Here is a 113,019-nt window from a genome sequence, read left to right as displayed (position 1 = left end):
GACGACGTATCTGGCCAAGGACCCGAACGTCAAAAAGGTCTACCTGATCAACCAGAACTACTCGTTTGGCCACCAGGTGGCGCGCGCGGCAAAGGAATACCTGAAGCGCAAGCGTCCTGACATCCAGATCGTCGGCGAGGATCTGCACCCGCTGGCGCAGGTCAAGGACTTCGCGCCGTATGCGGCCAAGATCAAAGCGTCCGGCGCCGATACGGTGATCACCGGCAACTGGGGTAGCGACCTTGCGCTGCTGATCAAGGCGGGCAAGGATGCCGGCCTGCCGGTCAACTACTACACGTACTACGCGGCCACCACCGGGGTGCCGACGGCGATGGGTGCCTCCGGCGCCGAGCACGTGAAGTACGTCGGCTACTACAACCCGAACAATCCCACCTTCAAGGGTGGCGACATCGTCGAAGGCTTCAAGAAGAAGTACAACGACGACTTCTATGTGATGGCGGCCTACTCGGGCGTTGCCTTCCTTGCCAAGGCCATGAAGGACACTGGTTCCACGGACCCGGTCAAGGTGGCCAAGGCGATGGAGGGCATGAAGGTCGAGAGCATGAACGGGACGGTGGAAATGCGTAACACCGACCACCAGGCCCAGCAACCGCTGGTGGTGGCCACCTGGACCAAGGTCAACGGCAAGGACATCAAGTTTGACCAGGAAAACACCGGCTATGGCTGGAAGACCAACGCGCAGCTCGACCAGTTCGTGGCCGCGCAGCCGACTTCCTGTCAGATGAAACGGCCGAACTAAGTCGGGAAGACAAAGAGAAGGAAGGGCAGATCAGGGTTCCCGTTCGCGCGGGAACCCTGGACAATGCGGATTTTGTCGGGCCATGCTCCGGTGCCGAGGAGTTGCCGTGGAATTTTTTGTCATCTCGCTGTTGAACGGTGTCAGCTACGGGCTGTTGCTGTTCATGCTGTCATCGGGGCTGACGCTGATCTTCAGCATGATGGGTGTGCTGAACTTTGCGCACGCCAGTTTCTACATGCTGGGCGCGTACTTCGCCTACACCATTGCCACCAAGGTTGGCTTCTGGCCCGCGCTGATCTTTGCGCCGTTGCTGGTGGCTGGCGCTGGGGCACTGGTGGAGCGCTTCGGCCTGCGTACCGTCCATAAGTTCGGTCACGTCGCTGAACTATTGTTCACCTTCGGGCTGGCCTATCTGATCGAGGAAGGGGTCAAGCTTGTCTGGGGCCTGGCCGCTGTGCCGTACCGGATTCCCGAGGTACTGGATGGCCCGCTCTTCACCGTCTTCACTTCGTCGTTCCCGAAGTACCGTGCGTTCATGATGCTCGTGTCACTGGGGATGCTGGTGGCGATCTACCTGGTGCTCACACGTACCCGCATCGGCCTGGTGATCCAGGCGGCGCTGACCCATCCCGAGATGGTCGAGGCCCTTGGTCACAACGTGCCGCGTGTCTTCATGATGGTCTTCGGCGGCGGTGCCGCGCTGGCCGGCCTGGCTGGGGTCATCGGCGGCAATGCGTTCGTGACCGAGCCGTCGATGGCGGCCGCGGTCGGGTCGATCGTGTTTGTCGTGGCCGTGGTTGGCGGCATGGGGTCACTCGTAGGGGCGTTCATCGCTTCGATCCTGATCGGGGTGCTGCAGACTTTCGCCGTGACGATCGACGCCTCGATGGCGGGGCTGCTCGGCAGCCTTGGCATGACAGTCACCGATGCCACGCCGCTCAGTTCGCTCTGGAAACTCACAGTCGCCCAGGTGGCGCCGGTGCTGCCTTACGTGTTGATGGTGGTGATGCTGATCTTCCGCCCGCGCGGGCTGATGGGTACCCGGGAGAGCTGAGCGATGGAGTCGACGACGATGCAACAATCCTCCGATCCGGTGGTCACGGGGCGGACCATGCGCTACCGCCCGATGAACCTGTTGCGCTGGCTGATTTGGAGCGTGACCGTGGTGCTGATGCTGGTGATGCCATTGATCTTCAGCGGTGGCTTCGCGGTGACGCTGCTGTCGCAGATGGGCATCATGATCATCTTCGCGCTTTCGTACAACATGCTGCTTGGGCAGACGGGCATGTTGTCGTTCGGGCACGCCGTGTATTCCGGGCTTGGCGCGTTTATCGCGGTGCACGTGCTGAACATGATCGGCGCGGGCAAGGTCTGGCTGCCGGTGTCGATGCTGCCGCTGGTGGGCGGGCTGGCCGGCGCGTTCTTCGGCGTGATCTTCGGCTACGTGACCACGAAGAAGTCGGGTACCACATTCGCCATGATCACGATGGGGATTGGCGAGATGGTCTTTGCCAGTTCGCTGATGTTCCCGGACTTCTTCGGTGGCGAGGGCGGTATCTCGACCAACCGGGTGGTCGGCGAGCCGTTCCTCGGCATCACATATGGCCACGGCCGTCAGGTGTATTACCTGATCGCCGCATGGTGCCTGCTGTCGATGGTGGCGATGTATGCGTGGACCCATACGCCGCTGGGCCGTATCGCCAACGCCGTGCGCGATAACCCCGAGCGCGTGGAGTTCATCGGTTACAACACGCAGCGGGTGCGCTATCTGGTGCTGATCCTGTCGGCGTTCTTCGCCGGCATCGCCGGCGCGCTGTCAGCGATCAACTTCGAGATTGTCTCGGCGGAGAACGTCAGCGCCGTGCGCTCGGGCGGCGTGTTGCTTGCGGCGTTCATCGGCGGGGCGGGGGTGTTCTTCGGCCCGGTGATTGGCGCCATCGTGTTCACGCTGTTCGCCGTCGCACTGTCCGATCTGACCAAGGCATGGCTGCTCTACCTGGGCCTGTTCTTTGTGATGATGGTGATGTTCGTGCCGGGCGGCATTGCCAGCCTGCTAATGATGCAGATGCCACTGGTGGCAAAGAAGCAGTTCGGCCGGATGCTGCCGTACTACGGGCGGGCTGCAGTGGCCGGCGCGGTGCTGCTGGCCGCGCTGATCCTGACGGTCGAGATGGTGTACAAAGTGCAGGTCGATAGCGCCAATGGCACGGAAATGTCGCTGGTGGGCATCGGCTTCGATGCCGGCACGTTCGCGCCATGGATTGTTGCTGCGGCGCTGTGGGCATTGGGGTATGCGGCGTGGCGCTGGGCGGCGGGGCAGGTTCGCGCACAGCTCGATGCGATCCAGACGCAAACCGGAGGACACGCATGACGACGCCCGCACTTGAACTTTCCGACGTCCGCAAGCGATTCGGCCAGACCGAGATTATCCGGGGCGTCACCCTTTCCATTGGCAAAGGTGAGCGCCACGCGCTGATCGGGCCGAACGGGGCGGGCAAGTCCACCACGTTCAACCTGATCTCCGGCCGTTTCGCGCCGACCTCGGGAAGCGTGAAGCTGAACGGGCAGAGCATTGCCGGACTGCGGCCGTTCGAAATCAACCGGATGGGGCTCTCGCGCAGCTTCCAGATCACGAACATCTTTCATCGGCTGTCCGTGTTCGAGAACCTGCGTTGTGCGGTGCTCTGGTCGCTCGGCTATAAGTACTCGTTCTGGCATCGCCTGTCCGAATTGCGCGACGCGCGCGAGCGTGCAGAGGAAGTGCTCGAACTGATCGGCATGGAGCATCGGCGCAATACGCAGGCCGGCTTGTTGACCTATGCGGAGCAGCGCGCGCTGGAAATCGGCATCACGATTGCCGGCGGGGCCGAGGTCATCTTGCTCGATGAGCCGACGGCTGGTATGAGCCGTTCCGAGTCTGACCATGCCGTGGAACTGATCCGGAAGGTCACCGTCGGCAAGACGCTGGTGATGGTGGAGCACGACATGAGCGTCGTGTTTGGCCTGGCGGACAGGATCTCCGTGCTGGTCTACGGCGAGGTCATCGCCACCGATACACCCGAGGCGATTCGGAACAATCGCAAGGTCAAGGAGGCTTATCTGGGTACCACGCTGGATGAGGCGGCCACCGAGGGAGCGCACGGATGAGCACGCGGATGCTGGAAGTCACCGGGCTGCACGCCTACTACGGCAAGAGCCATATCCTCCACGGCGTGGATGCGCATGTGGATCAGGGCGAAATCGTCGCACTGCTCGGCCGCAACGGTGTGGGGCGGTCGACCATGGCCAAGGCGATACTTGGCATGGTGAAGGCGGAGGGTTCGGTCAAGTTCCGGGGCGAGGAAATGCTCGGGCGCCGCACGTTCGAGATCGCACATGCGGGGATCGGCTACGTACCGGAGAATCGCGACATCTTCCCGACGCTGACCGTGCGGCAGAACCTGACCCTCGGCGAGAAGCGCAATCCGCGACAGGCCAAGCCACGCTGGTCTGTCGCGGATATGTATCAGATGTTCCCAAGGCTCAAGGAGCGTGAGAATACGCCGGCCGGCGTGCTGTCTGGCGGCGAGCAGCAGATGCTGACGCTATGCCGCACGCTGATGGGCGACCCGGATCTGGTCCTGATCGACGAGCCCACCGAGGGCCTCGCGCCAATGATCGTCACGCTGGTGGGAGATTTTCTGAAGACGCTCAAGGAACGCGGCATCTCGGTGCTGCTGATCGAGCAGAAGCTGGCGATCGCGCTCGACATTTCGCAGCGCGTCTATGTGATGGGCCACGGCCATATCGTCTTCGAGGGGACCCCCGTTGAACTGAAGGCGAATGCGCAGATACGGAAGGAGTGGCTGGAGGTGTAGGTGCTGAGCCGGGATTCAGATCCCAGACCAGATACATATCGGCGTCGCGCCTCGATGGCCGGCCCGGCTGTTGTTCAATCCACTGCTGTAGATTCAAAGCGTCTTTCTCACGCAGGTGAGCAAGGCGCTTTGCCATGCGCGTCAGACTGCGCTGGCGTTCTTGTCCCCCCGAGCTGCTCTGACGCCGCGCGATTGACCCTGCGCAATCGCAATCCACCCCGCCATCATTTTGAGACTCTGGCACTTGGCCCTCGTTGCCACGATGCCTAGGATTGCCCGTGTCGTCGACGCGCGTCGGCGTACGGGTTGCGTGCCTGGCACGCCATTCTCACACTTCAAGGTTCATATGAACGGGGTCATCGAGCTATTCGGCTGGTTTGTGTTCAACGTCGCGTTGCCGTTGGGCGCACCGTTAGCACTGCTGCCTTTGGCTCGCGTCCCGAGTTTCTTTCGCGCGCATCGCCGGGGCATCGTCTGGCACGCCATCAAAGGTGGTCAATTGCTTTGGGCCGTGATTCCGATGAGCGCCAGCGCCTGCCACCTGCTGGCCACCGCGCTCGAGGTACCCGGAGTGTCTGATGCTCTTCGGCCTTACATCTGGTTTGTCATGGCGATCCACGTAGTGGTGATCGTTGCGGCATCCGTGCTTGTGCTGTTTGCCACCATGGATGCGCATCAGCGTGACGTTCTGGCGCATTCGCAAGCGCAAAGGATCCCACGTTCCTGGGTCTGGCTCACCTGTATGAGCGGGGGTGTCCATTTTGTGGGCTACGTGGCTCTAGTCAGGCCGAACTTGCCCTTGTAGTTTCCAACTCGACAGGAGTAACTATGATTAGATTTCTCAGCAGGATGCATGAAGACAAGGTGTTCTTCACGAAGGTCATGGATCGCTTTCTCACCGTCCTGACACTGGTATCCGTAGGAACCATGGGTGGAGCGATGTATGAGCTGCTGAAGCGAAGCCAGTGAGTGATCTCGTTCCCCAGGCAAAAGCGCCCGCAATGCGGGCGCTAGCGCTTTTGGTGCCGTGACGCCAGCAAGCGTCGGCGATCAGTCCTTCTTTACCAGTTCAAACGGCATGTCTTCGTAGTCGATCATGCGCGTGCCGCGTACGATGCGGTAGCCGAGCCATAGCGCCAGGAAGACTGGCACGCCAATGTAGGTCGAGACGATCTCTTGCCAACGGCCGGGGATGTCAGTGAATGCCTGATAGTTCTGGCCGCCCACGATGACGAGACACAGCACGCCAGCGAAGATCGGGCCGAACGGATAGAGCGGAGAGCGGTAGGCAAGATCGCTGACCTTGTAGCCCTGGTACAGCAGACCCTTGCGGAAACGATAGTGGCTGACGGCGATACCGAGCCACGCGAAGAAGCCGGTCATTGCCGATGTGTTGAGCAGCCACAGGTACACGGCCTTGTCGCCGAACAGCGAACTGAAGAAGCACAGCGCGCCGATGCCCGTGGTCACCAGCAGCGCGTTGAATGGCACGCCGTTCGGGGTGAGCTTGGCTAGAGCCCTTGGGGCGCGCTGGCTGACCGCCAAGCCATAGAGAATCCGAGTCGAAACATACATGCTCGATGTCCCCGCCGAGAGCAGCGCGGTCAGCACCACGGCGTTCATCAGCGCCGCGGCAAAAGCCAGGCCAGCGTGCTGGAATACCAGTGCAAACGGGCTGACGCCAACGTCGGTCACGTCATTGCGAAGCAGGTTCGGGTCGGTATACGGAATGAGCACGCCAATGATCAGGATGGCAACGACATAGAACAGCAGGATGCGCCAGAACGTCTGTCGGATCGCGCGCGGAATCGTGCGTCCGGGGTCCGCGGCTTCACCAGCCGCCACGCCGACCGTCTCGGTTCCTTGAAATGAGAAGCCGGCAATCATCGCCACCGCGAACAGCCCGGGGAGGCCACCGACGAATGGGGCTTCGCCGGTCGTGAAGTTGTGCCAGCCCGATTGTGGCCCACCCTTGAGGATGCCGAGGATCATCAGCACGCCCACGCACAGGAAAACGACGACGGTTACAACCTTGATCATGGCGAACCAGTACTCGGCCTCGCCGAAGCCCTTCACCGAGAACGCATTGAGCGCGAACATCAGTGCCAGAAAGCCCGCGCTCCAGTAGATGCCCGGTACCTCCGGGAACCAATACTGCATGACCAACTGGGCTGCGGTCAGTTCGACGGCAATTGTCACGGCCAGGCTGAACCAGTAGTTCCAGCCAAGTGCGAAGCCAAAGCCCTCGTCGACGTAGAGGGCGCTGTAGGTTACGAATGATCCTGCCACGGGCATGTGCACCGCGAGCTCGCCAAGGCTGGTCATCAGGCAGTACACCATCAGGCCGATCAGGCAGTAGGCCAGCAGGGCGCCGCCGGGGCCGGACTGTGCGATGGATGCGCCCGAGGCGACAAACAGTCCGGTGCCGATGGCACCACCCAGGGCGATCATCGTCAGGTGGCGGGCCTTGAGCTTGCGGTGCAGGTCGTCGTGCTCGACGACCGGGTGTTGATGGGGGTGTGGATGGGACATCAGGGTCGCTGGATCGTCGGAGGGGTGTGGTTGGACTAGGTCTTGTGGACCGGCCGGATCACCCCGGAAAAACGAAAGGCGCGAGTCTACCGTGCCTTATTCGATGGATTCGAGGCGTGTATCAAATAAAGTAGTGCAGGGTGTCGAATTCGTCTCGGAAGTGGCGTGGCAGGCATAGGGATGGGGCGTTTCTACGGGTTCCCCCTGAGGGATTTGGGCCGCGCGCAGGATCACCATGAACGCCGGATAAAGCCGGCATGAAGGCCGCGCATAACGCGGTTTGCGCGGTCGAAAAATGAAATTGAACGACCGTGCTATTTTGTGTATGCTTGATCCGCTTTCGAGCCAGATGGCTTGTGTGGCAAGGGATTGCGGGGCATAACACGATCAACCCGCGGTCCTGGCAGTACCCCTTCATTCGAGAATTCGAATCCCGAGACAATATCCAGACACCAAAGGAACGCGTATGACAGCGCAGTATCAGGTTCAGGACGGCGTAGCCGTCATCACACTCGACAATCCCCCCGTCAACGGCCTCGGTCACAGCACCCGCCTTGGCATCGTCGAAGGCTTGACCCGTGCGCTGGATGACGCGGCCGTCAAGGCAGTGGTCATTACCGGCGCCGGCAAGGCTTTCTCGGGCGGCGCCGACATCCGCGAATTCAACACGCCCAAGGCCACGCAGGAGCCGACGCTGCACTCGGTGATCCGCGCCCTGGAAGCCTCCACCAAGCCGATCGTGGCGGCAATTCACTCGGTCGCCATGGGTGGCGGCCTGGAACTGGCGCTGGGCTGTAACTATCGCGTGGCCGCCAAGGGCGCCCAGATCGCGCTGCCGGAAGTCAAGCTCGGCCTGCTGCCGGGCGCTGGTGGCACGCAACGCCTGCCGCGTCTGATCGGCCTGGAGCACGCGCTGAACATGATCGTGTCCGGCACCGCGATTCCGTCGGAGAAGTTCGCCGGTTCGAAGCTGTTCGACGAGATCGTCGATGGCGACGTGCTGCCTGCCGCCGTCAAGTTCGCCCAGAGCGTGGCTGCCGCGCCGGGACCGTACCCGAAGGTGCGCGACCTGAAGGTGCGCCACGAGAACGCCGAAGGCTTCCTGGCCTTCGCCCGCAATACCGTGGCTGCCGTGGCCAAGAATTTCCCGGCCCCGCTGAAGTGCGTGGATGCCGTGGCGGCTTCGCTGAAGCCGTTCGAGGCTGGCCTGAAGGACGAGCGTGATGGCTTCATGTACCTCGTCGGCACGCCGGAATCGCGCGCGCTGCGTCACGCCTTCTTTGGCGAGCGCGCCGCCAGCAAGATCCCCGATGTGCCCGAAGGCACCCCGGTGCGCAAGATCGAACGCGTTGCAGTGATCGGCGCCGGCACGATGGGTGGCGGCATCACGATGAACTTCCTGAACGCCGGCATCCCCGTGACGATGCTGGAAATGAAGCAGGAAGCGCTGGAACGCGGCGTGGCCACGATCCGCCGCAACTACGAGAACAGCGCCAAGAAGGGCAAGCTGACGCAGGAGAAGGTCGAGCAGCGCATGGGCCTGCTGACCACCACGATGTCCTATGACGACATCAAGAACGCCGACCTCGTGATCGAGGCCGTGTTCGAAGAAATGGGCGTCAAGGAAACCGTCTTCAAGAAGCTGGACGAAGTGATGAAGGACGGCGCGATCCTGGCCTCCAATACCTCCACGCTGGACGTCAACAAGATTGCCTCGTTCACGCGTCGTCCGCAGGACGTGGTCGGCATGCACTTCTTCAGCCCGGCCAACGTGATGAAGTTGCTGGAAGTCGTGCGCGGCGAGAAGACCGGCAAGGACGTGCTGGCCACCGTCATGCAGATCGGCAAGAAGATCAAGAAGACGGCCGTGGTGTCGGGCGTTTGCGACGGCTTCATCGGCAACCGCATGATCGAGCAGTACAGCCGCCAGGCCGGCTACCTGCTGGACGAAGGCGCGCTGCCCGAGCAGGTGGACAAGGCCATCGAGAAGTTCGGTTTCGCGATGGGCCCGTTCCGTATGGGCGATCTGGCTGGCAACGACATCGGCTGGGCGATCCGCAAGCGCCGCGCCGTGGACAAGCCGGACATCCAGTACTCGAAGACGGCGGACAAGCTCTGCGAGATGGGCCGCTTCGGTCAGAAGACCGGCGCAGGCTGGTACGACTACAAGGCTGGTGATCGCAAGCCGTACCCGAACAAGCAGGTCAACGACATGATCGTCGAGCACTCGAAGGAGCTCGGCATCACGCGCCGCAAGATCTCGGATGAGGAAATCGTCGAACGTCTGGTGTTTGCACTGGTGAACGAAGGCGCCAAGATCCTGGAGGAGGGCATTGCCTCGAAGGCGTCGGACATCGACATGGTCTACCTGACCGGCTACGGCTTCCCGCTGTTCCGTGGTGGCCCGATGCTGTACGCGGACCAGGTCGGCTTGTACAACGTGGCCCAGTCCATGAAGCGCTATGCCAAGGGTTACCACGGCGAAGCGTGGGTGGTGGCGCCGCTGCTGCAGAAGCTGGCAGACGAGGGCAAGGGCTTCAACGGCTGATCGCGACCGCGTGAACGCAAAGGGATAACGCGAATCATGGCTTATGGCGCGCAGGATTGCCTGCTGGTGATCGATGTGCAGAACGACTTCATGCCGGGGGGCGCGCTGGCCGTGCCGCGCGGCGATGAAGTCGTGCCGATCATCAACCGGTTGGCGCCGGCATTCGAGCACGTGGTGCTGACGCAGGACTGGCATCCCGCCGGTCATGTGTCCTTCGCAACGAGCCATGTCGGTACCGCGCCGTTCCAGACCATGATGTTGCTGTATGGCGAGCAAGTGCTGTGGCCCGATCACTGCGTGCAGGGCACGCTCGGCGCCGCGCTGCATGCAGACCTGCGCATCCCGCACGCGCGGATGGTGATCCGCAAGGGTCACCACGCCAACGTGGACAGCTACAGCGCGTTCATGGAGGCGGACCGCGCGACGAAGACCGGACTGGCTGGCTACCTGCGCGAGCAGGGCGTTCGCCGGGTGGTCTGCGTCGGGTTGGCAACGGATTACTGCGTGGCCTGGACCGCGCTCGATGCGCGCGCAGCGGGCTTCGAGGCGGTGGTCGTGGAAGATGCCTGCCGCGCGATCGATCTGAACGGATCGCTCGACCGGGCATGGCGAGAACTGGCTGCGGCCGGTGTTCGTCGCACGACTGCCGACGCACTGCGGTCTGGTGCCGGTACGCACAATCCCTGGCTCCCTGAGTCCTGAAGCGTCACGCAACGAAAGCCGAATACACCGAATATTTCTCGCAAGTTTGCAAGAGACACCAAGATACCGAGGAGCAACACATGAACGAGGCAGTCATCGTATCCACCGCCCGCACCGGGCTGGCCAAGAGCTGGAAGGGCGCTTTCAACATGACCCACGGCGCGACCCTGGGCGGTCATGCCGTACAGCACGCCATCGCCCGCGCGAAGATCGAAGCCGGTGAAGTGGAAGACGTGCTGATGGGTTGTGCCAACCCCGAGGGCGCCACCGGCGCCAACATCGCGCGCCAGATCGCCCTGCGAGCTGGTTGCCCGGTGACCGTGCCAGGCGCCACCGTGAACCGTTTCTGCTCGTCCGGCCTGCAGACCATTGCCATGGCCGCGCAGCGCGTGATCGCAGATGAGGGCGACATCTTCGTCGCTGGCGGCGTGGAGTCGATCTCGTGCGTTCAGCAGGACATGAACCGCCACATGATTCAGGAAAGCTGGCTGAACAAGAACAAGCCGGAAATCTACTGGAGCATGCTGCAGACCGCCGAGAACGTGGCCAAGCGCTACAACATCGGTAAGGATCGCCAGGACGAGTACGGCGTGCAGAGCCAACTGCGTGCCGCCGCTGCCCTGGAAGCCGGCAAGTTCAAGGACGAAATCGTGCCGATGACGGTGCTGGCAGGTGTGGCCGACAAGGCCACCGGCCAGCTGATGACGAAGGAAGTCACGATCGACGCCGACGAAGGTATCCGTGCCGACACCACGCTGGAAGCCGTGTCGAAGATCCGCACGGCCATGCCGGGTGGCGTGATCACCGCTGGCAATGCCTCGCAGTTCTCGGATGGCGCCTCGGCAGCCGTCGTGATGAACGCACGCGTGGCCGCCGCCAAGGGCCTGCAGCCGTTGGGCGTCTTCCGTGGTTTTGCCGTGGCGGGTTGCGAGCCTGACGAAATGGGTATCGGCCCGGTGTTTGCGGTGCCGAAGCTGCTGAAGAAGGCTGGCCTGAAGGTTGACGACATCGGTCTGTGGGAACTGAACGAAGCGTTCGCCGTGCAGGTGCTGTACTGCGCCGACAAGCTGGGCATCCCGATGGATCGCCTGAACGTCAACGGCGGCGCGATCGCCGTGGGTCACCCGTACGGTGTGTCGGGCGCGCGTCTGGTCGGCCATGCGCTGATCGAAGGCAAGCGCCGTGGCGTCAAGTACGTCGTGGTGACGATGTGCATCGGCGGTGGTCAGGGTGCCGCCGGCCTGTTCGAAGTGCTGTAAGGCATCTCGGGCACACACTGTGTTCCCCCTCTCTCATGCAATGGGAGAGGGGCGGGGGAGCGAGCTTTCCGGTTCAGGCGGCGATCTGTCGCAAGCCGCGCCGCAGCGCATGCTCCCCCAACCCCTCTGCCGCTTGGCGGGAGAGGGGCGCTTTTCCCCCACCGCATACTGAAGGCCAAGCCGCCTTTCGTTTCAGCCCGGAGCTTCCTATTCCATGTCGCTGATTCTTTCCCGTCGTGACCTCAACTTCGTTCTGTACGAATGGCTGAAGGCCGAGGAACTGACACAGATTCCCCGATTTTCCGATCACTCGCGCGAGACGTTCGACGCCGCGCTGGATACGTGCGAGAAAATCGCCACTGATCTGTTCGCCCCGCACAACAAGAAAAGCGATGCCCAGGAGCCGCATTTCGATGGCGAGACGGTCACGATCATCCCCGAAGTCAAGACCGCGCTGAAGGCCTTCTGCGATGCGGGCCTGATGGCCGCCGGCCAGGACTATGAGTACGGTGGCATGCAGTTGCCCGTCACGCTGGAGAAGGCCGCGTTCGCCTACTTCAAGGCCGCCAACGTTGGCACGAGTTCGTACCCGTTCCTGACGATCGGTAACTCGAACCTGCTGCTCACGCACGGCACCCCGGCACAGATCGATACGTTCGTGCGTCCCGAACTGGAAGGTCGCTTCTTTGGCACGATGTGCCTGTCGGAACCGCAGGCGGGTTCGTCGCTATCGGACATCACCACCCGCGCCGACTACGAAGGCGAGTCGCCGTTGGGCCAGCAGTATCGGCTGCGCGGCAACAAGATGTGGATCTCGGCGGGCGAGCACGAGCTCTCGGACAATATCGTCCACCTCGTGCTGGCCAAGATCCCGGGCCCGGATGGCAAGCTGATCCCGGGTGTGAAGGGTATCTCGCTGTTCATCGTGCCGAAGTACCTCGTCAACGAGGATGGCTCGCTGGGCGAGCATAACGACGTCGTGCTGGCGGGCCTGAACCACAAGATGGGCTATCGAGGCACCACCAACTGCCTGCTGAACTTCGGCGAAGGCATGAAGTACCGCCCGAATGGCAAGGCGGGTGCGATCGGTTATCTGGTCGGCGAGCCGCACAAGGGCTTGGCCTGCATGTTCCACATGATGAACGAGGCGCGCATTGGCGTTGGCCTCGGCGCCGTGGCACTTGGCTATACCGGTTACCTCCACGCGCTGGACTACGCGCGCAATCGTCCGCAGGGCCGCCCGGTGGGGCCGCAGGGCAAGGATCCGGCGAGCCCGCAGGTCAAGCTGGTCGAACATGCCGACGTCCGTCGGATGCTGCTGGCGCAAAAGAGCTACGTCGAAGGCGGTCTGGCGTTGAACCTGTACTGCGCGCGGCTGGTCGACGACGAGCACGCGGCCAAGGCGGCCGGCGAGGCCGAGCGGCAATGCGAACTGTCGCTGCTGTTGGATATCCTCACGCCGATCGCCAAGAGCTGGCCGTCGCAGTGGTGCCTGGAAGCCAATAGCCTGGCCATCCAGGTGCATGGTGGCTACGGCTACACGCGCGAGTACAACGTCGAGCAGTTCTATCGCGACAACCGCCTCAATCCGATCCACGAAGGCACGCACGGTATTCAGGGGCTGGACCTGCTGGGCCGCAAGGTGGTGATGCAGGACGGCGCCGCATTCCAGTTGCTCGGCAAGCGCGTGCAGGACACTTGCCAGCGGGCGCAGGCCACGGGTGACAAGACGCTGGGCGAGCAGGCCCGCGCGCTTGGCGCTGCGACCGCGCGCCTGGCCGAGGTCACGCGCACGCTGTGGGCGGCCGGAGATTCGAATGTCACGCTGGCCAACGCGTCGGTATATCTGGAGGCATTCGGCCATGTCGTCATGGCGTGGATCTGGCTTGAGCAGGTGCTGGTAGCGCAGGCCGCGCTGTCGAACGCCAAGGGCGAGGATGCCGATTTCTATCGCGGCAAGCTGGCTGCGGCGGCGTTCTTCTTCAACTTCGAGTTGCCGAAGGTGTACCCGCAACTCGAGCTGCTTGCATCGCTCGATCGTACGACGCTTGACATGCAGGACGCCTGGTTCTGAACGCAAGCCGCCAAGAGGCAATTCTGGCGTCTAGCCAGAGCCGCTTCGCTTCATTTGTGTAGCGGCGAAGAAGGATAAAACGGGAGACAACATGAGGACCATCCAGCAATTGTTCGACCTCAAGGGCCGTACAGCGCTGATTACTGGCGGATCGCGCGGCCTGGGGCTGCAGATTGCCGAAGCACTTGGTGAACAGGGCGCCCGCGTGGTGCTGTCGGCCCGCAAGGCCGATGAGCTCCAGACCGCGCAGGAACACCTGAAGTCGCGTGGCATTGCGGCGGAGTGGATCGCCGCGGATGGTTCGCGCGATGCCGAAATCGCCCGGCTGGCCGATGAGGCGCTGGCGAAGCTCGGACACGTCGATATCCTCGTCAACAACGCCGGGGCCACCTGGGGCGCGCCGGCCGAGGATCATCCGGTCGAGGCCTGGGACAAGGTGATGAACCTGAACATCCGTGGCCTGTTCCTGCTGACGCAGCGGATTGGCAAGCTGTCGATGATTCCGCGTCGCAGTGGCCGGGTTATCAACGTCGCGTCGATCGCGGGCCTGGCCGGGAACCCGCCGGGTTCGATGGAGACCATTGCCTACAACACTTCGAAGGGCGCCGTGGTCAACTTCACGCGCACGCTGGCGGGCGAGTGGGGCGAGCACAACATCACCGTCAACGCGCTGGCTCCGGGCTTCTTCCCGTCGAAGATGACGCAGGGGTCGCTGGACCGCATGGGCGTGGACAAAATGTGCGAAGGGGTTCCGCTGCATCGCCTGGGTGATGACGACGATCTGAAGGGCGCGGCACTGTTGTTTGCCTCGGATGCCGGCAAGCACATCACCGGCCAGATCCTGGCGGTAGATGGGGGCGTCAGCGCAGTCTGATCACGCGCGGCTGCTTCCCTTTCCCGCATGCGGGAAAGGGAAGGAGACAAAGAGCATAATTGCGCAATCTGTTTTTCACTGCCCCCAAGGATATGACGCAACGCCAACTCACCATCCCATTCCTCGCTGATCTCGGCGTACTCTGCAATTTTATGGAGAACGGCCGCAGCGAGATCGAACTCGACCTGCAGAAACGCCACCAGAACAGCTGGGACATGGCCCACGGTGGTGTGACCATGACCCTGCTCGACGTGGCGATGGCCATCGCCGGACGTTCGTTGGATGCCGAAGGCCGTGGCGTGGTCACGATCGAAATGAAGACGAGCTTCATGGCTCCCGGGCGCGGCAAGGTGTTCGCGCGCGGCCTGGCCGTGCATCGCACCTCGACCATGGTGTTCTGCGAGGGCGAGATTGTCGACGCGGAAGGCAAGATCGTCGCCAAGGCATCAGGGACGTTCAAGTACATCAAGCGCGTGCCACCCAAGCGGGAATCTGGCGCGGCCGATTCGGGCGCGGACGGCTGATCCCGTCGCGCCAGCGCAATACCTCTCTAACCTCAAACGAGCGAAGGAACCGATCATGTCGAAGCAAACGTACAAGCGCATCGTCCTGGCTTCGCGCCCGGAAGCAGCGGTCACCCCCGACAATTTCCGTATCGAGGAACTGCCGGTCCCCGAACTGGCCGACGGCCAGGTGCTGGTGCGCAATCATTTCCTGTCGCTCGACCCGTACATGCGCGGGCGCATGAGCGATAGCAAGTCGTATGCGGATCCGCAGCCGCTCAATGAAGTGATGATCGGCGGTACCGTCGGCGAGGTTATCGCCAGCAAGAATCCCAAGTGGAACGTCGGTGACAAGGTCATCGGCATGTTCGGCTGGCAGGAGCTTGGCGTGAGCGACGGCGGCATGATGCAGAAGGTCGACACCACGCACATTCCGTTGTCCGCCTATCTGGGTTCGGTGGGGATGCCCGGCGTGACGGCCTGGTATGGCCTGAACAAGATCATCGCGCCGAAGGCCGGCGAGACGGTTGTCGTCAGCGCGGCGTCCGGCGCGGTGGGTAGCGTGGTGGGGCAGCTTGCCAAGCTGGCCGGCTGCTACGTGGTGGGCGTGGCCGGCGGCAAGGAAAAGTGCGACTACGTGGTCAACGAGCTTGGCTTCGATGCCTGCGTGGACTACAAGGCGGCCAAGGACGCGAAGGAACTGTACGCGATGGTCAAGGCGGTCACGCCGAAGGGCATCGATGGCTACTTCGAGAACGTTGGTGGAGACATCCTCGACGTCGTGCTGTCCCGCCTGAACCCGTTCGCGCGCATCGCGGTTTGCGGTCTGATCGCTGGCTACGACGGCCAGGACATGCCGATTCGCAATCCGCGCGCGATTCTGGTGGCGCGAGCGAAGATCGAGGGCTTTATCGTGTCCGAGCATATGGAACTCTGGCCGCAGGCACTGCGGGAACTGGGTACTTACGTCGCGCAGGGCAAGATCAAGTTCCGCGAGAGCATTGCCGAAGGTCTGGCCAGCGCACCCGAGGCATTCATCGGGCTGCTCAAGGGCAAGAACTTCGGCAAGCAGCTCGTGAAGCTGGCATAAAGCCGCCTTCGACGCAGTACACCCCCGCAAATAGACAAATAGACAAAGAAAGCACAGGAGACAACCATGAATGCCCCGCAAGCCAAGGATGAGATCGGCGCCGGTCTCTCGGAAGAGGTCAAGGCCCGCTATCGCAACCTGCCGCGCCCGCCCCAGTTCGCCACGCCGGCCGAGGAGCGCCTGCATCGCAAGCAGCGGCTGGCGGCAGCATTCCGGTTGTTCTCCAAGTTCGGTTTCGACGAAGGCGTGGCCGGCCATATCACCGCGCGCGATCCCGAGTTTGGCGATACCTTCTGGGTCAATCCGTTCGGCGTGCATTTCAGCCAGGTCAAGGTGTCGAACCTGATCCGCTGCGACCACCACGGTAACGTGGTGGAGGGCGACTATCCGGTCAACGCCGCCGCATTCGCGATCCACTCGCGCGTGCACCAGACCCGCTCGGATGCCGTGGCCGCCGCGCACTCGCACAGTACCTTTGGCCGTGCGTGGTCGACGCTCGGGCGCAAGCTCGATCCGCTGACGCAGGACGTCTGCGCCTTCTACAACGACCACGCGCTGTATGACGATTTCGGTGGCGTGGTGGTGGAGCTCGACGAAGGTCAGCGTATTGCCAACGCGCTAGGCGACAACAAGGCAGCGATCCTCCAGAACCACGGCCTCCTGACCGTCGGCAAGACCGTCGACGAAGCCGCGTGGTGGTTCATTACGATGGAGCGGTCGTGCCAGGTGCAGTTGCTGGCGGAGGCCGCGGCTGCGCGTACCGGTGACGTGCCGAAGGCGATCAGCGACGCCGCCGCACGTCAGGCGTACTCGATCGTAGGCACGTCGCAGGCGGGGTGGTTCCAGTTCCAGCCGCTCTATGCGCGCATCGTGAAGGAGCAGCCGGACCTGCTCGACTGATTCCAACGGGAGGCGCGGATGCCCGACATCATTCTTCATCAGTACGCCACGTCGCCTTTCTCGGAAAAGATCCGCCTGCTGCTCGGCGCGAAGGATCTGTCCTGGTGCGCAGTGGAGATTCCCCCGATCCTGCCAAAACCAGATCTGGTTGCGCTGACCGGCGGGTACCGGCGCACGCCGGTCATGCAGATCGGCGCCGACGTCTATTGCGATACGGCGCTGATCTGCGAGGTACTGGACCGGATGGCGTCGCTGCCGCCGCTGTATCCGCCCGACCAGGCGGCGGCGTCCCGCGTCATGGCTGCCTGGTTCGACAGCGTGTTGTTTACGGCATCGGTCACCTACACCATGCAGCCTGCTGGCGTGCAGGCCATGCTCGCGCATCTGACGCAGGACCAGATCCAGGCCTTCGTCGCCGATCGAAAGGCCATGCGTGGCGATACCAATGCGCTACGTATGCCACTGCCTGAAGCCGACGCGATGCTGCACGAGACCTTCGCGCGGCTGCAGGAACAGTTCGCGGCCGGCGTGCTCCATGTGGCTGGCCCGATGCTGTCAGTGGCAGATTTCTCGCTGTACCACAACATCTGGTTCATCCGCCGCGCCACGGCACTGGCCGCGATCCTCGATGCCTATCCGCTGGTCAAGGAGTGGTATGCGCGCATGCAGGCCTACGGACACGGCAAGGTGCGCGTGATACCGGCTGAGGATGCGCTGGCCGAGGCACTTCACAATGATCCGTTGGCGCATGACACGACGATCCAGCCGGATAGCGGATTCGCCGCCGGTGATGCGGTGACCGTTACGCCAACTGACTACGCGAAGGACCCGGTGGCCGGGGTGCTCATGACGCTTACCGCCGATGTGGTCACGATCCGCAGGCAAGACCCGCGCGCGGGTGCCGTCAACGTGCATTTCCCGAGGCAGCATTACCAGGTGCAAGCGGCATAGGCATAGGCATAGCCCATCCAGACAAGAACTACGAACACTACGTTCACTACGAACGACAAGTAGAGGGAGACGTTTCATGAAGCAGTTCGAGAGCAAGGTGGCAGTGATTACCGGCGGTGCTTCAGGATTCGGCAAGGAATTCGCGCGAATCGGTGCGTCGCTGGGCATGAAGCTGGTGCTGGCGGACGTCCAGGAGGACTCGCTGGACAGCACCGTGGCCGAATTCAAATCGCAGGGCGCCCAGGTGATCGGGTTGCGCACGGACGTGTCGAAGGCCGAGGAAGTCCAGGTGCTGGCCGATGCCGCGATGACGGCGTTCGGCGAGGTCAACCTGCTGTTCAACAACGCGGGTGTGGGCGCGGGCGGCCTGATCTGGGAAAACACGCAGAAAGACTGGGACTGGGTGCTCGGCGTGAACCTCTACGGCGTGGTCAATGGCGTGCGGATCTTCACGCCGCTGATGCTGGAGGCGGCCCGCAAGGACCCGGGCTATCAGGGGCATATCGTCAATACCGCGTCGATGGCGGGCCTGCTGAATCCGCCGGCCATGGGCGTGTACAACGTTTCCAAACATGCGGTGGTCGCGTTGTCCGAGACGCTCTACCAGGATCTGAGCCTGGTCACGGACCAGGTGCATTGCTCGGTGCTGTGCCCGTTCTACGTGCCCACCGGCATCAGCCAGTCGCAGCGTAACCGGCCGGCCAATATGGCCAACGATCAACCACCCACGCGCTCGCAGATGGTGTCGCAGGCGCTGTCCGACAAGGCGGTCAACTCGGGCAAGGTTAGCGCGGCCGACGTGGCGCAGATGACGTTCGATGCGATCCGCGAGGACGGTTTCTATATCTACTCCCACCCGCAATCGCTGGATTCCGTCCAGCGGCGCATGGAGGAGATCGTCAACCAGCGCAATCCGGGCGATCCGTTCGGTGACAAGAGCGAAGTGCGGGCGGGCCTGATCGCCGCGCTGCGCGGCTAAGCTGGCCAGGAACTTGCGTACACGAACACGAACAGGACGAACCGGACAACCGATATGGCCGAGACCGCCAGGGAGACCATGATGACCGCACCCGCCGTGATCCACCACAGGCAGTTTGCGAACCTGCCCAACGGCACGCGCTTGCATTACGCGAGTGCGGGCGAGCAGGGCAGGCCGCTGATCCTGTTCGTGCACGGCTTTCCGGAGTTCTGGTACGAGTGGGAAAACCAGCTCGCAGAGTTCGGCCAGACGCATTTTGCGGTCGCGCCGGACCTGCGCGGGTTCAATCTGTCCAGCAAGCCGGCCGATGTGGCAGCGTACAAGCCCAAGCATCTGGTCGAGGATCTGGTGCAGTTCATCCGCGTGCTGGGCTATGAGCGGTGCGTCATCGTCGCGCATGACTGGGGCGGCGCGCTCTGCTGGAACCTGGCGGCGCAGTTCCCGGAAGCGGTCGAGCGGCTCGTGATCATCAACTCGCCGCATCCCTATGTGTTCGCGCGGGCGTTGGCGAGTGACCCGGCACAGCAGCAGGCCTCGGCCTATATGAACTGGCTGCGCAAGCCGGGTTCAGAACAGGCCATGGCCGCCAACGACTTCGCATTGCTGGAAAAGATGCTGACCGGCGATGCCTCCACGGTGCCGGCGTGGTTCGTGGGTGAGACTCGCGCGAAGTATCACGCGGCGTGGTCACAACCGGGCGATGGCGGCTCGCATTCGCTGACGGGCGGTGTCAATTACTACCGGGCATCGCCGATGCACCCGCCCTTGCCGGGAGAACCGGCGCCCGACATCTCGCGCCTCGATCCATCCGCGTACATCGTGCGGGTGCCCACGCTGGTTATCTGGGGCGAGAGCGACCGGGCGCTGCCGAAATCGCTAGTCGACGGGCTGGAGGAATTCGTGCCAGACATGCGGCTCGAGCGCATTCCGGAGGGCACGCACTGGATCATCCACGAACAGCCGGAGCGCGTGAACCTGCTGATCCGCAGTGCGTTGCCCTAGTCCCGTAGCTTCCCGGTCCTGTCGCCGGGCTTAGCTCAAGCGCTCCCGATAGAGCCGATAGTTCTCGTCATCGAAGCATACGAAGGTGACCTGCTCGATGGACGGGGACTTCGGCAGTGCCTCGCGCACCGCGGCAATGGCGATGTCCACGGCCCGCTCACGCGGGAAGCCGTAAATGCCGGTACTGATGTTCGGAAATGCCACCGTGCGCAGATTGTGCTCGCCCGCCAGACGGATGCTGTTGCGGTAGGCGCTCGCCAGCTGCGTCTCCTCTTCCTTGCTGCCACCATGCCAGACCGGCCCCACGGCGTGGATGACATAGGGTGCTGGCAGCAGGCCTCCGGTGGTGATCACGGCTTCCCCGGTCGGGCAGCCCCCTTGCGCATCACGGATCGCGCGGCATGCGTCCATGATGGCCGGGCCGCCCGCGCCATGAATCGCGCCATCGACGCCACCACCGCCCAGCAGGCCGCTATTGGCCGCGTTGACGATGGCATCCACTTCCATCCGGGTAATATCGCCGTGCACGACCTGCAAGTGTTCCCCTGTCATGGTGTCTCCTGGTCTCCGGGTTAGGGCGGCCATGACATGGCGCCCGTTCTCAAGCATACGCCGCGAAACGGCGTTTCGCTGTGTGGCCGATCATCGCGCAAAAGGTGTGTCTGTGCGAGGATAAACGCTTGAATACGTAATGCTGCTCTACGGAATCACTGGCATGATATGGAAATCGAACGACCGTTCAGAAATAGAACACCAGTACATGCCCGCGCAGCCGTTGGACTCTCAGGTCGCCCAGTTGCTCGACCTGATCGCGCGAGCAAAGCGGCCGGCCATCCATACGATGGACCCGGTTGACGCCAAGATCGCGTACGAGAAGAGCGCGCCGATTCTGGACCTGTCGCCCGCGCCAGTGCACGGTGTGGAGGATTTTCAGGTGACCGCGCGCGACGGCCATGCCATTCCGGTGCGGCTTTACTCACCGCGCGAGGCAAGCTGGGCCGATCCGCTGCCGCTTCTGGTGTACTTCCATGGCGGTGGTTTCACGGTGGGCAGCGTCAACTCCCATGATTCGCTGTGCCGGGTGTTCTGCAATGGCGCGGAGTGCCTGGTGCTGTCAGTCGATTACCGGCTGGGCCCGGAGTGGAAATTTCCGGTGGCGGCCAACGATGCCTTCGATGTCCTGCATTGGGTGTTCGAGGAAGCCGCGCGCATTGGCGCCGACGCCACGCGCATCGCGCTGGGCGGCGATAGTGCTGGCGGAACGCTGGCGGCGGCTTGCGCGGTAGAAGCCAGGGACCACGGATTGGCGCCGGTGCTGCAGATGCTGATCTATCCGGGCACCTGCGCGCGGCAGGATACGCCATCGCATCGTGCGCTGGCCGAGGGTTATCTGCTGACCGCCGAGATGATCCAGTGGTTCTTTTCGCAGTACCTGGATGTCGACGCCAGCCGTGACGACTGGCGGTTTGCTCCGCTGGACGGGGGCGGCGAAGGTGCCGACGTGCGGGGCTGCTGCCCGGCCTGGATTGCGGTGGCCGGGTACGATCCGCTCCATGACGAGGGCGTGGCTTATGCCGCGAAGCTGGAAGCGGCGGGGGTGGTGGCCAGCCTGACCGACTACCCCACCATGATTCACGATTTTTTCAAGCTCGGACGTTTTATCGGCGCGGTGGCAGGCGCCCATGCGGATGCCACGGCCGCCCTGCGAAGGGCGTTCGGGATATAGGGCCCCGGCCTCGCGCCATTGGGCTCTTTCGAGTATCTGACCCGTTCATAGAAAAGCGGGCGGGAAGCCCCGATTCACGATTCAAACCAAGTCGCAATCGCGCATTCTTGTAGCAGAAGGAGACTCAACACATGCAACGCCGCCAATTTATCGCTCGCGCCAGCCTGCTCGCCGCCACTCTCGCGGCCGGCTTTGCCGCCATGCCGGCTCACGCCCAGGCGGACAAGTTCCCGCAACGTCCGATCCGCCTGGTCGTTGGCTATACCGCCGGCGGCTCGACGGACATCCCGTTCCGTGTGCTGGCCGAAAATGCATCGAAGATCCTGGGCCAGCCCGTGATCGTCGAGAACAAGCCCGGCGCCGGCGGCGTGCTGCCCGCGCAGATGATGCAGTCGACCCAGCCCGATGGCTACACGCTGGCCCAGGTGTCCATGCCGGTGTTCCGTCTGCCGTACACCACCAAGATCAACTGGGATCCGGTCAAGGACCTGACCTATGTGATCAACCTGGCGGGCTACTCGTTTGGCCTGGTCGTGCCGGCCGATTCGCCGATCAAGACGATGCAGGACTACATCGCCTACGCCAAGGCCAATCCGGGCAAGCTGACCTACGGTTCGCCGGGCACGATGACCACGCTCCACCTGACGATGGAAGACCTGGCCATGCGCCAGGGCGTGCAGTTCTCGCATATCCCGTACAAGGGCAACTCGGAATCGATGCAGGCGCTGCTGGGTGGCCACGTGATGTCGGTGGCGGATACCCCGGCATGGGCCCAGTACGTGGAATCCGGCAAGCTGCGCCTGCTGTCCACCTGGGGCGAGAAGCGCTCGCCGCGCTTCCCGAACGTGCCGACGCTGAAGGAACTGGGTATGGGCATCGTCCAGGCTTCGCCGTTCGGTCTGGTCGTCCCCAAGGGCACGGACCCGGCGATCGTGAAGAAGCTGCATGACGCGTTCAAGAAGGCCATGGAGATGCCGAACTACCGCGAATCGCTGGCCAAGTTCGACATGGAGCCGAACTACATGAGCAGCAGCCAGTATCAGGCGTTTGCCGCCGATACGGTCAAGCGCGAACGCGCGATCATCGAGAAACTGGGCCTGGGCAAGGGTCAGTAAGGTACGTAGAACACGGGCGTCCCACGGGGCGCCCGTTTTTTCATTGGAGCTTCGCCCCCCATGGCCAAAGAGGATTTTCATCTCAGCATGCCGCTGCGCGTGCGCTGGGCCGAGGTCGATCCGCAATCGATCGTCTTCAATGCCCACTATCTGACTTACTGCGATATCTGCTCGACCGAGTACTGGCGCGCGATTGGCGTGCGCTATCCGGAGGACTTGCTGCGCGCCCATGGCGTGGACATCTTCGTGATCAAGTCCACGCTGGAGTACCACGCATCGGCACGGTTTGACGAGATGCTCGATATTCGCGGCCGCATGGCGCGGCTGGGCCGGTCGAGCATGGTGTTCCGCGTGGAAATGTATCGCGGCGACGAGCACCTGATCACCGGGGAGGTGGTCTATGTCTGCGCCGATCCGAAGACGCAGAAATCGGCGCCGATCCCGGCATCGGTGCGGGAGCGGATCGAAGCGTGGGAGATTGTGAAGCCTGCTGCGTGAGTTGGGATGATGTTTGATGTGCTTGCCCTCTCCCGCGAGCGGCAGAGGGCAAGCCTGTCAATCCTGTCAACCGCGACCTCACCGGATCAGAGCTTGACCGCCGCATCCTCCGCATAAGCCCGAATCACGTCGTCAAAGCTCGCGTCGCTCTCGAAACCCAGTTCGCGCGCGCGCGACACATCCCACGCCGCTGGCCACGTGCCGACGATCCTCTCGATGCGCTCTTCGCGTTCCCACGTCACGCGATCGGCCACCGCGTCACCGGCCACGCGCCGAAGTGCTTCCACCATCTGTGCCGCTGTGACCGACAGTCCCGGCAGATTCACCACCCGACGATTGCCGATGCGCGCGCCATCGAGTTCGATGCCGTTGACCAGCGCCTGGATCGCGCCGCGCGGCGAGAGCAGCCACAGCGGCGTTTCCGGTGCTACAGGGCAATTTGCCGCCACGCCCGACAACGGTTCGCGGATGATGCCGCTGGCGAACGACGACGCCGCGGCGTTCGGCTTACCGGGTCGCACGCTGATCGTCGGCAGCCGCAGCACGCGGCCATCGACAAAACCGCGTCGGCTGTAGTCGGACAGCAGCAATTCGCCGATGGCCTTCTGCACGCCGTACGAGGATTGCGGATTCAGCGCGGTGTCGTCCTGCACCACCGGGGGCAGCTTGCCGCCATAGACCGCGACCGAGCTGGTGAACACCACACGCGGCGCATGCGCCAACTGGCGGCACGTCTCTAGCAGCGCGCGCGAGGCGTCAAGGTTCACGCGCATTCCCAGATCGAAATCGGCCTCGGCCTGACCGCTGACTACGGCGGCCAGATGGAAGATTGCGCCGGTATCGCGGTCGATGGCCTGCGCCAGCACGGCGGGATCGGACAGGTCGCCCGTTACCGCGCGCACGCGGGCATCGTCAATCTGCGGCGCCACCACGTCGAGCAGCGTGAGCCGGTCGATCGTGACAGCCTTGCCATCCAGGTTCAGCGTGCCGCGTTTGAGCAGCAGACGGGCCAGTTGCAGGCCCAGGAAGCCGGCGCCGCCGGTAATCAGTACGTTCATGGTTGCGGAGTGTTCATCATTGGCGTGGTCGGTACGGAGCGGAAACGGCCGTGACAGGCCCGGATCAGCGCTTCAGCCAGGGCTTGATCCAGCCCAGACCTTCCGACGTGCCGCCACGCGGGCGGTATTCGCAGCCGATCCAGCCCGTGTATCCGAGCCGGTCGATGACGTCGAAGAGGTACGGGTAGTTCAGTTCGCCGATATCGGGTTCGTGGCGTTCGGGCACGCCGGCGATCTGGATATGGCCAATCCCAGCGAAGTCGCGTTCGAGTTTCTTCGCGATATCACCCTCGACGATCTGGCAGTGATAGCAATCGAACTGGACCTTGAGATTGGCCGCGCCCACCTGGCGGCAAATGGTCTGGCCTTCGTCCTGGCGGTTCAGGAAATAGCCCGGCATGTCGCGGGTGTTGATCGGCTCGATCAGCACCGTGATGCCATGCGACGCGGCCGAGGCAGAGGCATAGGCCAGGTTCTCGAGATAGATGGAGCGGCAGCGGGCGTGGTCGGCGTCGGCCGGCACGATGCCTGCCATCACGTGCACGCGGTCGTTGCCGAGCACGGCAGCGTATTCGAGGGCCTTCGCGAACTCAGTGCGGAACTCGGTCTCGCGGCCGGGCAGGGCGGCGATGCCACGCTCGCCCGCGCCCCAGTCACCGGGCGGCGCGTTGAACAGGGCCTGGGTCAGGCCGTTGTCGTCGAGCCGCTTGCGGATCTCGGCGGCCGGATGGTCGTACGGGAACAGGTACTCCACGGCCTGGAACCCGTCCTTTGCGGCGGCGGCAAAGCGGTCCAGAAAGTCGTGCTCCGTGTACATCATTGAAAGGTTCGCGGCGAAGCGCGGCATGTCAGGTCTCCTTGAGCCTCAGATTCGATATCAGCGATTGACGAGCTTCGCCGGGGTCAGCCAGACCAGCAGGGCGCCCACGACCAGGATCGCCGACAGCACGTACATCGGCAATTGCGTGCTTTGCGTCATGTCCTTGAGCGCGCCGACCATATACGGCGACACGAAGCCTGCCAGATTGCCGACAGAGTTCACCACGGCGATACCCGAGGCGGCGGCGATGCCGCTCAGGAATGCGGTCGGCAATGACCAGAACAGCGGGGCGCAGGTCAGCACGCCAGCGGCGGCCAGCGACAGCGCTGCGATGGCCACGGTCGTATTGTGGGTGAACGACGCCGCAATCGCAAAGCCCGTGGCACCCATCAGTGCCGGCACGATCAGGTGCCAGCGGCGCTCGCGGCGCGCGTCGGCGCTGTGGCCCAGGATGTTCATGACGACGATGGCGCAGAGGAACGGGATGGCGGACAGCAGGCCGATGTTGAAGTTGCCCGTCACCCCGCTGGCCTTGACCAGCGTCGGCATCCAGAACGTCAGCGCGTACTGGCCGGTCACGAAGCAGAAGTAGATCAGGCACATCCACCACACACGGCTGTCGCGGAACACGGCGCCCAGCGAATGCACGTGGCGTTGGCCGCCCGTGGTGGCCGCAGCCGACGCGGCGCGTTCGTCGTCCTCGATATTGCGCTTGAGCACGTGCTTTTCATCGGGGCTGAGCCACGGAGCGCGGTCGATGCCATCGCGCAGCACGAAGATCGTAGCGATGCCGATCGCGAAGGCGGGCAGGGCCTCGATGAGGAACATCCATTGCCAGCCGGTCCAGCCATGGGTGTTGTGGAACGCGTCCATGATCCAGCCTGACAGCGGATTGCCGAACATGCCGGCCACTGGAATGCCCGACATGAACAGCGCGATCATCTTGGCGCGGCGGTGCGACGGATACCAGTACGTCAGGTACAGGATCACGCCCGGATAGAAGCCCGCTTCGGCCAGGCCCAGCAGGAAGCGCATGACGTAGAACTGCGTTGGCGTCTGCACGAACACGAAGGCGGCCGAGATGATGCCCCAGGTGATCATGATCCGCGCGATCCAAATGCGCGCGCCGATGCGGTGCATCAGCAGGTTGCTGGGCACCTCGAACAGGAAGTAGCCGATGAAGAACAGGCCAGCGCCAAGGCCGAACACGGTTTCCGAGAACTGCAGGTCCTGCGCCATCTGCAACTTGGCAAAGCCGACGTTGACGCGGTCGAGATACGCGATCACGTAGCAGAGCATCAGGAACGGCATGATGCGCCAGAACACCTTGTTGTAGGCGCGTTTCTCGATGGTGCCGTCGGCGTCCAGCCGGGTGTCGGCAACAGGGGTCCCCACCGCGGGGTTGGAAGCGGTCATTGGAAGTCTCCACGTGTATTGAAAATGCAGCCGGTTTACTCCCTCTCTCGCATGGCGGGAGAGGGTTTGGGAGAGGGCAGGGGCTTTGTTTTGCGGAGTTGCCCTGGGGGTGCGCTGTCTCTCTCCCCGGCCCCTCGCCCACTGTGCGGGAAAGGGGAAAAACAAATCAGTCGTGTGTCACCACCTCGACTTGAACGTATCGCGCAGTTCCGTCAGCGCGGCCTCGTCCAGCGGGGCAGGTTTTTCGCCGAGCATCATCCAAAGCTTCGCCGTTTCTTCGAGCTCTTCGAGCGCATAGGCAGCGCGTGACACACTGTCTTCCCACACCACCGGCCCTAGCCGTGCCAGCAGCACACCGCGCACCTCATTGGCCAGTTGGGCCACGCGCGCGGCTACCGCCGGGTCGCCGGGGCGGTGATACGGAATCAGCGGGATATGGCCGACCTTCATCACGTAGTACGGCGTGATCGGGGGCAGTACGTCGTCCGGATGCCAGACACCGGCCAGCGTCAGGGCCACCAGATGCGTGGAATGCGTATGCACCACGCCGTGCGCGTTCGGGTTGTTGTCGTAGACGCAACGGTGCAGCGTCAACGTCTTCGACGGCTTGTCGCCCGACACCCAGCCGCCATCGGGCGACACCTTGGCGACCCTGGCCGGATCGAGCGTGCCCAGGCAGGCGTCAGTGGGCGTAATCAGCCAGCCGTCGTCGAGCCGTGCGCTGATATTGCCCGCCGTGCCCACCGTGTAGCCACGCTGGAACAGGCTGGCGCCGACGCGGCAGATCTCTTCGCGCAATGCGCTCTCGTTGCTCATTGCGGTGCTCCCAGCGCTTGCAGCGCTTCATCGAAGAAGTTCTCGCCGCCGAAGTTGCCGGATTTCAGTGCCAGTCCCAGCGGCGCATCGTCCAGCGTGACCGTCGCCGGCACGCCTGGCGCGATCTGCGGACCGATACGCAACGACTGCACGCCCAGCGCCTGCACCACGGCACCGGAGGTTTCGCCGCCGGCCACCACGAAGCGCCGCGTGCCGCGTGCCTTGAGGCTGGCGGCGATGCTCGCCAGCGCGTGCTCGACCAACTCGCCCGCGCGTGCGACGCCGAGTTCGGCCTGCACGGCCTTGACTTCATCGGGTTGGGCGGTGGCATAGATCAGCACCGGCTCGTCGTGATTGCCCGCGAAGGCCAGTGCGTTCTCCACGACCGTGTCTCCACGCGCCAGACGCAGAGGATCGATCCGCAGGGCGGGGCGCTTCTGCGCGATCCAGTGCGCCACCTGGCCGTTCGTGGCACGCGATGCGCTGCCCGCCAGCACCACGCCATGACCATGCACGGGCGGGACTTCTGCGGCGTCGGTGCGCGCAGGTAGCAGTCCGGCGCGACGGAAGTTCTCGGGCAGGCCCAGCGCGATGCCCGAGCCGCCCGTGATCAGCGGCAGCGCGGCGCAACCTTCGCCCAGCGCGAACAGGTCGGTATCGGAAATGGCATCGGCGATCGCCAGCTTCACGCCCTCGCCACGCAACGCGTCAATGCGCGCGCGCACGGCATTTGCGCCCTGCGCGACGGTGTCGTAGCGCAACAGACCGACCTTGGCCTGGCTCTGGCCCTGCAACACCCGCACGAGGTTGGCGTCGGTCATCGGCGTAAGCGGATGGTGCTCCATGCCCGATTCGTTGAGCAGCGCGTCCGCCACAAACAGATGGCCGCGGAAGATCGTGCGGCCGTTCTCCGGAAAGGCCGGACAGGCAATCGTAAAGTCGCTGCCGAGCGCGTCGAGCAGGGCTTCGGCCACGGGGCCGATATTGCCGGCGTCGGTGGAGTCGAACGTCGAGCAGTACTTGAACACGAACTGGCGGCAGCCTTGTTCGCGCAGCCAGCGCAGTGCGGCGAGCGACTGCGCCACCGCGTTGCTGGCCGGGATCGTGCGCGATTTCAGTGCCACGACGATGGCATCGGCTTCCACGGCGGACGCCGGCACGCCGATCGTCTGCACGGTCCGCATGCCATTGCGGACTAGCGTGTTGGCCAGATCCGTGGCGCCGGTGAAATCGTCGGCGATACAGCCGAGCAGAGGACGATTCATCGTCTGACTCCTTTGCCTTGGGTTACCTGGCCTTCGGGCCGGGCAGGTCGATGCCCGGGAAGATCTTGATCACGGCCGAATCGTCTTCGCCGCCGTGCCCGGCGGTGGACGCCATCATGAACATCTGGTGCGCGGCGGCCGAGAGCGGCAGCGGGAATTTGCTGGTGCGCGCGGTATCAAGCACCATGCCGAGGTCCTTGACGAAGATGTCGACTGCGGACAGCGGGGTGTAGTCGCCTTCCAGGATGTGTGGCACCCGGTTCTCGAACATCCACGAGTTGCCGGCGCTATGCGTGATCACGTCGTAGAGCGCGTCGGGGTTCACGCCTTCGCGCAGGCCCAGGGCCATCGCTTCGGCTGCGGCGGCGATATGCACGCCCGCCAGCAACTGGTTGATGATCTTGACCTTCGAGCCCGCGCCATGCGCGTCGCCCAGGCGATAGACCTTGCCGGCCATCGCGGCCAGCACGTCCTCGGCCATGGCGTAGGCCTCGGCGGGACCGGAGGTCATCATCGTCATCTCGCCGCTGGCCGCGCGCGCCGCGCCACCCGACACGGGGGCATCGAGCATCAGCAGGCCACGTTCGCCCAGGCGCTTGCCGAGCGCTTCGGCAAATCCGGGCGGCACGGTGGCGCTGGCAATGACGAGCTTGCCTGCCGCCATTTTCGACGCGGCGCCTTGGTCGCCGAACAGCACGGTTTCCGTCTGCGCGGCGTTGACGACGAGCGTGATCACCACGTCGCAACGCTCGCCGAGTTCGGCCGGGCTCCCGCAGGGCGTGCCACCGGCTTCCGCGAAGCGGCGCAGCACCTCGTCACGCAAATCAAATGCATGAACGTTGAAGCCGGCGCGCAGCAGCGACTGCGCCACGCCGTAGCCCATCGCGCCCAAGCCGATGACGCCAATATTCCTGGACATGGATAACTCCTGAATGCGTGTTTGGTGCGTTTTGGTGCGTATTGCTGCGTATTGCTGCGTTAGTGCGACGGGCCTGCCGGCTGGTGGCCAGCGGCGGAATCGTCCTCGCCCAGTTGGGAGAGCCGGCGCGCCGCGTTGTACATGTGGTTCTGGGCCGCGTTGCGCGCGGCATCGGGGTCGCCGGCGCGGATGGCGGCGACAATGGCCTGGTGCTCCTCCCGAACCTGGCGCGAAAAATCCTCGCGCCGCGCTTCGTTGGTTCGCGTGACGCGGGTGGCCGTTTCCAGGTACTGGCTCAGGAATGCCAGTGTCTTGAGGAAATACGGATTGCCGGTGGCTTCGGCGATGGCGCGATGAAAGCCGACGTCGGCATCGACGCCATCGCCGCCAGCGGCCACTTCGGCGTCGATGCGTGCCAGCGCGGCATCGATATTGGCCATGGTCGCGTCGGTACGGCGCCGGGCGGCCTGCGCGGCCACTTCGGCTTCGATCGAGCGTCGCAGTTCGACGATCTGCAGCACCGATTCGAGCGTGCCCACGTCGGTGTAGTCGATGCGCAGCGGGCGGATGCCGGCCTGCTCGGTCACGAACACGCCGCTACCCTGGCGCGATTCCACGAGGCCTTCGTACTTGAGTCGCGCGATGGCCTCGCGGATCACGGTACGGCTCACGCCGAACTCCTCGGAGAGCACGGCCTCGGTGGGCAGCTTGGCGCCGCGCGGAAACATGCCGTCCTCGATCTTCTCGAGCAGTTGTTCGGCAACGCTGTCGGTCAGCGCACGGGCAGGAATCTTTTGGAACATCGTCATCACGTCATCGGGTAGTCAGGTCATCATACAAATTTCACGGAAGGATGGCAGGAGGGTAATCCCTATGGTGGTGCGTCACATGGCCGGTAATCGCACAACGTAGCTCGGCGCCTTGATGCCACCGGGCGTATCATTGCGCCTCATTTCAGGCTCTTCGAACCGCTCATCACCATGTCCGCATTCACGCCAACCGCCGCCCCCGTATTGGTCTGCCTCTGGGAAGAAGCCCGCGAGCGCGCCCGAGCAATCCGATACGCCGTTTTCGTCGAGGAACAGGGTGTGCCGGTAGAACTGGAGTGGGATGAGATGGATGCGCCGAGCTGGCACGCGCTGGCGTTCGCCGTGGATGGCGTGCCGGTGGCCACTGGCCGCCTGCTGCCGGATGGCCACATTGGCCGCATGGCGGTACTCAAGTCCGCGCGCGGTACCGGCGTGGGCGCGAAGGTGCTCGACGCGCTGATGGCCAAGGCCACCGAACTGGGCTATCCCGAACTGATCCTCAACGCCCAGACTCATGCAGCGCCGTTCTACACGAGGGTAGGTTTCGAGCAGGTGGGTGACGAGTTCGAGGAAGCCGGCATTCCGCACATCGAGATGCGCAAGCGGATCCGCTGATCTGCTGATCCGCCTGAAGACAGTCAGCGCGGCGCGGGTACTGTGCCGGTGTCGCGTGCCAGATTGAGTCGTCCGCGATAGGAGACCTCACCGGTCTGGCCATCGGCATCGAAGCTGCGTTCGACGAAGTCGAAGCGGCCGTCATGCATGACGCGCAGCACGGTGCTGGCACGCGTGCCGTAGTTCGGCGAACGGATGAATGCCGACGACAGCAGCTTTTCCCATTCGGGTGCGACGCCCGTGCTCGGCAGTTCCCAGTCGGGCGCCTGCCGATCGTCCGCAAGCAACTGCAGATACGACTCCACGTTCGATCCGATCTGGCCGCGATCGGCTGCCAGGACTTCGCACATCGCGCCCACGCGGCTGCGCACCTTGGGCCAGGGCGTGTCGAGGAGCGCATTTGACAAGCCATACAGGCCCGGCGTGAGCCGCTGCGGCACGCGGGACTTCGAACGGTTGCTGTACCACCAGAGGTCATGCAGATCGCTGGTCAGCAGGTTGAAGCCGTTGTAGGCGCCGTGGTCCCCGGCCAGGTCGTGCAGATAGTCGGCCGGCGTCTGATCGCCGCGCAGGAAATGCGCCACCAGCTCGCCGCGCGAGCGGGCATCGGTACGTTTTTCCGAAGGCGCGCGATAGTTGGTCAGCGCGGCGAACCGCGCGCCGACAGGGCTGTCCTGTCCGTGCTGGGCGCCGGCAATACCCATCCACGTGCCGGCGTCACCGATGACCTCAGCGAGGTCACGGCCACCCAGCACTCCGGGGGCATCCCGCCACCAGTCCGCGGGCGCGGCGGGGCGGGCATAGAATTCGTCGCGGTTGGCGGCAACCACCAGGGGGTAGTCCGGGTGAGATTGCCAGGCAACCAGAATGAGACACATATTCCTTCCTTTACAGCTGGTTCGGCATCGCGCGAATCACGTAAGCCGTGTGACTCGCGCGGCGGCGCGGACGCGAAATCAGAGTACGTCGAGATCGACGAACCGCTCGCTCATCCGCTCGCCGCTAACCCACTGCGTCAGCCCGCTTTGCCGCCAGAGCCCATCGAGCGCGGCGTCGAATGCAGGGGGGACGTCGGCGTAACACTCCATCCATGTCTGCAGGCCGGCGCGAGTTTCCGGCCTGCGCATCAGCGTACCACCAACTCCGGTCGCCTCGGCGACCGTTTCCATCCAGCGATGCCAGTGCGGCAGAGCCTCTGCGGCCCGGTCGTCCGGCACCTTGAAGTAGACGTAGAGATGATCGCTCATGACGATGCTCCCGTGGCGGTCACCCGGCCGCTTCCGCCTCGTTTGGCAGTGGCACTTCGTACGGCAGCGCACCCGTGGACACGGCCGGTCCGCTTGCGGCACCTAGATGCAGCGCACCATTGGCGGCGTCGATCTTCAATTCGGCCAGTCCTTCCCAACCGCCCTGGGGCGCCGGCGCGGCGTTGACCAGCATACCGCACGGCTGCTCCGGATCCTCGGGACGGAAAATCTCCGCCGCCGCCGCCGGGACATCGCCCGTGCCACGCACGCGCCACATGCGGCGCTTGAGCGTGCCACGATACTGGCTACGAGCGACGACTTCCTGGCCCGGATAGCAGCCCTTGCGGAAATTCACGCCGCCAATCAGTTCGAAGTTGATCATCTGCGGCACGAACTGCTCCTGCGTGGCCGCGGCGATGCGGGGGATGCCCGAGGCGACATCGAGCCAGTCCCAGAAAGCGGGCGAGGCGATGGCCAGCGTAGCACCGAGCGATTGCTGCAGGGCTTCGATGCGCGCGGCCGGTGCGACGACCTGCCAGCGCGGCTCGCCGTCGGCATCGGCCAGCCGAATCACGGTCACGTTGTCGTCGGATGCAGTGGCCAGCGGTGCCTGGGGAGTGGGCAGGCCGGCCTGTTGTAGCGCGGCTTCCGCGCCAGCCCCGGCGATGCCGAGGATGCCGTGCGTGGCGGACAGGTCCGACAGCTTCGCCTTGGCCCGCAGCACGAACATGGTCAGGCGCTTCTGGATTGGCGGCTGGATGTCGGCGGAGAGTTGCAGCACGATGCCATCGGCGTCGCGCCACATCAGGAAGCTGGCCATCAGCCGGCCCTTGGGCGAGCAGTAGCCGGCCAGGCGCGCCGTGCTCGCGGTCAGGTCTTCAACGGCGTTGGTGAGCTGGCTGTGCAGGAAAGTGGCGGCATCGTCGCCAGCCACGCGGATCAGGCCAAGTCCGCCCGGCGCGGTGACGATACCAGCGGCGCGCAGGGATTTCAGGCTTTGGTCGAGGGACGGAAATTCGGTGGAGGACATGCAGACGGTCCTGGATGGCGTATGAATTAGGGGCGGCGCCGTGCGCGGCGCGTTCTCGTAACTTGCGGTGACACATCGGCCACAAGGCTCCCGGTATTATATGGGCCTGTCGCCATTCCGGCCGGCTGCCACCATGATCCCGACCCGCCGGCGGGGACATCGCGGCCGGTCTTTGCTTGCTACTACATGAAACGTCTGTTCCTGCGCCTGGTCGGGGTTCTGGTGGTCTTCGCCATGGCCGCCGCCGGTGGCTTTGCCTGGTGGGCCCACCAGCCACTCGGCCTGACCACATCCCCCATCGAAGTCGTCATCAAGCCGAATTCCGGCGTTCTCAGCGTGGGTCGGCAGATCCAGCGCGGTGGCGTGGCCATGGATCCGCGCCTGTTCCAGATCCTGGTCCGCATCACCGGCCACGGCCCGGACCTCAAGGCCGGGGGCTACCAGTTCGAGACGGGCGCCACGCCGCTGGACGTGATCGGCAAACTGGCCCGGGGCGAGGTCACGCACTACGTCGTGACCGTCATCGAGGGTTGGGAATTCCGCAAGATGCGCGCGGTCGTGGATGCCAACCCTGCGCTGAAGCACGACACGGTGGGCATGTCCGACGCCGATTTGATGCACGCGATCGGCGCGGCCGAATCCGCGCCGGAAGGGCTGTTCTTTCCCGATACCTATCTGTTCGCGCGCGGCAGCAGCGATATCGAACTCTACAAGCACGCCTATCGCGCCATGCAGCGGCGGCTGAACGAGGCCTGGAACGCACGCGCGCCCGACCTGCCGTACAAGACGCCGTATGAGGCGCTGGTGATGGCATCCATCGTTGAGAAGGAGACGGGGCAGGCGGCGGAGCGCCCGATGATCGCGGCCGTGTTCGTCAACCGTCTGCGCAAGAACATGATGCTGCAGACCGATCCGACCGTGATCTACGGCCTGGGTGAGCAATTCGACGGCAACCTGCGCAAGAGGGATTTGCTGACGGACACCCCGTACAATACGTACACCCGTACGGGCCTGCCGCCGACGCCGATTGCCTTGCCGAGTCTGGCGTCGCTGGCCGCAGCCACGACGCCGGCGCCATCGGACGCCTTGTATTTCGTGGCACGCGGCGACGGCAGCAGCCATTTCTCCAATTCACTACCCGAACACAATCGCGCGGTCGACAAGTACCAGCGCGGCAAACCATAAGGTCATGCGCGGAAAATTCATCACCTTCGAGGGCATCGATGGCGCGGGCAAGAGCACCCATATCGAGTGGGTGGCGGAGCACCTGCGCGCGCGCGCAAATGTCGTCACTACCCGGGAGCCGGGCGGCACGCCGCTGGGCGAAGACCTGCGCCAGTTGCTGCTGCACCGGAAGATGCATCTTGAAACCGAGGCGCTGCTGATGTTCGCGGCGCGCCGCGAGCACATCGCCGAAGTCATCGAGCCCGCGCTGGCGCGCGGCGACTGGGTCATCTCGGATCGTTTCACCGATGCCACGTTTGCCTATCAGGGCGGTGGCCGCGGGCTGGCGCTCGATCGGCTGGCCACGCTCGAGCAGTGGGTGCAGAGCGGTCTTCAGCCCGACCTGACGCTGCTGTTTGACGTTCCGCTGGAAACCGCGAGCGCACGTCTGGCCGGGGCCCGTGAGCCCGACAAGTTTGAGGCCGAGTCCCGCGCCTTCTTCGAACGCACCCGCACTGAGTATCTGCGCCGTGCGGCGGAAGCGCCACAGCGCTTTCGGGTCATCGACGCAACGCGCTCGATCGACGAGATTCGTGTGGCGCTTGAAGAAATTATTGCAACGCTTTGATTTTTAATGGCTATATCCATGTGGTGATGTCGATGTCATTGACTCCGACAATACATGAGATGGCTGCGCTAACTGATTGAACCTGAATGCTTTATCCCTGGCAACGAGATGACTGGCATCGGCTGACCGCGCTACGCGACCGGCTGCCGCACGCGCTGCTGCTTCACGGCCAGCAAGGCATCGGCAAGCGCGATCTGGCGTTGCACTTCGCGCAGGGCCTGCTTTGCGAAAGCGCGCTGCCCGATGGCCAGCCCTGCAATACCTGCAGCGCCTGCCACTGGTTTGGTCAGGGCAACCATCCCGATTTCACGGTGGTTCGGCCCGAGGCACTGGAAGCCGGCGCTGGAGAGGCCGAAGGCGACGGCGAGAGCGGCAGCAAGAAGAAGGCGCCGAGCAAGATCATCCGCATGGAGCAGGTGCGGGCGCTGATCGAAGCGGTGGGTGTTGGCACGCACCGCGCGGGTTTGCGCGTGGTGGTGGTCTATCCGCTCGACGCGCTGCAGACTGAAGGCGCCAACGCGCTGCTCAAGACGCTCGAGGAGCCGCCGCCGTCCACGGTGTTCCTGCTGGTCACGGATCGTATCGACCGTGTGTTACCGACGATCCTGTCCCGCTGCCGCCAATTCTCGATGACGCGGCCGACCAGCGCGGATGCGCTCGATTGGCTGCGCGGACAGGGGGTGGCCGATGTGGAGGCGCAACTGGCGCTGGCTTGGGGGGCGCCACTGACGGCGCTGCACGCGGCCGAGGCCGAGGAACAGCCCTTGCAGCGCTGGCTGGTCGGCCAGCTCGGTAGCGCGGCTGCGCTGGATGCCCTGGCCGCCGCGGAGCAATTGCAGAAGCTGCCGGTTCCCGCCGTGCTCGGCACCCTGCAACGCTGGACGTACGATCTGCTGGCGCTCTGCCTGGGTACGGGTGCCGCACGTTACTTCCCGAAGGAGCAGACGGCACTGGCCCGCTGCGCCAGCGCAACCGACGCGCATCGGCTGCAGGCGTTCGCCGCGCGGCTGGTCGGACATCGTCGCAATGAGAACCATCCGTTGGCCGCGCGCCTCGTGATGGAGTCGGTGTTGCTCGATTACCGACAATTGTTCCGTTAGCGTGCGTCTCGCGGTAGGAATCGTGCCGCACACGTGGTACAAGTCGAACAAAGCGAATTTCAAATAGCCCGCACAAAGCGGGCAACGCTGCAACAAGGGGTCAAGATGAACACACCAGCCATAGCGGCGCCGACACGACCAGCGGTCGGTCCCGCCACGATTCCCAATCCTGCGACGACCGGCCGCCCGAACGTGTTGTCACTGTCGATCAAGGACCAGGCAGGGCTGTATGCGGCCTATATGCCGTTCCTGGCGCGCGGCGGGATCTTCGTGCCTTCGAACCGGCCGTTCAGGCTTGGGGAGCAGGTATTCCTGGTGCTGTCGCTGCTGGATCGCCCGCAGAAGTATCAGGTGCAAGGTACTGTCGCGTGGATCACGCCGGTCGGCACGCCGATGAAGACGCCCGGCGTGGGGGTGCATCTCCCGGACGACGATATTGGCCGTTCGCTGAAGCGCGCGGTGGAAGAGATTCTTGGCAAGACGATTGAATCCGGGCGACCGACCCAGACCCTGTAGTCCATCTGGAGTTGCTGTCTTGCGCGAAGTATTAGTCGCAACTTGTTGTAATTTATGAATGTTTTTGGTTTTGCCGCGGGTATCGTCGTTCGATGCCGGGCCGGTGACCGTGGCGTCGAGCGAGACCTGATGATCGCCCGACGTCGGCTCGATTGAGATATCCCCATGTTTGTTGATTCCCACTGCCATATCGATTTTCCAGAGCTGGCCGAAAGGCTGCCGCAGTTGCTCGAGAACATGCGGACCAATCAGGTGTCGCACGCCCTCTGCATCTCGGTGACGCTCGAGGACTTTCCGCGCGTGCTGGCGCTGGCCGAACAGCATCCGAACCTGTATGCCTCAGTCGGCGTGCATCCTGACTACGAGGAAGGCGCCGAAGAACCGACACTCGAGCGGCTGGTCACGCTGTCGGCGCATCCGCGAGTGGTTGGTACCGGCGAGACCGGGCTGGACTACTACCGTCTCAATGGTCGCAGCATCGCGGAGATGGAGTGGCAGCGTGAGCGGTTCCGCACCCATATCCGCGCGGCCCGCCAGACTGGCAAGCCGCTGATCATCCATACGCGATCCTCGGCGGACGACACGCTGCGGCTGATGCGCGAGGAAAACGCAGGTGAGGTTGGCGGCGTCATGCACTGCTTCACGGAGACCTGGGACATCGCCCGGCAGGCGCTGGACGAAGGCTTCCATATTTCGTTCTCGGGTATCGTCACGTTCAAGAGCGCGGCTGACCTGCAAGAAACCGCGAAGAAGGTCCCGCTCGACCGCATGCTGATCGAAACCGATTCGCCTTATCTTGCCCCGGTGCCGTACCGCGGCAAGACGAACGAGCCGGCCTGGGTGCGTTACGTGGGCGAGTTCATCGCCAAGCTGCGCGATGTTCCCGTGGAGACGATCGCAGAACAAACTACAGATAATTTTTTCCGCTTATTCAAGCACATAGACAGGAATTCTCATGCTTGACTTTAAGATCAGACGCGGGGTCGCCGCAATGGCCCTGATCTGCGCGGCTTGTGCGAGTGTGGCCGCTCCGGCCGACGATATGCGCAAGGCCGTCGAGTTCGATGACGCCAACACCGTGCAGAAGCTGTTGGCGCGTGGCGTGGATCCGAATCTGGTCGACAACCGGGGCGATCCGATGCTGGTGGTGGCGCTGCGCGAGAAATCGACCAAGGCGGCAACGGCGCTGATCAAGGCCAAGAACATTGACTTTGACAAGACCAATCCGGCGGGTGAGAACCCGCTGATGATGGCCAGCCTTCAGGGCGAACTGGACATGGTCAAGCTGATGGTCGACGGCATGGAGGCCGAGGTTAACAAGAAGGGCTGGGCGCCGCTGCACTACGCGGCGACGAATGGGCACAACGATGTCGTCAAGTATCTGGTCGATCATGCGGCCTACATCGATGCGGAAAGCCCGAACGGCACCACGCCGCTGATGATGGCTGCGCGCGGCGGGCATATCGATACCGTCAAGCTGCTGCTCGACGAAGGCGCGGACATGCGCCTGAAGAACCAGCAGAACATGACCGTGATCGACTTTGCCGAGCAGTACAACCAGAAAGAGATTGCCGACGGCCTCAAGTCGCGCTGGCAGAAGCTGTATGGCGCGGTGCCGCCGCCGGCACCGAAGCCGAAGCCCTGGACGCCGCCTGCTGGTCAGGCGAAGTAGTCAGGCTGTCAGGTACGCAGTCGTTTCCAGACGCCGCCCATCTGGGCGGCGTTTGCATTACGGGAATTCGCGCTCGGTGATCGTGACCGACCGCGACTTTCCGGGGGCCGCATACAGCGTCAGCACGTTGCGCCCAGCGCTGGTGCTGCCTGCCTCCCGCATTTCCTCGAACACGAAGCGCTCCGACCGGTAGATCTCCCCGGTGTCCAGGCTCTGGTAGCGCACGTCATAGCTGCCCTGCGTGATCGCGTCCATCGTGAACGAAGACCCGACAGGGATGAAAGTCGTCCGTACCGGCACCGGGATGCCGCCGTTGACGGCCACGAGCTTGAGCAGCACGTCGGACGGACCGCGTGAGTTGTCGACGGTCAGCGTCGACAGGCCGCTTGTATTCAGCACCGGATAGCCGGGCAGGTAGCCCGAATTGGTTGGCCAGGGCAGGCCGCGCGGAGTCAGGCTCGGACGCAAATATTGGGCCTCGCGCGGCAGGTCAGCCGGGACGGGGGTGACGATTGACGCCGCCGCGGCCGGCTGGACGAGCGCCGCGCCTGGCTTGTCGACGGCCGGCTGAGTTGGCGTGGCCCAGTCTCCCAGCAGCACGACAATGGCGGCCCCGATGCCCGCATAGAGCAGGAGCGACCATTTCCTGGCCAGCGGCTCGCCCGGGCGCTGGCCGTCCTGTCGGGGTTTGCGTCGCTTCTTCTGGGCGGAGTCGGCAGCGGATTGGCCGGGTGCGGCGGCTCCGGTGGCCCGTGCCGATGCCTGCGCCGACTGTGCCGGACGCGCGGGGCGCCCCTGTGGGCGTGGGGCCTGCGCGGTGGCACGGGATGCTGCCGCCTGTTGGGCCTGGCGCTGCCTGCGTTCGGCGTCCAGCTTTTCCTGCGATGCTATCCACTGGTCGTGCTCGGCGCGCTTGGCCGGGTCGCTCAGCACGTCGTACGCGGCGTTCAGCAGCCGCATGATGCGATTGGCCTGTTCGCTATCGGCGTGCCTGTCCGGGTGGTACTTTTGGCTAAGCGATTTATATGCGGCCCGAATGACTTCTGCGGGCGCATCGCGGGAGACCTTGAGGTTGTCGTAATGGGTATGCATCAGGCGAAGAAGGACGCAATATCGGTGTTCGACGACAAATAACGGCAGGGCGCCGCGATTCTCAAGTATTCACGCAAATTGGCGGGCGGGTATGCGGGCTAGCCAACAAATACAGACATGTCCGCGATGATCCGTTCCGCATTGTCGCTGTTCTTTGACGTGGCCACCAGATGGATGCCTCCAATCGCCGGGCTAAAGTTCCGCCGCAATCTGCCGATATAGGCGGCAAATGACGAGGGCCTGACAAGAGCCCAAAGTTCCGGGATGGCGGGGCATCTGCTCCGCCGCAGTTCATGGGGGGCAAGGACATGCTGAGAAGAATCAAGGCGGAACAGCTTCAGGTGGGCATGTTTGTGTCCAGGCTGGGCGGGCCATGGATCAACCATCCATTCTGGCGCTCGCGCTTTCTGGTCAGTAGCGACGAACAGATCGAGCAGATCCTGGCGGCCAATGTGCAGGACGTCTGGATCGACATCCTGAAGGGGCGCAACCTGCCGATGCAGAGCACGCCGGAAGTTGCCGATTCGGAGGTGGATGCACAGCCCGAGTCGGGTTTCGAGGACGAACTCGAACATGCGCGCGAGCTGATCAAGTCGGGCCGGGCGGTGATCGGGTCGATTTTCAACGACGTGCGGATGGGACACGCGCTCGAGACCAACGGCGCGCTGCTGCTGGTGGATTCGGCATCGACATCGCTTTCGCGCCATTCGCAGGCGTTGCTGGCCATGGCGCGGCTCAAGGCCAAGGACGACTACACGTACCTGCATTCGTACTCGGTCTGTGCGCTGATGATCGCCGTGGGCCGTACGCTGAAACTGCCCGACGGTGAAGTGCGCGAGCTTGGCCTGGCCGGGCTGGTCCACGATATCGGCAAGCTGACGCTGCCCGAGTCACTGCTGATGAAGGCGGGGGATCTGTCGCCGGCCGAGTACGAGCAGATGCGGCGGCACCCATCGGCCGGGTACCGTATCCTGAACGAGGCGCGGCTGTATACGAACATTCCGCTCGACGTGTGCGTGCATCACCACGAACGGGTGGATGGCAAGGGCTATCCCTTCGGTCTGTTCGAGAATGAAATCAGCGTGCACGCCAAGATCGCGGCGATCTGTGATACCTACGACTCGCTGACATCGCCGCGGCCCAACCACCTGGCCTGGTCGCCGGCGCGTGCGATGGAGTACATCGCCGTGCGCGTCGACACGCTGTTCGATCGCCGCGTGTTCAAGGCGTTTACACGGACGGTCGGTATCTACCCGCTGGGCACCGTGCTGCGGCTGCGCTCGGGACGCCTGGCGGTGGTCTGCGGGCAGAACGCGAACGAACCGCTGCGGCCCCGCGTGATGACGTTCTATTCGGTGTCACAGTCGGCGCCGCTGCCGCATGAGGTTCTCGACCTGACTCAGAGCGAGGATTCCGTCATTGCCTTCGAGGATGCCCGGCAGTGGGGCTTCACCGACGAGCAACTGATGGCAATGTACGCGCCACACGTGAAATAGACAGAACGCGCGTGCGTCGAACGCGGCGGACGTCGAACGCCAAATGTGGGCGGGGCGGGCAGAAATAGTAGACTTGGCGCTTGTCAGCCCGTATTTATCAGCCCGTACCGCTTCACTGCACATGACCTTCGACGCCCTGCTTGAACTGTTCGAGCAACGCATCCCGGCCCACCCGTGGGCTCAGATCACCTTGTACGTCCTGGCGCTGGTCCTGCTGGCCGGCATCGCGCAATGGCTCGTGGCGCGCGTGGTCGGCCGGGTGGTCTATCGCGTATTGAGTCTTTCCGGCCACGGCAACTGGGCCGGGGCGCTGCTGCGCCACCGGACCTATCGCCGGCTGGGCTACGCGGTGTTCCTGGCCGTGGTCACGGTCGGCATCAGCCAGGTGCCGAACCTGGGCAAGTTCTCGGCGGCCATCGAGCGGCTGGCTCATGCGGGCACCTGGATCAGCGTGTTCCTGATGCTGTCTGGCGTGCTCGATGCGTGGCAGACCGTGTTTTCCGGCAGCCGCAGCGCGCAGACGCATTCGATCAAGGGCTACATCCAGGTGGCCCAGCTCGCGCTGTGGCTGGTCTGCGGTGTGCTGGTGCTGTCGATCCTGATCGACCGCTCGCCGCTCTGGATGCTGTCCGGTATCGGCGCGCTATCGGCGGTGCTGCTGCTCGTGTTCAAGGACACGCTGCTGTCCCTGGTAGCCAGCACTCAACTCACCTCGAACGACATGCTGCGCATTGGCGACTGGATCGAAATGCCCCAGTCCAATGCCGATGGTTTCGTCATGGACGTGGCGCTGCATACGGTCAAGGTCAAGAATTGGGACAACACCGTGACGACGGTGCCAACCTACAAGCTGTTCTCGGAGAGCTACCGCAACTACCGGCACATGTTCGAGTCCGGCGCGCGCCGCATCAAACGGACGCTCCGGATCGATGCCACCAGCGTGCGGTTCCTGGACGAGGAGGAGGTCAGGGCGCTGATGCGGTTCAAGCTGCTGCATGACTATCTCGAGGTCAAGCAGGAGGAGGTCGATCGGGCCAACCGGGAGATCCTGCGTGCCGACACAGATCCGGTCAACCGCCGTCGGCTGACCAACCTGGGCACGTTCCGCGCCTATGGCATCGCCTTCCTGCGCGCGCATCCGGAAATTCATCACGATCTGCTGCTGAACCTGCGGATGATGGAATCGGACTCGCAGGGCATTCCGATCGAGATTTACTGCTTTACCACGCTCACGAACTGGACGGACTACGAACGTATCCAGGGCGATATCTTCGACCACCTGTTCGCGATTCTGCCGGAGCTGGGTTTGCGGGTGTATCAGGCGCCATCAGGCGCGGATCTGAGCGGGCTGCGCAGCGGTGCGACGATGGCCGACCAGCACGCCGCACTGGCCGTGGCCGCCGCGGACTCGGGGATGCGCCAGCCGCCATCGGCCCCGACGGATCGGGCCGACAGGGTGGCGTAGGGGGGATTTCTCCCTGTCCCTTCTCCCTTCTCCCGTCGTCGGGAGAGGGGAGTCAGCAAAGCGCAGCGCTTACGCCTTCCGCGGCTTGACCTTGCCCGCCGCTTCCTTGGCGCGCTCGCGTGCCGTATCCACGTCTTCGGCGTAGGCCAGCGCCACGCCCATGCGGCGCTTCGTGAACGACTCCGGCTTGCCGAACAGGCGCAGTTCCGTCTGCGGCACGCGCAGCGCCTCGTCCACGCCATCGAAAACAATGCCTTCAGCTTCAACGCCGCCGTAGATCACGGCGCTCGCGCCGGGCGCGCGCAGCGCGGTGCTGACGGGCAGGCCGAGGATGGCGCGGGCGTGGAGTTCGAACTCGTTCTGCCACTGCGTAATCATCGTCACCATGCCGGTGTCGTGCGGACGCGGGCTGACTTCGCTGAACCAGACCTGCTCGCCCTTGACGAACAGTTCCACGCCGAACAGGCCCTGGCCGCCCAGATCGGCGGTCACGGCACGCGCGATATGCTGCGAGGTTTCCAGTGCCTTCGGGTGCATCGGGTGCGGTTGCCAGCTTTCCACGTAGTCACCCGCGACCTGCACGTGGCCGATCGGCTCGCAGAAATGCGTTTCCACTTCGCCATTGGCGCCCACGGCGCGCACGGTCAGCAGCGTGATTTCGTAGTCGAAGTCGATAAAGCCTTCGACGATCACGCGGCCGTGGCTGACGCGGCCGCCGGCCATGGCATAGTCCCACGCGGCCTTGACGTCCGCGGGACCGTCGATCTTGCTCTGGCCCTTGCCGGAACTGCTCATCACGGGCTTGACCACGCACGGGTAGCCAATGCCGCCGTCGATCGCGGCTTGCAGTTCCTCGAGCGAATCGCAGAATTTGTACGGGCTGGTGGGCAGGCCCAGGGTCTCGGCGGCCAGGCGGCGGATACCTTCGCGGTCCATCGTCAGGCGGGCGGCGCGAGCCGTGGGGATCACGCGAACCACGCCGGCCGCTTCCAGGGCTTCGAGCATTGGCGTGGCGATGGCTTCGATCTCTGGCACCACCAGATCCGGCCGCTCGGCTTCGATCAGTGCCTTGAGCTGTTCGCCGTCGCTCATCGTGATCGTGCGCGCATGGTGGGCCACCTGCTGGCCCGGCGCGTTCTCGTAGCGGTCGACGGCGATCGTCTCCACGCCCAGGCGCTGCAGCGCGATCAGCACTTCCTTGCCCAGCTCACCTGAGCCTAGCAGCATGACTTTGGTGGCGGACGGGGAGAGGGGCGTTCCAAGGGTGGTCATGGGGCGGCTCGATCAAGTCAGAAAAACCGGGATTGTATACGCGGGCGATGCCCGGCGCGACATCCCGGTTCCCTGACGTCGCGTATGCCCCTCAGTACGAGATCTTTGCGCTGACGCTGATCGCACGCGGATCGCCCGGCTGGATGTACTCCGCGTACTGGAAGCCCCAGTAGCGCTTGTTGGTCAGGTTGGTCAGCGCTGCCCGCAGCGTCAGTTCTTTGCCCGCCACGCGCGTGCTGTAGGTCGCGCCAAGGTTGAAGATCGTGTAACCACCCAGCGTGAGGTCGCCGGCCGGGCGCAGCTTGGTTGTGCCCGTGTACTTGCCGTCGATGCCCACCTTCAGGCCCGGCACGTACGGAATGCGATACGCCAGCCGGCCGGTCAGGATGAAGCTGGGCGCGCCGGCCACGCGGTTGCCGTTGTAGGTCTGGCCCTTGTCGTAGTAGCTGTCCAGATACATCGCGCTGCCGCCCACTTCCCATTGGGAGCCGATGCGCGCGGCTCCAGCCAGCTCTGCGCCCTGGTAGATCGACAGGCCATCCTGCACCAGCACGTTCTGCGAGTTGGTGTACTCGGCACCGCGCTCGATGCGGAACAGCGCCGCCGTGCCGGTCCAGAGACCCTGATCCGTCTTCGCGCCGATTTCGTATTGCTTGCTCTTGACCGGATTCAGTTGCGCGCCCGCGTTCGCGAACGTCGTGCCGACCGTGGTGCCGCCGTCGAACGCTTCCACGTAGCTGGCGTACAGCGTGGTGCTCGGCATCGGCTTGAACATCAGCGCGACGGTCGGCGTCAGCAGGCCGGTCTTGTCATAGTGGGTGGTGCGCGTGCCGTCGGTCCCGTAGCTGTTCTGCTCGTAGTTGGTGAAGCGCAGCCCGCCCAGCACCGACCAGCGCTCGGTCAACTGGATCGTGTCGCTCATGAACAGCGCCTTTTGCGTGATGTCGCTGGCACGGTACTTGTTGAACGCAACCTGGCTGTAGTAAACGCCGGTGTACGGCTGCGACAGGTTGCCTGGGTCCAGACTCAGCGACACCGGGTTGCTGCTGTAGCGGTTGACCTGGTTCTGCCACGTCACGCCGCCGACGAACTGGTGCGAGAACGGGCCGGTACGAAAGCGGCCTTCGACCATGGTCGTCCACTGGTTGAACTGGTGTCCCTCTGCGCCGTCGTAGCGCAGGTCGGTGTAGTCGCCGTTGCTGTCGATCAGGCTCAGGCTCGACTCGTTGCGGCTGCGCGACTGCTTGCTGAAGCTGTAGATCGTGCTGACCGTCCAGTCGGTGTTGAGGTTGTAACGCAGGCCCGTGGAGTAGAACTGCAGGTTGGAGTAGAAGTGCTGGTCCGGGCCTGCGAACAGGCCACCCCGGCCGCTGACCACGCCTGGCAACTGGCTTCCGGGGGCAAGGCTGTATGTGGTGAAGGTGGGCGTCTGGCCGAAGGTGCTGCGGTCCTGGTAGATGCCGTCGAAGGTCCAGGTCAGGTCTCGCGTGATGCGGGCGTCCAGGCCAAGCGATATGGAGTTGCGGTTCAGCCCGACGGCGTTCGACGGCTTGCCTTCCTCGTGCGTCAGGTTCAGTCGGTAGCCGAACATGTTGTCCGGGCCGGCCCGGCCACCGACGTCGACATGCTCGCTCCACAGGTGGGACGAGCGATAGCCCAGTTCCGCGCTGGCCGTGAAGACGTCGGTCGGCTTCTTCGTAATGTAGTTGACCGTGCCGCCCGGGTTACCGAAGCCGTACATGAAGCCCGATGCGCCCTTGAGCAGTTCCACCTGTTCGAGCTGTTCGTAGGGCAGCGTGATGCCGTAGCTCACGAACGGCATGCCGTTGATCTTGAATCCGTTCTGCCAGTCGAGCTGCAGCCCGCGCACGGTCAGGTAGGACGCCCATGCATTGTTCGCGTTGCTGTTGTCGGAGACCGATGCATCGGTGAAGAACACGTCGCCGAGCTTGGTGACCTGGCGTTCGGCCAGGTCGTCGCCGGTGATGACCGTGGTCGAAAACGGTGTGTCGAGCTGTTTCCGGGAACCGAGCGCGCCACTGGTCATGGGCTTGTCCAGGTGCGGTCCGACGTCGATTTCCTGCGCGGCGCTCACCGTTACAGTCGGCAGCGCCTGTTCCGGGGCGGCTTGTGCCGTTTGTGCGGTTTGCGTGGTCTGGGCGGTCTGGCCGGTCTGGGCGAACGCGCCAAGCGGCAGGCCCGCGATGACCGCCACGCGGGCGATGAAGACTGTGGCGCGCAGGCGCGACGGGACAGGCTGCCGGTGGACGGGGCGGGCGGCCGGGAACTGGCGGGATGACATTGGAGCTGGCTCGTTCGGTTCTTGTTGATAGTGTAAATACGAACAATTCGTATTTACACTATGGGAGGCCGAATCATGCCCAGTGATCCATTGAGTCGTCAAGCAAGCCCTTGTTGCCAAAGCGGCATTTGCCGCCCAGGTCGCTTTGGCCGCTTTGGCCGCTTTGGCCGTCTCGTCTGTTGTATTTTCCCGTCCCGGCGGGGTGCCGGAACGGGAATCAGCGTAGCCCCAGCTGCACTTCGAGGTTGTGGGCCAGCGTCACCAGCCGGGGGCCGACAAACTGCTCGACCGCATGGAATCTGCCCGGCTGCGCCCGGATGCCGCTGTTGATCACGAACCACTGCGAGTCAACGGGCTTGCACAGAGGAACGGCAAAGCCGAACACGTCATGGCGCCACTCGGCGCGGTTCGTACAGTAGCCCAGCCGCTCGAGGTCCTTGCGTGCCTGGGACAGTCCCGGCGCACCACGTGCGAAAGCGTCTGGGTCCTGCAGGCGCAGGCGGTTCAGCACCGGGTCGCGCAGTTCTGCCGGCGCGCGGCAAAGCCAGGCCTTGCCGATGGCCGTCGTCAGCATTGGCAGTGCCGCGCCGATATCGGGCGGCACCACGAGGTTGTCCGTCGAGCGCGCGGTCTCGACGTAGATCATCTGCGTCCGGTCGCGGATGCCGAGCGAGACCGCGCCGCCCACTTCGTCGGCCAGCGCCTTCATCAGCGGCCGCGCAATCTGGCGAATCGGCATGCTGGCCAGCAGCGGGTAGCCCGGCGCCAGCACGGGTGCACCCAGCCGGTATTTGCCAAGCGCGGTGTCATGACGCAGATAGCCGAGCGCGCTGAGCGTGTGGGTGAGACGTGCCACGGTCGACTTCGACAGCCCGGTGCGCTGCACAAAGTCCTTGTTGCCCAGCAGCGATTCGCCTGCCCGATAGGCCAGCAGGATGTCCAGTCCGTTGGCCAGCGTGGTGGCGAACTGGCGGTCGCGGGCGTCGTCCGGAGGGATGTCGGTGGCGCTCATCGTCACTCCCAGGCCACCAGTGTTTCCACCTGCGCCACCAGCTTCAGCAGGCGCGGCCCCATCTCCCGTTCGAGCTTCCGGGGCGTCATGCGCACCGCGGGCACGCCGCAGTTGAAGACCAGGATCTCGCCGTCGATGGGAGTCCGCATCGGCACGGCCACGGCGTGAACGTCGCGCTGCCAGTCGCCACGTGACCGCGTAAAGCCGAGCGTCGCCAACTCCTCGATGGCCGTATCCACGGCACCCGCCAGCCGTTCGTAGTCGTCCGGCTCGGCCTCTCGCAGCGCGTCGAGCAGGCGGTGGCGCACGTCTTCCGGTGCCCGTGCCAGCCATGCCCGGCCCATCGCCGTGGCCAGCATCGGCAGGGATGCGCCGATGTCCGGACGAAATGCGATCGCGTCGTGACCTCGGCTGGTTTCGACGTAGACCATGCGCAGCCGGTCGCGCAGCCCCAGCGATACGGAGCCGCCAACCTGATCGGCCAGCGCTTTCATGAGCGGCCGGGCCAGCTGCCGCACGCGCAGGCTGGCCAGCAGTGGATACCCAAGCGAGAGCGCGGTCGAGCCCAGCCGGTAGCGGCGCAAATGGGTGTCGTAGAGCAGCAATCCGCGCGCCGCCAGCGTGTAGGTCAGCCGGCTGATGGTCGCTTTCGACAGACCGGTGCGATCGGCCAGTTCCTTATTGCCGAGCACGGTCTCGCCCACGCGAAAGCACTGCAGCAACGCCAGGCCGTGGGCCAGCGTGGTGGCAAAGGCGGGATCGGGGTGATGGGGGCGCGTTGGCATCTGGCGTTTGGTTTGGCGTTCATCTTACCGAAGCGATGTGCCGATTGCGCAATGGTTGTTCAAGATAGCGAAACAACGGTGCCGACATTCGGGAGGCGCGCGTACGCTCCTCGACATCAAAAATCATGGTGGAGCGAGACGATGATCCGGGACCCCGAAGCTTTCGATGCCTTTCTGCAGACCCTGCGGCGCTTCGTGCGCGAGAAGCTCGTGCCGCGCGAGGCCGAGGTGGCCGAACATGACGAGGTGGCGCAGGATCTGGTCGACGCCATGGCCGCGCAGGGCATGTTCGGCTACTCGATTCCCGAGCAGTACGGCGGCGCCGGCATGACCACCGAGGAACTGGTTCTGGCGGCGATGGAGTTGTCGCAGTGCTCGGTGGCGTTTCGGGCGCGGGTCGGCACCAATACCGGCATTGGCTCCGAAGCGCTGGTGGCTGATGGCACGCCCGCGCAGAAGCAGCACTATCTGCCGCTGCTGGCCAGCGGGCAGCTCACCGGATCGTTTGCGCTGACCGAGCCCGAGGCCGGCTCCGACGCCACGGCGCTGCAGACCACGGCCGTGCGCGACGGCGATGCCTACATCCTCAACGGCACCAAGTGCTTCATTACCAATGCGCCGATTGCTGGCCTGTTCACGGTCATGGCACGTACCGATCCCGCCAATCTGGGCGCAGGCGGGATCTCGGCCTTCATCGTGCCGCGCGAGACACCGGGGCTAAGCACGGGCCGGCCGTACCAGAAGATGGGCCAGGCCGGATCGCCGGTGTCCGAGGTGCATTTCGACAACTGCCGCGTGCCGGCGGTCAACCTGATCGGCGGCGAGGAAGGCAAGGGCTTCCGCACCGCGATGAAGGTGCTCAACAAGCAGCGTATCCATCTGGCGGCGCTGTGCACCGGGCCCGCGATCCGGATGCTCGAAGACGCGGTGCGCTTCGTCACCGAGCGCAAGCAGTTCGGGCAGGTGCTGGCCGATTTCCAGTTGGTGCAGGCCATGATCGCCGACTGCCAGACCGATATCCACGCGGCGCGGGCGCTGATTCTGGAAACGGCACGCAAGCGAGATCTGGGTGAGGACGTGACGATGCAGGCGTCGATCTGCAAGTACTTCGCGTCCGAGATGTGCGGCCGCGTGGCCGACCGCTGTGTGCAGTTGTTTGGCGGCTACGGCTACATCGCCGACTACGGCATCGAGCGCTTCTATCGCGATGTGCGCCTGTTCCGCCTGTACGAAGGCACCAGCCAGATTCACCAGATCAACATCGCCAAGCGGACCTTTGCCCAGGCCGGCGGCCAGCGCTGAGCGGGCTATCCAGGCCCCAGACCCCAGACCCCAAAACCCAGATTCACGGAGACAATCATGATCAAGCCCTTGATCGCGGCGGCCGGCATGTCGTTCGGCCTGTTTTTCGGCATGGCCCCGGCGCACGCCGAGACCCCTTATCCGAACAAGGTGATCAGGCTGGTGGTGCCGTTCGCGCCGGGCGGGTCCACCGATGTCGTCGCCCGGCTGATTTCCGAGCCGCTGCGCGACGAACTGGGCCAGACGGTAATCGTCGACAACCGGCCGGGCGCGGGTGGCAATATCGGCGGCGACATCGTCGCCAAGGCGGCGCCGGACGGCTACACGCTGCTGCTGGCCGCCGCCGGGCCGACCGTCATCAATCCGAGCCTCTACCCGAAGATGTCCTACGATCCGGTGCGCGATCTGGCGCCGGTGACGATGATCGAGCGCGAGCACAACGTGATGGCGGTCAATGCGTCGCTGCCGGTCAAGAACGTGCAGGAGTTCATTGCCTACGCCAAGTCGCACCCGAACCAGCTTTCGTTCGGATCGCCGGGCAACGGCAGCCCCGCGCAACTGGCCGGGGAACTGTTGAACCAGACCGCGGGCATCAAGCTCCAGCACGTGCCATACAAGGGTAGCGGCCCGGCCGTGGCAGACCTGATCGCTGGCCATATCACACTGCTGATCGACAATATGCCGGCGCTCTGGCCGCACGTTCAGTCGGGCAAGCTGCGCGCGCTGGCTGTGACCAGCGAAAAACGCGCTACGGCGGCGCCGGGCCTGCCGACGGCACAGGAAGCCGGGCTCAAGGGCTATGTCGTGACCGCTTGGAAAGGCCTGATGGTGCCTGCGCATACCCCGCGTCCGGTCGTCGACAAGCTTAACCAGGCGATGGTGAAGATTCTGGCGCGGCCCGAACTGCGCAAGAAGCTGGTGGAACTGGGCGCGGAGCCGGTGGGCGATACGCCCGAGCAGTTCGGACAACAGATTCGTACCGATGCGGCGTGGTGGGCCGCACTGGTCAAGTCCACCGGCACCACGCTGGAATGATGGCCATGGGAACCAATGTTGCGGAGCTGCGCGGCAAGGTGCGGCGGTTCGTCGAACAGCACGCGATCCCGAGCGAAGACCCTGCACTGGCGCACGACGTGCAGCGCCTTGACGTCGTGGTCCGGCGGCTGCAGGGTCTGGCCCGGGAGGCGGGCATCTACGCCCCCCATCTGCCGCCCGAGCACGGCGGGCTCGGGCTCGACTGGCAGGCGCGTGCCGAGATTCTGGAGGAAGCCGGCCGCAGCTTCCTTGGCGCTCCGGCGCTGAATTGCGCGCCGCCCGACCAGCCGAACATGATCAACCTGATGCGCCACGGCAACGCCGCGCAGCAGGCGCGCTACCTGCAGCCGCTGGTGCGGGGCCGGATCCGTTCGTGCTTCGCCATGACCGAACCGGCGCCCGGCGCGGGCTCCGATCCGTCGATGCTGCGTACCACCGCCACGCGTCAGGACGGCAAATGGGTCATCAACGGCCATAAGTGGTTCATCAGCGGGGCCGTGGATGCGGCGTTCGCGATCGTGCTGGCGCGCACCGATGAGGCGGCCGGTACCGGCGCCACGATGTTCATCGTCGATACCGACAACCCTGGCTACCGCCTCGTGCGGAACATCGCGGGGATGGACGGCTATCAGGTGGGCGGCCACGGCGAGATCGTATTCGAGCAATGCGTGGTCGATGACGACGCGGTGCTTGGCCAGGTCGGGCAGGGCTTTGCCTATGCCCAGGCGCGGCTGGAGCCCGCCCGGCTGTCGCACTGCATGCGTTTCATCGGCCGCGCGTCGCGTGCGATGGAGATCGCGCAGCAGTACGCCGCGCAGCGCGAGTCATTCGGGCAACGGCTGGCCGATCTGCAGCAGGTGCAGGCGATGGTGGCCGATTCGCATATCGACCTGCATGCCAGCCGGCTGATGGTGCGCGATTGCGCGCGCAAGATGGACGCCGGGGAATCGGTCAAGCACGACTCCGCGATGACCAAGATCTTCGTGTCCGAAGCGGTCTGGCGCGTGGCTGACCGCGCGGTGCAGATCATGGGCGCGCTCGGCATTTCCGATGACACCCCGGTCTCGATGATCCAGCGCGAACTACGCCCGTTCCGGATCTACGACGGTGCGTCCGAACTGCATCGTGCCACGCTGGCACGTCGCATCTTCCAGCACGGGCTGCGCCCGTGAATCCGCAGTCAACCGCAAGCAATCGCATGAATCCCGAAGCAGAACAACCCGGTGGCCCGCTGGCCGGGGTACGCATCCTCGACATGGCCACCGTCATCGCCGCGCCGTTTTCCAGCACGCTGTGCGCGGACATGGGCGCAGACGTCGTCAAACTCGAACTGCCCGATGGGAGCGACCCGCTGCGCGGGCTGGCTCCGGTCAAGGGCGATCTGGCGCTGTACTGGAAGGTGACCAATCGCGGCAAGCGCGGTATCACGCTGGACGTGCGCAAGCCGGCCGGGCGCGCATTGTTCCTGCGGATGCTGCCGGACTTCGACGTGCTCGTGGAGAACTTCCGGACCGGTACGCTTGATCGCTGGGGGCTCGATATCGACACGCTGCGGCGTGCCAATCCGCGTCTGGTCGTGCTGCGCCTGACCGGCTTCGGGCAGACCGGCCCCTACGCACAGCGCGCCGGGTTTGCGCGGATCTTCGAGGCGATGAGCGGCTTCACGAACCTGACCGGCGAGACGGGCGGGGCGCCGCTGCATATGAACTACCCGATGGGTGACATGGTGGCCGGCCTGTTCGGCGCGTTCGCGATTGCCAGCGCCATCGCCGAACGTCGCCGGCCTGGCAACGAGGCCATGCCGGGCCAGGAAATCGACCTGGCCGCCACCGAGGCGCTGTTCCGGTTGCTGGAGCCGCTGGCGGTCGAGTACGAGCAGCTTGGCCAGGTCCGCCAGCGCGCGGGCAATCGCGCCACGTATACCGCGCCGTCGAACATGTATGCCACGGCCGATGGCCAGTGGGTATCGCTGGTGGCATCGTCGGGCCCGATCTTCCGGCGCCTGTGTCAGGCGATCGGGCAGCCGGGCATGGCCGACGACCCGCGCTTCGCCACCAACCCGTCGCGGGTGCGCCATCTGGACGCGCTCGATGAAGTCGTCGCCAGGTGGTTCGGCAGCCATGCCTATGCGGATGTGGCAAGCACCCTCGAGGCGCACGAGATTCCGTTCAGCAAGATTTTCTCGATCGCCGATATCGTCGACGATCCGCACTTTCAGGAACGGCAGGCGATCGTCAGGCTGCCCGATCCGGACCTGGGCTCGATCCCGGCACCCTGCGTGGTGCCAAGGTTCGCCGGACACACCCCACCGCCAGCCAGGAGCGGGCCGGGGGTCGGCGAGCACAATGCGGAAGTCTACGGCGCGTTGGGACTGACGGCCGCCGACCTGACCGGGCTGCGCGAGGGCGGGGTGATCTAGGCGGGCTGTGGTCAACGGCTTGCATCGACAACATACATACCCTCCGCGGCGTGGTTGTTGCGTTGCGGCACTTGGACGGCCGGTCAGAGAAATGCCGACAGACTGGTGGTGTCGCAATCGGGTAGACTCGGCGAGTTCGATACCCGAATCCCGGTGGCTCGGGTTCCAGGACGCAAGGAGATGCCACGCATGTACGCAGCAGAGTCCGCGCTTGACCACCGTACCGCCGATCCCGCGCCTTCGGGCGCGCCGGCCGCCGCGCCAGCGGAAACCCGGACGGAGGCCGCCACACGGGACCTTCGCCGCGTGCCGATTCACCCCGATCACTGGTATCCACTGGCCTGGTCCCGCGAAGTCAAGGCCGGCCAGGCACATGGCGTCCAGTTCGCCGGCGACCCGATCGTGCTCGTGCGCACCGCAACCGGAAAGATTTTCGCGCTGGAGGATCGCTGCGCCCATCGACAGGTGCCGCTCCACGCGGGCGTGGTGGATGGCGAGTCGATTCGTTGCTGCTATCACGGCTGGACATACGATTGTTCGGGACGCTGCATCGACGTGCCTTACCTGGGCAAGGAGCGCCTGCCGAACGGCGTGCGCGCCTATCCGTGCGAAGAGCGCGCGGGCCTGATTTTTGTCTTTCCGGGCAATCCGGCGCTGGCCGGACAGCAGCCGCTGCCCGAATTCGCCTCGGTGGCGGACAAACACTACAAGACACGACGCTTTGGCCGGGAGGTCAAGTGTCACTATTCCTTCATGCACGAAAACCTGATGGACATGAACCATCAGTTCCTGCATCGGCGGCAGATGGGCATGATGCGCGCGCGGTCGCTAGGCCGCCGCCGTGGCGCCGACTTCGTGGAGGTGGACTACACCTTCTCGCGCGAAGGCGGCAAGCAGCCGATGGGTGAGGCGCTTGTCTTCAGCAAGGAAGGCGGCGAAGGCAATAAGGACGTGATGACCGTCCGCACCGGCTACCCGTACCAGACGCTGAAAATCCGCTCTGGCAGTGGCACGCTCGTGATGGATCTCTGGATCGCCTATGTGCCGCTGGACGCGGCGCAACGCACCAACCGCACGTTCGGTATGCTGTCGATCCGCCGCCCTGGCATTCCTTTCGCGCTGGACCTGGCCTGGCCGCTACTGGTCTGGTTCACCGAGCGGATCTTCAAGGAAGACCGCTGGATCGTCGAGCGCGAGCAGGAGGCCCATGACCGCCAGGGTGAGGACTGGAATCACGAGGTATTCCCGGTCATCCGCGATCTGCGCGATCTGCTGCGCGAGTGCGGTGGCCGCACGGTCATTCCGATCCAGCGGCTGGAGACCCAGGTTTGAGGCGGTCGACAGGCAAGGTACGCGTAACGCGGCGCGACATATTCACAACATTTACGGGTGAGAGGGGCGAATGGGAGACACGCGTCGATTGGCGGGTCTGTTTGGTCGTTTCCTGGTTGTCATGATCGCGGCGTTCCTGACGGCCTGCGCGGGCTTGCCGCAGCGGCCGGAACTGCAGCCCGAAGTGGCGCTGCGCGATACCAGCGATACGGCGATAGCCAGAGAACTGGCGCCACAACTGGCCGCCCATCCGGGCGAGTCCGTGTTCTATCCGCTGGCCGCAGGTACGGATGCGTTTGCCATGCGTATCGCACTGGCTCGCGTGGCGCAGCGCTCGCTCGATATCCAGTACTACATTTACGAAACGGACGATACCGGCTTGACGCTGCTGGCCGCCATCATGGCCGCGGCAGATCGTGGCGTGCGGGTGCGGCTGCTGCTTGATGACATTCATCTGGCCGGGCAGGACAAGATGCTGCAGGTGATCGACGCGCATCCGAACATCGAGGTGCGGGTGTTCAATCCGTTCGCCAGCCGAAATGTGCGCCTGCTCGAGTACGTCACCGCTTTCAGCCGGATCAACCGGCGGATGCACAACAAGTCGATGACTGCCGACAACCAGCTCACCATCGTCGGCGGACGCAACGTCGGCGACGAGTACTACGGCGCGGCGCAAACCGATTTCAGCGACCTGGATCTTCTGGCGGCCGGTCCGGTGGTGCCAGAGGTGTCGGCCGTGTTCGACGATTACTGGAACAACGAAGCCGCTTATCCGATCTCGACCCTGGACAAGCCGCTCACGGGCAAGGAGGCCGCCGAGCAGCAGGAGAAACTGCGCAACGCCGTCGACGATCGCGCTATCGCCGTGAGTGCGACGCCGTATGGCAAATCCGTGCTGGAGTCCGGGGTCGTGCATGCGCTTCACCAGGGCACGCTGCCGTCCTTCTGGGGCCGAGCGACGGTTATCGCCGACAAGGCGGCCAAGATCCAGTTGCCGCCCGACGACGATTCCACGCACGCCATCCCGCAGCTAGGCAAGATTCTCGACAGCGCCAAGCATGACCTGACGCTGATATCCCCGTACTTCGTGCCGCCCGACGACGCCATGGACTGGCTGACCGGGATGCAGAAGCGGGGTGTCCAGGTTCGTATCCTGACCAATTCGTATGGCGCGACGGACGTGACGGCGGTGCACGCGGGCTACGCGCCGAGGCGCGAGGCCCTGCTGAGGGCAGGGGTGATCCTGTACGAACTGAAGCCATCGGCCTACGCCGAACTGGCCAAGGAAAGAAAGTCCCACCGCAGCGGCCCGGGCGGCAGCAGCCGCGCCAGCCTGCACGCCAAGACCTACATGGTGGATCGACACCAGTTGTTTATCGGATCCCTGAACCTGGATCCGCGTTCGGCACGGCTCAATACCGAAATGGGTATCGTGGTCGACAGCGCGCCGCTATGCGAGATGTTCGGCAAAGTGATCGACGCCGCGTTGCTCGACGTCGCCTACCAGGTCGTGCTCGAGACCGATCCCGCGACCGGCAAGGAGCAGATGGTGTGGGTGACCCAGGAGGACGGCATCCTGCGCACGTATCGCAGCGAGCCCGACATGAACGCCTGGGACCATATCAAGCAGGGCGTGTTGCGGATGCTGCCGGTGGAATCGCAGTTGTAGCGAACGACTCCGCGTGTTGTTTTCCCCCTCTCCCGCACGGCGGGGAGAGGGGAGAAGAACCACCTTGGGCTCAGCGCTGCACCAGCGCCTTGAAACCCTCGATCAGCCTGTCGATATCGGCTGCCGTGATCGCGCCCATCGTCGAGATGCGGAACAGTTGCGAAGACAGGCCGCCCTGGCCAGCGTAGATCACGAATCCACGGGCCTTTAGGCCGTCGTGAAGCTGCTCGTACGTGACGCCGTTGGGCAGGCGGTAGGCGCGCAGCACCACCGACGACTGCTCGGCGGGCCAGAGTGCCTCGATGCCCAGCGCGGCCAGACCGGCGCGCGCCTGTTCGGCCAGCGCCGCATAGCGCTGGTGACGACCTTTCCAGCCGCCTTCTTCCTGATGCTCGCGCAGCGCTTCCACCAGCGCGTAGTACGCATGGACGGACGGCGTGAACGGCGTGTTGCGCTGGTCCTGCAGCTTTGCCAGGCGAACGAGATCCAGGTAGTACGTACGGGTTGCCGCATGGGTCAGCGCGGCGCGGCGCGCAATCACAAAAGCCGCACCCGGCACGCCGTGCAGGCACTTGTTCGCCGTGGAGCACACCGCGTCGATATTGCCGCTGAAGTCGATCGCTTCCGCGCCGAAGCTGCTCACCGTGTCCACCAGCAGACGCACGCCACGTGCCTGGCACAGACGGTCGATCGCCGACAGGTCATTCAGCCGACCAGTCGTGGTTTCGTGATGGATCACGGCCACGTGGGTGATGGCGGGATCTTCGGCCAGCGCCGCGTCGATGCGGGCCAGGTCGGGCGCTTCCATCCAATCGTGCTTCACCAGCGCATGCGCGATCTGGTACTGCGCGGCGATCTGCGCGATGCGCTCGCCGTACACGCCGTTCTGCACGATCAGCAGCTTGCCGTTGGCGGGCACCATCGCCGCGATCATGCTTTCCAGCGCAGCCGTGCCGGAGCCGGTCATCAGTACCGCCGTCCATGCCGCGGGGTCGAGCGCGTAGATGTTGAGCAGCCGATCGCGCGCTTCGTCCTGCAGGTCGAAAAACTCGCTTTCGCGATGGCACAGGTCGGTTTGCAGCAGGCTCCGGCGCACGCGTTCCGAAAGCGTGACGGGGCCCGGGTTAAGCAGCAGCATGCTTCTCTCCGGCATGGCCCTGGTCGGCGCCGATCTGGCGGCCAAGGCGCGTCTTGACTTCCACCGGCGTCACCGACGGACGCGGCAGCCCGTCAGGCGTGCCGGCGCGGGTCTGCAGGCAGACGAAATTCGGGCCCGATGTCGCCGTGGCGGCGCTGGCCAGCACGCGGTCGAGCATGTCGAGATCGTCGCCCTCGATCGCCGAGGCATAGCCGCACGCCGCGGCAACACCTGCGAACGAGACGTTGTGCGATACCGTGGCCTGACCGCCGGTCGAATCATGTGCGTTGTTATCCAGCAGCACGTGCGTCAGGTTGGCCGGGCCATACGCGCCGAGCGTGGCGAACACGCCCATGCGCATCAGCGCCGCGCCGTCGCCGTCGACGGCCACGACCTTCAGGTCCGGACGCGCCATGGCCAGCCCCAGCGCGAACGGCGTCAGGCAGCCCATCGAGCCAACCATGTAAAGCTGGTTGGGACGATCGTCGAGCGCGTACAGTTCACGACCGCAGAAGCCGGTGGAGGCCAGTACGACGGTGGAATCCGCCGGCGTGTGGGCGATCACGCGTTGCAGCGCTTCCTGGCGGCTTGGCAGCGGCGTGGCGCCGGAACGCGACACTTGCGGCGTTGCCTTCGCGCGCGCCACGGGTGGCGTCTGCGTCTTGAGCGGGTAGGGCGCCACGCTGCCCTTCTGCATGATCAGCGCGTACGGCCGGCCGGTGGCATCCATATGGGCGATGGCGCGGTCCAGCGCCGGGCCCACGGCATCAGGCTCGGTCGGGAACAGCTCCCACGGGATCTCCATCGTGTCGAGCATGGCAGGCGTGACCGGGCCCATCAGCGCGTGCTGAGGCTCGTCCGACGCGCCGCCGGGTTGTCCGCGCCACGTGACGATCAGCAACTGCGGCAGGCGGAACGTCCACGTCAGCGAGGTGAGCGGGCTCACCGCGTTGCCAAGGCCCGAGTTCTGCATCATCGTGATGCCGCGCACGCCATTGCGCGCGCCCTGCGTCACGCCAGCGATAAAGGCCACGGCATCGCCTTCATTGGCGGCCGACACGTAATGCAGGGAAGGGTCCTGCACCACGTAGTTGATGAACGGCGTCAGGTACGAGCACGGTACGCCCGCGTACCACTCGAAACCGCGCTCGCGCGCGGCTTCCACGAACTGGACGGCCTCGATCATCGGGCAGTCTCTCCGTCGTTGTTGCCCAGCGCGTACGGCGTTTGCGTGTGCGCGAAGTCTCCGGCCCGGCGGAAGTCCTCCAGGTCGTTTACGCCGCGCCAGTGGCCATGTACGTAACGGACCTCGACCTTCTCGCCGGCTTCGACCAGCGCGTTGATCAGGTCGGGCATGTCGAGCGAGTCGAAGTCGGGCCGCTGACGCAGTTCGGCCAGCAGCTTCTGCAGGCGCGCGCGGCCTTCGCCCCGCACGTTGAGCAGACCGATCCAGCGGCCATGCGGCTCTCCGTCGGTAGCGGCCGGCGTGTCGGAGATCTTGCGCAGCAGCACCTTCTGGCCGAACAGGTCGCGGTCGTCGGCGGCCGAGCACCACGCGAAATCGCGCACGCTCTGGTTCGACGGGGCGGACTCGGATGAGTCGACCACCACGCTGAACGGCGCATCGGTTTCCAGCAGGTCGCGCAGGATGTAGCTGCGGAACATCAGGTCGCCATAGGAGACGACGGTGTCGGTCTCGAGCGAATCGGCGGCGCACGCCAGCGAAGCCAGCTCGCCGGTGGCGGCGTGGCGCTCGTTGCGCACCAGCTTGATGCCGGCCGCGTCGATCGCCTCGGCCTTGTAGCCGCCCACCACGGTGATGTCGTTGATGCCCTGGTTCTTGAAGCCGTCGACCAGCCAGCGCAGCAGCGGCTTGCCGGCTACCGGCAGCATGATCTTGGGCTTGTCTTCGGTCAGGGCCTCCAGGCCCTTGCCGCGTCCGGCCGCAAGCACCACAGCGGAGCTGGGCGCCTGGCCACCGGTCAGGTAGATCTTCTCGGCGGCCGAGTATTCGTCGGCATCCTGCAGGCGGAAAATTTCGTTGACGGTGGCGATGCGGTCTTCCACGTTGACCAGCGTCTGGCTGTCGTGGATTTCCCGGGCCACAGCCTGCATCGACGATGCGGCCACGCGGATCAGGTGGTTGGCCCAGATCACGAGGCTGATGCCGGCCTTGCGGAACACGTCGGTCGGCGTGCTGTAGTACTTGGTGGGAACGATCACCAGCGGCGCGCGCCCGGCCCATTCGCGCGCGAAGGTCACGATCTCGTCGGCCTTCGACAGCTTGCTGTGGATCAGGATGGCGTCGGCGCCGGCCTGACGGTACGCCTCGGCGCGGCGCAGGGCTTCTTCCATGCCCCAGCCGGCGATCAGCGCTTCGACACGCGCGACGATCGAGAAGTCGTCGTCGGCCTGCGAATCCTTACCGGCCTTGATCTTGCCGCAGAACTCGTCGATATCGGCCAGCGGCTGCTGCTCGCCGCCGATGAAGCTGTTGGTCTTCGGGAAGATCTTGTCTTCGATGCAGACGCCGGCGATGCCGCGCTGCTCGAGCTTGCGCACCAGGCGGCGCACGTTGTTGAAGTTGCCGTAGCCGGTGTCGCCGTCCAGCAGGATCGGCAGGTCGCTGGCATCGGCCATGAATTCGAGGTTGTCGACCACCTGGGTCCAGCTAGCCTCGTTGTTGTCGCGCACGCCGAACTGGGCGGAGATGGCCAGGCCCGAGGCCCAGATGCCCTTGAAGCCGGCCTCGCGCACGATGCGTGCGGACAGGCCGTTATGGGCTTCCATGATGAATTCGAGTTCGTTCGAGCGCAGCATCTGGCGCAGGCGGGCGCTGCGCGAGGTGGCGAGGAGGTTCGGGTCGTGGGCGTTCATTGGGCGATTCCTACGGGCTGCAGTTGGGGCAGGACTTCTTCGGCGGCACGGGCCACATCGCCCGGGAAATCGATCTCGATCCAGGGCGCGCCGGTGACGTCAGCGGTATCGAATGTGTGGGAGCGTTCCAGCAGCAGGTCGCGTACCGCTTCTTCGTGCGGCATGTTGGCGCGGCCGCCATCGACATAGCCCTTGACGATTTCGGCCAGACGTTGGGCGCAGTCCTGCTTGAAACGGAAGAAGCCGACCGATTCGCCGATCGCGTCATACGAGAGATCGGCCATGAGCTGCTTGCGCAGTTCCACGGGCACGCCATCCTTCAGACACAGCTTGACGGGCTCGTCGCCAGCCTCGAAATCGCGGTCGATCAGCAGGCGGTTGACGGTCTCGCCGGCCACGAGCTTGCTCATGATGCGCTCGTCATAGAGCACGTCGGCGTCCATCAGCAGCACGTCGCCACCGCGCGTCATGGCATCCGCCACGGTGTGCACGGTCAGCACGCTGCCCAGGTCGTAGCGGGGATTGATCACGATTTCGGCCGAGCGGTTCAGGCGGGCCAGCTCGGCCTGCACCTGTTCCGGCTCGAAGCCGAGCGCGAGCACGACTTCGGTCACGCCGGCGGCATCGAGCATACGCAGATGACGCTCGAGCAGCGTGACGCCGTCAAAACGCAACAGGCACTTCGGGAACTGCTTGCCCGGCTGTTGCTGAAGTCGCAGGCCAAGGCCCGCGGCAAGAATGATTGCTCGCATTGACTTGTTCTCACATGCAAAGAAACTGCTGGGGGCTTAAAAGCCGTTTCAAAAAGATTCTGGCGTCGTTGCGGGGCCCTGCCGTACGACTTGTACTGTCTGCGGCCCCCCGCCTAGCCAGAACCGCTTCGCTTCATTTTGAAACAGCTTCTTAGTCGGTGCCTTGGAGCGCCGCCCTGGCGCGGCGGCGCTGGAATTTGCGTTCGCTGAAATGCAGATAAATCAACCCCGGGATGCCAAGCACCAGCTCGCGCACACGCTTGGCCAGGGACAGCGCCAGCGCGGCATCGGGCGGCAGGCCCACCAGTGGCGCCAGCAGCAGATAGCCGCCTTCCTGTGCGCCGAGCGAGCCGGGGATGGCAAATGCCGCGCCCCGGATTGCCTGGCCCACGCTTTCCAGCAGAAGGGCTTCATGCCAGCCCACTGGGTGCCCCAGGAAGTACAGGATCAGCCAGACCTCGCCGGTACCGGCGATCCAGCCCGCCAGGTTCAGCAGGAAGCTGACTGCGACCTTGCGACGGTCGCGATACATCTCGCGGATCGCCTGATCCACGGCGTCGGCGCGCAGGGCCAGGCCATCCCAGTTCTGCTTGCCGAAGACCTTGGCCGCCATGCGCAGCACGCGGCCAAACATGCCACGCCGCTGCAGCACGCAGAACACCAGCACGCAGGCGGCCAGGATGACGGTGACGACGATGATCGGGGTGCGCTGGTCCGACAGGTTGCCCTGCGCGCCGAACAACAGAATGCCGAGCAACGCGAAGATCATCTGGGAAAGCGCCTGGGTGGTGGTGCTGACGGTGATGGCGGCCGCCGCGTCGCGCATCCGCGCACCGCGATGGGACAGGTAGCGCACCATCAGTACCGGCCCGCCGATCTGGCCCGCTGGCAGCAGGCTGTTGACCGACTCGCCGGTCCAGCGGGCGCGCAGCGCGCTGCAGAACGTGCCATGACGGGTCTTGCGGTCCAGCAGCACGGCGATGGCGCCGGCATCGAGCAACAGCGGGAGCAGATGGAACGCGGCCACCACGGCCAGGCCCCACCCGGCGGACATCAACGTGGTCGTGACCGCGTCAAAGCCTTGCCAGGCAAGCAGACCGACGAACAGTGCCGCGCCGATCGAGAACAGGAGGAATGCTGCACGACTCACGCGAATTACTTTCCACTGGAGTTCGCGCCGCCAAGCAGACGCCGGAAGACCTGCCGGAAGCCGAAGTACGCCACGGCGTCCTTCATGTTCGAGATGAAGCGCAGCCACGGGCGCATGCCGGGATCGGTCACGTATTCAAACGTCAGCGAGACGCGGGTTTCATTCGGGCCGGCCGGCGTGACGCGGTGGCGCAGCTTGTCGCCGTCGAACAGCACGATGCCGCCCGGCGGAATCTGCACCGCGCCGGGCTCGTCGGGAATCTCCGGGGTGCGCGTATGCAGTTCGTACTCGAGCAGGCACGACGAATCGTCCAGCACGCCGATCAGCAGTGTGTAGCGGCGACCGTCGTAATAGGAGGTGTCGTAGTGCCAGCCGATATGGTCGCCCTGGCGCGTGTAGTAATAGAGTGCGTAGGCGTGCGGATCAGTGTCGGGGTAGACCTGGAGCTTGTCGCCGGTAATCTTTTCGAGCCAGCCGATCAGGGCCTTCGAACGATACAGGTCGGCGATGAACGGCGCCTGCTCGTCGATGGTGTGGCGGCTGACGCTGCCGCCCTGCTTGTGGCCGGGCAGGTAGTTGCGGTTCAGGCCGGGCTGCATGGCGCGAGTCAGCGCCACGAGCTGGGCGCATTCGTCCGGCGCGAGAAACTTGTCCAGGTACAGGAACGCGCCCTGGCGTTCGAAGTCGGCGCGCAGGGCCGGGGTGTCGAGTTGCTCGATCGCGTGCGCGACGGCGGCGTCGGGCTGGCTGGTGGCCGGTCTGGCTGGCGGCGGGGCGAGGGCAATGTCGCTGGAGGCGTGCTCACTCATGGGCGTGCTCGTTATTCCGTGGTTGTCGCGACTGGCTGGGGGCGCCGCATGACTCGCCAGTAATCGATGATGACAAGGACGGCAAACAGTGGAGCGCCAATCGAGGCCGCGGTCAGGAACGGTTCAATGCCGTCCGCGAGTGTGACCAGAGGCAGCAGGTACAGCACATCCTCGGTCTCGAAACCGCCGGCCGATGCCTGCTTCGTTCCACTTTTGCCAACCCGCGATTCTATACGCATCCGCAGGAAGAAGATCAGCGCCACCGCAAGGCCTGCCACGGTACCGCGCCAGACCGAACCGAGCCCGTCGCCCGCGCCTTGCGCGGCCACTGCCATGCCGAAGCTGACGAACAGCAGCACGGTGATCAGCGCATCGCTCGCCAGATCGTAAAAGTGTCCGATCTTGCTCGATTTGCCGCTAATTCTGGCCAGTTCGCCGTCCGTATGGTCGACGAAGTTCGAAATCACGACCAGCAGCGCGCCGAAGTTGGTCCAGGCGTAGCTGCCCTGGGCGATGCAGGCGATACCTGCCAGGCCGATGATCAGGCGCAACGTGGTCAGGTGATTCGGGGTAACGCGGGTGTCTTTAAGAGGCCGCACCAGATGGCGGGCAAGGCGCGCGTCCCAGGTGGACGGCAGCGGTGGTTCATCCGGGAATTTATGGGTCTTCTGGTTCATCCGTCAACAATCAGATGGGGCGGGGGCGCCACAATTTGGCGCGCGAGGATGCGCAACACTACGCCTGCCACGCGCGAATGACAAGTTTGCCAGAATACGCTGATTTGCAAGCCGATGCACGGCGCGGGGTCATTTCCTGACCCGCGCCGTGTGGCCGATTCACCATACGCCGAAGAACACGCCAGCCTGTTTGTAGACGTTGGTCTTGGCCGCCACTTCCTCGTTGGTGACGGTCACGCGGGGCTTCAGCGTGCAAAACCAGTCGAGCAGGTTGCCGCGCATCTGAGCCCGGACCGATTCGTGCCCGGGGTCCTCGCCGAGGTCGTGAATTTCGTTCGGATCGTTCAGCAGATCGAACAATTGGGGGCGGAATCCCTGCCAGTGGACGTACTTCCAGCGCGTATCGCGCACCATCCAGGCGCGGCACTCGCCGGGATGCCGGCCCAGCGCCACGCGCGCGCCGCGATAGCCGTAGTCGAGTTCGGAAACCACGAAGCCACGCCAGACATCGGTGCGCGCGCGCGTGAGGTCCAGCAGCGATCGGCCTTCCACGCGGTGATCGAAGGCCGGCATGCCGAGGCTGTCGAGCACGGTCGGCACCACGTCCACGGCGGACACCATGCGGGCGTCGGCCGTGCCCCGGGTGGCATCGGCCTGGGCTGACGGGTCGTAGACAATCAGCGGGACGTTCTGCACGGTGTCGTAGAACTGCTCCTTCTCGCCCAGCCAGTGATCGCCGAGGAAATCCCCGTGATCGGCGGTGAAGACGATCAGCGTGTCCTGCCAGCGGCCGGTGCGTTCGAGCAGTTCCCAGAGTTGGCCAAGGCGGTCGTCGATCTGCTGGATCAGGCCCTGGTAGGCCGGCCGAACCGTATCCGACACCTCCTTGCGCATGAAGTTGGCGCATTCCTCCTGGGTCCGGTACGCGTCGAGCACCGGATGGGGATGCTCGAGTTCGACATCGTCCCGGTTGAGCGGGAGGCAGTCATCGAGCGAGTAGGCCGCGTGGTAAGGGGCCGGGGCGATGTACGGCCAATGCGGCTTGACCAGCGACAGGTGCAGCACCCACGGGTCATCGCCCCGCGCGCCGATGTAGTCCATCGCGCGATCGACGGTATAGGCCGTTTCGGAATGGGGCTCGGCCACGCGGGCGGGCAACCCTGCGTTGCGCATGTGCCAGCCCGATACCACCTCGCCATCCGGCGTCTGGGCGCTGATGACATAGTCGGTCCACGGATCGGCGCTGTCGTAGCCTTGCGCGCGCAGCCAGTCCGCGTAGGGGCTGCGCGGTTCGGCGTGGTGGCCGTCGTGCCGGTCCACTTCGACGAAGTGCCCGCTGCGCAGCAGCGTTTCCAGTTCCGCGCCGCCATCCAGATGCAGGCGCTTCAGGTTGGCGCTGTCTGGCATCACGTGGGTCTTTCCCGCCAGGGCCAGCGCCAGACCGCCATCCTTCAGGTACTCGCCCAGTGTGATTTCGCCGATCGAGAGCGGCACGCGGTTCCAGGTGGCCCCGTGGCTGCTGACGTAGCGCCCGGTATAGAAGCTCATGCGGCTGGGGCCGCAGACGCCGGACGTGACAAAGGCGTTGTCGAAACGCACGCCGCGCGCGGCCAGTGCGTCGATATTGCGTGTGCGCAGCGTGGGATGACCGTAGCAGCCGAGATGGTCGCGGCGTAGCTGGTCGCACATGATGAACAGGACGTTACGGACTGACATGTTTGTTGCTCTGATACGGATTGGGTTCGCCGTCGCCGGTCGTCTTCAGTCGCCGACGTAGCCCGACGCTTTGACCACCGGACCCCAGCGAGTGGCGTCGCCGGCCAGCACGGCAGCGAAGGCGTCGGCGCTGCCGCTCTGCGGTTCGAGCCCGAGCTTGAGGAATTTCTGCTGGAGGTCGGGCGACGCAATGGCGTGCGCGACGGCGGCATTGAGCCGGTCGATCGTGGCGCGCGAGGTGCCCGCCGGGGCGATGAAGCCGTAGCGGCCCACGCCTTCGATGTCCTTGTAGCCGAGCTCGGTAAACGTCGGCACGTCGGGCAGGGCGGCCGAGCGGCGCGTGCCCGAGGTGGCCAGTACGTGGATCTTGCCGGCGCGATGCATTTCGGTCAGATCGGCCAGCGTATCCACCGATGCCGGCACCTGACCGCCGATCAGCGCGGTCATCAGCGGCGCGGAACCGTTGAACGGCACGTGCAGCATCGACACGCCAACCTGCTTGCCGATCATCAGTCCGAAGAAGTGGGGAATGCTGCCGAGTGCGGGCGAGGCGTAGGCTGCATGGGTCGAATCGACCGAATTGGTCTTGAGCCAGGCCACATAATCCTTGAAGGATTTAGCCGGCGTGCCCGGTCCGGTTGCCAGCGCAAGCTGGAAATTGGCGACCTGCGCCACTGGCGTGAAATCGCGCGCGATGTCGTAGTTGAGCTTGCGGTAGACGAGCGGCGCGATGGTCATCACCGCCGAGTTGGCCAGTACGATGGTGTTGCCGTCGCCGGCCTGCGATTTCGCATAGTCCATAACCAGCCGGCCACCCGCGCCGGGCTTGTTCTCGATGACCACGGTCTGCTTTAGCTCCTCGCGCAGCTTGTCGCCGACCAGCCGTGCCGCCAGATCGGCCGTGCCACCCGCCGGGTATCCCACCAGGATGCGGATCGGTTTGTCGCTTTGGGCATGGGCGGCGGGCAGGGTCAGGGTGCAAACGGCAGTCACGGCAGTCACGACGGTGGCGGCGCCGATCGTCGCGCACAGGCGGCGCAGCAGGGCCGGCAGATGCAGGGGCTGGGACAGGCTCACTTGTGTCTCCTCAGGGGAAGTGGTGATTGTTCTCGGTATGCCCCGAAAGCTAGCATCGAGGGTATTAGTTAACAAAATCAACTATCTCGGAAATCTCGACAATTCATGGCGCAGGAAACTTCAGGCACCTTGCAGGCGCCGGGCCGGCTGGTCGACTTCATCAATTACCGTCTCTATCACCTGAGCCGCGTGGCGATGGCCGCGAGCGGCTTGCATCTGCGGGCCGCAGCGGGCGTCAGTCGCCGCGAGTGGCGGATGCTGGCATTCCTCGGTGAACAGCCAGGCACCCGGCTGACCGAACTGGCAGCCAGCGCGGGGCTCGACAAGGTGCTGGCCAGCCGCGCGGTGCATGGCCTGATTGACAAGGGATTGGTACGCCGGGATTCGCGCGAGGGCGACCGGCGCGCGGCAGCCTTCAGGCTGACTGAAGCGGGCGAGTCGGTGTACGCGGCGGCCTTCGCGCGGGCGCGCGATTTCAATCGGGAATTGGCGGGCTGCCTGAATGAGGATGAAGCAGAGATGTTCTCGGGCTGCCTGGACAAACTCCATGCGCAGGCCATGACGATGCTGCTGGCGGCGAAACCCCTGGCGGACAGGTCCGATGCAGCCGATGCGCCGGCGTTCGAAGATCCGCTGAACGTGTGGCGGAAGCGCTAAGGCCAAAGCAAGACGGTAATCAAACGGGCCGGACAAATGGCCCGGATAAATGGGGCCGGACGTGTTCAGTTGGTCAGTCATCAAGGCGGGATACGGCGTCCCGCCTTTTTTGCCGCTCAATCACTAAAGTCCTTGCTTAACTATCGTGGCTCTCTATACTAAAGCTCATGCTTAACTATTCCGATCCCCACGTCGCCCTGGACGCCACATTCCAGGCGCTGGCCGATACCACGCGGCGCACCATGCTCGCGCAGCTTGCACGCGGGCCGCTTTCGGTGACGGAACTGGCGCGGCCCCTGGCGATGTCGCTGCCGGCGGTGATGCAGCACCTGTCCGTGCTTGAACAGGCCGGTCTGGTCCGGACCGAGAAGGTCGGGCGAGTACGCACCTGCACCATGGCGCCGAAAGCGCTCAGTGAGGCAGAGCAGTGGATCAACGCGCGTCGCGCTGAATGGGAAGGGCATTTCGACCGGTTGGGCGAGTACCTCGAAACCATGAAAAAGGAGGCAGCATCCGATGGCAACGGCAACTGAAACATCCAAGGCAACTACGAAGACCCAGGCATCTGCCGCGGCGGATCGCGAATCGCTGACCGTCTCGCGGGCATTCAACGCGCCGCGCGACCTCGTCTTCCAGGCATGGAGCGCCGCCGAGCACCTGAAGCACTGGTTCTGTCCGCAGGGCTTCACGATTCCCGAGTGCGAAGTCGAATTCCGGCCGGGCGGCAAGTTCGATCTCTGGATGCGATCGCTCGATGGCAACTATTCGCACTGGATTCGCGGCCACTACGTCGAGATCATTCCTCATTCGCGTCTGGTGCTGGACATGACCGTGGTAACCGAAGCGGGTGTGGCGCTGTTCAATGCCAATACCTCGGTCACGTTCGAGACCGTGTGCGGTGGCACGGAGATGTCGGTGACCCAGCGCTACACGGCGCTGGACCCGTCAGCCGGCAATTTCACGCGCGGCGCGGAGGAAGGCTGGGCGCAGACGCTGGACCGGCTGGAAAAGGAAGTGGCGCGGATCGCGGCCGCCACGCCGGCACGGTCGGTGGCGCATGGCGTTTTCACGATCGAGCGCACCTACGACGCAAGTCCCGAGCTGGTATTCCGCGCGCTGAGCGATCCCGTCGCCAAGGCACAGTGGTTCAACGGTGGCCCGAGCTATACCGAGGTCAAGCGCACGATGGACGTGCGGCCCGGTGGCCGCGAGCATCTGCAGGGGCGCTGGGAGAACGGCCTGGTGTCCACGTTCGACGCGGTGTACTTCGACGTGATCCCCAACGAGCGGCTGGTCTACAGCTACGAGATGCATATGGGTGAACGCAAGATCTCGGTCTCGCTGGCCACCTTCGAACTGAAGCGGGCGGGGCAGGGTACTCGGCTCGTCATGACCGAGCAGGGTGCGTTTCTCGATGGCTATGACGATGCAGGATCGCGCGAGCATGGCTCCGGACTGCTGCTCGATGCGATCGGGGAATGGCTGAAGGCGATGACGAAGCGCTGAGGCTTCGAGAGGAGAGGTTCCGGCGTCGAACGAGGAGGCGCGACGCCGGAAAAGACTGACCACAAGAACTACGTACTGCTATTTACTGCTACTGCTACTGCTACTGCTACTGCGTGCTTCTGCTTCTTCTACTGCTCTGCTTCTACTTCTTGCTGCTTCAACTTCAGGCGCTGTGCGCCGGCGGGGCGGATACGCCGGTGCGGTCCAGGCCGGCCAGATTCATGCCGGCCGAGCCATGGGCGCCATCGGTATAGGGGTCGCGTTCACGGATGCCGTGCGCGCCGTCGGTGTACGGGTCGCGCTGACGGATGCCGTGGGCGCCATCGGTGTACGGGTCACGCTTGCCGATGTGCATTTCATAGCCATAACGGTCGGCGGGTACGCCTCGGTCTTGCAGGCCTTGCGGGGGTTGTGCCACGGCCAGCGCGCTGGCGCCGAGAAGAGTCGTTGTGATGGTCGTGGCAATCAGGGCTTTCAACATTTTCTTGTGCTGGTGAACTTCAACTGAAGGTGGACGACGCGTCGGGCAGGATGGATGGGGGTGTTGTCGAGACGCGCCGTCCGGTACGCCTTGTGAGCGGTGCCGTACTTGGGGGGAGGTGCGGCACGGGATGAAGTGTAGTGAGTCGGAAGTATTCCGGTGATGATTTAAAAATCTCCGGATCAGTCGTTTTTTTCATGCGTTTGCATCGTGAGGCGAAGCACCACGAGCGCGCTCAGTACAGCCGCCATCTGCTGGTTATCGCCACGCGCCGCCATGACCTGTCCGATCGAGGTATCGAGCCACTGCCGCAGTGGCATCGGCACGGGTACCACATGCCCGGCGCGCGCGCGCGCCCGAAAGTGGCGTGCCACGATGCTCAACACCCGCCTGATGGGTTTGCGCGCAGCTGGCGGCAATGACGGCAGCGCGCGCTGCAGCGCCAGCGTGCAGTAGCCGATCTGCAACTCCGTAAACCCATCGGATGCCAGCCGCCCCCGGCTGGCGCCCAGGCGTGGCATCAACTGGCCCAGCCGGTCGAGCATCCGGGCGCCAAGCTGCGTATGGATGTCCGCAGCGCGCCACGTGGCGGCGTGCGCCAGGTCCTGCCAGCTCGCGCGCAGCAGGCGGTGCGCGGCCACATGGGCGCCGAAAGGCCGCGCCAGCATCGCCCAGACCGGTGCGAACAGCATGGCCGCCGCATTGGCCAGGCTCGTATTGAAGATGCCGAGGAAGTTTGTGTCGTAGACGCTCTGCACGTTGGCGAACGACGCCGTATTCACCGATAGCAGCATCGCGATCAGATTGAATCCTGGCCGCTGGATCAACATGCCAATGCCAAGGTAGGGCACGGACAACATCCCCACCAGGGTCTCGAACGTCTGCGCGTGCGGAATCACCATGAACAGGTAGAACGATGCAATCAGCAGGCACGCGGCGCTCCAGCGCAGGAACATGCGCGCCACCGGACGGGGCTCGTCGATGGTCGCGAAAAAGCAGCTTGCGATCGACGCCACGGCCACGGGGCCGCCGCCATCCTCCCAGCCCGAAAAGATCCAGAGCAGCCCGACGCAGAACACCGCCAGTCCGGCCGACACCGCGCCGAACAGCAACATGGCGTGGTCGTGATACGCGGCCGCCTCGTCCGCGGCCTGCTCGGCGCCTGCCGGTTCCTCGGGGGGCAGGTCGGGCGGGTGGTCGCTGATGCCGTGCTGCAGCCTCTCGCAGGTCCGCATCAGCCGGTTGAACTGCGCCTGCAGATGGGTGGCGGTACGGGTCAGGGCTTCGCGCTCGCTGCCTTCGGGTGTCGTGCGCAGTGCATGCAGCACGCTTTCCAGCGCCGACAGGATCGGCATCAACCCCGACATCCGCGCACGCAGCGCGCGGGCGTGGTGCAGCGTCTGCTGGCTGTCGGTATCGAACGAAAGCTGCGCGATCAACTGGTCGAGCGCCAGCATATCGGCGGCCAGACGGTGACGGCTGGCATCGGCACGGGGGCTGGCATTGACGATATCGTTGGCCCATGCGGCCGCGTCGTGCAGCCAGATGCGGATGCGGTCTCGCAGCGCTGGCGCCACTTTCGCGGGAAAGACGATCGATCCGACCAGCCCGGCACAGACGATCCCGATCACGATCTCCTCGATCCGGGCCACCGCGATGTCGAAGATGTCGCCCGGGTGCATCACCGCCGGCAGCGCGACGATCGGCAGCGTGTAGGCGGCCAGCAGGAACACGTAGCTGCGCGGTGACCGTTGCAGCAGCGACAGGTAGACCAGCACCATGATCCAGAGGGAGATCGCGCCCATCAGCACGATCGGCATATTGACCAGTTGCGGCACCGTCGCCACTGCCGCGGTGGCGCCGAGCACGGTACCGGCCACGCGATAGGCGGCCTTCGAGCGCGTCGCGCCCGTCAGCGGATGGGAGACAAAATAGACCGTGGCCATGGCCCAGTAGGGGCGCGGCAGGCCGAAATACAGTGCGATGTAGAGCGCCAGCATCGCGGCAGCGAATGCCTTCAGCGAAAACAGCCACTGTCGGGCATTCGGCCAGCTAGCCATGATTTGTGTGGGGCCGGTGCGACCGGACCTCGGTGGGGGCGTAGGAGCGGAAGTGTAACGGCCCTGCGAACATTCCAAACATGATTTAAAATTCCGGTCTGTAGTCGGAATTTTCATGGGAACGGATCATGCCGATCGACATTCGTGCGCTGCGTTACTTCGTGGAGACCGCGCGCCTGAGAAGCTTCACGCAGGCCGCATCTTCGCTCTTCGTCACGCAATCGACCATCAGCAAGATGGTCAAGCAGCTCGAGGACGAAGTGGGGCAGCCACTGCTGATTCGCGAGGGCAAGACCGTGCGCCTGACCGACGTTGGCAAGGTGGTCTATGACCGTGGCCAGGAAGCGCTCGGCGTGGTGCATCGGCTGACGCTCGAGGTGGCGGATCTTTCGTCACTTGGGCGCGGTCAATTGACGGTCGGCGTACCGCCAATGGTCAATCTGTTCTTTTCCCCGGCCGTCAGCGCGTTTCGACGACGATATCCCAATCTGCAACTGAATCTCTCCGAGCACGGCGGGAAGATCGTGGAGCAGCAGGTGGCGCATGGCGAACTCGAAGTCGGGGCCACGGTGCTGCCCGGAGACAGCGGGCTCAATCTGGAGACGCGCCAGTTCGCCAAGTACCCGATCTGGGCGGTGGGCCCGCATCGCGCGGCCTGGGCAAGTGGCCGCACGGTCACGTTGGCGGCGCTGCGCGACGAGCCACTGGTCATGCTGACCGACGAGTTCTCGCTGACCCGGATGCTGCGGCAGGCATTCACCGATGCTCGCTTCGAGCCCCATGTGGTGGCGCAGAGCGGGCACTGGGACTTCCTGGCATCCATGGCTGCGGCGGGGCTCGGCACGACCTTTCTGCCCGAACCGTTGCTCTCGCGCCTGGAGTCCCGTGACAAGCTTGCCGTCGCCCGGCTGACCGAGCCGACCGTGGACTGGGCGCTGGCCCATATCTGGTCCCCGGGGCGCTACCTGTCGCACGCCGCGCGGGCGTGGCTGGAGGTTTGCGAGGAGGTGATGGGGTAAGGGGGAGAAAGCAGGCGGGAAGACAGCGGGAGAAGGCAGCGGGTCGGCTCAACGCGCCCGCAGCGCATCCACGATATTCAGCCGCGACGCCCTGAGCGCCGGCAGGAAGCCGCCGATCAGGCCCATCGTCATCGAGAACAGCAGTGTTTTGATCACGATCCCGGGTGTCAGCACGAAGCGGAACGACAGATCGGCGAAGGTCTGAAAGTTCGTGGTCGAGAACGACGCGAATTGCATCAGCGAGGCGCAGAGCAGACCGGCGACCCCACCAACCAGGCCGAGCAGCACGGCCTCGATCAGGAAGGCCGCGAGCACGTTGATGCGCTGGAAGCCCAGCGCGCGCAGGGTGCCGATCTCGCCGACGCGGTTGGCCACCGACGCATACATGGTGATCATCGCGCCGATCATCGCGGCGACCGAGAAGATCGTGGTCAGCGTCAGCCCCAGGATGTTGATAAACGCCGATAGCGCCTTCGACTGGTCGCTGTAGAACTGCTGCTCGCGCTTGGCTTCATTGGCCAGGCGCGGGTCGACGTCGATATCGGCGCGAAAACGATCGAACGCGTCCGAGTCGGCCAACCGGACCGCCATAGAGGAATAGCTGGTGCGTCGGAACGACTGCATCAACTGGTCCACGTCGCCCCAGATCTCGGAATCGAACCCGCTGCCGCCGGCGTCGAAGTGGCCAACCACGGTCCAGTCCCGCTGGGCAAATCGCAGATGGTCGCCGATGCTGACGTTGTCATAACCCTTGGCGATGCTGCTCCCGACAATGATTTCCGACGAACCCGGCTTGAACATGCGTCCCCGGGTCAGCCTGACCTGCGGCCGCATCTCCACCCCCAGCGGGGTAATGCCGCGAATCACCACATTGGAAGGCGTGGTGTAGCCGGTCTTGGTCAGCGAGATCAGCACCACGGCCTCGCGTGACGACATCGGCCTGCCTTCCGGGGTCAACGCAACGGCCGAATGCATCTCCATGGCCGCCGCCTGATCGCGCGATATCGCGCTCTGGATCTCGGTTTCGGCGCCCTTGCGGATCAGCACGACGTTGTCACGTTCCCCAGTCGTCACCAGCGTCCGCTTGAGGCCGGCGTCGAGCATCAGCATGGTCGCGAATACGAATACGACCAGCGCCAGCCCGCCTGCGGTCAGCGTGGTGGTCAGGCGCCGTGCCCAGACGTTGCGTGCGATGTAGTGGAGCGGGATGACCATCCGAATTACCCGATGGCCCGCAGGCCCTCGACGATGCGCACGCGCGCCGCCTGCACCGCGGGGACGATGGCGGCCGCGAGGCCGACCACCAGTGCGCACGCGGCCTGCATGGCCATGGTGTCGTGTGACACGGTGAAGACCGGAAAGACGCCGCCCACGGCCTGCTTGAAGAATCGCGCCGCTGGTGGTGTCAGCAGCATCCCCAGCCCGCCACCAAAAGCGCTGATGATCAGCGACTCGCCAAATACCAGCATCGACAGAAAGCCCGGCCCAAAGCCGAGCGCCTTGAGTGTGGCGTACTCGGTGATCCGTTCGCGCGCGCTCATCGCCATGGCATTGGCCATCACCGCCATGACGATCACGATCACTACGTAGGACACTACCCGGATCGCGGCGATGATCTGGTTCGACATCGCCACAAAGCCAAGCTGGAAGGCCTGCTCGGTTTCGGTCAGCGTCTCCGCCAGGGAGTTCTTGAACACGTTGTCCACGGCGCGCGAGATGGTCGCCGCGTTGTCCGGATTGTCGACGCCAACGACGTAAACACCGACCTGGTCAGCCTGGCGGGCAGTCTTCTTGCGTACGGTCTCGTTCAGGTAGTCCCAGTGGAACACCATCTGGCGTGTGATCGTGCTTTCGTCGCGGCCTTCCATAATGCCGCGCACGACGAAGTCCCAGGTGCCGGGGTAGATCGTGCCCTTGATTGGAATGACGTCGCCGATCTTGAAGCCGTACTGGTCGGCCAACTGCCTCCCGATCAGCGCGCCCCGGCGGTCGCGCTCGTAATCGGCGCGTTGGGTAGGCGGCACGATGAATTCGGGGTAAAGATCGAGGTAGTTGTCGGAAACGGCGAACTGCGCGAAGAAGTTCTTTGGGTCGCGATAGACCCCGCCAAACCAGTTGGACCGCGCCACCATGGTCACGCCGTCCACGCCCTTGATGCGGTTCTCGTAGCTCAGCGGCAGGGTGAAGGTCAGCGAGATCGCATTGCGCGTCACCAGCCGGGCATTCGATGCGGCCGAAGCGCCCGCGTACCACGCATCGACCACGGTTTGTAGCAGCCCGTACGCCAGTACGGCGATTACCAGGCCGAGCACGGTCAGCGCCGTGCGCAGCTTGTGGCGCATGGCATTGCGGGTGATCAGCTTGGCCAGGTACATGATCAGCGCGATGCCGTGGTGGCGACGCTGTTGGTCAGCTCGCCTTTTTCCAGATGGACGAGCGATTTGGCCGCTTCGGCGGCATGGGCATCGTGCGTGACCATGATGATGGTCTTGCCGACGTCGGCGTTGAGCCGCTGGAGCATCGTCAGGATCTCCGTGGCCGAGGTGCGGTCGAGGTCGCCGGTGGGCTCGTCCGCGACGATCAGCGTCGGGTCGGTGATCAGTGCCCGCGCGATCGCCACGCGTTGCTGCTGGCCGCCGGAGAGCTCGGACGGGTAGTGATCCATCCGGTCGGCCAGATTGACCATGCGGAGCACCAGTTCCACACGCTCTCGCCGTTCCGCGCGCGACAGCCGGGTCAGCATCAGCGGCAGTTCCACGTTCTCGAACGCTGTCAGCACCGGCATCAGGTTATAGAACTGGAAGATGAAGCCGACATGGGCCGCTCGCCAGTCGGCCAGCGCGGATTCGGGCAGGTCGGAGATATCGACGCCGCCCACGATCAGCTCGCCGCTGTCGGGCCGGTCGATGCCGGCGATCAGGTTCAGCAGCGTGCTCTTGCCGGATCCGGACGGTCCCATCAGCGCGATAAAGTCGCCTTCGGCAATATCGAGCGAGATATCGGACAGCACCGGTACGGTCTGGGCGCCGCGCTGATACGACTTGGCCAAATGGCGGATCGAAACGAGGGGAGCGGCGGACATGATGGCGGTCACTTCCTTCCGGTCACTTCTTTGCGACGGAGACCTTGCTGCCGTCGCCCAGCTTCTCGGACGGCGCTAGCACCACCACATCGCCCGGCTTCACGCCCTGAACGGCCAGCAGTTCGCCGATCTTCGCGCCGCGCGTCACGGGCGCCTGTTTTGCCCTGCCGTCCTGCACCAGGAACACCACGGGCTTGCCGTCGCGCTCGACCACGGCCGATGGCTGGATGGCCGTCAGAGGCTTGTTTTCGGCAGGTGCCACCGGCTTGGAAAGGAAGGCGATCTTGGCGCTCATGTCCGGCAGCACGCGCGGGTCGCGATCGACGAAGCGGATCTTGACCAGCACGGTCGCCTTTGACCGGTCGACGGTCGGGACAATGCGTGACACGCGGCCCTCCTGGCGCAGGTTCGGCAGGGCATCGAGCAGAACCTCGCAGGGCTGCTCGACCGTGATCTTCGCGATATTGGATTCCGCTACGTCCGCTTCCACTTCGAGCGTGGACATGTCGGCGATGGTCACGATCGCACCCTTGGTGTCGGCGGCCGCCGAGAACGGGGTAATGTTGTCGCCGACGTTGGCATGCTTGATCAGCACCACACCGTCGAACGGCGCGCGAACCACGGTCTGCTCCACCGCCACTTCAGCGGCGCGGGCATTGGCCTTGGCCGAGGTGATCGACGCCTCCGAATTGCTGATCGACGCGCGCGCCTTGTTGTAGCGCGCCAGATCGGAATCGTATTGCTGTTGGGAAATCGCTGCCGGCGCAAGCAGTTCCTTCGACCGGCGCAGATTGACATCGGCGTCACGCAGTTCGGCCTGTTGCAATGCCAGATTGGCTTCGGCTACCTGGACCTGGGCTCGCGCCTGCGCGGCGGACGCCTCGACGTCGCGGCTTTCGATCCGCGCGATGATCTCATCCTTCTTGACGCGGGAGCCTTCCAGCACACCAAGCCACTCCAGCCGGCCCTGCGCCTTAGATGCTACCGCCGCCTTGCGCTGTGGCACCACGTAACCCGTAGCGTTGAGCAGCGTGAAGTTTTGCGACGGGTATGCCGAAGTGACCGTCGCCGTTTCCACGGTCTGGGGCCCGGCCAGCTTCAGGCCGATGCCGGCCAGCACGAGGATCACCACCGCGATGATCGCGTAGCGCAGCCAGGGACGGCGGCGGCGCTGGGCGGGCGCCATGGCGCTACGATCGATTTTCAGCTTGCTCAGGTCTGGATCAGCCAATTTAAGATGCGTCGCGAAAACGGACGAATGCCGAGAAAGGCCCCCAGTATAGCGAGTGGCGGTGGCCGGCAGGCGGCCCGTTACAAGGGTCGCAAAATGGCCGATGACTGGCCCAAATTTAGAGCAGCTTGCCCGGATTCATGATCCCGCTCGGATCGAATACCTGCTTGATGGCTCGCATCAGGCGCAATTCGAGCGGGTCCTTGAGCGCCAGGAACGACTCCCGCTTGAGCTGGCCGATGCCGTGCTCGGCGCTGATGCTGCCATCGTAGCGGGCCACCTCTTCCAGCACGTCCTCGCTGACGGCCTTGCCTTCATTGAGCGCCCATTTCGGATCGGCGCCAAGCGGACGGGACAGGTTGTAGTGCAGGTTGCCATCGCCGAAGTGGCCGAAGATAAAGGGGCGGACGCCCGGGTGACGCGCGGCCAGACGGGTTTCCATCGAGGTCATGAAGTCCGGAATGGCTTCGATCGGCAGGGATACGTCGTGCTTCAGGTGCAGCCCGTCGGCACGCTGGGCCTCGGAGATTTCCTCGCGCAGACGCCACAGGCTCTGCAACTGCGCCAGTGAGGCCGAGACGGCGGCATCCAGGCACAGGCCCTGTTCGAGCGCATCGCCGATGACCGATTCGAGCAGGGCGTTGAGCACATCCTCGGGCGCTGTGTCCGCGATCTCGACCAGCACGTAGGCCGGATAACGTTCTGCAAACGGGGCATGAATGCCCTCGACATGGGTCAGCACCAGATCCAGGCAGGCGCCGGTAAAGAACTCATAGGCCTGCAACCGTGCGCCGCAGCGCGCGAACAGCAGCGAGAACAGTTCCAGCGCTTGCTTGGGCGATTCCACCGCGGCCAGCACCACGGCGCGGGAATCGGCGCGCGGCAGCAGGCGCAGCGCGGCGGCGGTGATGATGCCGAGCGTGCCTTCCGAGCCGATCAGCAACTGCTTGAGGTCGTATCCGGTGTTGTCCTTGCGCAGCGTGCGCAGGCCGTGAAAGATCTCGCCGTTCGGCAGCACGGCTTCCACGCCGAGCACCAGTTCGCGCGTCATGCCATAGCGCACCACGTTGACGCCGCCGGCGTTGGTGGCCAGGTTGCCACCGATCTGGCAGGAGTCCTCGGCGGCCAGCGACAGCGGGAACAGGCGGTCGGCGTCCTCGGCGGCACGGCGCAGGTTGCCGAGAATGCAGCCAGCCTCGACCACCATTGTGTTGGCGATCGTGTCGATCGAGCGGATCTTGTCCATGCGATCGAGGCTGAGCACGACGTTGGTCTGGTTGCCGTCCGGAGCGGCGCCGCCACACAGGCCGGTATTGCCACCGCGCGGCACCACGGGCACACCAGCCTGCTGGCACAGCGCCAGCGCCTGCGCCACCTGTTCGGTTGTGCGCGGACGGATTACCGCCTGCGCCTGGCCCTTGTAGAGGCCACGCCAGTCGGAGAGCCAGGGTGCCACGTCGTCGGGTGCGGTGGTCACGACGTCGGGGCCCAGGGTTTCGGTCAGGCGTTGCGCGAAGTTCGTATCGGACATGATCTGCGGTCGGGAAAAGGCGGAGATAAGTAGAAGTTAAGCGGGCATCGGGCGAAATCGTCAGCGGGGCTGGCGCATGGGCAGGCCAAGCCGGGCGGCGGCGTTGCGCAGGTGCGCGGCGGCGTGCAGGCGGGCCTGCGCGGCATCGCGGGCGCGGATCGCATCGAAGATCGCCACGTGCTCGGCATGGACCTGCTCGGGCAGGCCTGGCTGCCGGCTGGAATTCAGGCGCGCGGTGCGCACCGCCTGATGCAATTGCAGCGTCATGTACTGCAGTAGCTGCAGGTAGTACTTGTTGTGCGTGGCCGTGGCGATGGCGATATGGAACTGGATATCGGGTTCCACGCCGTGATCGGCATCATCAAGCTGGGCCGCCAGTGCGTCGAGCAGAGCGCCCATGCGGGCAATGTCCTGCTCCGTCCGGTGCAACGCGGCCATCGCGGCAGCGGCACTTTCCAGATCAAGGCGCAGCTCGAAAATATCGGCCAGATCGGTGTTATCGGCGCCGCCGCTCAGACGGAAACCGCTGTCACTGACGCGGGAACGCACAGTGCTGCCCAGACCCTGGCGGCTTTCGACCATCCCAAGCGACCGCAGATGCTCGGTCACCTCGCGGATCACGGCAGCGCTGACACCGTAGCGCTCGGCCAGTTGCTTGCCGGTCGGCAGCCGGGCGCCCACGGGAAACGTGCCGTCGGCAATCTCGCCACGCAACTGCTGGATGACGCGCTCGGTCAGAGTGATGGGTCGGGTCTGCATGGGACGACACCTTACCCTTTTCTGGTTATATGAAAACCTAGGGTAAATACTTAATAACTCGGGTGTCGAGCGGGCTGGGCCAACTGTCCCAACCCTACTTCTTCAACCGATACGCCAGCTGCGGCCGCGTGATCCCCAGCATCCGCGCCGCCGACGACAGGTTGCCACGCGTCGTCGTCATCGCCAGTTGCATCAGCTTGGCTTCGATTTGCGGCAGGGACACCTGCTGGTTGAGCAGTTTTTCGATCAGCGCGTCGGCATCCTGGCTGGGCTCCTCGCTACCGGCAGCCTGCTGGCTGGCAAACAGATGAGCGACGTCGATCATCCCGGTGGCAGGCGCCAGCAAGACGCCACGCTCGATCATGTTTTCGAGTTCGCGGATATTGCCGGGCCACGGGTATTGCACCAGCGCATCGCGCGCCCGCGTGCTCAAGCCGCGCACCTGCTTCTGATACAGCGCGTTGAAGCGCTGGATGAATGACTGGGCGAGCTCGGGGATGTCTTCCTTGCGCTCGCGCAGGGCGGGGATCGAGATCGGATAGGTGCTGATCCGGTAGAACAGGTCAGCACGAAACTGGCCGTGCTTGATCGCCTGCGCCAGATTGACGTTGGTGGCGGCGATCAGGCGGACGTTGACCTTGCGCGCCTCCACGCCACCGAGCCGTTCCACTTCGTTGTTCTGCAGCACGCGCAGCAGCTTGACCTGCGCGGCCGGCGGCAGGTCGCCGATTTCGTCGAGGAACAGGGTGCCGCCATGCGCGCGTTCAAAGCGGCCGGGGCGCGACTGCTGGGCGCCCGTGTAGGCGCCTTTTTCCACGCCGAACAGCTCGGATTCGATCAACTCGTGCGGGATCGCCGCGCAGTTGACCGCGACGAACGGCTGCTCGCCGCGCGGGCCGTGATCGTGCAGCCAGCGCGCGAACATCTCCTTGCCGGCACCGGTCTCGCCCGTCAGCAGCACGGTGATATGGCTGTCTGCTGCGGCGGAAAGCAGGTTGAAGGCTTCACGGAACGCCGGCGACTGGCCGATCAGGTTGCCCTGGTTCGCGCCACACAGTGTTTCGCGCAGTGTGCTGACTTCCTGCTGCAGGGTGAGCAGGTCGCTGATGACGGAGTCGGGTTCGAAGTACTTCAGGTAGTCGGGGTCGTTCCACGTCTCGGCCGGCTTGCCGACGATGCGGCAGAGACTGTCGCCGCGCCGCTCGCATTCGGTTTCCTTGTAGATGACCAGCCGGTCCATGAACGTGCTGCTGTAGCCCGATGCGTAGCCAAGCTGCACCCAGCAGCCAGACTCCTCGCGGGGCAGGGACTCCATCACGGGCGCTTCGCCCTCCCATGAGTCCTGCCAGAGAAACTCGCCATAGAAGTGGCCGGTGTCGCGGTCGATCTCCAGGCGAACCGGGTCCACGCGCGTGACGCCTTCGAGCATGTGCAACTGCGGCCCCCAAAGGAAGGCATCGTTGGGCGAACTGGCCAGTTCTTCACTGCGCTCGCGCTTGACCATCTCGGCATCGCGCATGCCTTGTGCATAGCCCATGCGGATCAGCAGCCCCTTGCCGCGCTCCACGCCGAGCGTATCGAGGATTTCCTTGCGCAGGTAGCTCAGCGCTTCGGTGTGCATCAGCACCATGCGCGACTGGCCAAGGCGAATCTGCGCGGCCTTGGCGTCGATGGTCAGTAGCGAAGCCAGCTCGAACGGCGGCTGCGCGGGGGGTGTTGTCATCCTTGTCACTCCAGATTCCGGCGGGCTTTCGAGCCTCGTTTTTGCGTAGCCTAGCACGGCATCCGGCGTTGCCGGAGCCCGGAAATCCCGCATCAGGAGCGCGTGCTGCGGCGCAGCGCGAGACGATTTGATCATTTGATCAAATCCGCCTGAATCACCTCATCAAATCATCAAGCGGGTTGGCCGGCCAGAATGCGGCCGATTGGCCGCAAGCCCTTGCGCCACAACGGTCTGCATCGCCTGGCACGCCATTCGCTATAGCTCTCCCACCTGAAATCACGAGACAACGCACACGCACCGCGATGTGCGGCGCACCAGGAGCGAGACATGACATATCCCCCTCAGGCACTTCAAGGTCACTGGCATCACCATGCCCCGCGCTACGTGCGCGTGACCGGGCGCAGCGAGCGTTGGGTGGAGTTCGAGTTTTCGATCGGCGATCCACAGATCTACGTCGAACTGGTCATGCCGCCCGAGCAGTTCCAGTCGTTCTGCGCCGAGCAGCGGGCCGAGCTGCTGCAGTGATACCCAAAAACGCCCCCACTCGACATCCGAGGAGACAACCACCATGCAAATCGATATCCGGACTGACGCCAGCGTCACTCCGATCCGGCAGACCTTCGCGCATATCGCGCGCCGGCTCGGCGCCGACAAGCCGGCCACGCGCTATCAGGAGGCGATGTACGACCTGCAGCCGGTCACGAGCTTCCACTACCGGCCGCTATGGCAGCCGCAATACGAGCTGTACGACGCCCGGCGCACCCGCGTGGTCATGCAGGACTGGTATGCGCTGAAGGACCCGCGCCAGTACTTCTACGGCGGCTACGTCAATGCGCGCGCCCGTCAGCAGGAGACGATGGAGAAGAACCTTGAGTTCGTGGACAAGCGCGGGCTGCTGAGCCGGTTGCCCGACGATGTGCGCGAGCTGCTCACGCTGGGCGTGGTGCCGCTGCGCCACGTCGAATGGGCGGCCAACATGAACAACGCGTCGATTACCGCCTACGGTTTCGGGTCGGCCATCACGCAGGCCGCGATGTATCACACGATGGACCGCCTGGGTATCGCGCAGTACCTGACCCGCATCGGGCTGCTGATCGGCGACAAGGCCGCCGTGGACCAGGCCCGCGCCGCCTGGATGGAAGACATGGCCTGGCAGCCGCTGCGACACGCGGCGGAGGACCTGTTGGTGCGCGATGACTGGTTCGAGCAGCACGTGGCGCAGAACCTGGTGCTCGATGGTCTGATCTATCCGCTGGTCTACCAGCAGTTCGACGCGCGCCTCTCCGCAACCTGGCCCGCGTTTTCGCTCGTGACCGATTTCATGTCCGCCTGGTACGCCGAGACCACGCGCTGGGTCGATGCCACCGTGAAAACGGCCGCACAGGAAAGCCCGGAGAACGCGGCGGTTATCGCTGGGTACGCCTTCGGCTGGCTCGATCGCTTCACGCACGCGCTGCGCCCGCTGGCGCACCGGCTGTTCGGCGAGGATGCCGAGTCCGAACTGGCCAATGCCGTCGAAGCGCTGGGCAAGCGCCTGAGCGGTCTGGGCCTGGCACGTCAATGACGGAGACAACCATGAGCGACGCCATCGTATTCATCGCCCTCCAGACCAACGACGACATGCGCCCGGTGATCGAGGCGATCGAGGCCGACAACCCGCACGCCACCGTCAACCACTACCCGGCGATGGTCAAGATCGACGCGCCGGGGCGGCTGGAGATCCGCCGCGCCAGCGTGGAGGAGCGCATCGGCCGCCCCTGGGACGTGCAGGAGCTGCAGCTTGGCCTGATTTCCCTTGCAGGAAACATCGACGAAACCGAAGACCAGTTCGTACTGGCGTGGCGCTGAGCCAGAACCCCAAGACAGGAGACAAACCATGACAACCGCCACTGCCATCGCCTCCGCCGCCCGCGCGGCGACCCGTCCGAAGCTCTCGCTCAAGGAGAAGTACGCGGTACTGACCCGCGACCTCGGTTGGGAGACCACGTACCAGCCGATGGATAAGGTGTTTCCGCACGACAAGTTCGAAGGCATCGTGATCCATGACTGGGACGGCTGGGAAGACCCGTTCCGCCTGACGATGGATGCGTACTGGAAATTCCAGTCCGAGAAGGAGCGCAAGCTCTACGCGATCATCGACGCGTTCCAGCAGAACAACGGCCAGCTCAACGTGACCGACGCCCGCTACATCAACGCGCTGAAGCTGTTCCTGACCGGGGTGTCGCCGCTGGAGTACGCGGCGCACCGTGGCTTCGCCATGGCGGGCCGTAATCTGCGCGGCGTTGGGGCGCGCGTGGCGTGCCAGATGCAATCGATCGACGAACTGCGGCATTGCCAGACCCAGATCCACACGATCAGCCACTACAACAAGTTCTTCAACGGTTTTGCCGACTGGCGCCATCTGCATGACCGGCTCTGGTACCTGTCCGTGCCGAAGTCGTATTTCGAGGATGCGATGACCGCCGGGCCGTTCGAGTTCATCACGGCGATCTCGTTCTCGTTCGAATACGTGCTGACCAACCTGCTGTTCATGCCGTTCATGTCCGGCGCGGCCTACAACGGGGACATGGCCACGGTGACGTTCGGCTTCTCGGCGCAGTCCGACGAGTCGCGCCACATGACGCTGGGCCTGGAGGTGGTCAAGTTCATGCTCGAGCAGGACCCTGCCAACCGGCCGATTATCCAGAAGTGGATCGACAAATGGTTCTGGCGCGGCTACCGGCTGCTGACGCTGGTGGCGATGATGATGGACTACATGTGCCCCAAGCGCGTGATGAGCTGGAAGGAGGCGTGGGAGATCTACTTCGAGCAGAACGGTGGGGCGCTGTTTGCCGATCTGGCGCGCTATGGCATCCGGATGCCCAAGTATCACGAGCAGGCCGCCAAGGAAAAGGATCACCTGTCGCACATCGCATGGTCGATCTTCTACAACTTCAACCACGCCGCGGCCATCCACACATGGGTGCCCGAGCCGCACGAAATGGACTGGTTGGCGCAGAAGTATCCCGACAGCTTCGACACGCATTACCGGCCGCGCTTCGACTACTGGAAGCAGCAACAGGAGGCCGGCCAGCGCTGGACCAACCCGGGCCTGCCGATGCTGTGCCAGGTGTGCCAGATCCCGATGGCCTTCACCGAACCCGACGACCCGACACAGATTTGCTATCGCCATGCGGAGCACAACGGCGAGCACTACCACTTCTGCTCGGATGGCTGCCGGGACATATTCCAGGGTGAGCCCGAGAAGTACGTGCAGGCATGGCTGCCAGTGCATCAGATTTTCCAGGGCAACTGCGGCGGCCCAACGCTGCCCGAGGTGCTCGACTGGTACCACCTGAAGCCCGAGGATCGCGGCGACTACGCCGATTCGCCCGACCGCGCGAACTGGGAGCGCTGGACCGGGCAAGGCAACAACCGTTCGTAAACAAGGAGACCAGATCATGCCAGTCATCGCATTGGAACCGGGCTACACCGGCGAGGTCCGCGACCGGATCGAAAACTTCCACGGCAACCAGCTTGTGTACTTCGGATGGGACCAGCACCGGTTGTTCTGCAGCCCGTTCACGCTGCCGCTGCCGCCCGACATGCCGTTCGGCGCGTTGGTCTCCGATGTCATCGTGCCGCTGCTGGGCGCGCACCCGGAAGGCGCCCGGATCGACTGGGCGCAGGTGCAGTGGTTGCGTGGCGATACGCCATTCACGCCGGATGCGGCCGCAAGCCTGGTCGACAACGGGCTTGGCCACAAGTCGCTGCTGCGCCTGCGTACCCCGGGCCTGCCGGGCATTGCCGGCTCGGCCAACTGAACTTGCTGCAGGAGGTTGCCATGACCTATCAGCTCACCATCGAGCCGCTCGGCCAGACCATCGACATCGCCGAAGGACAGACCGTGCTTGACGCCTGCCTGCGCGCCGGCGTGTGGCTGCCCCATGCCTGCGGGCATGGCTTGTGCGGGACCTGCAAGGTGCAGACGGTGGACGGCGAGATCGAGCACGGCGAAGCATCGCCGTTCGCGCTGATGGACTTCGAGCGCGAGGAGGCCAAGTGTCTGGCCTGCTGCGCCACGCCGATGTCCGACCTGACGATCGAGGCCGACATCGATCCCGAGCCCGACGCGCAGTTCCTGCCGCTGATGGACTTTACCGCCGAAGTCACGCGCATTGAAGCGTTGACGCCCACCATCAAGGGTGTGTTCCTGCGGGTGGAGGGTGTGGAAGGGGGCGATGCGCTGCGCTTCCAGCCGGGCCAGTACGTCAACGTATGGATCGGCAAGGAAGCGACGCCGCGCGCGTTCTCGATCGCGTCGGCGCCATCGGCGGACGAGATCGAACTGAATATCCGGCTGGTGCCGGGCGGTAGCGCCACGACCTACGTGCACGAGCAACTTGCCGTGGGCGAGCGTCTGCAGCTATCGGGGCCGCTCGGGCGTTTCTTCGTGCGCAAGAGCGATCCGCGCCCGCTGGTGTTCATGGCTGGCGGGTCGGGATTGTCGAGCCCGCGTTCGATGATCCTCGACCTGCTGGAGTCCGGCGACCAGCGCCAGATCGTGCTCGTGCATGGCGCACGGACCGCTGACGAACTGTATTACCGCGATGCCTTCGAAGCGCTGGCCTCCCAGCACGACAACTTCACCTATGTGCCCGTGCTGTCGGCCGAGGCGCAAGGCAGTGCATGGGCCGGCGAGCGCGGCTACGTGCACGAGGCCGCCGGGAGTCATTTCGGCTACGACTTCCGTGGCTGGCGGGCCTATCTGTGCGGGCCACCGCCGATGATCGAGTCGTGCATCGCCGCCCTGATGCAGGGGCGCTTGTTCGAGAAGGACATCTTCACCGAGAAGTTCCTGTCGGCGGCAGACGCCAGCCAGGCCACCCGCAGTCCGCTGTTCCGCTCACTCTGAAGTATTTCCACCACAAAGGAGACAACCATGGACAAGATCCAGATCGACACCGTTCTGAACCGCATCGAGGAAGCCACCGGTCAGCACGCCAATCCGCGCATCGCGGCCATCGTGCATCGGATGGTGCGCGACCTGTTCCACATGATCGAGGACCTGGATATCCAGCCCGAGGAATTCTGGTCCGGCCTCAATTTTCTGGCCGAAGCCGGCCGCTCGGGCGAACTGGGCCTGATCGCGCCGGGGCTCGGGTTCGATCACTTTCTGGACCTGCGCATGGACGAGGCCGAAAGCCAGGCAGGCATTGCCGGCGGCACGCCGCGCACGATCGAAGGCCCGCTCTACGTGGCAGGCGCGCCGGTGGCGCAGGGCGAGGCGCGCCTGGACGACGGCACGGGCGAGGGCGAAGTGCTGGTGATGGAAGGGCAGGTCAAGGATGGCGCGGGGCAGCCGCTGGCCAATGCCGTGGTCGAGGTCTGGCACGCCAACGCACTCGGCAACTACTCGTACTTCGACCCGACGCAGAGCGCGTTCAATCTGCGTCGCAGTATCGTGACCGATGGCGAGGGCCGCTACCGCTTCCGCAGCATCATGCCGGTGGGCTACAGCGTGCCGCCGAATGGGGCAACGGACCGCCTGCTCAAGCAGCTCGACCGCCACGGCACCCGTCCGGCGCATATCCATTTCTTCGTCTCGGCACCGGGCCATCGCAAGCTGACCACGCAGATCAACATCGATGGCGATCCGTACCTGTGGGATGACTTCGCTTTTGCCACACGCGAAGGGTTGGTACCGCCGATCACGCGCGTGAGCGATGCGGCGGCAATGGCTGCGCTGGGCGTGGACAAGCCGTTTGCGTCGATCCGCTTCGACTTCACGCTTCACGCGGACCAGGCAAATGCCCCGCAGGCCGAGGTGGCGCGACAGCGGGCATCGGTGGCGGCCTGAGCGCCGTTGTTTGGAGAGGGTCGCCCTGGATACCCGGGTTTCGGGACGGCCCTCGCCGCGCGCTGGCTTTAGCGCTGCAGGACCAGATTGGTCCAATGCACGTCGGTGCGATCCATCAGGCCGCTGCGCTGGCTGCAATGCGCGCTGCGCAGGCCGTATGGCTCCGCCAGCGCGATGGTCTCGGCGGCCGACACGTCGAACATGCGCCGGCCGGCGGGCACCGGGCCGTGCCGCAGGGACAGGAACACCAGGCCGTGATCGGCCAGCAGCGCGTCGACGGCACCCATTGCCTGGACGCGTTCGTCGGCATCGAGGTGCATCCACACGGCGGTCAGCATGATCACGTCAAAGCGCGTCGGCCGTTCGCGCAGCCTGGCCAGCGCGGGCAGGGTGTCATCGAGCCAGTCGATATCCACATCCGCGTGGAGCTTGCGGCCAGCCTCGCGTAGTTCTGCGGTCGGTTCCACCGCCACGACCTGATGGCCGCGCCGTGCCAGGGCGGCGGCATCGCGCCCGGTGCCCGCGCCGACATCGACAATGCGGGCCGGCGGCGCCGGCAACAGGTGGAGCACGTCGCGATGGACATCCTCGAACGTGATGCTTTCGTACTGGACGACGAGGGTGCTGGCCTGTTCGCCATAACCGGCCGTGCTTGTCTTGGGCATGGTCAGAGTTTTCCTTCAAGCGACTTCCGTTCGCGCCACATCTCCTGCACGAACGGGTCGGTGATGCCGTACAGGCCGTGCCCTTTGCGCATGATCAGGTTGCTTGCCATCAGTTCGTTGACCACCGGCTGTGCTGCCTCGACCTTCACTTCCCGGCCTATTGCCAAGGAGTACGCCGCGGCCGCGTCGGCCGAGAACAAACCCCGTGCGTCGCCTTGCGTGGTGGCAATGCGGTCGAAGATCGCGGTTGCCAGGCCGCCAAGTTGTTCGAGCTTCATCAGTTCCACGTCGGCAGCCGCCGAACGCAGCGTGTTGGCGATGGTCGGCAGGTGCTCGTCGGGATTGCTGCCCTCGGGCAGGTGGAAATGCAATTGCCGCAGCGCCCGGATCATCTCCTCGGGCCGATGGCCAAGCGCCTGGAACGCCTTGATGGCGACGTCGGGCGAGGGCAGGGCGGTAAAGCCCTCGGAGGACAGGCGCGCCAGCAGATAGTCGATATATTCCCGGTCGAGCACCGGGTAAGCGACCGACGTGGCGCCGGCGAAGGCCTGGTTGCGTCGCGCGGTCAGTTCGCCCACCAGCGCGCGATGCGAGCCGGTTCCCACGAACAGGAAATGCCCTGTGGTGCCGGGGCGGGGATTGATGGCATCACGCGCGGCCTTGAGCGCCAGCAGCATTTGATTGCCTTCGTCCGAGGTGATGGCGTGCTGCACTTCGTCGACGATCAGCACGACATCGGCGCCGGCCTGATCGACGACTTCTTTCAGCGCCTGGGCCAGCGTCGCGCCGCCAGCCTCGCCGAGGGTGTCGAGCTTGAAGCTGAATTTGAAGCCGAAGGCGGCGATGTCGGCACTGGCCAGACGCTTGAGCTTGCGAAGGATCGTGGAAGACGGGGACTCCAGCTCGGTCAGTGTTTTCTTGACGGCTTCCAGGATCAGTCGGGCGGGGCTGCGCTGCGTGTCGCTCCACAGGTCCACATAGATCACGATCGCGCCAAGGTCTTCGAGCGCGGGAATCAGGTCGTTGATTAAAAACGTGGTCTTGCCCGTGCGGCGCAGGCCGGAAAGGAACAGGCCCGAGCGCAGGCCCTCGTCCAGTACCCCTGGTTGCAGAAGTTGCCTGGCCATCTGTTTGGCGAGTTCCGGCCGTTGGTAAATGTTGCTCATCGGGCGCCTGATGTGAATTAGCGTGAATTATCCAGATGGAATAATTATACGGATTTCATAAAATACAGTAAAAGTCGGCAGGCCGGCGTGCAAAAGCAATGAGAAGTGGCATGATTGCCACTTTCTCTGTCACGCCAATGTATCGGCATGGAGCGCCTCCCATGGTACTTTCGCCAGCCATTCCCATTCTCCGGATCTTCTCGGTCGAGAAAGCCAGGGAGTTCTACCTCGACTTCCTTGGCTTCCAGGTCGACTGGGAGCACCGCTTCGAGCCGGACCTTCCGCTTTACATGCAGGTCAGGCGCTCCGGGCTGACACTGCACCTCAGCGAGCATCATGGTGATGCCACGCCCGGGTCCGCTGTATTCATTCCGGTGGAGGACATCGACGCGCTGCAGCGCGAACTGATCGCCAAACAGTACGGATACGCGCGGCCCGGCGTAGAGGCAGTGGGCTGGGGCCGCGAAATGCAGGTGGCCGACCCGTTCGGCAACCGCCTGCGGTTCTGCGAGTTCACCAAGGATTAAGACCGGGATCAGGCCCAGGACTAGGCCACAGCCGCGCCGACAGCAGCCGGCTCTGGAGGCGTGTCGGACATCTTCACTTCGTTCAGTGTCCCGCTCGCCTTGGCGATGGCCCGCGACAGCCGTGCCACTTCATTGAGCTGTTCGATCATGTCGTTGGCAAGTCGGAAGTTGATCGCGTCCACGGCGCTCCGCAATGGCAGGGCGCTCATGATGGCCTGCCGCGCGACGCCGGCCTGCGCTTCGATTTCCGGCTTGGCATTGACGATGCGCGTGGCGACTTCGGTGTCCGGATGCGCGATTGTCTCCACCGCCAGCGCCAGGTATTCGGACACCATCGCCGCGAAGCCCGCCGACTCTGGATTGCGTAGCGATGCGGCATCCGCGCCATGCGACAGCCGTCGTTGGCTCAGGGCCAGCATGCTGGTGGTGGCAACCTCCCGAATGGCGTCGAGGCACGTGGCGATCCGCGCCAGATCCACAAGCTGATGGCCTTCATCATCGTTGTGAACCGCGTCCGACAGGTGTCCGATATAGGTCAGGATGGCCGTGCTCAGCGAATCGGCAGCTTTGTCCTGGTCGGTCAGCGTGACGAGCTCCTGCGAATCGCCTTCCACGACCAGCGCGGCACTATGTTCGACCAGTTCCTGGACCTGCTTGCCCAGCGATACCAGTTCAAGCTGCACACGGGGGATGGCCAGCGCCGGCATCCCGGCCAGCGTGTCGTCCAGGAATCGCGGCAGGCCAGGGTCCTGCCAGCCTTCGCGCGCCGGTGGCGCCAGCCGTTGGGCGAGCTTGCCGATGGGTCCGGTGAACCAGATCAGCACGGCGGTGCTTAACACGCTGAATACGGTATGGGCGTTGGCGGCCTGTCGCGGGGTTTCGGCGGCCAGACGGGCGGCGCCGGTCAACTCCGGCGAGGACGGAGAGATTTCGCGGATGAAGTCCGCGAACTGCGGGATGATAAAGACGAGGAACAGCACGCCGAGCACGTTGAACAGCAGATGGACGATGCCCACCTGGGCCGCCTCGGCCGACTTGCCGATCGACGCGAGCAGCGCCGTGCCGCAAGTGCCCACGTTGGCCCCCAGTATCAGCGCAATGCCTGATTCGAGCGGAATCAGTCCCTGGCTACCCAGCGCGATGACGATAGCCAGCGTGGCCGCCGAGCTTTGCACGATGGCAGTGAAGACTGCGCCGATCAGGATGCCGATCCACGGATTGCGCATTTCCTGCATCGCCGTGATGAACGGCTGGAAATTACGCAGTGGGCGCGTGGCATCGCCCATGAATTCAATCCCAAGGAATAGCAGGCCGAGCCCGAGCACCACGCCGCCAAGCTGCTGCAGCAACTCTCGCTTGGCGAAACCTTGCAGCAGGAAGCCGCCAGCCAGCATAAACGGCGTGATCGCCGAAATGTTGAAAGCGATGATCTGCGCGGTCAGCGTCGAGCCGATATTGGCACCCATGATCACCGGGATCGATTGCTGAAGCGTCATCAGCCCGGCGGAGACAAAGCCCACCAGCAGCACCGTGGTGATCGTCGAGGAGTTCAGCAGGGCCGTGATGCCCGCGCCGGCCAGCACGCCGCGAAAGCGGTTGGCGGTCAGGGTGCCCAGCAGCGATTGCAGCCGCGCGCCGGCAATCGCCTTGAGGCCTCGGGTCATCAGATCCAGACCAAACAGGAACAGGGCCAGGCCGCCAACGAGCAGGCCAGTGATCTCGATCAGGTTCAGGTTCAGACCATTGAGCATGGGCAGCTTCGGGCAATGGGTCGACGCAAGCCAGCGACCGTGCCATTGTACGAGTTTCCTATACCATTTCACGCCATTGATTTTTTTGCCTCCACCATGAAAATTTTCGCGTCCTACCGCCTTCGAACCGTTACCGCCGCCTTGGCGCTTTGCACGGCCAGCGCCCATGCCGCGGGTGATGGTGTGCCCGTCGGGGAGGATCGTCTGGCGCGGCTGGTGGCAGATACCGTCCGACCCGTCATGGCGCAGTACGAAGTACCCGGCATGGCCGTGGCCGTAACAGTCCGCGGCAAGTCCCAGGTCTTCAACTTCGGCCTGGCATCGAAGGCGGACGCCACCCCGGTCACCGAACACACGTTGTTCGAGATCGGGTCGGTCAGCAAGACGTTTACGGCGACGCTCGCCTCATACGCGGCGCAGCGTGGCGCCATATCGTTCTCAGACAAGGCTAGCCAGTACCTGCCCGGATTGGCGGGTAGCAGCCTCGATGCGATCAGCCTGCTGGAACTCGGGACGTACACGGCAGGCGGGCTGCCGTTGCAGTTCCCCGATGCGGTGACCACCTCTGACCAGATGCTGGCGTACTTCAAGGAATGGAAGCCGACGTACGCGGCTGGCACGCATCGGCAGTACTCGAACCCGAGCATCGGCCTGTTCGGTTATCTGGCCGCGCGGAGCCTGGGTGAGCCGTTCGACAACCTGATGGAGCACCGCATCTTTCCGGGCCTGGGCCTGAAGCACTCATTCATCCGGGTGCCGCAGTCCCGCATGGGCGACTATGCCTATGGCTACAAGGACGGCAAGCCGATCCGCGTGAACCCCGGCATGTTCGACTCGGAAGCCTATGGCGTGAAGACCACGGCGGCCGACATGATTCGGTTCGTCGAAGCCAATATGGATGGCGCGCGGCTGGAGCCGACGTTGCAGCGGGCGGTTACCGGTACGCACACCGGCTACTTCCGCGTTGGCCCCATGACCCAAGGCCTGGGCTGGGAAATGTACACCTGGCCAACCTCGCTCGAGGATCTGCTGACGGGCAACGCCGCCGGGATGCTGGAGCCGAAGGAAGTCGCACGGCTGGCGCCGCCGCAGCCCCCCAGGGCCGACGTGCTGATCAATAAGACTGGTTCCACCAACGGCTTCGGCGCCTATGTGGTGTTCGTCCCGGCTCGTCAGATCGGCGTGGTGATGTTGGCGAACCGCAATCTGCCGATCCCCGAGCGCGTGCGGGCGGCGTACCAGATCCTGAAGGCGCTGGACGCGCAGTAGACACCGATATCGGGCATCGGGCATCGGGTCGGGATCAGGCCGGGTCGATGTTCTGATTCAGCCTGAAAGCGTTGTCAGGATCGTATTGGCGTTTCACAACAACCAGCCGTGAATGGTTGACGCCATACGCGGCGCGGGTGCGTTGGGCGCCTTCGTCGCCGAGGTTGTTGGCGTACACCCCGCCCGTCGAGTACGGCTGGACCGCTTCCCACAGGCCGCGCGCCCACTCCCGGTGTTTGTCGTCGTCGGCCGGGTCATCCCAGATGGCCAGCGGGAAGCAGTCGAAGTCCGCCGACCGGTTTCCATATGCGGTGGCCTCGTCGGGTACGCGGGCGATGGCGCCGCCGACCTGCTGGAACACCACCAGGCAGCCCGGCGAGGGCGCTAGGGCATAGGCAGCGAGGAGAGCGTCGACCGCCTCCGCGCGAATCTGGCGGAGGAACTGGGCCTTCCAGTAATACCGCCGGCCGCGCGCGAAGAGCGCATCGCTGGCCGACTGCATCTGCAGATACGGAACGAAGTCGAGTTGGGCGTCGACCGGATTGCCGAACTCGACCAGCGGGCGCAGCGCTGCTTGCCTTGTCTCTTCAGTGCCATCTGGCCCGACATGACACGCCGAGATGCTGAGACATCGCTCGCCCGATGGCTGGGTGACGAGCGCGGCGTCGGCCGCAACGTCATCCGGGGCGGCGCGGGCGAAAGCATCGTAGTGCAGCATCGCCTCCCGAGCCTGATCCCACGGGTAGACCACGGCGCATACCGGCAGTCTGGCGGGAATCGGATGCAGACGGAAATGGAACGCCGTGACGATGCCGAAATTGCCACCGCCGCCGCGTATCGCCCAGAACAGGTCCGGGTGCTCGGTCGTGCTGGCGTGCAGCCGTTCCCCGTCGGCGGTGACGATTTCCACGGCCTCCAGGTTGTCGCAGCTCAGCCCGTACTTGCGGCCCAGCTTGCCGAACCCGCCCCCCAGCGTCAGCCCGGCGATACCCGTATCGCTATTGACCCCCATCGTCGTGGCCAGGCCATGCCGCAGCGATGCCTGGTCGAACTCACCGAGATTGAGCCCTGCCTCCGCGCGGGCGCGGCGCCGCGCGACATCCACGTCGATGCGCTTCATACGCGACAGATCAATGACGATGCCGTTGTCACACGTGGAAAGTCCGGCGAGATTGTGCCCCCCGCTGCGAACCGCGATGGTCAGGCCGGTGGCCCGGGCGAACCGTACGGCGCCTGCCACGTCGGTGGCGTCGGCGCAGTAGACGACCAACGCCGGATGCTTGTCGATTGCGCCATTCCAGACCTTGCGCGCCATATCGTAGTCAGGATCCCCGCGCTGGACGAGTTGGCCACCCAACGCCTGCCGAAACGCCTCGAACCCTGGATTGCCGCCGTCCCCGGATGCCTCTTGCCGATCTGATCGCATCACGCCCCCCAAGTTGGTCACGCCCCCGAGACCATGGTGGTGCGCGCGGCGGTCGGGTGCAAAGGCAAAGATCTCAGCTTGTAGATGAGAAAAGCTCACCTAGACTGGACCCATGCAAAAACTGCCGCCCCTGCGCGCATTGCAGGCATTCGAGGCGGTTGCGCGTCACCGCAGTTTCAAGGCCGCAGCGGCGGAGCTAAACGTGACGCCGACCGCCATCAGCCATCAGATCCGGATGCTCGAGCAGATCTGCGGCAAGGCGTTGCTCCAGCGACGCCCGCGTCCGCTCCGGCTGACCGTGGCGGGGGAGCGGCTCTATCCGGCGCTGCGTAGTGGTTTCGCGCTGTTTGCCGAGGCCGTGGCGACCGTTGGGCAGCCCGGTGTGGCACGCCCGCTGCGCGTGACCAGTCCGAACGCTTTCGCGAGCCGCTGGCTGGTTCCGCGCCTTCCGGCCTGGCAGGGGCTGCATCCCGAATGGCCGCTGGAGATCATCGGCACGGACCGGGTCCTGGATCTGGCTGCGGGCGAGGCTGACGTCGCCATTCGCTACGCGCGATGCGCGCCCAAGGGGCTGGTCAGTACAGAGTTCGCGCGCGATACCTTCTTCGCCGTGGCCAGCCCGATGCTGCTGGCGAGGGCGGGGCGGGAAGGGCAGGCGACATTCGATATCGGCGATCTCACGCATATCCCCCTGATCCACTACGAATGGAGCAGCGGCGACCCGCACGCCCCGACCTGGGCGCAGTGGTTCGCGGCTGCGGGTCTCACCGCAGGCGACTCGTCGGCTCGGCGTGGCCGCCATGACCTGAGTTTTCGCGAGGAACTGCACGCCATCGACGCGGTGGTGGCCGGCCAGGGCGTGGCGCTATGCAGCAACGTGGTGGTGGACGGCCTGCTGCGCAGTGGCGCGTTGTGCAAGGCGCACGCGCTGGGGTTGCCCGGCTTCGGCTTCTACGTGGCCCATGCCGCCGGCCATCCGGATCTGGCAGCGGTGGAGGGCTTTTCAGGCTGGCTGCTGTCGACGGCCGGGACGCCGGCGGGCGAACATCCGGCCTAGTTGGGCGGCATCTCGGGCGGTATCAGGTCCGGGTTCCAGGCGACCTCCCACATATAGCCGTCGGGGTCCTGGAAGTAGCCGGCATAGCCACCCCAGAAGGTATCCACCGGGGGTTTGAGGATGATGGCTCCGGCACGGCGTGCCTGCTCGATGACGGCGTCGACTTCGGCCCGGGAGCGGACGTTGTGACCCAGCGAGATCGACGTGATGCCCAGGGGCGTATTGGTTGCGGCATCCTTGGCCAGAAACTCGCGGGGATAGAGCGCCAGCCGCAGTCCCGACTCCAGATCGAAGAAGACCACGGCACCGTGCTCGAACTCGGTGCCGACGATGCCCTTGGTTGGCCAGCCCAGGCCGTCGCGATAGAACGCCAGCGACCGTTCGAGACTGCCGACACCCAGCGTGAGAAGCGTGAGGCGAGGATGCATGGTTGGATGGTCGGTGGTTCAGGGCGCGGGAGATGCGGTGAGATCCAGGGAGACCACGCGCAAGGTGGCGTCGTCGGGGCACATCGTGTCCGTGAAACCCAGCCGATGCGCCAGGCCGCGCATCGCGGTATTGGATGCCAGCACGTAGCCAATCATCGTGTGGTATCCGGCGGCCCGTGCCGTCGCGATCAGGATCTCCATGAGATGGCGCGCCAGGCCAAGACCATGCCAGCCGTCGACGATTGTCACCGCGAATTCGCAGGATCCGGAGTGCGGGTCGGTAGTGAAGCGGGCGCCGCCAATCAGATCACCCTTGTCCTCCGTCCCCGCCATGGCGACCAGCGCGCATTCGCGGACCGGCGTCGGGTGAACGGCCGTTTCCAGCAACGCGTCCGGCAGGTCGTGCATGGACGCCATGAATCGCGTATACCGCGAGTCATCAGACAGGCGATGGAAGGCCGTCAGGATGCCGCCTTTGTCCTGCGGGCGGATCGTTCGTATCAGCACCTGCTTGCCGTTTCGCAGGGTCACACAGGTGGGCAACGTCGGGGCTGTGGCTTGCATAGGGTGATGGCTCGGTTCCATTTGGGCTGATTCATGGTAGGCAAGCGGCGTCGGGAATCCAAATCCGGCGGGCCGGCTACAAACATCGACTGGCGTGGAATAAAGTGGTTCTGGGGGTGGTTTACATCATGCGGGAAGGCCGTGCGGTCGATGACGTCCCGCCGCGCTCTCGCAGGCAAACCGATGTGCCGCGTGATGCGCAACCGCGTGTCGTGACGTCGGGATGGTGAAGTCGGGGTGAGGATCATGGGCAAGGGATTGGCGGCCGTGGCAGCGGCAATCGCCGGACTCGGCCTGGGCGGTGGCGTTGGTGGCGCATGGGCGCAGGACATGTCGACGATGTGCCAGCAGGTGGTTGGGCAGGCCGAAATCGGCGGCGTGATGCAGACCATCGCGGGAGTGGCCTGCCTGCAGCCCGATGGCACGTGGCAGATGGTGGATAGCAGCAGTGTGGGCTATGGCGGCGGGGACTATTACTACGACCCGTGGTACTGGACGCCGTATGTGGGGTTCGCCGGCGTGATTTTCATCGACCACCATCATCGCCCGCACGTCATGCACCATGTGTTCTTTCCCAGTCGCGGCGTGATCGTGCGGGGCGGTCGCGTCGTGCACGGTGGAGCGCCTGGCGGGTTCCATGGCGGCGCGGCGCCGGGTGGCTTCCATGGAGGGGGAGCCATGCATCGCTGAGCCGCGCCAGCGGGGTTACCCGGCTTCTCCTGCCGTATCGCTCATGGCAGACTGCGCAAGTTGCTGCAGTTCTTGACGTTGCCTTACACGAAACAATGAGCGAGTCCCTCTGCTTTCTGTCGGCCACCGAGTTGGCCGACGCCATCCGGCACAAACGTGTCTCCCCGGTAGACATCACTTCCGCAGTCCTGGCGCGCGCGGAGCGCCTTCAACCTGAACTGAACTGCTTCATCACGATCGACGCCGAGCGGGCGATGGAATCGGCCCGCCAGGCAGAACGATTGGTCATGGCGGGCGGGCCACTCGGCTTGCTCCACGGCGTGCCGTTCACGGTCAAGGACATCGTCAACACGCAAGGCGTGCGCACGACTTTCGGCGCGGCGCCGTTGCGGGACAACGTGCCGCAGCAGGACGCCGTCGCGGTGGCCCGCCTGCGCGAACAGGGCGCCATCCTGATCGGCAAGACCACCACGCCCGAGTTTGGCTCCAAGTGCCTGACCGATTCGCCGCTGTTCGGGCGCACACGTAACGCGTGGAGCGCGCAACGGACCAGTGGCGGCTCCAGCGGCGGTGCGGCCGTGGCGGTGGCCAGCGGCATCGCGCCACTGGCTGTCGCCACCGACGGCGGTGGGTCCACGCGGATTCCGGCTGCCTGTAACGGTGTGGTCGGCATCAAGCAAAGCAACGGTGTGATTCCACATAGCCAGGCGCAGGACCTGTACGGCAACCAGACCTATGTCACCCCCACCACGCGCACCGTTGCCGATACTGGCCTGATGATGGCGGCGATGGCGGGCGAGCACGCCTGCGACCCGTGGTCGATCGGCGTGCCGAAGGCCGACTATGTCGATGCCGCGCGCGCCCAGGGCGATCTGCGTGGCAAGCGCATCCTCTATTGCCTGGCGCCGCCGGGCCGCCCAGTGGCGGCGGATGTGGCACGCGCGTTCGAGCGGGGGCTGGCCGCGCTAGCCGGGCTCGGCGCGGAGCTAGAGCCGTTCGATGGCGACGGCTTCAACGATATCGAGCCGCTTTGGCGCGCGATCAACCACACCGTCTGGCGCACGCGCTTCGTCGAGATCGTCGAGCGTCATCGCGACGAACTGAGCGCAACGTTCGTACGTCAGGTGGAGTCGGCCGCGCAAGTCAGCGGCGTGGCGTACCAGCAGGCGATGTTTGACCGTTCGCGGCTGTTCCAGCGCGTGCAGGCGTTGCTCGAGCGCGCCGACCTGCTGGCGATGCCGACCATCATGCGCACCGCGCTGCCGATCGACCAGGATCTGTTCGGCACGATCGAGATCGACGGGCATGTACACGAGAACGTGCGCGCGAACTGGTTTCCGTGGACGATGCCATTCAACATGACCGGCCATCCCGCGATCAGCCTGCCGTGTGGCTTCGGCAGCGACGATCTGCCGATCGGGCTGCAACTGGTTGGACGGTTCCGCCGCGACACGGAACTGCTGCGTTGCGCCGCATTGTTCGAATCGGCCCACGGCTTCCTCGACCGGTGGCCGTCGCTGTGACGCTACGTGATGCCGATGCCGATACCGATCTCAATATCGAGATCGACGCCGACATCACCACCCTTTGCTTGCCCCTTCCCAGGCTTCCCGCTTTCACCACAGGACTTTCCTCATGACCGTCAAGTTTCATTCCGGCCGCCTGACTTGGCTGCTTGGCACCGCGTTCAGCGGCCTCATGATCGTTGCCGCGCCAGCATCCGCCGCGGACGATGCGCCGATGCACATCATCGTTGGCTACGCGCCGGGCGGTGCCGCCGACAGTCTGGCCCGGATCTACGCCGAGCAACTCCGTCAGGACGGGCAGGGCACGGTGATCGTGGAGAACCGCCCGGGCGCATCTGCACGGCTGGCGCTCGACTACGTCAAGCGGTCGAAGCCCGATGGCAAGACGATCTTCATCGGCCCGTCGCCACTGTTCACGATCTTCCCGCTCACGTACAAGAAGCTCAGCTACGACGCCGACAAGGACCTCGTGCCCGTGGCGGTGCTAACTGACGTGCCGACCGCCGTGGCAGCAGGCGTGCAGCAGCCGTACAAGAACATGAAGGAATTCCTGGACTGGGCCAAGCAGCATCCGTCCAGGGCCAGTCTGGGCCTGGCCACGATCGGCAGCGCGGGCCACCTTGGCACGGTGGCGCTGGGCAAGGCATCGGGCGTCGCCATCACGCCCACGCCATACCGTGGCGCATCGCCGATGCTGGTGGACGTGATCAGCGGCAATGTGTCGATCGGCTGGGATGCGGTGGCCAGCATGATGTCGCTGTACAAGGGCGGCAAGATTCAGCTTCTGGGCGTGAGCGGCACACGACGTGCCAAGGCGTTGCCCGAAGTGCCGACGATGAAGGAGCAGGGCATCAACCAGTACGAATTCGCGACGAGCTGGTACGGCGCCTTCGTGCCCGCTGGCACGCCCGCCGCAGAGCAGGCCAAGCTCGAAAAGGCGTTCCTCCAGGCATCGACCAATGCGTCGAGCGCGGCCAAGCTGGAGACGCTGGGGCTTGAGGTGAACGCCCAATCCGGCGAGGCCGCGCGCAAGCGCATCCAGACAGAACGCGCGGCATGGAAGCCGATCGTCGAGTCGACCGGGTTCGTGGCAGAGGACTGATGCCAGCCACTGCTTGGGGGCCATGAACGCTAGGGCGTTTCATCGCCTGCTTGTGTCCCGCGCATGACGGCCACGAACAGATCCGCGCAACCATGCGCTGGTATCTGGACGTGGCCGTCTGTCATTTCAGCCCAATGGCAACTATCGCGACGCGAGCATCAGGTTCAGGTTTTGAATCGCAGCGCCGGATGCGCCCTTGCCGAGGTTGTCGAAAACGGCGGACAGGAGAACGTGCCCGTGCTCCGTGCCAGGAAATACGCTCAGGCGCATGTCGTTCGTGCCATTCAGCAATTGCGGGTCCAGGTGCTTCACGGCGGACGATTCTGACAGCGGCAAGACCTGCACGTGGTCTGCCTCGGCATAGTGGCGCGCGAGGCAGGCGTGTAACGTGGCGCCATCCACGCCGGGTGCCAGCAGCCGCAACGCCAGCGGCACAGTCAGCACGATGCCCTGGCGGAACGCGCCGTATGCGGGGACGAAAATAGGCGGTTGCGCGAGCCCGACGTGCTGCTGGATCTCCGGCGTGTGCTTGTGCGCGAGTTCCAGGCCATATACCTGGTAGGAAGGCGCGCTGGCGGCTCCCGGTCCCTCGTATTCCTCCACGCCGGCGCGTCCCCGTCCGGAGTAGCCGGATACCGCATGAATGCTGATGGGGTAATCGCCCGGGATGAGCCCAGCCTGCACCAACGGACGCAGCAGGCCAATCGCACCGGTCGGATAGCAACCGGGATTGGTGACCCGGCGCGCGTTTGCAATTTTTTCAGCCTGCCCCGGCGCCATCTCAGGAAACCCGTAAGTCCAGTCCGGCTGTGTACGGTGCGCGGAGCTTGCGTCGATGACGCGAACCGCAGGATTGACAATCGTGGCCACAGCCTCGCGCGCGGCGGCATCCGGCAAGCAGAGGATGGCGATGTCGCAGGCGTTGATGGCTTCCGCGCGTCGCTGCAAATCCTTGCGCTCCGCGGCAGCAAGCGTGATCAGTCTGATATCGGTCCGGTTACGCAGCCGTTCGTGGATGAGCAACCCAGTGGTGCCTTGGTCGCCGTCGATGAAAACAATAGGAGAGCTCATGGGTGAAATACTCCGCTGACTTTGGGTTGGAGGCAGTAGAACGAAGAGCGAGCCCCTATATTCCGTGGATAGCTACAATAGAGAAAGTTGAATTTCATAACATAGACATTCAGTTTTTCTGAATCAGGACGCCGACATGCGAGAGATCAGCCTGGACCGTTTGCGCACTCTGGTCGCCATTGCAGACCGCGGCTCGTTTGCCGATGCGGCGCGTGCGTTGCATCTGGCGCCGCCAACGGTCAGCCTCCATATCGCTGAACTCGAAGCCCGCATTGGCGCTCCACTCCTGTCGCGCAAGCGGGGGCAAGTCAGGCCGTCGGCAATAGGGGAGGTGCTGGTGGAGCGCGCACGCCGGCTGCTGGCCGATGCGGAGCGGGCGCTGGACGATATTCAACGCCAGGTGCAGGGGCTGGAAGGGCGAGTGCGGCTCGGCGCGTCGACGGGCGCGATCGCGCACCTGTTGCCGCAAGCGCTCGAAGGGCTGCGCCAGCACCATCCCGCGATCGACATACAGGTGGCGGTGCTGACTTCACATGAAACGTTGTCCCGACTGGCGGATGGGACGCTGGACGTTGGGCTGGTTGCACTGCCGCAGCCGCCGGTAGCCGGACTCGTGATCAAGCCTTGGCGCCGCGAACCCGTGATGGCTTTCTTGCCGGCGCATTGGGAGTGCCCAGCACGCGTCACGCCTGAATGGCTCGCCGCCCAACCTCTCATTCTCAATGACGCGACCACGCGACTTTCACGTCTGACTACGGAGTGGTTCGCGACTGCGGGGTATCATCCCGCGCCCCGCATTCAGCTCAACTACAACGACGCGATCAAGAGTCTGGTGGCGGCCGGCTACGGTGCCTCGCTACTACCCCTTGAGGAGACGGCGCCATCGCCCGACAAGCGCATTGTCATGCGTCCGCTGCGCCCGGCGTTGTGGCGTCGGCTCGGTATTGCGCATCGTGCGGGGTACGTTGAGCGTTCCACGCAACACGTGCTTGATATGTTGCGGGATCTGCGGTTGGCGTAGGCGTTGCCAAAAAAGAAAAAGCCGGCCGAGGGCATTGCGTGCCCTCGGCCGGCCAGTCATCCACTCATCAGCACTTCAACGACGTCGATTGCGCTTCGGCATGTTTGTGCAATGCGGGAGGCTTGGCGTTGCCACCGTTGGCCTCGAGGAACTTGCAGGCGTTAATGATATCGTTGGCAAGCAGTTGCGCCACGTTGTGGTTCACATGCGGACGCACCACCACGCGCAGGCTCGTGACCGATTCGGCGTTGGGCGGCATCGTGTACGCGGACAGCACCCAGCCTTTCTCGCGGACCTTGTTGGAGACATCGAACTCGTTGAAGTTCTTGTACTTCTTGTTCAGCGTCACTGCCACCACCGGAATGCGCTGCGTGGTGTTCATGATGTCGAAGTACCCGCTGTCGACGAGCTGCTGGCGCAGGAAGATCGCGTTGTCCAGCGTGTGCTGCATCACGCGTTTGTAGCCGTCGAACCCGAGCCGCAGGAACTGGTAGTACTGCACGGCCACCTGGAATGCGTTGCGGCTGAAGTTGAGCGTGGCCGTGGGCATTTCTCCGCCCAGGTAGTTCACGTAGAACACCAGTTCCTCGTTGAAGATCTTGCGTTCGCGGAACACCACCCAGCCGAGGCCCGGCGGCGTCAGCCCGTACTTGTGGCCCGAGGCGTTGATCGACTGCACGCGCGGCAGGCGGAAGTCCCACTTGTAGTCGGGGTAGAGGAACGGGTTGACGAAGCCGCCGGAGGCGCCGTCGATATGCATGGGGATCGAGATGCCCGTGCGCTTCTCGTAGGCATCGAGCCAGTCGTGAATGCCCTGGATGTCGTCATCCTCGCCCGTGAAGGTCTGCCCGGCGATGGCCACGACGCAGATCGTGTTCTCATCGACGTACTTGTCCAGGTCTTCGGCGGTCAGGCAGTAGTTGCCCGGCTTCAGCGGCACGATGCGCGGCTCGACGTCGAAGTAGCGCAGAAACTTCTTCCACACGATCTGCACGTTGCCGCCCGTCACCATGTTCGGGCGGGTGGCATCCTTGCCTTCGGCCTGGCGGCGCTGGCGCCAGTTCCACTTGTGCGCCAGGCCCCCGAGCATGCAGGCTTCGGATGAGCCTACCGTACACGTGCCGTACGGCTCCACGCCCTTCGGACCGTTCCACAGTTCATGCAGCCAGCGCACCATGCGGCCTTCCATGGCGAAGAGCCGCGGATACATGTCGTGGTCGATATAGTTCTTGAAGATATTGCGCGCGGCGACTTCCCGGGCTTCCGGTTCCGCGAACGTGGTGACGAACGACGACATGTTGAGCATGGGGTTGGTGTCGGTCCATTCGTCACTGATCACGATCGCGGCCGCTGCATTCGCCGAGATGCCTTCGCGCGGGAAGACGTTTTCAGGCACCTCGTAGTTGAATTGGTCGTACGGTGTGACCTTGTGCTCTTGCATGTCGCTCATGGATACCCCTCGTAACGTTGACATGGCGAGAACCGGCGACCCGATACCCGGTCACGGCGCGAAGGCACCGAACAGGAAGACGAACGGGTGCGGAAAGCGCGGGAGGGAAGGGCAGGCGCCGGCTGCGGCGCCGCGTTCCGTGGACGTACCCCGGGCACGCGGCTCGACACGAGTATAGGAGCGAAGCCCCCGACAAATCATTGTGCTTTAGGCCAATACGGGCGCACAAAATCACTGTCGCACGACGTGGTCAGCGGTGATGGGAAAGCTATACTCGACTCCGCTGTCAGACAGGTACCCGGTGTGCGTAATTCGACTGCCTGACATGCCCGAATCTGCCGTATTACCGAGGCGTGTTTTCGAGGAGAAACTTGGATGACAAAGAGCGAACCGCGAGAGAGCGAGTCGGCTTCCCGATTGATCGACGGGAGGATCCAGGAACTGGGTGACTGGCGCGGCGCGATGCTGGCGCGGCTACGCGCGGTGGTGAAGGCCGCCGATCCCGAGGTGATCGAGGAATGGAAATGGCGGGGCGTGCCGGTGTGGTCGCACGCCGGCATTCTCTGCACGGGTGAGACCTACAAGAACGTCGTGAAAATGACCTTTGCCAAGGGGGCGTCGCTGGAAGACCCAGCGGGGCTTTTCAATTCCAGTCTCGAAGGCAACACGCGGCGTGCGATCGACTTTCATGAGGGAGAGGAGATCGACGAGCCTTCGCTGAAAGCGCTTATCCAGGCTGCCGTTGTGCTCAACCAGTCGAAATCCCGCAAGTAGTCACTGCGTTATGGCAGCAGGTGTCGCCCAAAGAACGCGACGATCTTGCGATGGACTTCGGCAACCTCGGCGCGATCGAAGCCGGGGGGATCGTTGAGCAGATCGCCCAGGAGTCCGGTCAGACCCGGCGGGTGCGGCGACAGCAACGCGCCGTGCCCGCCCGTGGGCATGTCGGCGACATGCTCGCAGGTCTGGCAGACCGCCAGTACCCGGTCCGCGTGGAAGCGCGGAATCAGCCAGCGGTCCTGCTCGGCTGTGACCAGGCCAAGGGGTACGGCCGGCCGCGCCAGGGAATCCATGTCGAAATCCGCAGCGGCGGGCACGCCGGCCACCACTGCCGCGATGCGTGGATCGGAGGTGGCACGTGGGGTGTCGTCATCAAAACGGTGGTGAATCACGCGCAGGGCCAGCCACTCTTTCACGCCGTCCAGCGGGCCGCCCGTCAGTCTTGTGATCAACCCGACGCAGGTCTGGAAATCCTCTGCGATATGGGCGTCGCAATGCTGCATGAACCGTGCCGGTGACCAGCGTCCTCCCGCCAGGCTCAGCGCGGTATGGCCACCTGCGGATATCCCGAACATGCCGACCTTGTCCAACCGAAGCATCGACGCGAATCGCGCGTCCCGACCCATCGCGTCGATGGCGCGCGATACTTCGGCGGGCCGGATGGTCCAACTGTCGGGGCCGGGATCGCTGCTATCCAGATAGTTGTCGGCCTTGTGCAGCGGCATGGCAACGATGTATCCCGCGTCGACCAGGTTTCGCGCGAGGTCGGCATGGACCCACGGCGCGCCACCCGAACCGTGCGAGATCACAATCAGCCTGCCGTTGCCCGCCACAGGGTGGCCTTCCACCGCGACATCGAGCAGGAATCGCCCACGCTTTACCGGGTGGCTCGCGTCGTTCGAGGGGTAATACACGGTCACTGGGCCGTCATCCCCGCTAGCCGGCAATTCGGTCAGCCCCATCGAGGCATGAGCAATCCCGCACAGCAATGCCAGCAGCAGGCCGGCCCAGCGAAACCTATGCATTCGAATCCTCGTCGTCGGCGGGAGGCGCCATCCCGGTGCCCGAAGCATAGCCGCTGGCAAGGCTGGCGTCTTGCCGAAACTCAGTGCCGAGGGGCCCCTTGCCTCAGCAATTGCCAGCGACCTGTCAGTCTTGTCCGGCCAATACTTGCTTCTGGCTAGCCAGCTTGGCGCCCATGGCCGCGCCGAGCGCCTGCAGGCCCGACATCGGACGCACCATCACCTCGAATTCCTCGATCTTGCCCGCCTGGTCGAAACGCAGCATGTCGATGCCCTTGAGCGCCTTGCCGTCGACCTCGGCGCTGAATTCAAGCACCACGCCCAGCCCGTCCGCCGTGGCGAACGTGCGGTGATAGGTGAAGTTCTTGAATACCGTGTTGACGGTTTTCAGGACCAGCTTGATCGCGGCACGGCCCGGGTAAGGTGTATGCGCGACCGGCGAGCGAAACACGATGCTGTCGGACAGCAGGGGATCGAGCTCCTCCATGGCGTTGCGTGCCAGAAGGTCATGCCAGGTTGCCAGCGTCTTTGCGGCTGCCGGGGAAAGTCCCGCTGCATTCATGTCGTGTCTCCTCATGGTGGCGCCGTCTCCGGTTGGATACGGTCGTGTACTATGCAACTGGTTGCATAGTACACGACGACGCAGTGTGGTGCCATGTCCGGTTTAGATACTTCCATCGGTTATCGAGGGATGGTCAAGTCGCCCGAGAGTCAACGTGGGCTCACGGCTGCCGTGCTGTGGCAGCCTGTCATTTCCGGCTACAGTGCACGTTTCCCCACGTGAAATCCTGTCATGGAATGGTTGACCGACCCCTCGATCTGGATCGGACTGGTCACGCTGGTCGTGCTCGAGATCGTCCTCGGCATCGACAACCTTATCTTCGTGGCGATTCTCGCGGACAAACTGCCGCCGAGCCAGCGCGACAAGGCGCGGGTGGTTGGCCTGTCGCTGGCGATGTTCATGCGGCTTGGCTTGCTGTCGGTGATGTCGTGGCTCATCACGCTCACCCGGCCGCTGTTCTCCATTGGGCCGCTCTCGATGTCGGCCCGGGACCTGATCCTGGCGGTAGGCGGCTTCTTCCTGTTGCTCAAGGCCACGCTCGAGCTTCATGAGCGGCTGGAGGGCATGCCACATATGGAGGGGGGCAAGACCGAGTACGCCGGCTTCTGGGTGGTAGTAACCCAGATCGTGATTCTCGACGCGGTGTTCTCGCTGGACGCAGTAATCACTGCGGTGGGGGTGGCCGACCATCTCGGCGTGATGATGGCCGCCGTCGTGATCGCGGTCGGCGTCATGCTGATTGCTTCCAAGCCGCTGACCCGATTCGTGAATGCGCACCCGACGGTGGTGGTGCTGTGTCTCAGCTTCCTGCTGATGATCGGCATGAGCCTGGTGGCGGAGGGGCTCGGCTTCCATATTCCGAAGGGCTACCTGTATTCGGCGATCGGATTCTCGGTGCTGATCGAGGCATTCAACCAGGTCGCGCAGCGCAACTTTCTGCGTCATATGGCGCGGGTGCCGATGCGGCAGAGGACAGCCGATGCCGTATTGCGCCTGCTCGGCGACCGGCGCGCCAATGCATCGGAGACGCCAGAAGGCGGGGCCGTGAAGCGGGATGAACCGCTGCCGTTCGCGCCGGAAGAGCGCAGCATGGTGAGTGGCGTGATGACCCTGGCCGAACGATCCGTCCACTCCCTGATGACGCCGCGCGCCGATATCTCATATCTGGACGTGAACGCCGATGGCGGAACGCTGCGCAAACAGATTCTTGATGACCCGCACAGTTTCTTCCCGGTATGCCGCGGCGAACTGGACAACGTGATTGGCGTCGTGCGCGGCAAGGATGCGCTCGGAGACCTGTTCGACAAGGGCGCCATCGACGAGACACAGAGCCTGCGCGAGCCGATCGTGGTCCACGAGTCGATCAATATCCTGCGTTTGATCGATACGCTGAAGGACTCGCATTCGCGCGGCCGTCTGGTGCTGGTGGCGGACGAGTATGGCGCGATCGTTGGGCTGGTGACACCGATCGACATCCTCGAAGCCATTGCGGGAGAGTTTCCCGACGAGGACGAGACCGCCACGATCACGAAGATCGACGAAGGGCACTGGCTCATGGATGGCGCAGCGGATCTGCACGGCGTGGCGCAGGCACTCGGCCTGGACCCCGCCTGGGTGAGTTCGGCGAAAGGCGCCGCATCGCTGGGTGGCTTGCTGCTCGAACACTTCGGCATGGTGCCGAAACCACGGATGACGCTCGATCTGGAGGGCTATCGTTTCACGGTCACGGAGGTGAGCGATCGCCGGATCGAGCGCGTCGACGTTCAGGCCGTGGGAATGGCTACCGCCGATGCCGAGGGCGCGCCGATTGACTCGGGTGCCTGAGCGCACCTGCCGGATACCGCCGGCGGCACGGTTGGCGCCCTTAGTTCAGCGTTGCCCTGCGGCTTTCGGTGGCGCGCAGCAGCGCACGGCATCAATGACGCGATTCCTGCAGGCAGGCAGCGCCGGCGGGTTCTTGCAAAGCAGGGCGTTGGCCGGAAGCGCATAGGTGAACTGCTTGTCGATCATGCAAAGCTCGGCCGCCGCGATATCGTTCAGCAGCATTGTGTTGATGGGCTCGATAACCGTTGAGTAGCCGCACGCCGCCATGGCGCGCTTGACGCCTTCGGTATCGGTACCGGGGCGGCTCCAGTACGTATATGCGGGTGGGCGGGATGGGCGACGTTTGAGCAGCGTGGGGTCGAAGTCCGGGTCGGTACCGAAGGTTTTGCCACGCGGCACATTGGCGCAGGCCGGCAGATCTGGACTGTCCGTGCAGACGATGCGCCTGTCTTGATAGACGAACCCATTGTCGATCATGCAAAGCTGCGCGCGCGCATAGTCGTCGCTAGTCATCGTGGTGCCGTCGACATGGCCTGCGTGAACGAATCCGCAGCCGAGCATGGCGCTGCGCACGCCTGCCTCATTCACCCCCGGCTTGGCCCACAGGGTGTACAGGGGCGGCGACGGTTGGAACGGCCGGGTCGTGCAGGCCATCAGGGAGAGCAGGGCGGTGGCCAGCGCGGCAGATCGAAGTAGGTGCATCTGACAGGAATTGGCGTTGTTCTTTTGACGCTTCTGACGTGTCGGCGTCTTCGGGTCGTCATGGTATCAGCAGTGCTCGCCGGTTCTCCAGGGAGCAGGCCGTCAGCAGGCAGGCGTGAAGCCGATTGGTTCATGCATCGACATCCAACATCAGGCGCGGCAGCGCCTTGCGTTGTGCGCGACTTGCACTACGCTTCAGGGGGCTCGTGCGAAGCGAAGCCATTCAGGCGATCCGATAACCGTGACTTTCCGACACCGGCCACTCCCGCCCCCGGAGAAAAACATGCGAAGACTCCTTGCAGCCGTCGTATTCATGCTTGCCATGGTCCAGCCGTTGCAAGCACAGGTGAAGCCATTTCCGCCAGGTTTCCGGCACCAGAATATCCAGACCGAGGGCGCGACGCTGTATGTGCGGGTGGGTGGCAGCGGGCCTGCCGTGGTCCTGCTGCACGGTTTTGGCGATACAGGGGACATGTGGGCGCCACTGGCCGCCGAACTGGCGCGCACCCATACGGTGGTGGTGCCGGATCTGCGCGGAATGGGGCTGTCATCGCATCCTGACGGCGGCTACGACAAGCGCACACAGGCTGGGGACATCCGGTCGGTGCTGGCGCAACTGAACATCGACCAAGCGGACGTGGTCGGCCACGACATCGGCACGATGGTCGCCTATGCCTATGCGGCGCGCTACCCGGACAAAACGAAAAGGCTGATCGTCATGGACGCGCCAGTGCCAGGAGTCCCGCCGTGGGAACAGATCGTCCGAATGCCAGCGCTCTGGCATTTCTCCTTCGGCGGCCCGGATGCGGAGCGGCTGGTAAAAGGCCGGGAACGCATCTACCTGGACAGGTTCTGGAACGAGTTCGCCGGAGACCCTTCGAAGATCGATGAAGCCACACGGGTTCACTATTCCAGGCTCTATGCCAAGCCGGGCGCGATGCATTCAGCGTTCGCGCAATTCCTCTCAATTCCGCAAGACGCCGAGGACAATCAGAAATCGCTGGCGACCAAGCTGACCATGCCAGTACTGGCGATTGGCGGCGCGAAGTCCTTTGGCCAGAACGAAGCGATCGTCATGCGCAATGCGGCCACCAACGTGAAAGAACTAGTCATTCCGAATGCCGGGCATTGGCTGATGGAAGAACAACCACAGGCCACAGTGGGCGCGATCGTCGATTTCCTCGGACAATAGCCAGAAGATCGCTGGCGTCCTGATGCAGCTGAACTGCAATAGAGGTGGGGCGGGTGAACGGCGGCGCTCTCCGCGTTCGAGTCAGGCGGCGGCAATGGCAACGGCAATGGCAACGGCAACTTCCAACCCCACTGCCGTCGCTCAATCACTGCGCCCCGCAGACGTTCCCTATTGGATTCGAACAGCGAACCCCGTGATTGATCTCGACGTCCGAGTTCGAATCAGTCTCGAGGCCCTCAATGGTTCCCTTTGCGCTGAATCCTGTGAAGGGCACGCGTTCCCATTGGCCCACTTCAGCCGATGTGCGTCTACGCTGCGGCAGCCTGTTCGCGTATGCGACGGGCTTCGTCGCGCAAAAACTGCTGGTAATCGTCCAGATCGCCGTCGAAGGGCTCGACGCCGCCCTTGGTGACCAGCCAGAACTCGTCACATACGGCGCGCAGCAGAGCGCGGTCGTGACTGACCAACATCACAGTGCCTTCGAATTCGTTGAGCGCCATGCCGAGCGCTTCGCGTGTGGCCAAGTCGAGGTGGTTGGTAGGCTCGTCGAGCAGCAGCAGGTTCGGGCGCTGCCACACGATCATGCACAACACGAGCCGCGCCTTTTCGCCGCCGCTCATCGTGCTGACCGCCTGATGGACCATGTCGCCACTGAAGTTGAAGGTGCCAAGGAAGGTGCGAAGGGATTGTTCGGTTCCACTCTGGCCGGGGGCGCGCATGTGAGCCGGCGTGCCCTTTGCAAGGCGGATCATGTGTTCCATCGGCGTGTCGAGCGGGCGCAGCACGTCGAGCTCCTGCTGCGCGAAGTAGCCGATATTCAGGCCTTTGCCTTCGCTGATTTCGCCGGCGATCGGCGCCAGCGCATGCGCCACCGTCTTCACCAGCGTGGACTTGCCCTGGCCGTTGGCACCGAGAATGCCGATGCGCTGCCCGGCCAGCACGGAACGGTTGATGCCTCGTACGATGACCGTGGGCGGCGTGCCCGGCAGTGCGCCGGCTGGCGCCGGGTAGCCGAAGCTCGTGTCCAGCATCGACAGCAGCGGGTTCGGGACGTTGAGCGGCTCCTTGAACTCGAAGTTGAACTCTGCCTCGGCAAGCACCGGTGCGATCTTCTCCATGCGTTCGAGCGCCTTGACACGGCTCTGCGCCTGCTTCGCCTTCGAGGCCTTGGCCTTGAAACGGTCGATGAATTTCTGCAGGTGGGCGATCTTGTCCGCCTGCTTGGCCATCGCGGCCTGCTGCAATACGAGCTGTTCAGCTCGCATGTCTTCAAATTTGCTGTAGTTGCCGCCATAGCGCACGAGCTGGGCGTTGTCGACGTGCACCGTCACCTGCGTCACCGCATCGAGAAACTCGCGGTCGTGGCTGATCACTACGAGGGTTCCTTGATAGCGCTTGAGCCAGGCTTCCAGCCAGACCAGCGCGTCGAGGTCGAGGTGATTCGTTGGCTCGTCGAGCAGCAGCAGGTCGGACGGGCACATGAGCGCGCGCGCCAGTTGCAGTCGCATGCGCCAGCCGCCGGAGAAACTGTTGACCGGCTGACTAAGCTGCGCAGCACTGAAGCCAAGGCCCAGGATCAGCGCTTGGGCACGGGCAGGGGCATCGTGCGCACCGGCGTCGTGCAGGGCCATGTAGGCGTGCGCCATGCGCATGCCGTCGTCGCTGGCCTCGGCGGCGGCGACTTCGGTCTGCGCGGCCAACAGCGCGGTGTCACCCTCGACTACGAAGTCGGTCGCGCTTTGCTCGGTCTCTGGCATCTCCTGCGCGACCTGGCCCATCTTCCATGCAGCGGGAATCGAGAACTCGCCGCTGTCTTCGTGCAGCGTGCCATTGAGAAGGCCGAAGAAGGATGACTTGCCGGCGCCATTGCGGCCGACAAGACCGATCTTTTCGCCGGGGTTGAAGGTGACGGATGCGCGGTCAAGTACGACATTGACGCCACGACGCAGCGTGACATTACGGACGGAAATCATAGGGAGCTACTTCGGAGAGGATAGGCATGATAGCCGACCGGGCGTGCAGGGCGGTCGCTTTTCTGGCCGCGCCGGGCGTTCCGGCGACGGGGCACGCGAACATTGCGGAAACTCTCTGACGCGAATTTTCCATGTTCGAGAAGGGCAAAATCTACCCCCCCCCTTGGGGACTTCTGGAGGTCCATAGCTCACACATCTTCCGCATCGAGATCTCCTCTACGGAACAAATGCTATGCCTTCCATGATTTCAATGCCCGCAGCCCGAGTCAGCGCCAGTTCATGACTGCACAGCAGACGCTCACCGACCTGAAAGCAATGGCTGAGTCTGGCCGGTGTCGGTCAGATGCTCACCGCGAAGCTGCCGCCGTCTCTGACAGACCTGCTTCTCGGTGGTTTGACGCTTCAGTGGTTGATCCACTGGTATTGGAGCGCCAGCGTGATTGCCGTGTAGTCACCTGCCGCCCGGGTGATGAGGCCCTTCGATGCCGCCAGCTTGGCCGACCAGCCAGGCACGATCGGGACGGACAGCGTGACGCCATAGCGTGAGTTCTGCTGACGATCTGCATTGGGGATGCCATTTACCGACGTGCGGCCACCGCTATAGAAGCCGGCGTCTGCCGCGATCCACAGGGCGGGCCGGAACTGATAACCGACATGCCACTGCAACACGCCGAGCGGCGACTGCTCGCGCCGCTTGTCGCCTAGAAAAGCGTTGTTGTCGCCGAACAGCCACACGCCGGCAGACAATTCGCTAAACCAGTTGCCGATCGGCTGAGACAGGCCGATTTCCGGCTTGAAGGCCCAGCGGTGGGTCCCAACGTTGACCAGCCGGGAGGCATCGTACTGGCCGGTAGGTGCTACCACTGTGAGGCTCGCACCGAGCATGGTGTCCGGCGCCCGTTTCATGAACTCGGCCGGTGTCAGCGCGGGGCCGCCAAGGAGATTGATGGCCAAGCGCACGCGCGCGTCGCCGATCCCCGCCCGATGGACCGCGGTCGGCGCGTCGAGCACGTTGCCACTGACGTCGCCACTCGCGAAGGGTGCAAGCAGGCCGATCGAGGCAGTCCGCCCGGCCAGATCAAACACGTGCACATAGCCCGCCCCGAAGATGTTGATTCTGGAGCGTACATCGGTGATGGGCAGCGACGGATCAGTGAGCACATCCCCCGAGAGCCGGGTATAGGTAGCGGCGAGGAAGTTTGTCCCGACAGGTGCGGCAGAATAGCTGCGTGGCTCGAGTTCTTGCGCGTGGGCCGGCATTGTGCAGCACCACAGGGCAAGCCACATCCACAAGGTGACCAGGGTGCGTCCAGGGCAGACCATGCCGACGGCCTCACGGATCAAAGTGCAATGAGACTAACACGGGCGCGTTGGATCCGCGAAGCACATGCCTCGTGCGATCACCATGCACACAAACGCCATCGAATGCCCGGCCTGGCGAGATAGTCAGCGACGATATCTTCCGCGCAATCAATCCACCCGGGCGTTCGATTGCTTGATCACCGCGGACCACTTGCGCGTTGCCGTCTCCACGAGGGCAGGCAGTTGTGCCGTGCTCAACGTAGCGGGGTTCCGCCCCTTGCACTCATGTGAACAACTCGGCTCATCGGCCTGCAGCCTTGTCGCGCAGGAAGGCGACAAGAGTCGTAAACGCACGCGTCTGGTAGCGGGCCGGCATGTACAGCAGGTACATGGTGGTGCGCAGGAACGCCAGGTCCTGCGGAGGCAGGGGCAACTGCAGCAAGGTGCCGGCGGCGAGGTCGCGCTCCACCATGTAGCGGGGCACCAGGCCGACGCCCAGGCCCTGAAGGATGGCGTCGCGCAGGAAGAAGAAATTGGCCGACATCAGGCGGGGTCGGATAGGCCGTGTCCCGCCGGCCGCGCCCGCCCGGCCCGCGGCGTGAAGTTTCTGGCCAGTCAGTTCCGACGTGATCAGCGGCAGGTCTCGAAACTGGTCGAGGGTGTGCGGCATACCGTATTGGCTTACCAGCGCCGGCGTGACGCAGGCCACGTACTCGACATCGCCCAGGCTATGGGCCACGGCATTGGCGGGCGTTTCCGCCATGACACGGATGGAGAAGTCCACCGCGCCCTTGATCAGGTCCTCGATGTCATTATCGAAAATCACGTTGAGCGTGATGGCCGGGTACATCGTCATGAATTCGATAAACCAGGCTGACATGGTGTGCTGGCCGAATCCGCTTGGCACGCTGAGCCGCACCGTGCCGCTCAGGCGCTTGCCCAGGCTCTGCACCGACTCCTGGGCCGCCATCAACTCGTGGCGGATCGCGCGGCCATGTTCGTAGAGCTGCCATCCCAGTTCCGTGGGTTCGAGCTGCCGGGTGCTGCGCCTCAGCAGTTCGGCGCCCAACTGCCGCTCGAAATGGTTGAGCCGCTTGCTCACATTGGCGCGGCTCATGCCGAGCTGGTTTGCAGCTCGGCTCAGGTTTCCGGCGTCGATGATTTCGACCAGCAATGCCAGCGCGTTCAGGTCCATTGTCAACCTTGAGTATTCATATATGTTGAAAACCGGTTGCAATTGTCAAGCATTCGGAACATATGGACAATCACCGCTGGTAAAGAAAATCGGACCTCCCTGCAGGCACAGATCCGGACGCGGGGAGACGCAATCAATGAAGCAAGAAAACATGGCATCGCTGCCGCTGGCCGGTGTGCGGGTGCTGGACCTGTCACGTGTCCTGGCAGGACCGATGTGCGCGATGGCGCTGGCCGACCTGGGCGCGGACGTCATCAAGGTGGAACATCCCGCCCGTGGCGACGACACCCGAGACTGGGGCGTGCGCATCGGCACGCGCAATACCTCCTATTTCAATAGCGCGAACCGCAACAAGCGGTCCGTGACACTCGATCTGCAAAGCGAAGCCGGTCTGGCGCTGGCACGCCAACTGGCTGCGCAGTGCGACGTGGTCATCCAGAACTTCAAGGTGGGCGGAGCGGAAAAGCTCGGCCTGGGTTACGAGCAGCTCAGCGAAATCAATCCGCGCCTGGTCTACTGCTCGATTTCCGGTTATGCGCGCTTTACGCCGGAAGCCGAACGTCCGGGCTACGACCTCGTCGTGCAGGGCGAGTCCGGCGTGATGGCTACCAACGGCGAGGCCGGGCAGGGGCCGCTGAAGTTCGGCGTGGCAGCGGTCGACATGTTCACGGGCATGTATTCGGCCCAGGCGATCCTGGCTGCGCTGTTTGCGCGCCAGTCCACCGGCCGTGGCCGACACGTGCAGATGGCGCTCTACGACTGCGGCGTGATGATCACGTCCTACTACGGCATGGAAGCCTTGCTCAAGGCCGGCGATCCGCCCAAGTTCGGCAATGCGCATCCGTCCATCGTGCCGTACGGTGTGTTCGAGGCCGCCGATGGCCCGCTGGTGATCACGGTCGGCAACAACGGACAGTTCCAGCGCTTCTGCCGCGAGGTCATCGACTGCCCCGAATGGGCCGATGACGAACGCTTTGCCACCAACACGGCGCGCTCGGCCCATCGCGGCGTACTGCTCGCGGAGGTACGGGAGCGGCTGCAGCG

At 64.3% G+C, this 113,019-nt stretch carries 107 protein-coding genes (1 of these 107 only partly in view); 58 read left to right on the top strand and 49 right to left on the bottom strand.

Features of this window, described 5'->3' with window-relative positions; translation table 11 throughout:
* The 7 genes from WD006_RS05705 to WD006_RS05675 form a co-directional block, all read left to right on the top strand.
* Positions 1-760 carry the 3' portion of a branched-chain amino acid ABC transporter substrate-binding protein gene (locus tag WD006_RS05705; protein ID WP_011516589.1) on the top strand. It extends 491 nt beyond the left edge of the window, so 760 of the gene's 1,251 nt are visible here — the last part of the coding sequence; its start codon lies beyond the left edge, outside the window; the stop codon is at positions 758-760.
* A gap of 106 nt (positions 761-866) precedes the next feature.
* Positions 867-1,814, top strand: a complete 948-nt coding sequence (locus WD006_RS05700; protein WP_029307826.1) for a branched-chain amino acid ABC transporter permease — start codon at positions 867-869, stop codon at positions 1,812-1,814.
* A gap of 3 nt (positions 1,815-1,817) precedes the next feature.
* Positions 1,818-3,131 carry a branched-chain amino acid ABC transporter permease gene (locus WD006_RS05695; protein ID WP_011516587.1) on the top strand — a complete coding sequence of 438 codons (1,314 nt, stop codon included), beginning with the start codon at positions 1,818-1,820 and terminating at the stop codon, positions 3,129-3,131.
* A complete protein-coding gene (locus WD006_RS05690) occupies positions 3,128-3,907 on the top strand; it encodes an ABC transporter ATP-binding protein (protein ID WP_011516586.1) in 780 nt (259 codons plus the stop codon). Before WD006_RS05695 ends, WD006_RS05690 begins: the two co-directional genes overlap by 4 nt.
* Positions 3,904-4,617, top strand: coding sequence for an ABC transporter ATP-binding protein (locus WD006_RS05685; RefSeq protein ID WP_011516585.1), 714 nt, complete (start codon positions 3,904-3,906; stop codon positions 4,615-4,617). The genes WD006_RS05690 and WD006_RS05685 overlap by 4 nt, the downstream gene beginning before the upstream one ends.
* Positions 4,618-4,963: 346 nt before the next feature.
* Positions 4,964-5,422 (top strand): hypothetical protein, encoded by a 459-nt coding sequence (locus WD006_RS05680; protein ID WP_029307827.1) that lies wholly within the window; start codon positions 4,964-4,966, stop codon positions 5,420-5,422.
* 23 nt (positions 5,423-5,445) lie between these two features.
* Positions 5,446-5,586 carry a hypothetical protein gene (locus WD006_RS05675; RefSeq protein WP_008650237.1) on the top strand — a complete coding sequence of 47 codons (141 nt, stop codon included), beginning with the start codon at positions 5,446-5,448 and terminating at the stop codon, positions 5,584-5,586.
* Positions 5,587-5,667: 81 nt separating this feature from the next.
* Here WD006_RS05675 and WD006_RS05670 read toward each other — a convergent pair whose 3' ends face one another.
* The gene (locus WD006_RS05670; RefSeq protein WP_011516582.1) at positions 5,668-7,149 is read right to left on the bottom strand and encodes an amino acid permease; all 1,482 of its coding nucleotides are present in this window, start codon (positions 7,147-7,149) and stop codon (positions 5,668-5,670) included.
* Between the two features lie 466 nt (positions 7,150-7,615).
* On the opposite strand from WD006_RS05670, the gene WD006_RS05665 reads away from it, so the two are divergent.
* From WD006_RS05665 to WD006_RS05615, 11 genes are all read left to right on the top strand, one after another.
* On the top strand, positions 7,616-9,697 hold the full coding sequence (locus WD006_RS05665) for a 3-hydroxyacyl-CoA dehydrogenase NAD-binding domain-containing protein (RefSeq protein ID WP_008650235.1): 2,082 nt from the start codon (positions 7,616-7,618) through the stop codon (positions 9,695-9,697).
* A gap of 36 nt (positions 9,698-9,733) precedes the next feature.
* Positions 9,734-10,399, top strand: coding sequence for a bifunctional nicotinamidase/pyrazinamidase (gene pncA / locus WD006_RS05660; RefSeq protein ID WP_029307828.1), 666 nt, complete (start codon positions 9,734-9,736; stop codon positions 10,397-10,399).
* 80 nt (positions 10,400-10,479) lie between these two features.
* Positions 10,480-11,658 (top strand): acetyl-CoA C-acyltransferase, encoded by a 1,179-nt coding sequence (locus WD006_RS05655; protein ID WP_008650233.1) that lies wholly within the window; start codon positions 10,480-10,482, stop codon positions 11,656-11,658.
* Positions 11,659-11,872: 214 nt separating this feature from the next.
* Positions 11,873-13,732, top strand: coding sequence for an acyl-CoA dehydrogenase (locus WD006_RS05650; protein ID WP_011516579.1), 1,860 nt, complete (start codon positions 11,873-11,875; stop codon positions 13,730-13,732).
* Between the two features lie 91 nt (positions 13,733-13,823).
* Positions 13,824-14,606, top strand: coding sequence for an SDR family oxidoreductase (locus tag WD006_RS05645; protein ID WP_011516578.1), 783 nt, complete (start codon positions 13,824-13,826; stop codon positions 14,604-14,606).
* A 92-nt stretch (positions 14,607-14,698) separates the two neighbouring features.
* Positions 14,699-15,130, top strand: a complete 432-nt coding sequence (locus WD006_RS05640; protein WP_024569840.1) for a PaaI family thioesterase — start codon at positions 14,699-14,701, stop codon at positions 15,128-15,130.
* Positions 15,131-15,185: 55 nt separating this feature from the next.
* Positions 15,186-16,199: an NADP-dependent oxidoreductase gene (locus tag WD006_RS05635; protein ID WP_029307829.1), complete on the top strand. Its 1,014-nt coding sequence runs from the start codon at positions 15,186-15,188 to the stop codon at positions 16,197-16,199.
* Positions 16,200-16,265: 66 nt separating this feature from the next.
* Positions 16,266-17,099 carry a class II aldolase/adducin family protein gene (locus WD006_RS05630; protein WP_008650227.1) on the top strand — a complete coding sequence of 278 codons (834 nt, stop codon included), beginning with the start codon at positions 16,266-16,268 and terminating at the stop codon, positions 17,097-17,099.
* Positions 17,100-17,117: 18 nt separating this feature from the next.
* Positions 17,118-18,050, top strand: a complete 933-nt coding sequence (locus WD006_RS05625) for a glutathione S-transferase family protein (RefSeq protein WP_029307830.1) — start codon at positions 17,118-17,120, stop codon at positions 18,048-18,050.
* A gap of 76 nt (positions 18,051-18,126) precedes the next feature.
* Complete coding sequence (locus tag WD006_RS05620; RefSeq protein WP_011516575.1) at positions 18,127-19,029, top strand: SDR family oxidoreductase; 903 nt, start codon at positions 18,127-18,129, stop codon at positions 19,027-19,029.
* An 81-nt stretch (positions 19,030-19,110) separates the two neighbouring features.
* Positions 19,111-20,031 (top strand): alpha/beta fold hydrolase, encoded by a 921-nt coding sequence (locus WD006_RS05615; RefSeq protein WP_011516574.1) that lies wholly within the window; start codon positions 19,111-19,113, stop codon positions 20,029-20,031.
* A 30-nt stretch (positions 20,032-20,061) separates the two neighbouring features.
* Here the strand turns inward: WD006_RS05615 and WD006_RS05610 are convergent, their stop codons facing one another.
* On the bottom strand, positions 20,062-20,583 hold the full coding sequence (locus tag WD006_RS05610; protein WP_008650222.1) for an O-acetyl-ADP-ribose deacetylase: 522 nt from the start codon (positions 20,581-20,583) through the stop codon (positions 20,062-20,064).
* Positions 20,584-20,791: 208 nt separating this feature from the next.
* On the opposite strand from WD006_RS05610, the gene WD006_RS05605 reads away from it, so the two are divergent.
* The 3 genes from WD006_RS05605 (at position 20,792) to WD006_RS05595 (ending at position 23,370) form a co-directional block, all read left to right on the top strand.
* Positions 20,792-21,757: an alpha/beta hydrolase gene (locus WD006_RS05605; RefSeq protein WP_412842292.1), complete on the top strand. Its 966-nt coding sequence runs from the start codon at positions 20,792-20,794 to the stop codon at positions 21,755-21,757.
* A gap of 131 nt (positions 21,758-21,888) precedes the next feature.
* Positions 21,889-22,872 (top strand): tripartite tricarboxylate transporter substrate binding protein, encoded by a 984-nt coding sequence (locus WD006_RS05600; protein ID WP_011516572.1) that lies wholly within the window; start codon positions 21,889-21,891, stop codon positions 22,870-22,872.
* Positions 22,873-22,932: 60 nt separating this feature from the next.
* Complete coding sequence (locus WD006_RS05595; RefSeq protein ID WP_011516571.1) at positions 22,933-23,370, top strand: YbgC/FadM family acyl-CoA thioesterase; 438 nt, start codon at positions 22,933-22,935, stop codon at positions 23,368-23,370.
* A gap of 86 nt (positions 23,371-23,456) precedes the next feature.
* On the opposite strand, the gene denD is transcribed toward WD006_RS05595, so the two are convergent.
* The 7 genes from denD to WD006_RS05560 all read right to left on the bottom strand — a co-directional run bounded on the left by denD (position 23,457) and on the right by WD006_RS05560 (position 30,467).
* Complete coding sequence (gene denD / locus WD006_RS05590) at positions 23,457-24,428, bottom strand: D-erythronate dehydrogenase (protein ID WP_029307832.1); 972 nt, start codon at positions 24,426-24,428, stop codon at positions 23,457-23,459.
* A gap of 64 nt (positions 24,429-24,492) precedes the next feature.
* A complete protein-coding gene (otnI, locus tag WD006_RS05585) occupies positions 24,493-25,275 on the bottom strand; it encodes a 2-oxo-tetronate isomerase (RefSeq protein ID WP_011516569.1) in 783 nt (260 codons plus the stop codon).
* Positions 25,276-25,305: 30 nt separating this feature from the next.
* A complete protein-coding gene (locus WD006_RS05580) occupies positions 25,306-26,664 on the bottom strand; it encodes an MFS transporter (protein ID WP_029307833.1) in 1,359 nt (452 codons plus the stop codon).
* Positions 26,665-26,841: 177 nt separating this feature from the next.
* Positions 26,842-27,480 carry an aldolase gene (locus WD006_RS05575; RefSeq protein WP_011516566.1) on the bottom strand — a complete coding sequence of 213 codons (639 nt, stop codon included), beginning with the start codon at positions 27,478-27,480 and terminating at the stop codon, positions 26,842-26,844.
* Positions 27,477-28,745, bottom strand: a complete 1,269-nt coding sequence (gene otnK, locus WD006_RS05570) for a 3-oxo-tetronate kinase (protein WP_029307834.1) — start codon at positions 28,743-28,745, stop codon at positions 27,477-27,479. The genes WD006_RS05575 and otnK overlap by 4 nt, the downstream gene beginning before the upstream one ends.
* Positions 28,746-28,767: 22 nt before the next feature.
* Complete coding sequence (gene ltnD, locus WD006_RS05565) at positions 28,768-29,706, bottom strand: L-threonate dehydrogenase (RefSeq protein ID WP_227874147.1); 939 nt, start codon at positions 29,704-29,706, stop codon at positions 28,768-28,770.
* Between the two features lie 17 nt (positions 29,707-29,723).
* The gene (locus WD006_RS05560; RefSeq protein ID WP_011516563.1) at positions 29,724-30,467 is read right to left on the bottom strand and encodes a FadR/GntR family transcriptional regulator; all 744 of its coding nucleotides are present in this window, start codon (positions 30,465-30,467) and stop codon (positions 29,724-29,726) included.
* 177 nt (positions 30,468-30,644) lie between these two features.
* On the opposite strand from WD006_RS05560, the gene WD006_RS05555 reads away from it, so the two are divergent.
* The gene (locus tag WD006_RS05555; protein WP_029307835.1) at positions 30,645-31,088 is read left to right on the top strand and encodes a GNAT family N-acetyltransferase; all 444 of its coding nucleotides are present in this window, start codon (positions 30,645-30,647) and stop codon (positions 31,086-31,088) included.
* A 23-nt stretch (positions 31,089-31,111) separates the two neighbouring features.
* Here the strand turns inward: WD006_RS05555 and WD006_RS05550 are convergent, their stop codons facing one another.
* The 3 genes from WD006_RS05550 to WD006_RS05540 form a co-directional block, all read right to left on the bottom strand.
* A complete protein-coding gene (locus WD006_RS05550) occupies positions 31,112-31,966 on the bottom strand; it encodes an NRDE family protein (protein WP_029307836.1) in 855 nt (284 codons plus the stop codon).
* Between the two features lie 78 nt (positions 31,967-32,044).
* Positions 32,045-32,335 carry a DUF4936 family protein gene (locus tag WD006_RS05545; protein ID WP_029307837.1) on the bottom strand — a complete coding sequence of 97 codons (291 nt, stop codon included), beginning with the start codon at positions 32,333-32,335 and terminating at the stop codon, positions 32,045-32,047.
* Positions 32,336-32,354: 19 nt separating this feature from the next.
* Complete coding sequence (locus WD006_RS05540) at positions 32,355-33,365, bottom strand: YgfZ/GcvT domain-containing protein (RefSeq protein WP_029307838.1); 1,011 nt, start codon at positions 33,363-33,365, stop codon at positions 32,355-32,357.
* Positions 33,366-33,551: 186 nt separating this feature from the next.
* Between WD006_RS05540 and mltG the strand changes: the two genes are divergently transcribed.
* The 6 genes from mltG (at position 33,552) to WD006_RS05510 (ending at position 38,445) form a co-directional block, all read left to right on the top strand.
* Positions 33,552-34,550, top strand: a complete 999-nt coding sequence (gene mltG / locus WD006_RS05535; RefSeq protein WP_029307839.1) for an endolytic transglycosylase MltG — start codon at positions 33,552-33,554, stop codon at positions 34,548-34,550.
* A gap of 4 nt (positions 34,551-34,554) precedes the next feature.
* Entirely contained in the window at positions 34,555-35,157 is a 603-nt protein-coding gene (gene tmk / locus WD006_RS05530; protein ID WP_029307840.1) for a dTMP kinase, read from the top strand.
* Positions 35,158-35,243: 86 nt separating this feature from the next.
* Positions 35,244-36,257: a DNA polymerase III subunit delta' gene (locus tag WD006_RS05525; protein WP_425648075.1), complete on the top strand. Its 1,014-nt coding sequence runs from the start codon at positions 35,244-35,246 to the stop codon at positions 36,255-36,257.
* 105 nt (positions 36,258-36,362) lie between these two features.
* Positions 36,363-36,773, top strand: a complete 411-nt coding sequence (locus WD006_RS05520; protein ID WP_011516555.1) for a PilZ domain-containing protein — start codon at positions 36,363-36,365, stop codon at positions 36,771-36,773.
* Between the two features lie 165 nt (positions 36,774-36,938).
* On the top strand, positions 36,939-37,736 hold the full coding sequence (locus WD006_RS05515) for a TatD family hydrolase (protein ID WP_029307841.1): 798 nt from the start codon (positions 36,939-36,941) through the stop codon (positions 37,734-37,736).
* Positions 37,729-38,445, top strand: coding sequence for an ankyrin repeat domain-containing protein (locus WD006_RS05510; RefSeq protein WP_017513406.1), 717 nt, complete (start codon positions 37,729-37,731; stop codon positions 38,443-38,445). The genes WD006_RS05515 and WD006_RS05510 overlap by 8 nt, the downstream gene beginning before the upstream one ends.
* Positions 38,446-38,502: 57 nt before the next feature.
* Here WD006_RS05510 and WD006_RS05505 read toward each other — a convergent pair whose 3' ends face one another.
* On the bottom strand, positions 38,503-39,537 hold the full coding sequence (locus tag WD006_RS05505) for a J domain-containing protein (protein ID WP_060784206.1): 1,035 nt from the start codon (positions 39,535-39,537) through the stop codon (positions 38,503-38,505).
* A 308-nt stretch (positions 39,538-39,845) separates the two neighbouring features.
* Here WD006_RS05505 and WD006_RS05500 point away from each other — a divergent pair, with 308 nt between their 5' ends.
* On the top strand, positions 39,846-41,033 hold the full coding sequence (locus WD006_RS05500; protein WP_017513408.1) for an HD-GYP domain-containing protein: 1,188 nt from the start codon (positions 39,846-39,848) through the stop codon (positions 41,031-41,033).
* Positions 41,034-41,154: 121 nt separating this feature from the next.
* Positions 41,155-42,498, top strand: a complete 1,344-nt coding sequence (locus WD006_RS05495) for a mechanosensitive ion channel family protein (RefSeq protein WP_029307843.1) — start codon at positions 41,155-41,157, stop codon at positions 42,496-42,498.
* Between the two features lie 69 nt (positions 42,499-42,567).
* Here WD006_RS05495 and purT read toward each other — a convergent pair whose 3' ends face one another.
* The 4 genes from purT to WD006_RS05475 form a co-directional block, all read right to left on the bottom strand.
* Positions 42,568-43,770, bottom strand: coding sequence for a formate-dependent phosphoribosylglycinamide formyltransferase (gene purT, locus WD006_RS05490; protein WP_011516549.1), 1,203 nt, complete (start codon positions 43,768-43,770; stop codon positions 42,568-42,570).
* 91 nt (positions 43,771-43,861) lie between these two features.
* Positions 43,862-46,072, bottom strand: a complete 2,211-nt coding sequence (locus WD006_RS05485) for a TonB-dependent siderophore receptor (RefSeq protein ID WP_029307844.1) — start codon at positions 46,070-46,072, stop codon at positions 43,862-43,864.
* A gap of 217 nt (positions 46,073-46,289) precedes the next feature.
* The gene (locus tag WD006_RS05480; RefSeq protein ID WP_011516547.1) at positions 46,290-47,084 is read right to left on the bottom strand and encodes an IclR family transcriptional regulator; all 795 of its coding nucleotides are present in this window, start codon (positions 47,082-47,084) and stop codon (positions 46,290-46,292) included.
* A gap of 2 nt (positions 47,085-47,086) precedes the next feature.
* The gene (locus WD006_RS05475; protein ID WP_029307845.1) at positions 47,087-47,869 is read right to left on the bottom strand and encodes an IclR family transcriptional regulator; all 783 of its coding nucleotides are present in this window, start codon (positions 47,867-47,869) and stop codon (positions 47,087-47,089) included.
* A gap of 141 nt (positions 47,870-48,010) precedes the next feature.
* Here WD006_RS05475 and WD006_RS05470 point away from each other — a divergent pair, with 141 nt between their 5' ends.
* The 6 genes from WD006_RS05470 (at position 48,011) to WD006_RS05445 (ending at position 55,626) form a co-directional block, all read left to right on the top strand.
* Positions 48,011-49,171 (top strand): acyl-CoA dehydrogenase family protein, encoded by a 1,161-nt coding sequence (locus WD006_RS05470; RefSeq protein ID WP_029307846.1) that lies wholly within the window; start codon positions 48,011-48,013, stop codon positions 49,169-49,171.
* A gap of 57 nt (positions 49,172-49,228) precedes the next feature.
* Positions 49,229-50,206 carry a Bug family tripartite tricarboxylate transporter substrate binding protein gene (locus WD006_RS05465; RefSeq protein WP_029307847.1) on the top strand — a complete coding sequence of 326 codons (978 nt, stop codon included), beginning with the start codon at positions 49,229-49,231 and terminating at the stop codon, positions 50,204-50,206.
* Positions 50,203-51,378 (top strand): acyl-CoA dehydrogenase family protein, encoded by a 1,176-nt coding sequence (locus WD006_RS05460; RefSeq protein WP_080711401.1) that lies wholly within the window; start codon positions 50,203-50,205, stop codon positions 51,376-51,378. Before WD006_RS05465 ends, WD006_RS05460 begins: the two co-directional genes overlap by 4 nt.
* A 26-nt stretch (positions 51,379-51,404) precedes the next feature.
* Positions 51,405-52,625, top strand: coding sequence for a CaiB/BaiF CoA transferase family protein (locus WD006_RS05455; protein ID WP_029307849.1), 1,221 nt, complete (start codon positions 51,405-51,407; stop codon positions 52,623-52,625).
* A gap of 189 nt (positions 52,626-52,814) precedes the next feature.
* Positions 52,815-53,957, top strand: a complete 1,143-nt coding sequence (locus WD006_RS05450; RefSeq protein ID WP_017514376.1) for an aromatic ring-hydroxylating oxygenase subunit alpha — start codon at positions 52,815-52,817, stop codon at positions 53,955-53,957.
* A 70-nt stretch (positions 53,958-54,027) separates the two neighbouring features.
* On the top strand, positions 54,028-55,626 hold the full coding sequence (locus WD006_RS05445) for a phospholipase D family protein (protein ID WP_029307850.1): 1,599 nt from the start codon (positions 54,028-54,030) through the stop codon (positions 55,624-55,626).
* 70 nt (positions 55,627-55,696) lie between these two features.
* Here WD006_RS05445 and WD006_RS05440 read toward each other — a convergent pair whose 3' ends face one another.
* The 9 genes from WD006_RS05440 to WD006_RS05400 all read right to left on the bottom strand — a co-directional run bounded on the left by WD006_RS05440 (position 55,697) and on the right by WD006_RS05400 (position 65,765).
* Positions 55,697-56,764, bottom strand: coding sequence for a 2-aminoethylphosphonate aminotransferase (locus WD006_RS05440; RefSeq protein WP_011516539.1), 1,068 nt, complete (start codon positions 56,762-56,764; stop codon positions 55,697-55,699).
* A complete protein-coding gene (gene aepY, locus WD006_RS05435) occupies positions 56,751-57,950 on the bottom strand; it encodes a phosphonopyruvate decarboxylase (protein WP_011516538.1) in 1,200 nt (399 codons plus the stop codon). Before aepY ends, WD006_RS05440 begins: the two co-directional genes overlap by 14 nt.
* A complete protein-coding gene (gene aepX, locus WD006_RS05430) occupies positions 57,947-59,641 on the bottom strand; it encodes a phosphoenolpyruvate mutase (protein WP_011516537.1) in 1,695 nt (564 codons plus the stop codon). The genes aepY and aepX overlap by 4 nt, the downstream gene beginning before the upstream one ends.
* On the bottom strand, positions 59,638-60,393 hold the full coding sequence (locus WD006_RS05425; RefSeq protein ID WP_029307851.1) for an NTP transferase domain-containing protein: 756 nt from the start codon (positions 60,391-60,393) through the stop codon (positions 59,638-59,640). Before WD006_RS05425 ends, aepX begins: the two co-directional genes overlap by 4 nt.
* A gap of 151 nt (positions 60,394-60,544) precedes the next feature.
* Entirely contained in the window at positions 60,545-61,543 is a 999-nt protein-coding gene (locus WD006_RS05420) for a flippase-like domain-containing protein (protein WP_029307852.1), read from the bottom strand.
* Positions 61,544-61,548: 5 nt separating this feature from the next.
* Positions 61,549-62,352, bottom strand: a complete 804-nt coding sequence (locus tag WD006_RS05415; protein WP_375198946.1) for a HalD/BesD family halogenase — start codon at positions 62,350-62,352, stop codon at positions 61,549-61,551.
* Between the two features lie 11 nt (positions 62,353-62,363).
* Positions 62,364-63,029, bottom strand: a complete 666-nt coding sequence (locus WD006_RS05410; RefSeq protein WP_011516532.1) for a CDP-alcohol phosphatidyltransferase family protein — start codon at positions 63,027-63,029, stop codon at positions 62,364-62,366.
* A gap of 159 nt (positions 63,030-63,188) precedes the next feature.
* Entirely contained in the window at positions 63,189-64,745 is a 1,557-nt protein-coding gene (locus WD006_RS05405; protein ID WP_029307854.1) for a sulfatase-like hydrolase/transferase, read from the bottom strand.
* Between the two features lie 45 nt (positions 64,746-64,790).
* Positions 64,791-65,765, bottom strand: coding sequence for a Bug family tripartite tricarboxylate transporter substrate binding protein (locus WD006_RS05400; RefSeq protein ID WP_375198949.1), 975 nt, complete (start codon positions 65,763-65,765; stop codon positions 64,791-64,793).
* Between the two features lie 162 nt (positions 65,766-65,927).
* Here WD006_RS05400 and WD006_RS05395 point away from each other — a divergent pair, with 162 nt between their 5' ends.
* From WD006_RS05395 to WD006_RS05385, 3 genes are all read left to right on the top strand, one after another.
* Positions 65,928-66,479, top strand: coding sequence for a MarR family winged helix-turn-helix transcriptional regulator (locus WD006_RS05395; protein WP_029307856.1), 552 nt, complete (start codon positions 65,928-65,930; stop codon positions 66,477-66,479).
* A gap of 167 nt (positions 66,480-66,646) precedes the next feature.
* Positions 66,647-67,012, top strand: coding sequence for an ArsR/SmtB family transcription factor (locus tag WD006_RS05390; protein ID WP_011516528.1), 366 nt, complete (start codon positions 66,647-66,649; stop codon positions 67,010-67,012).
* Complete coding sequence (locus WD006_RS05385; protein WP_029307857.1) at positions 66,996-67,985, top strand: SRPBCC family protein; 990 nt, start codon at positions 66,996-66,998, stop codon at positions 67,983-67,985. Before WD006_RS05390 ends, WD006_RS05385 begins: the two co-directional genes overlap by 17 nt.
* Positions 67,986-68,148: 163 nt before the next feature.
* Here the strand turns inward: WD006_RS05385 and WD006_RS05380 are convergent, their stop codons facing one another.
* Both WD006_RS05380 and WD006_RS05375 read right to left on the bottom strand, forming a co-directional pair.
* Entirely contained in the window at positions 68,149-68,466 is a 318-nt protein-coding gene (locus tag WD006_RS05380; protein WP_008651726.1) for a hypothetical protein, read from the bottom strand.
* Positions 68,467-68,648: 182 nt separating this feature from the next.
* Positions 68,649-70,526, bottom strand: coding sequence for an FUSC family protein (locus WD006_RS05375; protein WP_011516525.1), 1,878 nt, complete (start codon positions 70,524-70,526; stop codon positions 68,649-68,651).
* 128 nt (positions 70,527-70,654) lie between these two features.
* On the opposite strand from WD006_RS05375, the gene WD006_RS05370 reads away from it, so the two are divergent.
* On the top strand, positions 70,655-71,545 hold the full coding sequence (locus tag WD006_RS05370) for a LysR family transcriptional regulator (RefSeq protein WP_011516524.1): 891 nt from the start codon (positions 70,655-70,657) through the stop codon (positions 71,543-71,545).
* Between the two features lie 48 nt (positions 71,546-71,593).
* Here WD006_RS05370 and WD006_RS05365 read toward each other — a convergent pair whose 3' ends face one another.
* The 7 genes from WD006_RS05365 to WD006_RS05335 all read right to left on the bottom strand — a co-directional run bounded on the left by WD006_RS05365 (position 71,594) and on the right by WD006_RS05335 (position 79,871).
* Positions 71,594-72,760, bottom strand: a complete 1,167-nt coding sequence (locus tag WD006_RS05365; RefSeq protein WP_011516523.1) for an ABC transporter permease — start codon at positions 72,758-72,760, stop codon at positions 71,594-71,596.
* Between the two features lie 5 nt (positions 72,761-72,765).
* On the bottom strand, positions 72,766-73,920 hold the full coding sequence (locus WD006_RS05360) for an ABC transporter permease (RefSeq protein WP_029307859.1): 1,155 nt from the start codon (positions 73,918-73,920) through the stop codon (positions 72,766-72,768).
* A 2-nt stretch (positions 73,921-73,922) separates the two neighbouring features.
* The gene (locus WD006_RS05355; RefSeq protein ID WP_011516521.1) at positions 73,923-74,627 is read right to left on the bottom strand and encodes an ABC transporter ATP-binding protein; all 705 of its coding nucleotides are present in this window, start codon (positions 74,625-74,627) and stop codon (positions 73,923-73,925) included.
* A gap of 22 nt (positions 74,628-74,649) precedes the next feature.
* On the bottom strand, positions 74,650-75,858 hold the full coding sequence (locus WD006_RS05350) for an efflux RND transporter periplasmic adaptor subunit (protein ID WP_011516520.1): 1,209 nt from the start codon (positions 75,856-75,858) through the stop codon (positions 74,650-74,652).
* A 118-nt stretch (positions 75,859-75,976) separates the two neighbouring features.
* Positions 75,977-77,389 carry an FAD-binding oxidoreductase gene (locus WD006_RS05345; protein ID WP_011516519.1) on the bottom strand — a complete coding sequence of 471 codons (1,413 nt, stop codon included), beginning with the start codon at positions 77,387-77,389 and terminating at the stop codon, positions 75,977-75,979.
* 60 nt (positions 77,390-77,449) lie between these two features.
* Positions 77,450-78,148 (bottom strand): FadR/GntR family transcriptional regulator, encoded by a 699-nt coding sequence (locus WD006_RS05340; protein WP_011516518.1) that lies wholly within the window; start codon positions 78,146-78,148, stop codon positions 77,450-77,452.
* A 94-nt stretch (positions 78,149-78,242) separates the two neighbouring features.
* A complete protein-coding gene (locus tag WD006_RS05335; RefSeq protein ID WP_011516517.1) occupies positions 78,243-79,871 on the bottom strand; it encodes a sigma-54-dependent Fis family transcriptional regulator in 1,629 nt (542 codons plus the stop codon).
* A 327-nt stretch (positions 79,872-80,198) separates the two neighbouring features.
* Between WD006_RS05335 and WD006_RS05330 the strand changes: the two genes are divergently transcribed.
* From WD006_RS05330 to catA, 7 genes are read left to right on the top strand one after another with little or no spacing between them, the layout of a single operon-like run.
* Positions 80,199-80,396 carry a phenol hydroxylase subunit gene (locus WD006_RS05330; RefSeq protein ID WP_011516516.1) on the top strand — a complete coding sequence of 66 codons (198 nt, stop codon included), beginning with the start codon at positions 80,199-80,201 and terminating at the stop codon, positions 80,394-80,396.
* A 43-nt stretch (positions 80,397-80,439) separates the two neighbouring features.
* Positions 80,440-81,435 carry an aromatic/alkene monooxygenase hydroxylase subunit beta gene (locus WD006_RS05325; RefSeq protein WP_029307861.1) on the top strand — a complete coding sequence of 332 codons (996 nt, stop codon included), beginning with the start codon at positions 80,440-80,442 and terminating at the stop codon, positions 81,433-81,435.
* Between the two features lie 11 nt (positions 81,436-81,446).
* Positions 81,447-81,719 carry an MmoB/DmpM family protein gene (locus WD006_RS05320; protein WP_008643953.1) on the top strand — a complete coding sequence of 91 codons (273 nt, stop codon included), beginning with the start codon at positions 81,447-81,449 and terminating at the stop codon, positions 81,717-81,719.
* A 28-nt stretch (positions 81,720-81,747) separates the two neighbouring features.
* Positions 81,748-83,295 (top strand): aromatic/alkene/methane monooxygenase hydroxylase/oxygenase subunit alpha, encoded by a 1,548-nt coding sequence (locus WD006_RS05315; protein WP_008643949.1) that lies wholly within the window; start codon positions 81,748-81,750, stop codon positions 83,293-83,295.
* A gap of 16 nt (positions 83,296-83,311) precedes the next feature.
* Positions 83,312-83,674 carry a phenol hydroxylase subunit P4 gene (locus WD006_RS05310; RefSeq protein ID WP_008643948.1) on the top strand — a complete coding sequence of 121 codons (363 nt, stop codon included), beginning with the start codon at positions 83,312-83,314 and terminating at the stop codon, positions 83,672-83,674.
* A 20-nt stretch (positions 83,675-83,694) separates the two neighbouring features.
* A complete protein-coding gene (locus WD006_RS05305) occupies positions 83,695-84,765 on the top strand; it encodes an NADH:ubiquinone reductase (Na(+)-transporting) subunit F (protein WP_029307862.1) in 1,071 nt (356 codons plus the stop codon).
* A gap of 27 nt (positions 84,766-84,792) precedes the next feature.
* Positions 84,793-85,710, top strand: coding sequence for a catechol 1,2-dioxygenase (gene catA / locus WD006_RS05300; RefSeq protein ID WP_029307863.1), 918 nt, complete (start codon positions 84,793-84,795; stop codon positions 85,708-85,710).
* 68 nt (positions 85,711-85,778) lie between these two features.
* On the opposite strand, the gene WD006_RS05295 is transcribed toward catA, so the two are convergent.
* Together WD006_RS05295 and WD006_RS05290 are read right to left on the bottom strand one after the other, a co-directional pair.
* Positions 85,779-86,375, bottom strand: coding sequence for a class I SAM-dependent methyltransferase (locus tag WD006_RS05295; protein WP_029307864.1), 597 nt, complete (start codon positions 86,373-86,375; stop codon positions 85,779-85,781).
* Between the two features lie 2 nt (positions 86,376-86,377).
* Positions 86,378-87,541: an AAA family ATPase gene (locus WD006_RS05290; protein WP_375198945.1), complete on the bottom strand. Its 1,164-nt coding sequence runs from the start codon at positions 87,539-87,541 to the stop codon at positions 86,378-86,380.
* A gap of 161 nt (positions 87,542-87,702) precedes the next feature.
* Between WD006_RS05290 and WD006_RS05285 the strand changes: the two genes are divergently transcribed.
* Positions 87,703-88,068, top strand: a complete 366-nt coding sequence (locus WD006_RS05285; RefSeq protein ID WP_029307866.1) for a glyoxalase superfamily protein — start codon at positions 87,703-87,705, stop codon at positions 88,066-88,068.
* A gap of 20 nt (positions 88,069-88,088) precedes the next feature.
* On the opposite strand, the gene WD006_RS05280 is transcribed toward WD006_RS05285, so the two are convergent.
* Entirely contained in the window at positions 88,089-89,819 is a 1,731-nt protein-coding gene (locus WD006_RS05280) for a Na/Pi cotransporter family protein (RefSeq protein WP_024570263.1), read from the bottom strand.
* 96 nt (positions 89,820-89,915) lie between these two features.
* Here WD006_RS05280 and ampC point away from each other — a divergent pair, with 96 nt between their 5' ends.
* Complete coding sequence (gene ampC / locus WD006_RS05275) at positions 89,916-91,088, top strand: class C beta-lactamase (RefSeq protein WP_029307868.1); 1,173 nt, start codon at positions 89,916-89,918, stop codon at positions 91,086-91,088.
* Between the two features lie 34 nt (positions 91,089-91,122).
* Here ampC and WD006_RS05270 read toward each other — a convergent pair whose 3' ends face one another.
* Positions 91,123-92,514, bottom strand: a complete 1,392-nt coding sequence (locus WD006_RS05270) for an FAD-binding oxidoreductase (protein WP_425648060.1) — start codon at positions 92,512-92,514, stop codon at positions 91,123-91,125.
* Between the two features lie 112 nt (positions 92,515-92,626).
* Here WD006_RS05270 and WD006_RS05265 point away from each other — a divergent pair, with 112 nt between their 5' ends.
* Positions 92,627-93,571 (top strand): LysR substrate-binding domain-containing protein, encoded by a 945-nt coding sequence (locus WD006_RS05265; RefSeq protein ID WP_011516506.1) that lies wholly within the window; start codon positions 92,627-92,629, stop codon positions 93,569-93,571.
* Here the strand turns inward: WD006_RS05265 and WD006_RS05260 are convergent.
* Both WD006_RS05260 and WD006_RS05255 read right to left on the bottom strand, forming a co-directional pair.
* Positions 93,568-93,999 (bottom strand): VOC family protein, encoded by a 432-nt coding sequence (locus WD006_RS05260; protein ID WP_029307870.1) that lies wholly within the window; start codon positions 93,997-93,999, stop codon positions 93,568-93,570. The two genes, WD006_RS05265 and WD006_RS05260, sit on opposite strands and share 4 nt — an antisense overlap.
* Positions 94,000-94,017: 18 nt before the next feature.
* Positions 94,018-94,563, bottom strand: coding sequence for a GNAT family N-acetyltransferase (locus WD006_RS05255; RefSeq protein ID WP_029307871.1), 546 nt, complete (start codon positions 94,561-94,563; stop codon positions 94,018-94,020).
* A gap of 246 nt (positions 94,564-94,809) precedes the next feature.
* Between WD006_RS05255 and WD006_RS05250 the strand changes: the two genes are divergently transcribed.
* The 3 genes from WD006_RS05250 (at position 94,810) to WD006_RS05240 (ending at position 97,881) form a co-directional block, all read left to right on the top strand.
* A complete protein-coding gene (locus WD006_RS05250; RefSeq protein WP_011516503.1) occupies positions 94,810-95,253 on the top strand; it encodes a hypothetical protein in 444 nt (147 codons plus the stop codon).
* A gap of 95 nt (positions 95,254-95,348) precedes the next feature.
* A complete protein-coding gene (locus WD006_RS05245) occupies positions 95,349-96,776 on the top strand; it encodes an amidase (protein WP_011516502.1) in 1,428 nt (475 codons plus the stop codon).
* A 112-nt stretch (positions 96,777-96,888) separates the two neighbouring features.
* Complete coding sequence (locus WD006_RS05240; protein ID WP_029307872.1) at positions 96,889-97,881, top strand: Bug family tripartite tricarboxylate transporter substrate binding protein; 993 nt, start codon at positions 96,889-96,891, stop codon at positions 97,879-97,881.
* A 141-nt stretch (positions 97,882-98,022) separates the two neighbouring features.
* On the opposite strand, the gene argC is transcribed toward WD006_RS05240, so the two are convergent.
* Complete coding sequence (gene argC / locus WD006_RS05235) at positions 98,023-98,952, bottom strand: N-acetyl-gamma-glutamyl-phosphate reductase (RefSeq protein WP_029307873.1); 930 nt, start codon at positions 98,950-98,952, stop codon at positions 98,023-98,025.
* A gap of 136 nt (positions 98,953-99,088) precedes the next feature.
* Here argC and WD006_RS05230 point away from each other — a divergent pair, with 136 nt between their 5' ends.
* Entirely contained in the window at positions 99,089-99,973 is an 885-nt protein-coding gene (locus WD006_RS05230; protein ID WP_029307874.1) for a LysR family transcriptional regulator, read from the top strand.
* A gap of 67 nt (positions 99,974-100,040) precedes the next feature.
* On the opposite strand, the gene WD006_RS05225 is transcribed toward WD006_RS05230, so the two are convergent.
* Positions 100,041-101,423, bottom strand: a complete 1,383-nt coding sequence (locus WD006_RS05225) for a glutamate decarboxylase (protein WP_011516498.1) — start codon at positions 101,421-101,423, stop codon at positions 100,041-100,043.
* 375 nt (positions 101,424-101,798) lie between these two features.
* On the opposite strand from WD006_RS05225, the gene WD006_RS05220 reads away from it, so the two are divergent.
* Positions 101,799-102,197 carry a DUF1801 domain-containing protein gene (locus tag WD006_RS05220; protein WP_011516497.1) on the top strand — a complete coding sequence of 133 codons (399 nt, stop codon included), beginning with the start codon at positions 101,799-101,801 and terminating at the stop codon, positions 102,195-102,197.
* Positions 102,198-102,205: 8 nt separating this feature from the next.
* Here the strand turns inward: WD006_RS05220 and WD006_RS05215 are convergent, their stop codons facing one another.
* The gene (locus WD006_RS05215) at positions 102,206-103,228 is read right to left on the bottom strand and encodes an alpha/beta hydrolase family protein (RefSeq protein ID WP_029307875.1); all 1,023 of its coding nucleotides are present in this window, start codon (positions 103,226-103,228) and stop codon (positions 102,206-102,208) included.
* 124 nt (positions 103,229-103,352) lie between these two features.
* Positions 103,353-103,787 (bottom strand): nuclear transport factor 2 family protein, encoded by a 435-nt coding sequence (locus WD006_RS05210; RefSeq protein ID WP_017514330.1) that lies wholly within the window; start codon positions 103,785-103,787, stop codon positions 103,353-103,355.
* Positions 103,788-104,018: 231 nt separating this feature from the next.
* On the opposite strand from WD006_RS05210, the gene WD006_RS05205 reads away from it, so the two are divergent.
* On the top strand, positions 104,019-105,611 hold the full coding sequence (locus WD006_RS05205) for a TerC family protein (protein WP_029307876.1): 1,593 nt from the start codon (positions 104,019-104,021) through the stop codon (positions 105,609-105,611).
* Positions 105,612-105,656: 45 nt separating this feature from the next.
* Here the strand turns inward: WD006_RS05205 and WD006_RS05200 are convergent, their stop codons facing one another.
* Positions 105,657-106,313 (bottom strand): hypothetical protein, encoded by a 657-nt coding sequence (locus WD006_RS05200; protein ID WP_011516493.1) that lies wholly within the window; start codon positions 106,311-106,313, stop codon positions 105,657-105,659.
* A gap of 283 nt (positions 106,314-106,596) precedes the next feature.
* Between WD006_RS05200 and WD006_RS05195 the strand changes: the two genes are divergently transcribed.
* On the top strand, positions 106,597-107,505 hold the full coding sequence (locus WD006_RS05195) for an alpha/beta fold hydrolase (protein ID WP_011516492.1): 909 nt from the start codon (positions 106,597-106,599) through the stop codon (positions 107,503-107,505).
* Positions 107,506-107,813: 308 nt separating this feature from the next.
* On the opposite strand, the gene WD006_RS05190 is transcribed toward WD006_RS05195, so the two are convergent.
* From WD006_RS05190 to WD006_RS05180, 3 genes are all read right to left on the bottom strand, one after another.
* The gene (locus WD006_RS05190) at positions 107,814-109,478 is read right to left on the bottom strand and encodes an ABC-F family ATP-binding cassette domain-containing protein (protein WP_029307878.1); all 1,665 of its coding nucleotides are present in this window, start codon (positions 109,476-109,478) and stop codon (positions 107,814-107,816) included.
* 402 nt (positions 109,479-109,880) lie between these two features.
* On the bottom strand, positions 109,881-110,765 hold the full coding sequence (locus WD006_RS05185; protein WP_224446092.1) for a transporter: 885 nt from the start codon (positions 110,763-110,765) through the stop codon (positions 109,881-109,883).
* 316 nt (positions 110,766-111,081) lie between these two features.
* Positions 111,082-111,975, bottom strand: a complete 894-nt coding sequence (locus WD006_RS05180; protein ID WP_011516488.1) for a LysR family transcriptional regulator — start codon at positions 111,973-111,975, stop codon at positions 111,082-111,084.
* Between the two features lie 136 nt (positions 111,976-112,111).
* Here WD006_RS05180 and WD006_RS05175 point away from each other — a divergent pair.
* A partial coding sequence (locus tag WD006_RS05175; RefSeq protein ID WP_029307879.1) for a CaiB/BaiF CoA transferase family protein occupies positions 112,112-113,019 on the top strand: 908 nt, incomplete at its 3' end.

It is taken from the genome of Cupriavidus sp. Met-2 (genome assembly GCF_049843575.1).
Taxonomy (GTDB): domain Bacteria; phylum Pseudomonadota; class Gammaproteobacteria; order Burkholderiales; family Burkholderiaceae; genus Cupriavidus; species Cupriavidus metallidurans.
The sequence above is the reverse complement of the archived record's forward strand: the minus strand, read 5'-3'. Positions and strand labels throughout refer to the sequence as shown.

Bases quoted from the DNA above. Each gene is read 5' to 3' on its own strand.
- WD006_RS05695 (WP_011516587.1), top strand. From the start codon at position 1,818: ATGGAGTCGACGACGATGCAACAATCCTCCGATCCGGTGGTCACGGGG.
- WD006_RS05690 (WP_011516586.1), top strand. From the start codon at position 3,128: ATGACGACGCCCGCACTTGAACTTTCCGACGTCCGCAAGCGATTCGGC.
- WD006_RS05685 (WP_011516585.1), top strand. From the start codon at position 3,904: ATGAGCACGCGGATGCTGGAAGTCACCGGGCTGCACGCCTACTACGGC.
- WD006_RS05680 (WP_029307827.1), top strand. From the start codon at position 4,964: ATGAACGGGGTCATCGAGCTATTCGGCTGGTTTGTGTTCAACGTCGCG.
- WD006_RS05675 (WP_008650237.1), top strand. From the start codon at position 5,446: ATGATTAGATTTCTCAGCAGGATGCATGAAGACAAGGTGTTCTTCACG.
- WD006_RS05670 (WP_011516582.1), bottom strand. From the start codon at position 7,149: ATGTCCCATCCACACCCCCATCAACACCCGGTCGTCGAGCACGACGAC.
- WD006_RS05665 (WP_008650235.1), top strand. From the start codon at position 7,616: ATGACAGCGCAGTATCAGGTTCAGGACGGCGTAGCCGTCATCACACTC.
- pncA (WP_029307828.1), top strand. From the start codon at position 9,734: ATGGCTTATGGCGCGCAGGATTGCCTGCTGGTGATCGATGTGCAGAAC.
- WD006_RS05655 (WP_008650233.1), top strand. From the start codon at position 10,480: ATGAACGAGGCAGTCATCGTATCCACCGCCCGCACCGGGCTGGCCAAG.
- WD006_RS05650 (WP_011516579.1), top strand. From the start codon at position 11,873: ATGTCGCTGATTCTTTCCCGTCGTGACCTCAACTTCGTTCTGTACGAA.
- WD006_RS05645 (WP_011516578.1), top strand. From the start codon at position 13,824: ATGAGGACCATCCAGCAATTGTTCGACCTCAAGGGCCGTACAGCGCTG.
- WD006_RS05640 (WP_024569840.1), top strand. From the start codon at position 14,699: ATGACGCAACGCCAACTCACCATCCCATTCCTCGCTGATCTCGGCGTA.
- WD006_RS05635 (WP_029307829.1), top strand. From the start codon at position 15,186: ATGTCGAAGCAAACGTACAAGCGCATCGTCCTGGCTTCGCGCCCGGAA.
- WD006_RS05630 (WP_008650227.1), top strand. From the start codon at position 16,266: ATGAATGCCCCGCAAGCCAAGGATGAGATCGGCGCCGGTCTCTCGGAA.
- WD006_RS05625 (WP_029307830.1), top strand. From the start codon at position 17,118: ATGCCCGACATCATTCTTCATCAGTACGCCACGTCGCCTTTCTCGGAA.
- WD006_RS05620 (WP_011516575.1), top strand. From the start codon at position 18,127: ATGAAGCAGTTCGAGAGCAAGGTGGCAGTGATTACCGGCGGTGCTTCA.
- WD006_RS05615 (WP_011516574.1), top strand. From the start codon at position 19,111: ATGACCGCACCCGCCGTGATCCACCACAGGCAGTTTGCGAACCTGCCC.
- WD006_RS05610 (WP_008650222.1), bottom strand. From the start codon at position 20,583: ATGACAGGGGAACACTTGCAGGTCGTGCACGGCGATATTACCCGGATG.
- WD006_RS05605 (WP_412842292.1), top strand. From the start codon at position 20,792: ATGCCCGCGCAGCCGTTGGACTCTCAGGTCGCCCAGTTGCTCGACCTG.
- WD006_RS05600 (WP_011516572.1), top strand. From the start codon at position 21,889: ATGCAACGCCGCCAATTTATCGCTCGCGCCAGCCTGCTCGCCGCCACT.
- WD006_RS05595 (WP_011516571.1), top strand. From the start codon at position 22,933: ATGGCCAAAGAGGATTTTCATCTCAGCATGCCGCTGCGCGTGCGCTGG.
- denD (WP_029307832.1), bottom strand. From the start codon at position 24,428: ATGAACGTACTGATTACCGGCGGCGCCGGCTTCCTGGGCCTGCAACTG.
- otnI (WP_011516569.1), bottom strand. From the start codon at position 25,275: ATGCCGCGCTTCGCCGCGAACCTTTCAATGATGTACACGGAGCACGAC.
- WD006_RS05580 (WP_029307833.1), bottom strand. From the start codon at position 26,664: ATGACCGCTTCCAACCCCGCGGTGGGGACCCCTGTTGCCGACACCCGG.
- WD006_RS05575 (WP_011516566.1), bottom strand. From the start codon at position 27,480: ATGAGCAACGAGAGCGCATTGCGCGAAGAGATCTGCCGCGTCGGCGCC.
- otnK (WP_029307834.1), bottom strand. From the start codon at position 28,745: ATGAATCGTCCTCTGCTCGGCTGTATCGCCGACGATTTCACCGGCGCC.
- WD006_RS05560 (WP_011516563.1), bottom strand. From the start codon at position 30,467: ATGTTCCAAAAGATTCCTGCCCGTGCGCTGACCGACAGCGTTGCCGAA.
- WD006_RS05555 (WP_029307835.1), top strand. From the start codon at position 30,645: ATGTCCGCATTCACGCCAACCGCCGCCCCCGTATTGGTCTGCCTCTGG.
- WD006_RS05550 (WP_029307836.1), bottom strand. From the start codon at position 31,966: ATGTGTCTCATTCTGGTTGCCTGGCAATCTCACCCGGACTACCCCCTG.
- WD006_RS05545 (WP_029307837.1), bottom strand. From the start codon at position 32,335: ATGAGCGATCATCTCTACGTCTACTTCAAGGTGCCGGACGACCGGGCC.
- WD006_RS05540 (WP_029307838.1), bottom strand. From the start codon at position 33,365: ATGTCCTCCACCGAATTTCCGTCCCTCGACCAAAGCCTGAAATCCCTG.
- mltG (WP_029307839.1), top strand. From the start codon at position 33,552: ATGAAACGTCTGTTCCTGCGCCTGGTCGGGGTTCTGGTGGTCTTCGCC.
- tmk (WP_029307840.1), top strand. From the start codon at position 34,555: ATGCGCGGAAAATTCATCACCTTCGAGGGCATCGATGGCGCGGGCAAG.
- WD006_RS05525 (WP_425648075.1), top strand. From the start codon at position 35,244: ATGCTTTATCCCTGGCAACGAGATGACTGGCATCGGCTGACCGCGCTA.
- WD006_RS05520 (WP_011516555.1), top strand. From the start codon at position 36,363: ATGAACACACCAGCCATAGCGGCGCCGACACGACCAGCGGTCGGTCCC.
- WD006_RS05515 (WP_029307841.1), top strand. From the start codon at position 36,939: ATGTTTGTTGATTCCCACTGCCATATCGATTTTCCAGAGCTGGCCGAA.
- WD006_RS05510 (WP_017513406.1), top strand. From the start codon at position 37,729: ATGCTTGACTTTAAGATCAGACGCGGGGTCGCCGCAATGGCCCTGATC.
- WD006_RS05505 (WP_060784206.1), bottom strand. From the start codon at position 39,537: ATGCATACCCATTACGACAACCTCAAGGTCTCCCGCGATGCGCCCGCA.
- WD006_RS05500 (WP_017513408.1), top strand. From the start codon at position 39,846: ATGCTGAGAAGAATCAAGGCGGAACAGCTTCAGGTGGGCATGTTTGTG.
- WD006_RS05495 (WP_029307843.1), top strand. From the start codon at position 41,155: ATGACCTTCGACGCCCTGCTTGAACTGTTCGAGCAACGCATCCCGGCC.
- purT (WP_011516549.1), bottom strand. From the start codon at position 43,770: ATGACCACCCTTGGAACGCCCCTCTCCCCGTCCGCCACCAAAGTCATG.
- WD006_RS05485 (WP_029307844.1), bottom strand. From the start codon at position 46,072: ATGTCATCCCGCCAGTTCCCGGCCGCCCGCCCCGTCCACCGGCAGCCT.
- WD006_RS05480 (WP_011516547.1), bottom strand. From the start codon at position 47,084: ATGAGCGCCACCGACATCCCTCCGGACGACGCCCGCGACCGCCAGTTC.
- WD006_RS05475 (WP_029307845.1), bottom strand. From the start codon at position 47,869: ATGCCAACGCGCCCCCATCACCCCGATCCCGCCTTTGCCACCACGCTG.
- WD006_RS05470 (WP_029307846.1), top strand. From the start codon at position 48,011: ATGATCCGGGACCCCGAAGCTTTCGATGCCTTTCTGCAGACCCTGCGG.
- WD006_RS05465 (WP_029307847.1), top strand. From the start codon at position 49,229: ATGATCAAGCCCTTGATCGCGGCGGCCGGCATGTCGTTCGGCCTGTTT.
- WD006_RS05460 (WP_080711401.1), top strand. From the start codon at position 50,203: ATGATGGCCATGGGAACCAATGTTGCGGAGCTGCGCGGCAAGGTGCGG.
- WD006_RS05455 (WP_029307849.1), top strand. From the start codon at position 51,405: ATGAATCCCGAAGCAGAACAACCCGGTGGCCCGCTGGCCGGGGTACGC.
- WD006_RS05450 (WP_017514376.1), top strand. From the start codon at position 52,815: ATGTACGCAGCAGAGTCCGCGCTTGACCACCGTACCGCCGATCCCGCG.
- WD006_RS05445 (WP_029307850.1), top strand. From the start codon at position 54,028: ATGGGAGACACGCGTCGATTGGCGGGTCTGTTTGGTCGTTTCCTGGTT.
- WD006_RS05440 (WP_011516539.1), bottom strand. From the start codon at position 56,764: ATGCTGCTGCTTAACCCGGGCCCCGTCACGCTTTCGGAACGCGTGCGC.
- aepY (WP_011516538.1), bottom strand. From the start codon at position 57,950: ATGATCGAGGCCGTCCAGTTCGTGGAAGCCGCGCGCGAGCGCGGTTTC.
- aepX (WP_011516537.1), bottom strand. From the start codon at position 59,641: ATGAACGCCCACGACCCGAACCTCCTCGCCACCTCGCGCAGCGCCCGC.
- WD006_RS05425 (WP_029307851.1), bottom strand. From the start codon at position 60,393: ATGCGAGCAATCATTCTTGCCGCGGGCCTTGGCCTGCGACTTCAGCAA.
- WD006_RS05415 (WP_375198946.1), bottom strand. From the start codon at position 62,352: ATGAGTGAGCACGCCTCCAGCGACATTGCCCTCGCCCCGCCGCCAGCC.
- WD006_RS05410 (WP_011516532.1), bottom strand. From the start codon at position 63,029: ATGAACCAGAAGACCCATAAATTCCCGGATGAACCACCGCTGCCGTCC.
- WD006_RS05405 (WP_029307854.1), bottom strand. From the start codon at position 64,745: ATGTCAGTCCGTAACGTCCTGTTCATCATGTGCGACCAGCTACGCCGC.
- WD006_RS05395 (WP_029307856.1), top strand. From the start codon at position 65,928: ATGGCGCAGGAAACTTCAGGCACCTTGCAGGCGCCGGGCCGGCTGGTC.
- WD006_RS05390 (WP_011516528.1), top strand. From the start codon at position 66,647: ATGCTTAACTATTCCGATCCCCACGTCGCCCTGGACGCCACATTCCAG.
- WD006_RS05385 (WP_029307857.1), top strand. From the start codon at position 66,996: ATGGCAACGGCAACTGAAACATCCAAGGCAACTACGAAGACCCAGGCA.
- WD006_RS05380 (WP_008651726.1), bottom strand. From the start codon at position 68,466: ATGTTGAAAGCCCTGATTGCCACGACCATCACAACGACTCTTCTCGGC.
- WD006_RS05375 (WP_011516525.1), bottom strand. From the start codon at position 70,526: ATGGCTAGCTGGCCGAATGCCCGACAGTGGCTGTTTTCGCTGAAGGCA.
- WD006_RS05370 (WP_011516524.1), top strand. From the start codon at position 70,655: ATGCCGATCGACATTCGTGCGCTGCGTTACTTCGTGGAGACCGCGCGC.
- WD006_RS05365 (WP_011516523.1), bottom strand. From the start codon at position 72,760: ATGGTCATCCCGCTCCACTACATCGCACGCAACGTCTGGGCACGGCGC.
- WD006_RS05360 (WP_029307859.1), bottom strand. From the start codon at position 73,920: ATGTACCTGGCCAAGCTGATCACCCGCAATGCCATGCGCCACAAGCTG.
- WD006_RS05355 (WP_011516521.1), bottom strand. From the start codon at position 74,627: ATGTCCGCCGCTCCCCTCGTTTCGATCCGCCATTTGGCCAAGTCGTAT.
- WD006_RS05345 (WP_011516519.1), bottom strand. From the start codon at position 77,389: ATGTCCGATACGAACTTCGCGCAACGCCTGACCGAAACCCTGGGCCCC.
- WD006_RS05340 (WP_011516518.1), bottom strand. From the start codon at position 78,148: ATGCAGACCCGACCCATCACTCTGACCGAGCGCGTCATCCAGCAGTTG.
- WD006_RS05335 (WP_011516517.1), bottom strand. From the start codon at position 79,871: ATGACAACACCCCCCGCGCAGCCGCCGTTCGAGCTGGCTTCGCTACTG.
- WD006_RS05330 (WP_011516516.1), top strand. From the start codon at position 80,199: ATGACATATCCCCCTCAGGCACTTCAAGGTCACTGGCATCACCATGCC.
- WD006_RS05325 (WP_029307861.1), top strand. From the start codon at position 80,440: ATGCAAATCGATATCCGGACTGACGCCAGCGTCACTCCGATCCGGCAG.
- WD006_RS05320 (WP_008643953.1), top strand. From the start codon at position 81,447: ATGAGCGACGCCATCGTATTCATCGCCCTCCAGACCAACGACGACATG.
- WD006_RS05315 (WP_008643949.1), top strand. From the start codon at position 81,748: ATGACAACCGCCACTGCCATCGCCTCCGCCGCCCGCGCGGCGACCCGT.
- WD006_RS05310 (WP_008643948.1), top strand. From the start codon at position 83,312: ATGCCAGTCATCGCATTGGAACCGGGCTACACCGGCGAGGTCCGCGAC.
- WD006_RS05305 (WP_029307862.1), top strand. From the start codon at position 83,695: ATGACCTATCAGCTCACCATCGAGCCGCTCGGCCAGACCATCGACATC.
- catA (WP_029307863.1), top strand. From the start codon at position 84,793: ATGGACAAGATCCAGATCGACACCGTTCTGAACCGCATCGAGGAAGCC.
- WD006_RS05295 (WP_029307864.1), bottom strand. From the start codon at position 86,375: ATGCCCAAGACAAGCACGGCCGGTTATGGCGAACAGGCCAGCACCCTC.
- WD006_RS05290 (WP_375198945.1), bottom strand. From the start codon at position 87,541: ATGAGCAACATTTACCAACGGCCGGAACTCGCCAAACAGATGGCCAGG.
- WD006_RS05285 (WP_029307866.1), top strand. From the start codon at position 87,703: ATGGTACTTTCGCCAGCCATTCCCATTCTCCGGATCTTCTCGGTCGAG.
- WD006_RS05280 (WP_024570263.1), bottom strand. From the start codon at position 89,819: ATGCTCAATGGTCTGAACCTGAACCTGATCGAGATCACTGGCCTGCTC.
- ampC (WP_029307868.1), top strand. From the start codon at position 89,916: ATGAAAATTTTCGCGTCCTACCGCCTTCGAACCGTTACCGCCGCCTTG.
- WD006_RS05270 (WP_425648060.1), bottom strand. From the start codon at position 92,514: ATGCGATCAGATCGGCAAGAGGCATCCGGGGACGGCGGCAATCCAGGG.
- WD006_RS05265 (WP_011516506.1), top strand. From the start codon at position 92,627: ATGCAAAAACTGCCGCCCCTGCGCGCATTGCAGGCATTCGAGGCGGTT.
- WD006_RS05260 (WP_029307870.1), bottom strand. From the start codon at position 93,999: ATGCATCCTCGCCTCACGCTTCTCACGCTGGGTGTCGGCAGTCTCGAA.
- WD006_RS05255 (WP_029307871.1), bottom strand. From the start codon at position 94,563: ATGCAAGCCACAGCCCCGACGTTGCCCACCTGTGTGACCCTGCGAAAC.
- WD006_RS05250 (WP_011516503.1), top strand. From the start codon at position 94,810: ATGGGCAAGGGATTGGCGGCCGTGGCAGCGGCAATCGCCGGACTCGGC.
- WD006_RS05245 (WP_011516502.1), top strand. From the start codon at position 95,349: ATGAGCGAGTCCCTCTGCTTTCTGTCGGCCACCGAGTTGGCCGACGCC.
- WD006_RS05240 (WP_029307872.1), top strand. From the start codon at position 96,889: ATGACCGTCAAGTTTCATTCCGGCCGCCTGACTTGGCTGCTTGGCACC.
- argC (WP_029307873.1), bottom strand. From the start codon at position 98,952: ATGAGCTCTCCTATTGTTTTCATCGACGGCGACCAAGGCACCACTGGG.
- WD006_RS05230 (WP_029307874.1), top strand. From the start codon at position 99,089: ATGCGAGAGATCAGCCTGGACCGTTTGCGCACTCTGGTCGCCATTGCA.
- WD006_RS05225 (WP_011516498.1), bottom strand. From the start codon at position 101,423: ATGAGCGACATGCAAGAGCACAAGGTCACACCGTACGACCAATTCAAC.
- WD006_RS05220 (WP_011516497.1), top strand. From the start codon at position 101,799: ATGACAAAGAGCGAACCGCGAGAGAGCGAGTCGGCTTCCCGATTGATC.
- WD006_RS05215 (WP_029307875.1), bottom strand. From the start codon at position 103,228: ATGCATAGGTTTCGCTGGGCCGGCCTGCTGCTGGCATTGCTGTGCGGG.
- WD006_RS05210 (WP_017514330.1), bottom strand. From the start codon at position 103,787: ATGAATGCAGCGGGACTTTCCCCGGCAGCCGCAAAGACGCTGGCAACC.
- WD006_RS05205 (WP_029307876.1), top strand. From the start codon at position 104,019: ATGGAATGGTTGACCGACCCCTCGATCTGGATCGGACTGGTCACGCTG.
- WD006_RS05200 (WP_011516493.1), bottom strand. From the start codon at position 106,313: ATGCACCTACTTCGATCTGCCGCGCTGGCCACCGCCCTGCTCTCCCTG.
- WD006_RS05195 (WP_011516492.1), top strand. From the start codon at position 106,597: ATGCGAAGACTCCTTGCAGCCGTCGTATTCATGCTTGCCATGGTCCAG.
- WD006_RS05190 (WP_029307878.1), bottom strand. From the start codon at position 109,478: ATGATTTCCGTCCGTAATGTCACGCTGCGTCGTGGCGTCAATGTCGTA.
- WD006_RS05185 (WP_224446092.1), bottom strand. From the start codon at position 110,765: ATGTGGCTTGCCCTGTGGTGCTGCACAATGCCGGCCCACGCGCAAGAA.
- WD006_RS05180 (WP_011516488.1), bottom strand. From the start codon at position 111,975: ATGGACCTGAACGCGCTGGCATTGCTGGTCGAAATCATCGACGCCGGA.